Genomic DNA, 115,343 nt, shown 5'->3' on the forward strand with positions numbered 1-115,343 from the left:
GATGGCCCACATGCAAAAGTTGGCCCTAAACCACCGACTCCGAAGCCAGCTCCGGAGGAACCAGAAATGAAACCATTTAATCCATCACCTTTTAAAACAGGTTATTAATCAACTTAACCTGGTTGCTTGCAGCCAGGTTTTCTCTTTTGCTAACGTATTGGGCTATGAACCCTCAATATAAAAATATAGTCCTTAACTTAATGGCAAAACCATAGTCCATGTTCTGCAATGTAATACCATTAAAATTAGGGGATATCCCAGGCTTTACAGCCTAACCGACTCCGTTTATTATAAAAGTCTCGCTCATCATCAACAGGTAGAATTAAAATGATTTTAGATACGTTATTGGGCAATCAATCCATAATCATCTCTCTGGATGTTGATAGTTTTTTATTTGAGCGTTTACAACAGATTGCTGATGCCGGTTTTACGTTGGTTGAAATTAATTCCACTGATACCCAGCTCTTGCAACAAGCAATAGACAAATTCCCCTCAATTAAAATTGGTGCGGCAGGAGTAACCGAAGTGCAGCAATTAGAATATTGCTACCATGCTGGAGTTCATTTTGCCACCAGCCCTGGGTTTTTACCCTCCATCGCACAAACGGCAACCGTTTATTCCATGAACTACCTACCTGGAATTGCAACTATATCAGAAGCGATGGCAGCGATAAGTGTAGGCTATATGCATGTCCGCCCCTTCCCTGCTGATTTAGCTTTCTGCACCATGTTGAATAAATGCTTGCCTGGATTAAAACTATTCCCAGCTGAAATTGAATGGGAAGAAGCAGAATATTTTCTAAATTTACCTGCAGTAGCAGCTGTCGGTATTAATAACCCCGATAAAAAACAATTAGCAGCACTCGCAGCTAGTGTTTTGGTGTAATAACAGCGCATTAACCTTAATACACCCATCTTTCCCCGCGGCTAAACCGCGGGATCCATATATCTTAAATAATGAATTGGATAATCCCAGAACAACCAATGAATATGCTTTTTTTTCAATCCAATGATGAGGACGATTTAAGAGAGACTTGTGAACCAACCAATGACAGCGCTCTACGCAGCTCGCTCTCTTAGGTTTTGCAATGACGTGTAGGTTGGACCTATGACCCAACCTACTATGTACCAATATAAATGTGAGTGCTTCGCCAACCAACATACCCTACTATTTTCGATTGATAATCACATCTAATACAAAAAATGCAGCACCAACACAAATCGCACTGTCAGCGATATTAAAGGTCGCAAAATGGTGATGTTGATAATACACATCGATAAAATCAACCACATAGCCATAAAAAGCGCGGTCAATTAAATTACCCACGGCACCACCTAAAATAAGGCTAATACCAGCGCATAAAAGGCGATCTTTATTGGAAGCACGAATCAGCCAAACAATAAGAACCACGCTCATAATTAAACTAAAACCAGCAAAAAACCAACGATGCCAGCCCCCAGCTCCATTTAAAAAGCTAAAAGCAGCACCAGTGTTGTATGCTAGGGTAAAATTAAGCATAGGAAAAACGGGCACAGGTTTATAAGCAATTAAAGAAGCTCCAGCCCAGTATTTACTAGCCTGGTCACAAACTATAATTAAAATACTTAATGCAAACCAATGCCATTTTTTCATATAAATTGCCTCATTTCGTTTTGGCCACTAATATTGCCAACACAACGTAAACACAGTTCTGGATGATTTGCATCCTGCCCTACATCTGGTCGTCGATGCCAGCAACGTGCACATTTCTCATGAGCGCTCGGTGCTACTAAAATAGATACACCATATTCAGTAGTCGCTAATCCAGCTGGGGCAGCACTCATAGGCTGCACCGTTGCACCAGAAGTAATAAGCAAGAAACGTAATTCCTCACCTAAACGCGTTAATTTAGGCAAAGTAGCATTCTCAGCGTATAAAGAGACCTCAGCAGCTAAAGCAGAGCCAATCTCTCCTTTTTGTCGTGTTTCTTCTAAAGCTTTATTTACTTCATCGCGAATCACATGCAACTCTTCCCACTCAGCCATGTTCACGCCCTCAACTACAGGCCAAGCATCATACCAAAGCTCAGTGAAAACCGTCTCATTGGTATAGCCAGGAATAAACTTGGCAATCTCTTCAGCGGTAAATGACAGTATGGGAGCTAACCATAAAGTAAAGGCTCTAATGATGTGATACATCGCTGTTTGGCAAGAACGTCGTGCCTTGCTTTGTTTTGCACAAGTATATTGACGATCTTTAATTAAATCTAAATAAAAACTACCCATGTCCACAGCACAGAAATTATGAATCTTCTGATAAATCACATGGAATTGGTAACTTTCATAAGCAGCAATAATTTCTTCTTGTAGAAGCTGGCAACGCTTAATAGCCCACTTATCTAATTCCAAAAGCTCCTTAGCATCAACACTATCTACCTTAGGCTCAAAATCAAATAAATTTGCTAATAAAAAGCGGGCTGTATTACGAATTCTACGGTACGCATCAGCGTTACGCTTAATAATTTCGTCCGAAATACTTACTTCATGACGGTAATCGGTAGAGGCTACCCATAGACGTAGAATATCTGCTCCATGTTGATTAACCATCTGATCCAAAGCAACATAATTTCCTTTAGACTTAGATAGCTTTCTTCCTTCAGCATCTACAGTATAACCATGAGTTAATACGGTTTTATAAGGCGCCACACCATACATAGCCACGGAAGTAGTCAATGAAGAATTAAACCAACCACGATGCTGATCAGAACCTTCAAAATAAATATCTGCAGGGAAAGCCAGTTCTTTATTTTGCTGTAACACACAATAATGCGTTACGCCTGAATCTAACCAAACGTCCATGGTGTCATTAATTTTATCGTAAAATGGTGCATCATCCCCCAGCAATTCTGCTTTATCCATTTCAAACCAAGCATCAATTCCTGATTGCTCAATACGCACAGCAACCTGTTCAATGAACTCCAGAGTTTTTGGATGCAGTTCACGGGTGGTACTGTGTACAAATAATGGCATAGGTGTGCCCCAAGCCCTTTGTCTTGATATGCACCAATCGGGTCTATTTTCAACCATATTACCAATACGAGCCTTACCCCAATCTGGAACCCAGTTAACCGTATCAATTTCTTTCATAATCGCCGGTCTTAACTGGTTTTTATCCATGGAAATAAACCATTGCGGCGTTGCTAAAAAGATCATCGGTGATTTATGGCGCCAGCAGTGTGGATAGCTGTGTCGAATAGTTCCTTTAGCTAATAAAACTCCATTCTCAGCTAATACTTCAACAACACGTTCATTGACCTTTAATACATGCTGTCCCGCAAACAAATCGACATCTTCAGCAAAACATCCATTAGCCTTAACTGGATTGATTAAGGGTAAGTTATAAGCTTTACCAATTAAATAGTCATCAGGACCATGAGCGGGTGCAGTATGTACTGCTCCAGTACCAGAATCAGTCGTTACATGCTCACCTAAAACAACTGGAACAACACGGCTATAAAAAGGATGTTGTAATTTTAAATGTTCAAAGGCCTTACCTTGTACGGAGCTTTTAATGGTATATCCAGTGATCCCATAACGTTCCATTGCGGATTCGACAAGATCAGTCGCTAATACTAAATAAAAACTTCCGGCATCAACTAGAGAATATTCAATTTCTGGATGCAAGCATACCGCTTCATTCGCAGGCAAGGTCCAAGGAGTCGTTGTCCAAATAGGAACACTTAGCTTCTTAACATCCGCTTTAATATTAAAATGATTGATAAACTCTTCCGGATTAACCGCAACAAAGCCGACATCAATAGAAATAGAAGTTTTTTCTTCGTAATCCACCTCAGCTTCCGCTAAAGCAGAACCACAATCGATACACCAATGCACGGGTTTAAACCCTTGTTGCAGGTGATCGTTTTTAATCATTAAACCCAAGGCACGGACAATATTGGCCTCATAACGAAAGTCCATAGTGACATAAGGATTATACCAATCCCCTAACACACCCAAACGTTCGAATTCTTCGCGTTGAATATCAATTTGGCTACCCGCATATTCGCGACATTTTGCACGAAACTCTCGAGCAGAAACCTTATCACCAGCACGGCCTATTTTTTTCTCAACATTAAGTTCAATTGGTAAACCATGGCAGTCCCAACCCGGAACAAAAGGCGCATCATAGCCACTAAACAATTTAGACTTGATAATAATGTCTTTAAGAATTTTATTTAAAGCATGACCGCAGTGTAAATGACCATTTGCATAAGGAGGTCCGTCATGCAGAATAAATTTTTTACTGCCGGCACGTGCTTTACGAATTTGTTCGTAAACTTTTTTTTCCTGCCATTGAGCTAATGCTTCTGGCTCCCTGGTTGCCAAGCTTGCCTTCATTGGAAATGAAGTATTAGGAAGGTTTAATGTATCTTTATATTCTGCCATAACTGACCACCACTTTACGAAATCGTTAGGTTATTGACGAATGTTTTCGCCACATCAATATCATCACGTATTTGCTCGATCAAAGCATCCACCGAAGTGAATTTAACCTCATCACGTAGCTTGTGCAAGAAAAATACCTGCACTAATTCTCCATAAATTGACTGTTCGAAATCAAATAAATGGACCTCCAAAACACACTTGGTGCCATCTACTGTGGGTCGCCTTCCAATATTAGCAACCCCATATACTGTTTGCTGGGATGCAAGACGAACTTTTACCGCATAAACCCCTTGCAAAGGAACAGACAAACGTCGAAGACCGATATTTGCAGTAGGAATACCCCACTGACGCCCACGCTGTGCACCATGGACTACTCGCCCACAAATACTGTAGGTTCTACCTAAATATTTAGCTGCAGTTTCCAAATCTCCTGCACCTAATGCCATTCTAATTTTTGTAGAACTAATTCGGTCTTTATTAATACAAAAATCAGAATAAACATGTACATTACAGGCATACTCTGCGCTGAGTCGCAAAAGCAACTTCACATCCCCTTCTCTGTTTTTTCCAAAGCGAAAATCTTCGCCTACAAGGAGATGCTTTATGTTTAATGTAGAAAATAAATAGTTACGCGCAAATTCAGTTGCCGTAGTTTGTGCAAACACTTCATCAAACTTAATACAATAAACATAGTCAACCTGACAACGACGCAACACATCAAGCTTCTCTCTTAAACCAGAAAGTCTTGCTGGAGCCTGTTCCTTTTGAAAATATTCTCTTGGTTGTGGCTCAAATAAAATTAAAACCAAGGGAAGATTCAATGCATTAGCCTTAGCCCTTAAAGTTTTAATTAAATTTTGGTGTCCTAAATGAACGCCATCAAAATTGCCAATGGTTGCAACCACGCCCTTATCAAAAACAGAAAAATGGTGAATACCACGTAACAATCTCATTGAATCATTCAATCGGTAAACTAAAACGTCATAGTATACTTCTTTTCTCGCCTATTGAGAAATGATAAGGAAAAGAAACAGTAAATAGACAGGTACTATTTTCTGTTTCTAACTAGGGGGTTATATGATCTTAGTTAATACTGCTGCTTGCCCGTGCTATGCTTGAAAAAATATTCTCTTCTTCATCATCAATTAACTGATTGTTAATTTCTTTTTGGCTTAATCCATTCGCATCAACAGCTCAGGTCAAATATCAAATGGATTCTTTTCTAGGAATATATATACGAAAATCGAGGTGTAAAGCCATATTTGAGGCAAATATGGCTTTTAGTAGCTACTATTTTTCATTAATGTTAGAACGCACAATTAAAACGTCACATTGCGCATTATGCAAAATAGAGTTAGCAGTAGAGCCTAACAGTAAAGAAAGGCCATGTTTTCCATGACTACCGGTGACAATTAAATCAATATTACGTTCTTTAGCCACTCTTAATATTTCATTTTTTGTAGAACCAAATTCGATAAAGCGATGTTGATCATCAACCCCTAATTTATCGCCTAACTCATTTAATTCTTTTTCTGCTTGTTCACGAATAGACAATTCCACTTCAGCAAAGCCTGCAAAACCAGGGTAGGCATAAGCAGGAATAGGTTCAACAACATGAACTAAAATCAAATCCGCCCCATTTTCATCAGCAATTTTTTTTGCCTTATGGGCCGCCAGTACACCAACCTCATCAAAGTCAGTCGCAAACAATACCCTCTTATACATCATTTTCTCCTTAAAATACTGATGTCTATCTTAAAGACTAGCAGATTTCTTATGAAATTGTAGCTTTGAATTAGTAAAAACAAGCTCGCAAAAGTGGACTATCTCGTAAAGGTTAGCTAGCCTTAATTTATGCTCTTGAACTAAATAACTATAAGAAACCAAGAGGGAGAAAGGAATGTTCTTCAAAATTTTTACGGATAAATCCTCTGCGAAGAAAAATGATTTTGATGTCAAACTAAGAGAAGTAATCGAAATAATCAGGGATAATCAATCCATCGTTGCAAGACACGTTATTAAGGCACTTGATTCTCAGAAAATTACAGTCAATTCTTTTTTTAACATGTCACCCAGACATTATGAAACAATGCAAGAAGAGTTGTTAACAGAAGAAAACACCACCATTCCACCAGATTATCCACCATCAGAAGAAGCAGTAAAAATTATCGAAAGCAAATATTCAGGAATTATCTACGAAGACAAACATATTTATTTAAGCCTAGAGCGCAGTGTGGAAGAAATAGCCAGCACCTTGGTTCATGAAGTGTGCCATTTCCTTAACAGCGATATTTTTAGACAAGAAAAGAAAAACAGCACGACCCTGCTCTATAGATACAAAGATGAAGTACGTTCGTTTACTGCAGAAAAAATCTTTGAATTGGATGGTCGTTGTATGCTTCGTAGCTATACTAGAAAAATTCATGCACATGTAACTCGGGCTTACCCTGAGTTTGTAGATCCAGATATGGATACGAAGAAAATGGGGTATGTTTATTCTTGTTTTGATACTCCAATGAAGTAGTATTATGTTTATTCTGCCTGAATTACCGAGGCCCAGACACGGTAATTCAGGCATTACACTCTTAAAAATCGCTTGAACCTCTAAAGTTCCTTCTGATTAATAGAAAAACGACTAAAAATTAGCTGCCCTCAAAGTTCCACTCAATCCAAACTTTTCTCTTTCAGCTGTATTTGCTCTTCTGCCTTAGCAATAGCCTTACGAATAGCTTGAGCCTCTTCAGACTGCTGAGGGGCGAACTTTAGTAAACGCTGCCAATATGCAATGGCTTCTTCATAAGCATGGCTTACGTAAGCATTCATCGCCATCATTGCTAACGCATCAGGTTGATTCGGATTATTTTTTAATAAATTAGCAAAAATGCTCCTAACTTGCTCGGTAAACTGTCGGTTATTTAATACCCATAAACTGTGTGCATAATTAACCGCATATTGCTCATTTTTAGAATCAAATTGATAAGCCTTGGCAAACGCATCTACTGCATTTTGTTTTTCTTCTTGGCCTGTATATAAGCGACCTAAAAGATACCAACCTTTCGCGCTCTTAGGGGTATCATCTAACTTAGCACGTAGTTTAGTGATTAACTCCTGAGGACTTTTAATCGATTTAAGCATTGCATCTACTTTCTGCTGTTTTTCTTGAACTTGCAGATAATCCTGCCACTTGGCAAAACTACCCCAATTGAAATACCCAGTAAATGCCAGGATAAAAATAATTGGCACCAACAATAAGCTAGCAAGCCAATGGCGTCTTAAAGGATAAATAATTACCATACTTGCTAAAAGAGTTAGCGTAGCGAGTAGCGCTAATAACCACCATTCATTCATATTAAGGACTCACTAAGGTTTTTTTCTTAGCAAAACAAGTTCGCCAAAAAATCAAAAAGCCTAAAATTAAAAATAAAACTGGGCCAAACCACAATAAATACGTTATTGCTTTAACCGGGGGTTTAAACAGAATAAAATCTCCATAACGTGCGGTAAGATAATCAGTAATTTCACTGTCGCTCTTGCCTTCCTTCACTAATTGATAGACCTGCCCTCTTAAATCCTTAGCGAGCTCCGCATTGGAATCCGCTAAATCCTGGTTTTGACACACCAAGCATCGTAAATCTTTTAACAAATGACTAAATTGGGCTTCTTTTTTGGCTGAATCTAAAGGGTAGATACCATTTGCCCAAACACCCGCTGGGGCTAAAACCAACCAGAGCAAAACATAAATCCACTGCAAGCGCTTCATGCCATCTGCTCCAATTGTTTGATTAAAGGTAGGACTTCCTTTTGCCACAGCTCTTGATTCATTACTCCAGCATGGCGGTAACGAATCACGCCTTTTTTATCAATGACAAAAGTTTCTGGCGCCCCATAAACTCCTAAGTCAATTGCAGCACGCCCTTCACGATCTTGCATTACCAACTTATAAGGATTCCCCCATTGGCTTAACCATTGCAATGCATCTTCAGGCTTGTCTTTATAATTTAATCCATAAATAGGCATCCCTTCGCGTGCTAATTGCAACATAAAGACTTGTTCATCAGTACAGGCAGCACACCAACTAGCCCAGACATTTAATAAAACGACTTGATTGCGAATGTTCTGGGAACTAAAAGAGGACTCAGGATGATGTAATTCAGGCAGTGTAAAATCAGGCACCAATTTTCCTACCTGCACTGAAGGCAAATTATGTGGATTTAAAGAAAGTCCACGCCAAAGGAAAATACTCAATAAAACAAAAAGCACTATAGGAATTACTCTCCACCCTATTTTTCTCATGCTAAGGCTCCCGCTGTTTGTCTTTTTTGATAATAACGTCTGTCAGTCAATGCAAAAAAACCACCGGCTAAAATCATAAACCCACCCGCCCAAATCCAGCGCACAAAGGGTTTGTAATAAAGACGAACCGACCAGGAATCACCGTTTAAAGGCTCGCCTAAGGCAACATAAATGTCTCGAAATGGAGTTACATCAATGGCCGACTCAGTCATTGCCATTTGCCCAATGGTATAGAGTCTTTTTTCTGGGTAAATCAACCTTGTTTTGCCATTATGGCTGATTTTAAATTGTGCTTGTGTTCCTTTATAGTTAGGCCCATCTAAAGGCTTCTGGTTTACAAACTCAATAGAGTAGCCAACCAGATCAATTTTTTTCCCAGGCTGCATTTGTACATCATCTTGCACGCCATAAGCAGTGGAAACGGCAATGCCAATCACTGAAGCAGCAACACCAAAATGAGCTAATACCATGCCCCAATAAGCTTGGCCAACACGAGTCAAACCACCACGCTCTTTAATGCGTTTAATCACTGCCTTGCTGGTGCTTAACACAATCCACGTTGCTAAAACTAATCCCAAAAAGGCTGAAGCATCAAACTCATGATGAGTCAGTAATAATAAAGCACAAGGTAGCGCAATACTCAGTACCGCCACACTCCATAATTTCTTGAAGACACCCATCCAACTATCTGAGTGCCATTTTAAATGAATACCCAAGCCCATCAGCAGCAACATAGGAATCATTAAGGGAACGAATACAGCATTGAAATATGGAGCCCCTACCGATAATTTCCCTAAGCCCAAACCTTCAACCAATAATGGATAAACAGTCCCCATGAGAACCGTGAGCATAATCACTACTAAAAACACATTATTCAAAAGCAACGCGCTTTCACGCGACAAAGGACTAGGGTTATTTGTTGCATGCAACGTTTGCGCACGAAACAAAAAGAGCAGCAAGGAGCCACCAATAACAAACAATAAAAAGCCTAAAATGAATAAACCTCGTTGTGGATCCACGGCAAAGGCATGCACTGAGGTAAGCACCCCTGAACGCACTAAAAAGGTACCGATTAGACTTAAAGAAAAAGCAGCAATTGCTAAAAGCATAGTCCACGCTTTAAATTGGTGACGCTGTTCGGTCACAGCCAAAGAATGCAATAAAGCGGTTCCTACCAACCAAGGCATAAATGAAGCATTTTCAACTGGATCCCAGAACCACCAGCCTCCCCAACCCAGCTCGCGATAAGCCCACCAACTACCTAAAGTAATTCCCGCAGTCAAACAACACCAAGCCGCTAAAGTCCAAGGTCGGGTCCATTTAGACCAGCTACTTTCAACCTTTCCAGCCCATAAAGCAGCAATAGCAAAAGCAAACGCTACTGAAAAGCCTACATAGCCCATGTACAACATGGGGGGATGAAATAAGAATCCAGGATCTTGTAATAAAGGATTTAAATCACGCCCTTGAGTATTTAACACTTGAAATTGACGTAAAAAAGGATTTGAGGTTGTTAATAAAAAGAGAATAAAGCCAATGCTTAACCAGCCCAAAACAACGAGTACGCGCGTGCGCATTTCTTTATCTAAACCTGTACTAAAACAAGCTACCATCAAGGTCCAAAAACTTAGAATCGCAACCCAAAGCAACATCGAACCTTCATGCCCCCCCCATACTGCGCACAACTTATAAAACCAGGGTAAGGCAACACTAGAGTTACTCATCACGTAAATAACAGTGAAGTCATCTTTTAAGAAACAAATCGTAAGAAGGATATAGGTTAACGCAATAAATAAAAACTGCGCAACAACATAGGATTTTGCGGCATCCATCCATTCAGGCCGTTTTAATTGCAAGCCGATTAACGGAATTACTGCTAAAGCCAGGGAAGCCATTAAGGCCAGAATAAGAGAAAAAAGTCCTAGCTCAGCAATCATGAATTCACCTTTGGCGCTAACGCCGCTTTTACTTCAGGAGGCATGTACTTTTCATCATGTTTTGCTAGTACGCGAGTTGCCTGAACATGCTGGTTATCAATCAATTGCCCTTCCACAACAACCCCCTGCCCTTCACGAAATAAATCAGGCAAAATACCGATATGAACTACAGTCACAGTTTGCCTCAAATCAGTAACCCTAAATTCAACTCTTAAGCCTTCTTTAGCACGTACTAATGAGCCTTTTTCAACCATTCCCCCTACGCGAATCGCTTGTTTTGCTGGCGCTTGTCCTTCTGCAATTTGCGTTGGGGTATAAAATAAACTGATATTTTGTCTCAAGGCATATAAAACCAAACCTGCGGCTATAGATAAAGCAATAAAAGAAGACAATAAAATCAAAAGCTTACGTTTACGAGCTGGATTCATAATTAGCGTTTAAACCATTGTTGTAATTTTTGACGTGTTTGTTTCTTTTTCCATTTCATCCCTAAAAGGTTCATCACTAAGACAACAGAAACTAAACTATAAGCAGGCCACACATAAATGGAATAGCCGCCCATCGTTAACCATTCATAAAACTGACTCACTTAACTTCCCCTTCAAATTGAACCTTAACCCAAGCTTGTCTTTTTTCCCTAAATAACAGCTCTTGACGTGCTTTTTCCAAAATAATCCATAATGCATATAAGAAAAATCCAATAATGCTCAACAAAAGTGGATACAACATGCTGCCGTCAATCTTGGGCTTTGCAAACACCGATAAAGTAGAACCTTGATGTAAGGTATTCCACCAATACACGGAGTAATGAATTATCGGCAAATCAATCAAACCGACTAAAGTTAAAATAGCAATAATGCGGTCGCCATCTTCTTTGTTTTTTACCGCTTGGTGTGTCGCTAAAATCGCGGCATAGAGTAATAAAAGAATCAGTTCAGAGGTTAGCCGTGCATCCCAAACCCACCAGGCACCCCACATTGGTTTGCCCCAAATGCTTCCAGTAACCAAAGCAAGAAATGCCATGCAAGCCCCAAATTGAGCGACTTGATTAATCAGTAAACCCGCAATTTTAATCCGCCAAACCAGGAGCAAAACGGCTAAAAAACCCATCCAGCCGTAAAGTGCCATAGATAAAAAAGCACTGGGCACATGCACGTAAATAATACGAAAAGCATCGCCCTGTTGGTAGTCAGGAGGAGTAAAAGCTAATCCCCAAACAATTCCCACGATTAAGGTAAGTATCGCACTAAACGATAACCAGGGAAGCAAACGCCCTGTATATTCATAGAAGGATTTCGGCGAAGCCAATTGGTATAATATTTTCCACATAGGAATAAAGGAAATCAAAAAAAGACGGATTTTACCATGTAACTGGGCTTTCGCAAACTAGGCAATATATGCGATTACTCGGCATGACTAATTCGAATCACCCCAGTAATTGCATAAGGCAGAAAACCTACCGCGATCACCGACATAGCCAACAATAATGCTAAGTAACCATTCACCGGTAACGATTGCATGGCAACATGCAAAGTACCACTACCAAAAATAAGCAAGGGCAAGGTTAACGGTAATAATATTAATGCCATCAATACGCCACGTTGATTACTTCCAGCACCAAAAGCGGCAACCAAAGCGCATAAAAATAATAAAGCGGGCGTTCCACATAGAATAGTCAGTGCCAAAATCCAAGTTTCCCAGGCTGTTAGAGAAAATAATAGCGCGACTAAAGGACATAAGATTAATAATGGCAGTAAAAGAAACAGCCAATGAGCGATTACCTTGGCGCAAACCATTAAAGGTAATGATTGCCCTGAAACCAACCATTGTTCAATTACCCCTTGCTCATAGTCTTGTTGAAATAAGCGTTCTGCAGACAATAACATGGATAAGAGTATTGCCATCCACACTAATCCTGGAACAATAGTTCTTAATAATTCCACTTCCGGTTTTAGGGTTAAAGGAAACATAAACAAGAAGATCAATAAAAAAAGACAGGAGTTAATCAGAAAACGAATCTGCCTTACCTGAATTAATAATTCGCGTTTACATTGATTTTTGAATAAGGAAATAGTGGAGCTCATAATCTATGCTCCTGATAAGCAGCTGGATTCAGCGGTAATTTTTGGTGAGAGGTCAACAAAATAGCCCCCCCCTCTTTTCGGTGCTCTTCTACTTTAGTCATAATAATTTCTAAAGCAGTATCATCGAGGGCCACCAAAGGTTCATCGAGCAACCACAACTTAGCATTGCTCATCCACAAACGTAATAGGCCAACCTGCCTGCGCTGTCCAGCTGATAATAATGCACAAGGATAATCTAAGTGAGCTTGTAACTTGAAAATAGCGGCTAACTCATCAATCGGCTGCTTTTTATAGTGCAGGTCAAACAGACAGTTTTCTCTTAAAGTTAAACTAGGATTGATTCCTGTTTTATGTCCTACAAAGCATATTTGACGTTGATATTCAGCCAGATCTTGATGAATATTTTTGTGGCTAAAATGTATTTCTCCCTCAGCCGGACGATATAAACCAGCGATTAATTTGAGTAAGGTGGTCTTTCCAGCACCATTTGCCCCTTGAAGATGAAGCAGTCCTCCGGCAGGCAAATGAAAAGCAACGTTGTTAAGTACAGGTTGCTCTTGATAATCAAAGCTGAGATTAATTACATCAAGCATGAGGATATGAGTCATTATTAGAAAGCATGCATGGTACTAAAACCCGGGTCTGTTGACAATTCACAGCATAAATCATCAAGCGTTATCTAGCAAAAATGCCTTCTGCGAAAATGAGAAAAAATCTCTAAATTTCAGCGTGGTAGCGATTCATCTGGTTTTTTTACGATTCCAGCTGTTTGCACTTGCACATATCCCCGTTGCCCGCCATAATCGGGCTTTATTATTTGAAAGGACTGTAATGGAATTCTTGAGTCAATATGGTTTATTCCTTTTAAAATCCATCACTGTAGTTGTTGCCTTTTTGGTGGTTTTTGCCGGCTTTTTCTCAATGAGCAGAAAGCCCAAAGGTAAATTGGAAGTTAGCTCTTTAAATGAGCATTATGAACATTTGCATTCATTGATGCACAAAGAAATTTTTGGAAAAAAAATCCCCAAGCAAAAAAATAAAAAGAAAAAAGATCCAAAACGTCCCTCACTTTATGTAATTGATTTTCAAGGGGATATAAAAGCATCACAAGTGGAGCAGCTCCGCGACGAAATCACCGCTGTTCTTTCAGTTGCTACCTCAGAAGATGAGGTTTTAATCCGCTTGGATAGTCCTGGGGGAGTAGTTAATAGCTATGGTTTAGCAGCTTCCCAACTGCAACGTATTCGCGATAAGAAAATCCCTCTTACTGTAAGTATTGATAAAATTGCTGCTAGTGGAGGTTACTTAATGGCCTGTGTTGCCAATCATATCATTGCCGCGCCTTTTGCAATTATAGGCTCTATTGGTGTCGTAGCACAGATCCCTAATTTCCATCGTTGGCTTAAAAAGCATGATGTTGATATCGAACTGTTAACTGCGGGGGAATATAAGCGCACATTAACCATGTTTGGCGAAAATACCGAAAAAGGCCGCAAAAAATTTCAAGAAGACTTGGAAAAAATACACGCTGCATTTAGAAAATATGTTGCCAGTAATCGTGAGCAATTAGATATGGATGAAATTGCTACGGGAGAGCATTGGTTGGCTACAGATGCTTTAGACTTAAAGCTTGTTGATAAATTAACTACGAGTGATGATTACCTTATCGATAAACTAGCCAGCTACAAAGTATTCAAATTAGCCATTCCCCCAAAAACATCTTTAGCTAATAAGCTACTTAAACCTGCCATGAGATTTATGCATCCTTGGGCGTAATGCGGGAATTTTTGCCTCCCCTCCCGTATTACGACTTTGTCCAATACGGGCTACACTCCCACCCTTTTTGAAATTTGAATCCATTCTCGTAGCCCGTATTCGCGTAACGTAATATGGGTATTATGCTGCAATACATTTTGATGGAATTATTAGCTCATCAGCAAATTTGTATTTAGTAGTATATACTTAAATCATATATTACCTAAAACCGATGTTACCAAATGGAGTGACAAGCGATGAGCGAGCCAAAATCAAAAATGCCTGATCTCAAAGAGCTGGCTTCGATGACAAGCAAATTATTCGGGGATATTAAAACGAGTGTTACACAGATTATCCACGATTATAAAGAACAACGTGCACAACCTGAAGCAAGCGAAGAAGCTAAACCCACAGAAACAAAGAGTGCTGACGAATCAACGTCGGAAGAAGAAAAAAAATAAGTGTTCAAGAACATAGGCTGGGCTGCAAAGCCCAGCCAGCACAGGCAACTCCCCTTATGGCGACTACCGATAACAAACAATCAGCTTAAACGCCTCACACTGCTTACCAAAACACAGTTCTTGGCTACCTATTGTTTTAGTCGCACCTACTTGCGTTTCTTTAGCAAAATGTTTTGCTTGCATGTATCCCATACGCCGACAAAAAGAATGAGCAGCACGTGAACCACATTCTTTTTTCTTATCGTAGCACCAATCTACACGATAATGATCAAAACGGGGCACAACATAACGTTTCTCGCGATAATGATATGATTTAGGTGGAGTATGAGACAAATGAGTCACACAGCCGATGGTCATAAAACCATTACAACGCCAACCTTTGCATTGGGCCTTGCTGGATATAAAGTTAGTTAAGCCAATATTATATGCAATAACGCTTTGGCTTGCTGACTCGTAGCCCATCATTTTACAATAGCGATTAGCCACAGTTTTTCCGCACTCTTTCCCATCAACTGTGCAATAGTCCAAACGCTCACCTTGATATGTAGGATGCCAGAAACTGCGAAAGGCTTTATTTTGTACTTCTGCTCCAGCCTGTGACAAGAAGGAACAAAATAAAAAAACAGAAAGTATTATGTACCGAAAATTGCTCATTAAAACAGCCCATTAGCGATTATGGGCACATGTTAGCTTATGCGGCTAAGTGGTACAAGTGGAGAATGAGGAAAGGCAAGGTTAAAGGAACAATGGCTTGGTTGGGCCCATGGCCTGAGGTATCGACTCTACAATTAGATATTCATGCGAAATCAAACCGGATTCGCGCTATCAAAAAACGCATATTCCAAATCAAAATAAGAACTTAAGTACTCACCTAAAGCCTGGATACCATAACGTTCGGTAGCATGATGTCCGCAAGCATAGTAATTAATTCCTAGTTCTTGCGCCTCATAATAAGTACGTTCTGATACTTCCCCACTCAAATAAGCATCTACACCTAAACGATTTGCTTCTTCAATATAATCTTGAGCACCACCACTGCACCAAGCAATACGGCTGACCTTACGGTTATGGCCCTCAATCATCAAAGGCTGTCGCCCTAATTTAACCGCTAAAAACTCGCTAAGCTCATTATGACTCATCGCTGTAATTAACTGGCCTGACCATAACAAATTATCTGTACCGCCAGCACGGTGCATTTGTATCGAATTAACTTCAAATAATTTTCCCAGGCACGCGTTATTACCCAGTTCAAGATGGCAATCAAGGGGTAAATGATATGCGAGGAGATTAATCTCGTGACTTAATAATTTTTGCAGTCGTTGACGTTTCATTCCCGTAATAACAGGTGACTCACCACGCCAAAAATAACCATGATGTACTAATAATGCATCTGCCTTCCAATCAATTGCTTGAGAAATCACGTCTTCAGAAGCAGTTACTGCAGTACAGATGCGTTTAATCTGTTCTTTACCCTCTACCTGCATGCCATTAGGCGCATAATCATTAAAACGATCACAGCTTAATAACTGGTGCAGGTGTGAGGTTAATTCCTTTTGGCTAATCACCGATCAGAAACTCTCTTGATGTCTGCACCTAATAGAGAGAGCTTTTCTTCAATACGCTCATACCCTCTATCCACATGATAGATGCGTTCTACAGTAGTTTCCCCTTCAGCAACAAGACCGGCTAGAATTAAACTGGCTGACGCACGTAAATCCGTTGCCATTACAGGCGCACCAGTTAATTTTTCAACCCCGTTAATGATCGCCGTATTACCGTTTAACTGGATTTGAGCACCCATACGTTGTAATTCCTGAACATGCATAAAACGGTTTTCAAAAATTGTTTCTACAATTGTTGAAGAGCCTTCAGCCACAGAGTTCATTGCCATAAATTGAGCTTGCATGTCTGTTGCAAAAGCAGGATAAGGTGCGGTAGAAATATTCACTGCTTGAGGGCGTAAATTGTTCATATTGAGGCTGACCCAATCTTCGCCAATCGTCAATTCAGCACCAGCTTCTTCAAACTTACATAATTGCGATAATAAGGTATCAGGACGTACACGTTTTACGGTCACATGTCCGCGAGTCAACGCAGCAGCAGCTAAATAAGTACCTGCTTCAATTCGATCTGACATTACAGAGTAAGTACCACCGGATAGTGCCTCAACCCCTTCAATTTCAATAATTGAGGTTCCCGCACCGGAAATTTTAGCACCCATTTGAATTAGGAAGTTCGCTAAATCAACTACTTCTGGCTCACGAGCAGCATTTTTAATTACCGTAGTACCTTCAGCAAGAGCTGCTGCCATAAGAATATTCTCAGTACCTGTTACGGTCACGGTATCAAACATAATACGCTTACCTTGTAAACGACCACGTTTACAACGAGCATTGATGTAGCCATTCTTTACGGTAATATCTGCACCCATAGATTTTAATGCTTTTAGATGAAGATCAACGGGGCGTGTACCAATTGCACATCCACCAGGTAAAGACACATCCGCTTTACCGAAACGTGCTAACATCGGGCCTAATACTAAAATAGAGGCACGCATGGTTTTAACTAAATCGTAGGGTGCAACAAACTCATTCACCTGACCAGAATCAACCTGAACATTCATTTTCTCATCAACAATCAAATGAGCACCCAATTGTCCTAACAATTCCATCATAGTGGTGATGTCTTTAAGATGAGGAACATTCGAAATGGTCACATGGTCACTGGCAAGTAAACTGGCTGCCATAATTGGTAAAGCCGCATTTTTTGCACCGGAAATAACCACTTCACCATGTAATGCCTTACCACCGTTAATTAATAATTTATCCATGTTGTCTCCCCCATTCTTCTTGTGTCCACGTCTCCATGCTTATCGCATGAAGTTTGCCAGTGGTAATTAATTCTTTGAGCTGCGCGTATACCCATTGTTGCCGAGCAACTTTTGACTTATTTAAAAATACATCACTGACTACAGTCACCTTATATTGATAACCGTCCCCGTCCACTTTAACGAAAAATACCTCGTTAGTAGATCTAAGTTTTTGTTCTATTTCTTCATTACTTACCATTAAAATTAGCTCACAAATTAGAATAAATACAGTTTTCTACCGATTAAATCTGCCCTTACTGGTTACTTGCAACGAAGGGCTCTTATTTAAGAAATTCACTGCGCTCAGGACCTCCCAGTTACAAGCAACTGGTTACCTTTAAATGTCAGTTGCTGAGTGCAACGAAGCCCAACAAAGGGGCTTTAATTCCACACCCATGTTGAGCTTCATGATACTCAGCACCACCTATATAGCATAAACTTAAATAACTGCCCGTCGTTACGGACAACCAGGTTGTACTGGCTGGATCCCACTACAGGTTGTAGGTATTCGGCGGTAATGGCTTTCCTATGCCAACTTGGGGATGTCAATTAAATAACAATGAGTCTACCCTAAACGACTTCCAAAATATCTTTCACACCACAAAAGTCCGCTAGAGACTCAGTCTCTGCAGACATACCGATAATCTCGAAAGTCTTATTGTTTTTTTTGCACAACTTTCTGGCTTCGATAAGTAACGCCATCCCTGCACTATCGCAATGAGTTACCTCACTCAGATCAAGAACTAAGTGAGTACTCGCATCATCCATCAAAGTCTTATAAAGTTGAGCTCGCACCTCAACTACTGATTTGAAGCTAAGCTCAAGAGGCTTAAAATGAACTGTTTTCACCTTAAGAAGCCCTTTTTAATTGTTTTTGCTGCATTTGCTTGATCACGTCATCCATACTGGAGTTTTGCAGTACTTGGGCAAATTGCGATCTAAAACTTTGCAATAAACTAACACCTTCAACGCTAATATCATAAATTTTCCATTGGCCATTTTTATCAACCAAACTATACGTTAAAGGAATATTTTGACCTTCGCCGCGCACAATTACACTATTAACGCGAAGAAAACGGGCATTCGCTGAAGCTCTAAGCGGTAAAAACTGTACTGATTCATCAGAGTATTGAGCCAATGGACTAGAATAAGTACGAATCACCAAACGTGTAAACTCTTTAGAGAAATTATCTCTTTGTGCCGCAGAAGCTTTCATCCAAGCTTGTCTACCTAAAACAGAACGAGACATACCCGCGACATCAACAATAGGTAATAAATGCTTCTCAACCGCTGCATAAATAATACCGGGATTGCTTTTTAAATTTGCTTTATTTTCTTTTAAGGTCGCAATGATTTCATTTGCAGTCTGTTCCAGCATGGGCACAGGTGAATTTTGAGCCATGGTTATAGGAGATAAAATCACGCCAACAACAAACAAAATATTTTTTAATATTCTCATGTCCGTACCTTAATTTTATTGTAATTACTTTTTATTGATATTAAATAACAGCTGACCGATTAAATTTTCAAGAATCACTGCTTCTTGCGTCTTAGCAATTACATCCCCATTACGTAAGTAAGGATGATCACGGTTTGCATCATCGTCAAAACCGGGCACAATACTAATATAATTGGAACCAAGCAAGCCTTGCGTTAAAATTCGTGCTGAAGAATCTTCATAGGGAATTTTTTTATCGCTTTGTAAACGCATAGTAACCTTGGCATTAAGCTCACCTGGTTGTAATTCAATACGCGTTACTTCACCAATTTTAACCCCAGCAACCGTAACTGGTGCACGCACTTTTAATCCACCAATATCAGTAAAATCTGCAGTAACATTGTAACTCTTATGAGACATAAAATCAGAAATATTACTGACCTTCATTGCCATGACCAGCAGGGCCAACAAACCAAGCAACATAAATAGGCCAACACTCACATCTACATAACGTTGCTTACTCATTTACCAATCTCCAATCATCATTGCAGTCAACAAAAAATCCAGACCTAACACAGCAAGCGACGCATAGACAACCGTTTTGGTCGTCGCCTGACTAATACCTTCTGCTGTAGGCACACACTCAAACCCCTGAAATACCGCAATCCAAGTTACAACAAAAGCAAACACCAAACTCTTAATGATACCACTGAGCACATCAATACGAAAATTTACTGCCGCCTGCATATTGGACCAAAAGCTTCCAGAATCAACACCTAACCAATGCACCCCAATAAAGTAGCCACCAAAGATCGCTACTGCTGAAAAAATTAAGGCCAAAACGGGTAGCGTAATAAACCCCGCCATAAAGCGAGGATAAATAACTCGGCCCAAGGGGTCGACTCCCATCATATCCATACTGGATAATTGTTCTGTGGCCTTCATCAACCCAATTTCTGCAGTCAATGCAGAACCAGCTCGACCAGCAAATAGTAATGCACTAATTACCGGCCCAAGTTCTCTGGCAATACTTAATGCCAAGAGCTGGCCTAATTGGGTGGCTGCACCAAATTTTTGCAACGTATTATAACCTTGTAATCCCACAACCATACCGATAAATAGAGCTGAAACAACAATAATTAAACACGATAAAACACCAACAAAATGAATTTGATAACACAATAAAGGCCATAATTTTCTAATATTGGGCTTGCGAAATAGCATCAAAAACAAAAACAAACCCGAGCTACCCAGATTTTGTAAAACGTGAGTGCCACGATTTCCCAAGCGCATAATCAAATCAAGCATCTAATAGCTCCTCTGTATAAGGACGGGCTGGATAATGAAATGGCACCACACCATCAGCTTCACCATGCATAAACTGCTTGACCTGAGGCTCTGAGGAGCGGACTAATTCTTCAGGAGTGCCCTCCCCTATTATTTTCCCCCCTGCAATCAGATAAATGTAATCTGCAATAGAACAGGTCTCTTCAACATCATGAGAAACGATGATGGTTGTCGTATTTAATAATTGATTTAAACGTTTAATTAAACGTACTAGAACACCTAATGAAATTGGGTCTTGTCCAGTAAATGGCTCATCGTACATCATGAGCTCAGGATCTAGAGCGATAGTACGAGCTAACGCAACTCGACGCGCCATTCCGCCTGATAGTTGGGCGGGCATTAATTCTGCAGCACCGCGTAAGCCTACGGCTTGCAGTTTCATCAATACAATATCACGCACCATAGATTCATTAAGTTGCGTATGCTCTCTTAATGGAAATGCAACATTTTCAAATACATTAAGGTGCGTAAATAAAGCAGAGCTTTGAAAAAGTAACCCCATATCACGACGCGCATCATATAATGCTTTGCGAGGTAATTGATGGATGTCTTGACCATTCACCTGAATGGTACCACTATGAGGTGTTAATTGTGCGCCAATTAATTGCAATAAGGTTGTTTTTCCAGAACCGCTCGGCCCCATGATGGCCGTAATTTTACCTCGTTTTACGGTCATGTTAATGCCATTGAAGATGCGGCGACTCTCTCGAGTAAAGATCAGATCATTAATTTCAACCCAATTTTCAGGCATGCTTTCAAGTTCCAGTTCTGGCCAAAAATACAAGTATATACTGGTTCCTAGAAAAATGAGTCTCTTAAATTTAAAAAAAATTATGAATTTAGTCAAATAAAGACACAATGAACAAATAAAGAACAGTCTAATCCGTTGTTTTAGGTTGGGCCCAACATCAAGTGCTGATGTCGCTGAAGTATATCGCTCCCCCTCAATTAATATTTAGTTCAAAAAAACTATACAGATACAATTAAACTCTTCCAATAGGCAAATAACAGCAAGTAAACTCAAAATCTTTATCAACTATATTGGGCGTCAAGTGTAACTTAAATTCTGGGGATAAAATTAATGATACATTAATTATGTTATCAACATCATATAAATTATCACGATGTGCTGACTTCCATGTTTTAGCCTGCGCTAAGGCTTGTTTTTTCGCTTCATTTTCATTTTTAGCTACTAAAAATATATTTTTGTGCAATTCTGTAAACTGATTGTTATCATACCCCCCCCAGATTTACAAAAAACAATTTCGGGGTTTCAGTAGTTACTTGTTTCGCAAATGAGATGTCATATCCATCTACGTGGGTTAAAACTCCCCATGCATCAATATGTAAGCTTTTAGGGTTACCCCACCAACTAGTTTTAAGGAATTCGTAGGTTTGTTCTAAATTTTCTGCAGCGATGAATCGAATATCATGAACTTCAATCAAAGATTTAGGGTGAGTACCACCAATATAAATTACAAATAGTTTCATGCCTCAACTCCATTGATTATGATGTGTAGGGTATTATCTAATTTGATAATTAGACTTAAAAGCAATTTTCTTTATTATTTTTTAAAACGATGCATCAAGCTGCTTTTTCACCACCCGAGACCGGATCTATACGCCCGGATTGTGAGTACAGTGAGACTCTCAGACCGCTTACGCGCCCCCGTAGCATACAGAAAATGAACAGATTAAGTATTTTTCAATATAATCAATATCTTTTAATAATTCAGCTTTTTTTCTTAACTAAGTGAGGATTTATATGTGAATTTAAGTTATTTTAATGGCATTTATTTTTTAAATTTATAGATAGAGCCTCAAATTATGCCACTCTCCGCGGATACCAAAGACACCCCACTGTTGATTAACCTAAAACAGGTGGAAATGCAGCTTGCGCAATTACTTATTCAGTTTTTTTCCATGCAATCACAAGCAGGGATAAATCTCTGGGTAAAAGATACCCCCTATACTTTACAAAACGGCACAATTATTAAGTTAAAAAATACTGTCTTTAGCCGTGAACGAAAGGAAGGCCATTCTGGGCTGCGCTATGAACTAATCAGCAATAAACCCTCTTTAGGTGTGGGGACTTTTGGCCAAGTCTATAAGATTAAAAGTACAATGAGCTTGGATGAAGATTCCATAAAAATAAAAAAACAAAGAAAAGATGGCAAACGACGCGTCGTTAAAATACAACGACACCATCCTTCGAATCCGCTCACTGCGCTGGATAATGAATATAGGTTAACAAAAAAAACCGCTCATCTTGCAGTAAAAAAGCCCACAATTGTTACCAATTCCACGGGGGCTCAACTGAGCTTTACCACTATGAACCAACTCCCCGGAGATGAGCTTTTTTATATCCTCGATGAGCGCGAGAAATTATCTGCACTTCAGCGAATTGAATTAAGCCTCGCTTTAGTGAATGCATTAGAGGAGCAAGTATGTAACCAAGGGATTGTACATCGTGACATAAAGCCAGAAAATATCCTGGTCCACCTAGGACCTCCCATTCAGATACATTTTATTGATTTTGGATTGAGCAAAGATGCCATTCATCTAAATACCATCATAAATGGCACTCCACCCTATTTAGCTCCCGAGGTAAGACAATATTCAAAACTCATCAATTTTAAGGCAGATGTTTTCTCTCTCGCACGCGTTATCGCTTTATTATGGAATGTTGATTACAGCACCTATGATGATCTATCGGTTTATTTCAATGCTACTCCAGTTAGAATGTTATGCTCTATCTTTAGTGGCATTAAAGTTCTGGATATAAAAGCAAAAAATTTAATAAAAGATACATTGCTCGGAATGTTGAATTTAAATCCGGAGACTCGTTATTCCATTAACCAAGCAAGAGTGGGTTTTGAATCTGCCAGAGCAATAATCAAATTAAACGATAAGTCTCCTCTAAAGGCACATTCATTATTTCAGACCCACAATAGAAAGGAGCATAACGCCTCCGAAGAGACCCTAGTTAAAAAAAATTCCATCCCTTAGAAGCCGTGGCGCAGGTTTTATTTAAAGACCTGCGCCAATTGTGGAATTGGAGCGATATTTGCCCAAATCAAAATGAATTTTATTTTCTTAAGCTATCACTAATAGATTTTGCAAAACCTTTAAGTGATTCAACAATATCCTGCTCTTTTTTATCATAATTGTGACTAAAGAAAACCGATCTATTGATTGAAAAATGAGATTGTTCAGGTGTAACTTCTTTTCCTGATGAATTAAAAAATACAACTTTATTTATAGATCTAAGAATAGGCTCCCAAGCTTTTTTTTGTTTTGGGGTCATGTTATTGAATTCATCAACACTAATATAAAGTGTTTGCAAATGAGTTAATGAATCTTTTAAATTATTAACGTCCTCTACAGCTAATTGGGCGATGTCATTATCGCTAATATTTAAAGAAGTAATATTTTTAGGTAATTTTCTAATTACTTTAATTTTGCTGCCCAAATTATTGTTGCTAATATCAAGATGCTCTAAGCTATTTGAGAAAGCTTGGCACATGTTTTCTAGTTCTTGTTCGCTCTTCATATCCAAATTGTTGTAACTGATATTTAATGATTTTAACCATTTAAGAACAGCAAAAGCATTATTTAACTGCTTGTTATCATAACGTCCTAAATTATTAGAACCCAGATCCAATGAATTTACTGGAGTTGAGGCAAAACCATTTAATCCAACAGCCAGCTCTTTTTGAGTATTAAGGTCATTAAAACTTAAATCTACATGAGTAACGTGCCTTAATGATGAGAAAACAAGTGCGGTATCTTCTCCTGCTTTTTTGCCTAAATTATTTCCACGTAAAGTTAAAAATTTTATTTGGTCATTCAAATTCGTTAACGCTGCTTGCAATTCATTACTTGGTCTTTTGCCAAAATTATTCCATCCCATGTCAAGATGTTTTGTATTTTTGTTGATTCTAAAAATAGAGCGAATTAACTCATCGCCATTTACATTAGTTAATCCAGATAGGATGGCTTCTCCAGTAGTTTCATTAAAACAAAGCATATTGAACTCCCCTATTAAGGCTATTACAGTCATTAGTGACTCAAATAATGACACTAAAATAAACAAATTACCTTGACTTAGATCAATAAATGATTTTTTTATATAAAAAGATAAGTCCATTTCTCGAATGAACACTGCACAGCTTGATAAATAAAGGACAAACACTTTGTCTCTCGATAAGCCGATTCCTTCCTATGAGTAGGTTAATGTTAATTTAATTTGATAATTACGATTCATAGCCTGTGCAGATCAAAGCGCTACCCAACTGGTGTGCTCCGCGTGGCGTTAATCAAGCCTCCACTTAAGAAAACCCTAATAAAATTTATATATACTGGACAAAATAAGTAAAAATTTAAGGTTTATAAAAAATGTCCAGAATGATGCTTGATTCAAACGAAATGAATTCAATAATTAAGAATCATCTCACTGGAAGTGGCGAATGGGAAAAGAAAGAAGCTTCTGTTCAAGTTTCTTTTATGAAAATGAATGTCACTTATTTTTACAATAAAAATAGGAATTTTGTAATTATTCCTAGTCCACTAGCTGTAAAACAAGGAAGTGGAGATGCCGAAGAACCCTCGTACCAATCGACTGTAGAAGCAATAAGGAATCAAATAGACAATGAAAACTTTGGTATTGGTTGCTCCCTATTAGGCAAGGGAACTGGGGAGCGTCACTATACAACTCTGTTCAAGGAAAAAGGAGAGCATGGAAGAATAACTGTATTTGATTCTAAAATAAGCTCTCCCAATCAATTCTTTAATTCATCAGAATCGCCAAATTTTTTTGAAAAAGTTTGGGGCTTTATTAAAGCCCCTTTTAAGGCCTTTGGTTTGTGGGCTTTTGGAATTGGAAAAGAGGTACAATCTTCGTTCTTGGGTAAAGATGTGACGGTGCACAGGCTAGGTACCCAACCATTTTTTGACGGGGTAAGTTGTGGCTTGCACTCATCTGGCGCGGTTTTAAATATGATCGATTTAATTGATAAAAAAGAAGTAACGGCTGACGAAATTATTCTATCAATAACTAACCAGAAAAATCTTGATTCAAAAGCAGAACGTATTTTAAATGGTAAAAAAGATGAAGCGATACCTAGCATGAACCCCGTTCTTTGTTCTATGGTTTCAACAGATAGAAAAGAGTCCGATAAGCACTCTTTAGGTGGGGTTGGTCTATATAGAAATGACGAAAGTGAAATAATGACCACAAAAAAAGAAGAGCCTGCTCCTTCTCCTATTAACTACGATGATTTTGACGCTCCCATATACCCAAGACCAAGCCTTGAATTTTAAAGTGCCCATTAAAAGAAGCGAAAATCATAGAGAGAAGAGTTGTTCAATTCTATAAATAGCGAACATTTTTTAAATAAAATTCGCATAGGTTAGAGGGTAACGCAGAATTCAATTGGGTATTAGTGTTTGGCCACGCAAGTGCTCAAAAAGTATCTACGCCAAGGATATGTTCTAGACGAAAAGAGATTAAAGCAGTAATTAGAATCAGTTCATAAATTAAAACGTGGGCTAGTTCTGATTCAGAAAGCGCAATGAGAGTCGTCGGATCAAACTGCAACAACCGGACAACTAACTGTATTAATTTAATATACGCATAGTTTTATTTTATGGAACTATGTGCCATGTCGAACTCAGTGGGCATGCACTTGCTGCCGCCCGCATTCAACGAACAACCGTATGGAATACAGTACAGTTTTCCCTCAATGGCATTGTGTTTGTATTATTGAGTGATCAATTTCCCGCACTTATAGGTTCAGCTGTTTCAACAGTACAACAAACGAATCATAATGAGTCTCTTAAATTTAAAAAAATTAAGGACTTAACCAAATAAGCACATATGAGCAACTTAAAACCACTTTCAGCCTATATTTATGAATAAAAAATATACACTTACTCGGTTTGACGTGCTTCTATTATGAACAATAAAAAACACTAAACTCCACTTTGTGTTATAATCAAATCGTTTCATTCATTTGATTAAGTATTGAATATGCCTAAACAACTTTTAGTTGAACCAGAAAGTTCTTTGAATACACCGATTTCAGGTGCTAAAAAACGCCGAATGATTTTAAAAGATACTGTGGAAAAATTTTCTACAGATGCTTCAGGATTTTATGAAGAACAAGCAAGAAAAAATCATCAAAATTGGAGTATTACTCCAGCAAATTTATCTGGCCATGTTCGTGTTATTCCCGGTGACTGGGGTGATGTTGCCTTAAGATTATCACAAAAGACGGGAAATATTTATGCCGTATTAAATATGGCAAACGCCGAATTACCTGGTGGCTTGTATCTTGAAGGTATGGGAGCCCAAGAAGAAAATATGTATCGTCGCTCCAATTGCCATTTTCATGTGCATGATGAAGAAATGGATGAAGAAAAAATCTATTATACAAAAGAAATGACTGATCTTATCAATGGCGTTCCTGGTCATGTCTATTTAGATGTGCAAACCCCTCGAGTTTGCATCAAAGGAAGCGAAGGCCCCAATATTTCAGGCTATGATGATTTATCACCTTCGGATTATTTTTTATTTTACGAACTCAAATCTGCAGCCGAGAACATATCGCGCACCAATCCTTTTAGTGAAGCAAGCATGCGCAGAAAAATTGCAGCCCAATTAGATACATTAAAAACAGCTAATATTCGCTGCGTGGTATTAAGCGCTTTTGGTTGCGGAGCTTTTGGTAACCCTGCTACCGAAATTGCCAGAATTTACCAAGAAGAACTCCAAAAGCGTATTGGGGACTTTGATGATGTCGTTTTTGCTATTTTTACGTCTGAATTTGATTCAGACAATTTTATACCTTTTAAGAATGCCTTAGATGGATTGCCCTTAAATGGAAAGCAGGTAAATCTATTAACAAGATTACTCGCGGCTATAGAAGAACAGGTCAAAGATAAATCGTGGAATCAGGGTGTTTCCTTTCTTTTTTTTGATTTCAAAAAAGCGCCAATGGAAATTCAGCAAATGAGACAAATTTTGGGCAGTAAAATCTCTCAAATCGATAAAATAAAACAATTACAACAAATGGCCCAAGAGATATTGTCTAGTGCTACTTTAGAACAAAATAATCCACTGCATGAATTGTGTAAAAAAATTATAGAAATCAATTGGGAAAATATAAACGATGAGCTCATCGATTTATTTAGTATGACTCATACAACCGCCCTTAAAGCGAAGTAGCATTATAGCGTTCACGTGGTAAGTAAATTTCGTCAATTGCTAATTAGTCAGAAGAGCATCGAGCGGTGACCTACAGGTCACCGCCCTTTAATCCTATGGACGTAGACTTTGTTCGTTTTGTTCTTCATGCGACATGATCGGTTCCTGCTGCTTTATCTCTGTTAATTGCTCTTTGATATTTTTACAATTCTCTACTTTTTCCGAAACAACATTTTCTTTAAAAAATGAGGCTACTTTAGTAAAGAACTCACTAATCATTCGACCTATCTTTGAAGATTTTGAGCTGGTTAAACCATCAACATTTGCTAAGGCCTCTCCATCTGACCGACGAGCATTTATATTGGATACAATAGCGGCTGAACACTCTTTAATATCTTGGCTTGACATGTCTTTGTGGCCTTTACTATTTTTCATTTCAGCATTTAAAAGCGTTACTAAGCTTTCGACATCCTTTTTGTTAAGAATTACTCCCTTTAAATCTTTTACTGGTTCTTGTCCTTCATTTTTTAGTTTTTGATTGACTACTTCAAGCAATCTTCCTTCAATACCGTATGAAAATGCTCCACCTTTAGGAAGTTTAGTAACTTCGCTTAAATAAGCGATGATTTCATTGGCCTTAAACTCGTATTGATTATTCACTTTAAGATGCTTAGCCGTTACAGGAGTATCAAAAGGAATATCATCTAAAGTAAATCCTAAATTCTTAGCAAATTCTTTTAATAGTTCTTCACGAGTACCCAATTGGAATTTTGCAGCATCCTTTTCAATTTCCTTTTTAGAATTATTAATAATCTCTGCTATTTCGTGCAAACTAGGATTATAGACTTTGATTTGACCTTTATCCATGAGGACCATTGGTAAATCTTGGCCACGCTCGCTGAGCAGATTTTTTAAAAATAACAAGTTACGTTTTGTCTCTAGTGAGGAGTCTTTGCCAACTAAGCCTACTAATGATTCGGGAAAAAAATTACCGAGAACCTCATTATAAGCTTCGAATGATTTTTCCATCTCATAATCTTTCGTGTCATCCTGTAGCTCTGGATTTGCCAGTTTTTCCCGATAATCACGATATTTATTCATAAATTCAGTTCTGGAAATGATCGGCTCAAACTTATGTTTATCCATGTTAACGTTATAATAATCATTATGATTAATTTGGCTCATTGTTTGTGAGTCTCGGAACATGTACGCCTTAATTGTAGATTGATCGGCATCATATAAAAATCCAACACTATCAAATAGGGTCATGTCAACGCCAGGAACCAGCAATGTGGCGCTCCGCCCCCTTTGACCATGCCGTTCTACATTTTGATGTTCGCCCTCGTTATTTTTTTTCACATTTAGATATTTAAGTTCATCCTCGACTTGATCGTATTTAGGTTTTCCTTTTAATAAAACGGAGGTTTGAAACGCTCTTGCAACAAAACGTCCTTCTTGAAACATTTCTTCCAATTCTGTTTTAGATAATTTCTCTTTCATGATAATAACCTTCAAATTTAATCTTTTGATAAATTTTCACTCATAAAAAGATAGTGAATCAGAAATAAGTAATAACCAAATAGATCAAAAACAATGCGATATAGATTAATTATAGAACAGTTAACTCATTGCAGATCACGTTTATTTATGATTATTCCAATAAAATTAAAAAACTCAGTGGTTAGATATATTGAATGACACGCGCATAAAAGGGCTTTGTCATTTTATAGACATATTAACGTTCGATGATTTTCGTGGCATTGTAGAGCACAATAACAGTCAGACTAAATTCGCGGTGCTAAAAGCAGAGGGCGCTATTTTTATGAGTAAAAACGACCACGGTTTTGCAACGACGAGTCATTATGTTAGAATGAAAACTAAACAAAAAGGAAACAAATAGTAGCCTATGAATTTTTGCACACTTGGACTTGCTGTCATCGAAACTGAGGCACAAGCTGTCTTTGAATTAACCCAACGTATTGATGAGCGCTTTGCCAAAGCCTGCGAATTATTGCTTGCTTGCAAAGGGCGAATTGTTGTTACGGGCATGGGTAAGTCGGGACATATTGCCAATAAAATTGCCGCAACCTTAGCAAGTACCGGCAGCCCTTCGTTTTTTATGCACCCCGGCGAAGCAAGTCATGGCGACTTAGGAATGATCACTCGCCAAGATGCGGTGATTGCTATTTCTAACTCAGGGAACACTGCCGAACTCGTTACCCTACTCCCCTTATTAAAACGTATGGAAATACCCCTAATTACCTTAACAGGTAATAGCGAATCAATTCTGGCCCGTGCTGCCGATGTTAATTTGGATGTGAGCATTAAACAAGAAGCCTGTCCTTTAGGCCTTGCGCCAACCACAAGCACTACGGTTGCTTTAGTTATGGGAGATGCTTTAGCTATTTCCCTATTACAAGCCCGCGGTTTTAGTGAGGAAGATTTTGCTTTATCACATCCAGGAGGTTCTTTAGGCAAACGTCTGTTACTGCGCATTGATGATATTGCTCATCAAGGCAATGAATTGCCATTAGTTAGCGAAAATGCAACCGTCAGCGAAGCATTGATTGAAGTAACAGATAAAAAACTCGGAATGACATGTGTTACAGACTCCAAAGGTTATCTGGTTGGGGTCTACACTGATGGTGATATTCGCCGCACCTTAACCCGACAGTGTGATATAAATACTACACCACTTAAAAACGTAATGACCCGAAATGCACGTACCATTCGTCCGGGAATTCTTGCAGCAGAAGCATTAGCAGTAATGCAAAAGCACAGTATTACGTCATTAGTAATAGCAGATGAACATAACCGCCCTGTTGCGGTAGTTCATCTTCATGATTTGTTAAAAGCAGGTGTTTTTTAAATGAATAAACTAATCGAAAAAGCACAACAAATTAAATGCCTTATTTGCGATATGGATGGCGTACTCACTGACGGCCTCTTATACATCGATAATCATTTTAATGAGCTAAAAACATTCCATATTCATGATGGTGTAGGTTTAAAATTACTTATGACCGTAGGAATTGATGTGGCCGTGATCACTGGCTCTCGCAATGCAGTCGTGGATCACCGCATGCAGCAATTGGGCATCAAGCATTACTATAAAGATCAGTTAAATAAACAAGACACCTATGAGCAATTGAAAAAAACATTAAATCTTGAAGACAAACAATTCGCCTATATTGGCGATGATCTTCCTGATATGCCATTGATACAAAAAGTAGGTTTGGGTGTCGCGGTAGCGAATGCCGTGCCTGCAGTTAAAGAAATAGCCGTATGGCAAACAGAACATCCTGGAGGTCGTGGGGCTGTCCGTGAACTATGCGACCTTATTCTCAACGCGCAAAACAAAATGGACTTGGCGATAAAAGGTTATCTAAAATAATGAATGCAGCAAAACAAGGTATTTGGTTTTTTCTCGTACTCATTGCCCTAGCAGGTTCAGGGTGGTATTACAGTCATTCGTCACGCCTCCTGCGCTTGGATAGTGAAACTTTAGCCAACTCCGTTGACACGACTATTTCTCGTGTGAAGGTACGTCAATTTGACGATAAAGGCTCCCTAACAACTCTTTTGGCAACGCCAAAGATGCGGCACGTTCAAAAAGGCGATATGTATTTTTTTAAAAAGCCACATATTTTAGTAAGCCAAGATAAGCAGCCACCTTGGGATATACGTTCAAATCACGCTAAATCCTTTGATGGTGGGCAACGAATCGTTTTTATCGGTGATGTAATTGTACATCAAACTCAAGGGGATAATGTTCAAGGAAGTACTCTAAAAACTGAAGAGGTAACTTATTATCCTAATGAGAAAAAAGCATCTACTGATCTGCTTGTAACCTATGAACAACCAGGTAACATTATTCAATCCAAAGGAATGAATGCCTATCTGGACGAAAAAAGAGTAGAATTACTTCATCAAGCACGAGGAAGCTATGTTCCAGCAAATGGTTAAAGGTATTCTGTATAGTGCTGTATGTATTTTGGCATGCCCTAGCTATGCCCTATCCACTGATAGAGAGCAGGTAATGCACGTGCAGGCGGATTCAGCGGATTTGAATCAACAAAATCATAAAGGCGTTTATATTGGTAACGTGGAGTTAATACAAGGCACAACCAATTTACAGGCAGCGAAAGCGATCACTAAGGGCAACGAGAAAAACCAACTGGTTTTAGCAATCGCCAAAGGCAGTGATGGCAAACAAGCCCATTACTGGACAACAACCGATCCGAAAAAGCCGCCAATGCATGCCTATGCCGATACCATACGCTATTATCCATTAACTCACATCATTGAGCTCATTGGAAATGCCCGCGTAGAACAAGGAAATGATTCATTTTCAGCAGCTAAAATACGCTATGACACCATCAAACAGCACGTTCTGTCTAATGGTGATAAAAAACAAAGAATAACTATAATTTATCATCCTGAAAAGAAATCTCTATGAATTTATTAGAAGCGCGAAACCTAAAAAAATCCTTTAAATCGCGAACAGTGGTCAATGGGGTAAGCATCCACATCAAAAAAGGTGAATGTGTAGGCTTATTAGGTCCAAATGGTGCGGGGAAAACCACCTGCTTTTATATGATCGTGGGTTTACAGTCTTGTGATGAAGGCCAAATTATCATCGACAACCAAGATATTACCTCCCATGCCATGCACCAACGTGCCCGCATGGGAATTAGCTACTTGCCTCAAGAGGCTTCGGTATTTCGTAAGCTGACAGTAGCTGAAAATATTATGGCTATTTTAGAGCTTAGACCCGATTTAAATGAGCAGGCTCGGGAAGAAAAGCTGGATCTGTTACTGCAAGAATTTCATATTACGCATATTAGTAATAGCATGGGTATGGCATTATCAGGGGGAGAGCGCAGACGTGTAGAAATTGCCCGTGCCTTGGCAATTGAACCCTCATTCATCCTTCTTGATGAACCCTTTGCAGGGGTTGATCCGATTTCCGTAATTGATATTAAAAAAATTATCCAACATTTATGTAATAAAGGCATTGGTGTTTTAATTACAGATCACAATGTCCGAGAAACACTAGATATTTGTGAGCGAGCCTATATTGTGAGCCAGGGAAAAATACTCTGTGAAGGCTCCCCAGAAACTATTCTTGCAAATCAACAAGTTAGAGCAGTTTATCTCGGCGAAGATTTTACTTTATAGAACATCATCATGTTACTTATTATTGATAATTATGATTCATTTACTTATAACCTCGTGCAATATTTCCAATGCTTAAATCAGGAAGTACATGTTTCGACACATGATCAAATAAGCATACAACAAATACGTAACTTAAAACCTGAGTATCTGGTTATTTCTCCCGGCCCTAAAGGCCCCGATGATGCAGGTATTTCTCTAGCAGCCATCCATGAGTTTCACCAAGAAATTCCTATTTTAGGAGTTTGTTTAGGACATCAATGTATTGCGCAAGCATTTGGTGGCCAAATTATCTCAGCTCCTGAAATCATGCATGGAAAAACATCGCTGATTCAACACCATCAACGAGGCATATTTCATAATGTTCCCGTAGGGTTTCAAGCAACCCGTTACCACTCTCTTGCCGTCGAAGCATCCAGCTTACCCGATTGCTTGTCTATTGATGCCTGGGTGGATGACACAATTATGGCAATTTCGCATCGTCAATATCCTGTTTTTGGGCTACAATTTCACCCTGAAGCAATTTTAAGTCAGTATGGTCAGCAATTATTAGAGAATTTCTTAACCTATGAAACCTAATCTTTTATTTGAACAATTAATCGCAAAACAGGAATTAAATGCAGAACAAATGCATGATGTAATTCATGCCTGCATGTCTGGCCAATATAATGACCTGCAAATTGCTACTTTTTTAGCACTGATGCGCACTAAAGGAGAAACTGCAGGTGAGCTAACTGCCGCTGCAAAGGTTATGCAGGAATTGGCGCATACGATTGAATTAGGGGATAATTTGATTGATATTGTGGGGACTGGCGGCGATGGTAAAAACACCTTCAACGTGTCCACTGCCTGCAGTTTTGTGGTTGCTGCTGCCGGAGTTTCCGTAGCCAAGCATGGCAATCGTTCTGTTTCCAGTCGCAGTGGCAGTGCTGATTTGCTCGAACGGGCAGGCTTTGTACTCAATCTTTCTGACCAACATATGAAAACGTGCATGCATGAATGCAATCTTGCGTTTTTATTTGCTCCAAGTTACCACCCAGCCATGCAACACGCTCGTACAGCACGCCAGCAATTAGGTATTCGTACGCTGTTTAATCTATTAGGGCCATTAATCAACCCTGCTCGCGTAAAAAGACAAGTTGTTGGGGTTTTTTCAACAGGCTGGCAAAAACCTTTAGCTACCGTGCTTGCAAATTTGGGGAGTGAACGTGCCTTAGTGATTAGCTCTCAAGATGGCATGGATGAAATCAGTATTGCCGCTCCTACCCAAGTGGTTGAGTATCATCAAGGTGGTTTTCATGAATGGTCGATTATCCCTGCTGATTATGATATCCACCACGGCTCGCTGGATGACATTATTGTTGATTCGCCAAGCCAAAGCTTAGCCATTATCCAATCTGTTTTTTCCGGCGCGAAAGGTGCTGCCCGAGATATGGTATTGCTAAACTCTGCTGCAGCAATTTACTGCGCCAAAGAAGAGCTTTCATTTACTCAAGCTATTGAACAGGCCAAAGAAGCCTTAGATAGCGGCCGAGCCGCACAATGTTTTCAGCAACTTTGCCAATTAACTCAAACTTTAAATAAAGAATCACATCATGAATAGTGTTTTAGAACGCATTGCCCAGCATAAATTAAATGAGATCGCCCAAGCGAAAAAAGTACGTCCACAAAACTCACTAGAACAATCCCAATGGGAACGCCGTGATTTTATTGCGGCCCTAAAAGCCAGTACAACAGCAGCTATTATTGCGGAAATAAAACGAGCTTCACCGAGTAAAGGTTTGATCCGAGAAGATTTTGATGTAGCGCAAATCGCTGAAATCTACGCGCAACATGGAGCTCGTTGTTTATCGGTACTAACCGATATTGAATTTTTTCAAGGCCATCCAGATTATTTAGCTCTCGCGAAATCACATTGTGAATTACCGGTATTACGGAAAGATTTTATCCTCGATGAATACCAAATCTATGAAAGCCAATCATTAGGTGCTGATTGTATTTTATTAATCGTAGCTTTGCTTGATGATGCACAGCTTGCTGATTATTGTCAGTTAGCGCAAGAGTTAAACATGGCCGTTCTGGTGGAAAGCCACACTCGAGAAGAGTTAGAACGTGCCTTGCATTTACCCACGCCACTTATGGGAATAAATAATCGTAGCCTGCATACCTTTAAAACCGACATTCAATTAAGCATTAATTTAAAGGATGTAGTTCCTCAGGATAGAATAGTTATTACTGAAAGTGGTATTAATACTCACACCGATGTAGCCTTAATGCAGGCTAATGGGATTAATACATTTTTAATCGGTGAAAGTTTAATGCGAGCAAAAGACATTGGTTCCGCTTTAACACAGTTGATTACTGGAAAATAAGCCAAAAATCATTCTTCGAAAATAGCTTAATGCCTTCCAGGCTCAAAATCTGATTTGTTTTTTTGTTTAGAGCCAGAGTGCTTTTTCACTTGCTCACAGACCTTATCTGTTTGTGGGCTTTTAGGTGTTATTTCACAAATATTTTCAATATCAGTGACTTCTGGATGTTCCTTTTTTTGTTTTTTCATAATCTATTCCTTAAGCAAGTAATTTCCATACATAGTAAAATTATAGCAAGTAATCCAGCAACATCACCAAGATAGCAAATTAAATAAAGAAATATCTAAATAAATTGTAAGTTGGATTGTTCATGCCTATATTCCTTTTAAGTATGAGAAACACTTTTGATAGTATATTGAATTTTATTTAATATTTTATAGAGCAGCCGCTCAATTAAAGGATAAATTAAATATGGCAGCAACCAGTTTGTTAACACTCCTTGATGATATTGCAAGTGCGCTCGATGACGTAGCAATCCTGACTAAAATAGCAACTAAAAAAGCAGCAGGAGTGTTAGGCGATGATCTGGTACTCAATGCAGAACAAATGATAGGAATTCATGCGCATAGAGAACTCGCTGTTATAGGAGCCGTAGCAAAGGGGTCGGCTGTTAATAAATTAATATTAATTCCTTTCGCCCTTTTTATAAATTTTTTCGCTCCGATGCTCGTGAGTATTTTGTTGATTTTAGGAGGCTTGTATTTGTGTTTTGAAGGCTTCGAAAAAATTATAGCGAAGTTTATCCATAAAAAAAGTGAGTTCGACGCAAAGGACTTTGAAAATATCGATATAAATCAATTTGAAAAAGATAAAATTAAGAGTGCCATACGCACAGATTTTGTCTTATCAGCCGAAATCATTATCATAACTTTAGGTATAGTTGCCTTTTCATCATTTATTAACCAAATACTTGTATTAGTCATCATTTCAATAATTATGACTCTTGGTGTTTATGGTTTGGTAGCATGCATCGTTAAATTAGATGATTTAGGCTTGATTCTGCTTCAAAAAAAACATCTACTTAAAAAAATTGGAATGCTTTTAATTAATACCGCCCCAATACTTATGAAAATTTTAAGTGTGATAGGAACAATTGCCATGTTTTTAGTGGGGGGAAGTATTATTACTCATGAAATACCGGCTATTCACCATCATACCCAAAACCTATCTTCTCTCATGTCTGTGCTTGTCGAGCTTTTCATAGGGGGCATTTCGGGTGCTATTTTGGCTATTGCATATTTTACCTATACTAAAATTAAATCAACGCCAACATAACAAGGAAAATGGATGAACAAGAAAATACAGAATATGTATTTACTTAGAGGAATATTTTGTTTCTTTTTATTCAGCTGCCTTATCTTTGCTATCTATCAACAGGCTTCTTTTTTGTCAATTAATCATAATATTTTTATTTTCAGTCAACAGATAAAAAATTCGTATACAGACTTTTTCAGCACATTAATCTCATTATTCGGAAACAAATTTATAATCATCCCTACATTTATAGGTGCGGGAGTAATACTGCTATTAAAAAAAGAAACGAATTTAGCGCTTCATTTAATAGGAGTTATGGCGATTACGGCTTTTCTTGCTTATTTTTTCAAAAATTTGATTGCATTTCCCCGGCCCGAGGTCTCCTTTACAAATGCATCAGAGAGCTATGCATTTCCCAGTAGGCATGTAACATTATGCGCCACCTATACGATATTCCTTACTGCATTGATTTGTAATCAAATAAAATCCAAATGGCCTGTCATCGCCCTCGCCTGCATATGGATTTTTCTACAAGCAATTTCCCGTGTATTGTTGCAAGTTCACTGGTTTGTAGATGTAGTCGGTGGAACACTTTTAGGAGCCGCCTGTGGTTTTTTAGGCGCTTACTCTTTTTTTCTAACCAATAAACACCCAGAAAAAATAAAATCCACCCTAAAAATTTTATTGATAACCCTCCTATTTTTTATGGCAATTTATTTGAGTATCAATTCTGCTTTGCAGCATTTGATTACTCGTGCCTAAACGTAGGCTGGGCTGTCAAGCCCAGCAAACAGAGCACGAAGCAATTCCCAATGCTGGGCTTCACAGCCCAGCCTACGAATAATGTCTATATTATTTCCTTTAATCCCCTGAAGGCTCCGGCGTATCTGCGGGCTCTGGCTCAGGAAGATTAGGATCCACTGGCTCAATAGGTTCTGGATTTGATGGATATTCATCAGGAGAATCAGGAATCTCATTGGGCTCAGGTATTTCGCCATTGTTTTTCAAAATAGCTCCTTATTGTTTGCACTCTGTAGCTAAAGTATAGCAAAATCGGGTTTTACCTAAAAAAGGTGTTTGATACATGAAAGTAGCTGTAATTACAGGCGCTGCCAATGGTATAGGCTTAGCATTAACCCAAGTTCACTTAGAACAAGATAATACTGTGGTTATGGTTGATAAAGACAGCTTTAAGCTCAACCAGGAAGCCGAACTACTCCAAACTAAATTTCCGGGAAAAATTCTTGCTATTGCCTGCGATGTGACTCAGACAGATGAAGTAAACGCTCTAGCCCAACAAACGCAGCAAGAATTAGGTCGTATCGATTGGCTCTATAATAATGCGGGTATTATTGGCCAACTAGCCCCTGTTTGGGATTTAAATGCAGAACAGGTCAAACAAGTCATGAATGTTAACTTGCATGGAATGATGCATGTAATTCAAGCGTTTACGCCCTTTTTATTTCAACAAAATTTTCGGTCACACATTATTAATATGGCAAGCTTATACGCTTTGTGTGCAGGCTCACAAACAGCCCCCTACTCTATGTCCAAGCACGCTGTTTTGGCTTTATCAGAATCATTATATTTCGATTTGAATCGTTTAGATAAACCGGTTGATGTCTCTGTAATATTTCCATCGTTCACTGATACAGGATTACTCTCAAATCCTGCAGAAAGTCAATCAAGCCTACATGGCGCACTCCAATCCTTGTTAGCCCATTCACGGCCTGCAATAGATATAGCGCAGCATATTGTGCACGAAGCAGCTCAAAAGAAATTTTATATCTTCCCAGATAAAGAAGTAAAAGGATATTGTGAAGAGCGTACACAAGCTATTGTAGACCAACAAAATCCTCATGCAACCAATATTGAAAAGTTAATGACGGCTTTAATCAAACGCCAGGAATCTCGCAGAAAATCTTAGTATAAAGAATAAGATACGAGCGAAATCCGCTGAATTTCGTTCGTATGTATGTTAATACTATATCTTTGGTATTGTGTGTGATGAATTTGTACTTGTAGAGGCTGCTGTGGTTTGTCTATTATTCACAAACAGTATTAATCCGGGTGTTTGCTGCGCAGTATAAACTTTTATTGGAGATCTATTTAAAACGCCAAACGCCGCGGACAAGCCGCGGTGCGTAGATTGAAATTGGAAGATACAGTTGCAGGCAGGATAGCTTTTTTATAAAGTACCATTAAACTGATTCTTAGATATGACGTTCATCATTTCGCGCGCGGAAATAACACGCCTATTTAACCTAGCATATCTAACAATTCACGACGAAACATATGGTAATCCACCTCTAAGGCGTGGCGCATATGTGACTTAAATCGGTAATGTGGTTTATTCATTTCCTGATCAATTTTCTGATGCAATTGTTCTGGTCGTTCCAAGGTTCCCATAATGATACGTGCAACAATCTTTGATTGATGATCAGCTAATGGCCAGATACAACCTTGTGGTTGGCATAAACCAATAAAATAAAGGTTATCCAAATCAGCATGCATCATTTTACGATACAAAGGCACCTTCGTTGACCCACTAAAATCAATCAACTCTTTATCAAAAAAGGGAAAACTTATTTTATAACCGGTGGCATAGATTACCGTATCAAACTCAAGTTGTTTACCATTAGTGAAATGTACCTTTTTACCTTCAAAATGAGTAATCCCAGGTTGTGGGCGTACTTTTCCATGACGGATAAAATACAATAATTCCGAATTAATTGTTGGATGAATTTCCAAAGGTCCACAATCAGGATCCAGCAACTTATACTTAGCATACCGTCCCTGCAATACTCGAATGACCAGCTTAAAAAGCTTTTGGCGCAATCCCGCAGGCATCCAGCGAGTTTTCGCAACGGCATCATCCGTGGGCTTACCAAACACAAATTTTGGAAAAATATTATAACCACGACGCATGCTAATATAAGTTTCAGGAGATACTCGCGATATTTCTACCGCAACATCACACGCAGAATTCCCCCCTCCAATAACCAACACACGCTTACCGGAGAAAACAGAGGCTTTCTTATATTGGTGAGAATGCATGACCTCGCCCTCGAAATGGCCGGGATATTCTGGCGTGAATGGATCCCAATGATGCCCATTCGCCACCAAAAGGTAATCAAACGTCTCTTCGTGAGTCCCCTGCTCATCTTGATAGGTTACCTTCCATTGTTTTTGGCTATTTTGCTCGACTTTTAATACAGAGGTATTAAAGCGAATGTATTTCTCTAAATCAAAATGACTGGCATAATTCTGAAAATAGGCCAAAACTTGCCTATGCGAAGGATAATCAGGGTACGATTCAGGCATTGGGAAATCTTCAAATTGAGACCAACGCTTTGAACTAATAATGTGAGTCGTTTCATACACACTGGAATGATCATTGTTTTCATCATAGACCCAGTTACCGCCAATTTGATTATTTTTTTCAAATACAGTGATCTGAGAAACCCCTTGCTCTTGCAAGTTTTTTATTGCGGCAAGCCCGCTAGGGCCTGCACCGATGACACAGACTCGGGGCTGACAAATACCCTTAGGCTTTTGCTCTATTTGCATTACTTGTTACCTTTTTAACTTCTTCCATTATCATTGCTTGTACCGCGGGGTGTTTATCAATTGTGAAATGATTAACCGTTACCCCTTTGATTTTTGTAACATCAATATTGTCAATTTGTGTTTTGGCAGGATCAACAGCTCGAAGTCTTAAACCACTAAACATGGGTACATAACCAGTTTTGTAAAAATTCATTGCATGCTTCACGTTAGGCGGCACAACAGTTTGTGATACCGCATCAACCGTAACCAGCAAATCAACAGGAACTCCGGCTTTATTTAAATTACGTGCTACCTTGATTTGTTCATTAGCCCCTAAAGAATGTCCCACAAGAACGATCGGTTTAGGATTTTTAGATTTGTAGTGATTACTGATAAGAGTACGAGATACAGCACCCGCATTATACCACATGCCACTTGGAGCAGGAATGTGATAAGTTGCCTCTACAGAGTCGCTTAACTCTTGCATGCCGGTACTGAAAACCCCTAATCCTCCAAGCATGGTATGAACTTCACCACGGTAAAGTTGAGCGTGTTTAGCGTGCGCTACTTTTTTTCCCGTAGCATTAGTTTGCACTAGAAGCTTTTTCTTAGCAGGATGGTATTTAGCTCTCGACAAATCAACACAGCTTGCCACAGAAAAAGCGGCAAATAAGCAAAAAGATGCTTTGAAGAAATTGGTTTTGCTACTGTTCATTTTTATTTTTATTCAGGTTTTATCGAATCCTTCGATGATAACGTAATATGGTGGCGATTGCCAATATTTGTACCGCATTAACCCGCATCTACAGAGGATCATTGCGGCTTTTTTTTCCTGTGTTAACTAGTAATTCTGTTTGGGATGCAAATAATAGTTTGCTAAGATACGCACTACTTCTTTAGATTGTGAACAATTTTTTATGGAAACACCGGTTTCAGTACTTACTGTCAGCCAGCTCAACAGGCAGGTGAAAAGTTACCTTGAAAATGAATTAGGAATTGTTCATGTAGAAGGAGAGATTTCTAATTTAAGTAAACCGGCATCAGGACATTTTTACTTTACCCTAAAAGACAGTGGCGCCCAAATCCGTTGTGTGTTTTTTAAAAATCGCCATTTTGGCTCTTCTGCCTCAAAACTGTGCGATGGCCAACATCTGGTTGCCAGTGGTCGATTAAGCCTTTATGAGGCACGCGGAGATTACCAATTAATCGTTGACCAAATCACAGAAGCCGGCCTTGGTGCCTTGTATCAACGCTTTGAAGAGTTAAAAAATAAACTGGCGAGCGAAGGGCTATTTCATCCGGATAAGAAAAAATCACTTCCCAGTATGCCACAAAGCATCGGCGTGATTACCTCAACAACCGGAGCTGCGATTCGTGATATTTTATCGACTTTAGCGAGACGTTACCCCTTAGCGAAGGTATTTATTTATCCAAGTGAAGTTCAAGGAGCAGGAGCAGCACAACAACTGATTAAAGCAGTCCAACGTGCCAATGCAGAAAAATGCTGTGACGTACTCATCCTTGCGCGTGGTGGTGGAAGTATTGAGGATTTATGGGCATTTAATGATGAACAATTAGCCCGACAAATCGCCCAAAGTAGCATTCCGCTGGTATCCGGAGTTGGCCATGAAACTGATTTCACCATTGCTGACTTCGTTGCCGATTACCGTGCAGAAACCCCCACAGCGGCAGCAACCGCAGTAACCCCTGACTCTCTGGAACTATTAAGATCATTAAACCATTCGATGCTACGTTTGCAAGAAGCCATCCATAGACACTTACAAAAGAATCAAATTAAGCTGCGCCATTTGATGGATAAAATTTCTTCGCCGCAAAAAGCAATTTCAAGCTATTGGCAAACTACAGATTATTTAGAGCGACAGTTAATTTCAAGTATGAACCAAATCGTCAAACAGAAAACCCATCAATTGAACTTGTGTGCTCATCAATTAAACACCCATAATCCAAAGACACAAATTCAGCATGCGCAAAATCAACTACAACAGAAAACCATACAATTAACTCAACAGATGCAAAACAAGCTGAGTCAGCTCAAATTTCAAATGAGGACACTAATGTCCACCTTGCACGCAGTCAGTCCCTTAGCTACACTGGATAGAGGTTATGCAATTGCTACACTAAAAGAGAAGGTGCTGTTTTCAGCTGAACAAACCAAGATTGGCGATACAATTGAAGTACGTTTAGCCCAAGGTAAACTTTCATGTGAAGTAAAAAACATTAAAGGATTAGAGCAAGACCATGCTTGAAGAATTAACTGACAGTCTTAATTTAATTATTAGCCAAACAAAAATGAATAGTTCCATATTGGCTACTATTGTAATTACTCTATGGATCATTTTCTTTCTTACTCGGCTGGACCGCCGCCTGTTATTACTGGGAATTATACCAAGGCGTCTCAAAGGCGTGCCGGGAATACTTTTGGCACCCTTATTACATTTGAATTTCAATCATCTATTTTTTAACTGTATCCCATTAATTGTATTGAGTAATTTTATTTTAATTAACGGCCTGTATTATTATATTGCTGTGACATTAATCATTACCCTACTCACAGGGATTTGTGTATGGTGCTTTGCCAAATCGGCCGTGCATGTTGGTGCAAGTGGCGTTATAACCGGCTACTGGAGTTTTTTGGTTCTTAATCTTTATCAAACAGGCACCGTGACCACAATTATTTTAGGCCTGCTCAGTGTTTATTACTTTGCTGGTATTTTCTTTGGTATTTTCCCAGGAAAGAAAGGCGTCTCTTGGGAGTCTCACTTTTTTGGTTTATTGGCGGGATTAGCTACGAGCTATTTATTTACCTATTACCCAAATTATGTACAGATTCTATATCAGCAGTAAGCTGGTAGCGCAAGCAATATAGCCTCGCCTACATGATAACGAGCTCGCTATAAGCTCAAATAGTCTCAGCCACCCTCGCCATTTCTTCACTCACTTCAATTTCCCGATTATCCTTCGCGCGAAACAAAACGATTCGCGAATGATATTTCTCGACCGTACGTCGATGTGCGATACTCACTAAAGTCGCGCCAGTTGACTCTTTTAGCGTGCGATAAACATGCTCTTCAGAGCAGAGGTCGCTTCATCTAAAAAGACCCAATCTGGCTTTTTGAGTAAGACACGTGCAAAAGCGATTCTTTGTTTCTGCCCTCCTGATAATTCCCCCTCCCAAATACACTTTTCACCGAGTCTAGGGATAAAATCCTGCATCCCCCCTACTTTATGCAAAACCATAACATATTGTTCCTCTGTATAAGTCTCTACGGGGTCAGGATAAGCTAAAATTGCTTTTAAGGTATCATGAGTTAAGGTCGGTGTTTGTGGTAAAAAACACAAGCGTTTTCCAGAAGGTAATAGAACTACCCCATCACCGTAACCCCAAGTTCCAGAAATCGTTTTAAAAAACGTGCTCTTACCAAGCCCAGACTCTCCTTTAATTAAGACATCCTCCGCTGGTTTTAACTTTAAATTAAGATTACGCATGATATGTGCAGTACTGGTGGCCTGGGGATGCAAAATATTTAAATGCTTCACTTTAATTGAGTCTTTATTATGCTCATTTCTGATAATTGCTTTAGGATGAGCATTTAGCCCATCCCTCTCTAAAGAGATTTGTAATTCAGTAATGCGTTTAATACTCGTTTTATATTTGGCCAGTTCATCGTAAGCCCATACAAACCAACTAAGCGATGAGTTTACTTGTGTAAACGCCACACCTACCTGTATCAATTGTCCGATTTCGATAAGCCCCACAAAATACAAGGGAGCTGCGATTAACGTAGGTAAAAGCTCAGCTAATTGAGAATAGAAATGTTGAAATGCATCCAACTTTAAACCAATACCCAATTTTTGATTGGCACGCTGATTAATTTCATTAATTTTATTTTTTATTGATATTTTGTAATAGCGCTCCGCGTGTTCTTCTGCAATATTTTCAGCCTCCTTCTGAACCTCTACTATATTTTGGCGTAAATCTGCTTCCGCTTTTTCAGCGTTATGATTGGTTTCAGCCATTGATTTTGCAATCGAATTAGCAATCAGCGTAGCCGCCATTGCAACCACTAAAGCGCTCCAGAATAAATAGCCAGGAATCACAATAGTCAGGCCGGAAACAGCAACAGATAAAGAACCACCAACAACCCATAAAGTACCAGCAAACATTCCCAAACTGAGCACTGACTTTAAAAAATCGCCGACCAACTCAATGGTTAGCTTTACGAAAATTTTTACATCTTCTTGAATGCGTTGAGCAATATTATCGACTTTGCTAGGAAATCGTTTTAAATCCAGATAGTTATTTTCACTGGAGAAAAGCTTATTAATTATTTTTTCTGTTAGCCAGGTACGCCAAAAAATAGACAACTTCCCCATAAAATAATCTTTTAAAATATGCACGCCTACATAAGTGCTTACAATGAATGCAAATTGCCCTATAGAAAAAAGAAAAGGAATAAGCGCCTTTGCTGTTAAGGCTTGCCAAAATGCGGCAGACAACCAAGCCATGGTGACCGTTAATCCAACAAGTGAAATGGTGCACAAACCAATGGCTAATAAATAAAGCCAAGCGCGCGGCTTTTCATCAGAATTAAAAAAGTAATCTTTAATTAACCCCCAACTAGTGCTCCATAAATATTGGGATCCCATAGAATTAGGCAATTTATTGGACATGATTACGATCGGGAGTTTTTTTAAGGTTATTTCCATGTTAATTTCATTTTAGAAAAATGCAACTATTGCTCAAAATACACTAAATTTGCCCATTTAAAGAGACGATTTTCCTTGTTAAGCCAGGCTACACTTGCTCTGAAGTCTATGCTATTCTAGGATTAATAAATCATCAGAGAAATCAAGATGCTATCAATTAAAAGACTATTTCTCGTAGGTGCACTAAGCAGCCTACTGGTTACCCCTGTATTTGCTAAAGAGAATCCCAGCGCTTGTTGTGGTGGAATGGGTGGTATTAATTACTGTGACTCATCTGCGGGGCGTATGGTATGTAATAATGGCTTTTACTCGACTTGTTTTTGCACCCAGCATGCCGTAATGGACTTACAATTGATACGTGGTTGTTGTTTATGGAAAGGTGGTGTTGTAAATTCGCTTACAGCCCCTAATGGCCTCGTTGTTTGTAATGACGGTTCTGTTTCTGAGGAATGTTCGCTACAAACCCCTACAGACAGAATAGCAGCCTGGTAGCATAAGACCTTCTGTGAGATGTATACCCATGATCAATGAAATCCAATCAACTCTTACTCAGTTAAGACACGTACAGCCATTAGTCCTGTGTTTGACGAATTATGTCACTATGGACTTTATGGCTAATGCACTTTTAGCCTTAGGCGCTGCGCCATTAATGTCTGAATCACGTGAGGAAATTGAAGAACTCGTTAGCATAAGCCATGCACTTTACATCAACATTGGTACGCTCAATGATGCCTTCATGGCACGCGCCCTTTTCGCTGCTAAAATTGCCAACTATTTAAATAAACCCATAGTTCTCGATCCAGTAGGAGCAGGAGCCAGCAAGCTTAGAACCGCTGCAGCATTGGAACTGCTCCCCCTAGCCCAAGTGATTCGAGGAAATGCTAGTGAAATCATTTCATTAGCAGGGGAAAATGGTGCCACAAAAGGCGTTGAATCTTCTGATCCAGTGTTTAAAGCCATGAGCAGTGCACGCACCCTCGCCCAACAACATCATAAAATAGTTGTGGTGAGTGGTCCTGAAGATTTCATTACGGATGGTAAACAAGAGGAAATGCTCACTTTTGGCTCGGAATTGATGCCCCGAATAACAGGTATGGGATGCACCATGACAGCCGTTCTTAGTGCTTTTGTTGCCTCGAATCCCACCATGTTTCAAGCCTCAGTCCACGCTACTGCATACTTTAGCTTATGTGGTCAGCAAACACATCAGCAAACCCAAGTCCCAGGGTCATTTAGACAATTATTTATTGATAATTTATATCAGCCCAACTGGGATTTTTTTAATCAAGCGATTAAAGGATGCTAGCATGCAATACAAAGCTTTATCCATAGCTGGATTTGATGGTTCTGGTGGCGCTGGCATTCAAGCAGATTTAAAAACCTTCTCAGCCTTTGGCTGCTATGGAATGACCGTACTCACGGCCTTGCCAGTGCAAAATACCTGTGGCGTAAGAAGTTGCTATGCAATCCCCTTACAAGCTATTGAAGAACAGCTGCAGGCTATTTTTGATGACATTAGGCCTGACGCAATTAAAATTGGTATGTTGTTTAATAGTGACATTATCAAGCTAGTTGCTGCATTTCTAAAGCAGCATGCTCAAGACATCCCGATTGTCGTCGATCCGGTTACTATTGCTAAAAGCGGCGATCCACTTTTATTACCTGAAGCAGTTGATACGCTCATTTCTGAGCTCATACCCTTAGCTAGGTTAATTACCCCCAACCTTCCTGAGGCACATACGTTTACGGGGTTAGATGCGCAATCGGCAGAAGAAATGTTTCTTGTAGGACAAAAATTATTAGCATTGGGGCCTCAACATGTCTTACTTAAAGGTGGCCATTTAACCTCCTCCACATCGAATGATTTGTTGATGAGCAGCAATGGTGAGTATCATTGGTTTGAAAGCACACGCATTAATTCTAAAAATACCCATGGCACAGGATGTACCCTTTCGGCAGCCATTACTTCTTGCTTAGCACAAAAGATCCCCATGCAAAAAGCTTGTTCAATAGCAAAAAACTATCTATTTGAGGCAATTAAAGCTGCTAAAGATAATAGCGTGGGGCAAGGACATGGGCCGGTGCATCACTTTCATCATTTATGGCCAATTTCACTGGCGGAGTTTTAGTGCTTAAAGGGCGTTTTACCATGTTGGGTAGGTTGGGGCCATGCGCCCAACCTACCCTTATAATTTAAACCGCGAGTTCAGCAGTATGAGAGGATGGATATGCATTTTCTTTTACAAAAGCTCTAGCTGTGGCTTTCTTCTCTAATAACTCAGCAAATCCCATAGCGCAAATTACAACTAAGATACTTCCTACCGGTGAATAGCAGAAGATACTATCTGAAAAAGAACCAAAACATACCGCAATTAATGGGCCAAGCATCATAAGCCGCATTGTTTTACTTTGCTTAAATGCCAAAATAACCAACGAACCTATAAATGTCAGGTAAAACATTAGCCCAACAACACCGCCTTCAACTAAGGCAAGCCAATATTGGCTATGAGGCTCATTAAGCTTTTCTTCCCAACCAGGAACTGGCTTATCACGATGGAAACTATATTTAAAATATCCGGTACCGATACCAAAAATCGGATGCTGTTCAAACAAGGAACGAGCATATTTATGAAATTGCATTCTATAACCTAAAGAAGTATTTTCTTCATGCTTTTTCAAAAACTCAATATCACTAATAAGAATACCCGTACGTAACTGCATTAATGGGCTTGCCAAATAAACCAATCCAATTGATGCAACCAGCAAGGTCACCCCTAAAGCCGCTTTCTTTAATGGGAACTTTTGTACAATTAAGAAAAGCATCAGAAAAGCATAAATGAAATAACCTGTTCTTCCCGTATTGAGGAAAAATATTTGGTAACTTCCCACAGCAATCATCAGCCAACAGTATATGCGCTGCCACTTACCCACTTGAGGTTCTAAAGAGATGATCGCTGCAAAATAAACCGCTAAAGCCACCATAAATCCGGTAACGATATGATTGTGGAACACCTCACCCGTATCGACTGGATTATTGAGGACAATCATACCTTTCTGTTTTAAAAAAGAAAGAACACAGGTAATTAACATGGAGGCAAAATAAGCATTAAAAGCCCAACGTCTGGTTTTAGGATGAATAAATCCCACCGCCAATATGGGTAGATAAAGTGCTTTAGAATACTTATCTACTACTGTAAACCGTAAATGATACGGCGCCTCAGACCATAAACAACCAAGAAGCACGTAAGCAAACAAGGCAATACCAGCCCAGCCCCATAAACTATTGTAAGCGCCCAATACTTGCTTTCTGTAGAATGGAGTTAAGAGCAGTGCAACTAGCGCTATCCCCGCCATAATTGATTTTAAACTGGAACTAATAGGCACAAAAAAGACAAATAAAACAATAAAAAAAGGTGCTATTAATACGCTTTTTTCTTCCGAACAGAGTTGTTTCACACTAAGTCCTCATTAGCTGTGGTCAGGTTGGGTAATTGCTCGATGTTGCTATCCTGGTATAGCTGCTTGATCCCTCGATAAAAAGTACCTTGAGCATTGAACACCGAAAACAAAAAACCAATTCTACCATCCAAAAAACCCCGTTGTAATATGTAGCACCTAAAAAACATCCATGAAGTACTAGCCAGAGTTTTGGGGAAACTTGCTTTTCTTTGTTTTACTATGTAGGTTTTTGCACTATAAGAAGAATATTTATTCATTTTGTAAAGTACATGACTCACATCTTTAAATGAATGATGCATAATGCAATTTTTAAGTTTTCCAATTCGCGCCCCTTCAGGAAGAACAATTTTTTCGTGGACGATGTCCGTACTAAAATGTGCTCCATGACGCTTATATAAACGTGCATGACGTTTGGGACTAGAAGAGTATTTTAAGGGTTGATTGTAGAAGTACATTTGAATTGCCACACGGTATGCATCAGCTTCATCCAATACCATTGCCTGCATTATTTCCTGCTTCAGCTTCTCACTTACTGCCTCATCAGCATCAAGATTTAAGACCCAATCTCCAGTGGCTTTTGCTAGAGCCCTCTGTTTTTGGGCCCCGTAACCAGGCCAGTCTGTTGAGTAAACATGTTCTGTATATTCTTTCGCGATTGCAACGGTATTGTCCGTGCTACCCGAGTCCAGAACAATAATTTCATCAGCAAACTGTACTGATTCCAGGCATCTCCTAATATTTCGTTCTTCATTTTTAGCAATTACAGTTACAGTCAACGCCATTTAAACAACGCCCTCTCTATGATCATGGCTATCGAAGTGTAACTTACCATCTTTAACTTTTAATGTCACATGGCCACCATGTATTAATTTACCAAACAAGAGCTCATCGGCGAGTGGTTTTTTCACATTTTCTTGAATCAACCGAGCCATAGGTCTTGCGCCCATTACCTTGTCATATCCATGCTCAATTAGCCATTCACGTGCGGGTTTGTCTACATCAAAGGTAACGCCTTTATGACTTAACTGCTCATCTAATTCCATAATAAACTTGTCAACAACTAAGCCTATAGTCACAGAATCTAGCGGAGCAAAATTAATAATGGCATCCAATCTGTTTCTAAACTCAGGGCTAAATTGTTTCTTAATTACTTCCAGCCCGTCGTTGCTATTATCCTGAGTTGAGAATCCGATTGAATTACGAACCAACTCACTAGCACCCGCATTAGACGTCATTACGAGAATAACATGTCTAAAATCAGCTTGACGGCCATTAGTATCTGTTAAGGTTCCATGGTCCATGATTTGCAGTAGCAGATTAAAGACATCAGGATGTGCTTTCTCTATTTCATCAAGCAGTAAGACTGCATGAGGATTTTTAGTTACGGCTTCGGTCAATAAACCACCTTGATCATAACCAACATATCCTGGAGGAGCCCCGATTAAACGTGAAACAGTATGTTTCTCCATGTATTCAGACATATCGAAGCGTAGCAATTCAATACCCAAGACATTCGCTAATTGGCGTGTAACCTCTGTTTTACCCACACCAGTTGGACCAGCAAATAAGAAGCATCCTACTGGTTTTTGAGGCTCTCTAAGCCCTGAGCGTCCCAGTTTAATTGCAGAAGACAAAGCAACAATTGCTTGATCTTGTCCGTAAACCAAGAGTTTTAAATCACGCTCTAAATTACGCAAGGTATCTTTATCACGTGCAGATACTTTCTTAATTGGGATACGCGCAATTTTCGCAACCACACTCTCAATTTCAGTGACGCTAATAATTTTTTTACGTTTACTCGCAGTGAGTAAGTTTTGGTATGCACCTGCTTCATCAACTACGTCAATCGCTTTATCAGGCAAGAAACGGTCGTTAATGTATTTAGCAGATAATTCAGCTGCGGCTTTAAGCGCAGGAATTGTGAATTTTACGCCATGATGCTCTTCTAGGCGGCCTTTTAAACCTTTTAATATTTCAAAAGTTTCATCAATTGAAGGTTCAGGAATATCGATTTTTTGGAAACGTCGAGCTAAGGCACGGTCTTTTTCAAAAATACCACGATATTCTTGATAAGTTGTTGACCCAATGCATTTTAATTCGCCATTTGCCAATAAAGGCTTGATAAGGTTAGACGCATCCATCACGCCACCTGAAGCAGCTCCTGCTCCAATTATCGTGTGAATTTCATCGATGAATAAAACAGCACCTTCTTGTTGGCTTAATTGCTTGAGTACCGCTTTCAAGCGTTTCTCAAAGTCCCCGCGATACTTGGTACCTGCGAGCAAAGCACCCAAGTCAAGTGAGTAAACAATACAATCACGGATAGCATCAGGTATTTCACCGTCAACAATGCGACGCGCAAGCCCTTCAGCAATAGCCGTTTTACCAACGCCAGCCTCACCAACCAATAATGGGTTGTTTTTTCTACGACGGCAAAGTACTTGTATTGTACGTTGAACTTCTTCATGACGCCCGATGAGGGGGTCAATCTTACCTTGTTTCGCACGTTTGTTAAGGTTCGTGCAATAGCTCTCTAGAGGAGACTCATTACCTTCTGCAGCGCCCATATCTTCATCCATTGATGAATTCATATTCTCGTGCATATCATTATTTTGGTACTTAGATACACCATGAGAAATGTAGTTAATCACATCAAGACGTGTAATATTTTCACGACGCAAGAAATATACAGCTTGACTTTCTTGTTCACTAAAAATAGCAGCGAGGACGTTTGCGCCAGTTACCTCGGTTTTACCTGCTGACTGTACATGGAATACTGCACGTTGCAATACGCGCTGGAACCCTAATGTAGGTTGTGTTTCTCGATCTAATTCATCGTCGGGAATTCTGGGAGTGGTTTCGTCAATAAATTCAACTAAGTCACGTCGTAACGCATCTATGTTGGCATCACAAGCCTGTAACACATTTCCAGCAGCTGGATTATCAAGCAATGACAACAATAAGTGTTCAACGGTCATAAATTCATGACGCTTTTCTTTTGCTTCCTTGAAGGCAAGGTTCAAGGTGAATTCAAGTTCTTTGTTTAACATTGTCGTTGCTCCTCTTCAGCCCACAACAAATTATTCCGGTTCCATGCTAGATAGCAATGGGTGCTGATTCATTCTGGCATATTCATTTACCAGAGCGACTTTAGTTTCTGCGATGTCTCGTGTGAATACACCACACACGCCCTTTCCTTGGATGTGAACCTGTAACATCACCTGAACAGCAGTTTCCTCGTTTAGATGAAAAAAATGTTTCAGTACATCAACAACAAAATCCATCGGCGTATAATCATCGTTGAGCAACACTACTTTGTACTTTCTTGGCAGTTTATTTTCTGTGCGTACCTCTGGCTCAGCAACCTCATGCCTTACAATTTCCTCGATATTTTGCCCGCTCATAACATACAACCTCTTACTATTTTTATAGACTCCCCACAGGCATTTGGCCAGTAAAAAGGGCTAATTTTAATGAAAAAATTGACCTTTGGGGTAATCAAAAACATATTGGTTAGATAGCTTCCATGAAAATGGACAACCTTTGTCCTATTCGTTGGTAACAGCTCAGGTCCTTATCTTATATCGCGGTAACCGTTAATTCTTAAAACCTAGCCTGGATGGAGCGCAGCGCAATCCAGAGAACAATGCTTACAATTGAACACTGAATCCCGGATTGCGCTACGCTCCATCCAAGCTACTATTTTTCCACGATATGATAAAGGGCTATTAATCGCTTTTATTGTGACAAAAAACCGTATTAGGCAAAGCAAATACGGTTACATTGTATGATAATACAATCACATGTGCTGGATAATCGCATCCGCAAATCCAGAACTACTCACTAAAGTAGCCCCTTCCATAGTGCGTTGGAAATCATAAGTCACTGTTTTTGCTTCAATTGCACCTTCGGTACCCTTGATAATTAAATCAGCTGCTTCATTCCATCCCATATGGCGTAACATCATTTCAGCAGAAAGAATGATTGAACCCGGGTTCACTTTATCTTGACCAGCATACTTTGGTGCAGTTCCATGAGTTGCTTCAAATACCGCGATTTGATCACTTAAGTTAGCGCCTGGAGCAATACCAATACCACCAACCTGAGCAGCTAAGGCATCAGAAATATAATCACCATTCAAATTCAACGTAGCAATAACGCTGTACTCTTCAGGTCTTAAAAGAATTTGTTGTAAGAACGCGTCAGCGATCACATCATTGATAATGATTTGATTTCCGGTCTTAGGATTTTTGAACTCCATCCATGGGCCGCCTTGATATTCTTTAGCGCCAAAAACATCACGAGCAATTTGGTAAGCCCAATCTTTAAAGGCACCTTCAGTAAACTTCATAATGTTACCTTTGTGAACAAAAGTAACCACTTTACGATCATTATCAATAGCGTATTGAATTGCTGCTTTAATTAAACGCGCCGTTCCTTCTTGAGAAACGGGTTTAACACCAATACCGCAATGCTCTGTGAATCGAATTTTTTTAACACCCATTTCGTTAGTTAAGAATTCAATTACTTTTTTCGCTTCTGGAGAATTTGCTTGCCACTCAATACCGGCATAAATATCTTCTGAGTTTTCGCGGAAAATAACCATATCGGTTTTCCAAGGCTCTTTTACAGGACTTGGTACTCCAGTAAAATAACGAATAGGACGCAAGCAAGTGAACAGATCTAGCTGTTGACGAATTGCTACGTTTAACGAACGAATTCCACCACCCACTGGGGTAGTTAAAGGCCCTTTAATAGATACAACATATTTTTTTAATGCCTCTAAAGTCTCTTCTGGTAACCATTGATCTGCACCATAAACTTTAGTTGCTTTCTCACCTGCATAAACTTCCATCCAGGAAATTTTTCTTTCAGAGCCGTAAGCTTTTTTTACCGCAGCGTCAACAACTTTGATCATAGGGGGTGTTACATCTACACCAATACCATCACCTTCAATAAAAGGAATAATTGGGTTATTCGGCACATTAAGAGAATGATCCGCGTTAACCGTAATCACTTCACCTTCTGCAGGCACTTTGATTTTATCGTACGTCATTGACAACTCCGTAAATTTTTAGAGGTGATAATGATAGCACGCTAGAACTTGGAATCCCAAGTCCATTTGCGTGAAATTGGTTAGGATAATACGAAAAAATGCAATAGAATTTCTTTAAGACAAATATTAGTGTTTTAAGTTTATGCGTGCTGCAACATTTTAATCTGTTCGATTAATTGATCATAACCTGCCTCTACATTTATGTAATTATTTTTAGCTAAATAAATAGACAGTGAACCATCATCTGTTGCCGTAGATTTTTGTAATACACCATTATAACCCTTGCTTTTTAAACGTAAAAAGTCACCAATTCGGGTTACTAAGTAAAAATTTCGGTAATACTTTCGCGGATGCATATGAATAGCTTGCGCATCATTTTGCAGCGATTTTCCAGGCAAGTAATCTTTAAGTGAGTACGATGCATTATTATGTACAGCAACAACCTTACCTCGGGGTAATATTCTTTTTATTTTATCTGCTAATTTTTTAACTTCTCGATGGGCTTCTGGGCTGTATTGACTAAGACTAGTTAAGGTTTTTTTAATGCCATTGTCGGTAAAAATTCTATTGGGATCAAACTCATAACGCTTGTTGCGCAAATTAAATACAATATTGCGACCACCAGAATGGACTAACGTAATCAAGCTCCCACCTTCTTTCTTAACCACCGCCTGCGCTGCTTTTAACGCTGTCTGTTCATTGTGGTGCACATGAATAAATGTTTTACCTCGACCAACAGTATGCTTAATCTCAACCTTTTCATCACCAACCATCACAATATGGTTCATTGCATAGGTAAATTGAGAGAAAAATAATGAAACGAGTAAAAAATATCGCATAGATTCAGTTCACGTTAATATAGAAACTGGTCGGCATTGTATAATAATTGCCCTAAAAACACAAATCATGCGGAGATTGGCTTCACAAAGCAGAGCAATCCCTCTACCATTAAGACCTTTGAATTTAGGCTAACCGATTTTATGCCAGAACTTATTTTACTCAACAAACCTTATGGGGTTGTCTGCCAATTTACAGGCGAGGAACATGATCATACTTTAGCGGAGTTCATTGATATTCCTAATGTTTATGCTGCAGGACGCTTGGATAAAAACAGTGAAGGCTTATTGTTATTAACGAATGATGGTCCCTTACAACATCGGTTAACACACCCTAAGTTTAATAAGAAGAAATATTACTGGGTTCAAGTTGAAGGAATACCTACTGATGCGCAGTTACAGCCTTTAAGAAAAGGCTTAGCGCTTAAAGATATCCGCTTTTTACCTGCAGATGTAAGAGTTATTGAAGACCCCTCTCTTTGGCCTCGTAATCCCCCTATTCGCTTTAGAAAAAGTATTCCTACGTGTTGGCTAGAAATTATTTTATGTGAGGGAAAGAACCATCAGGTTCGGCGCATGACCGCAGCTATTGGGTTTCCTACATTAAGATTAGTGCGTCACCGAATTTGGGATTGGGAACTTGGTGGGTTGAATCCGGGTGAGTACACGATTGTTCAGGCATAGGCTAGCTGCCATCAAATAATGAGGAAAACGTAGTCTATTGTAAGTTGGGGCCCATGGCCCAACCTACAATTGGCGATAAGCAAAACGCGGTAAAAGCGTATCTTCACCTAATAAACGAATCCATGGCCATAAAAACATACCTACAAAGGCACTCGCGACAGGCATAAACATACTGTATTTAAAACCAAGCAGTGCAGTAATTAACGCGATAATTGCTTGATATAACAAGCAGAAAAAGCCAATTAAAAAGATTTGCTGCATCATGGAGAAAAACTGAAATCGTCTGGATTTACTGGAAGCAAGCCAAGTCACTAATAATAAAGCAAAAGAATGTTCACCGATCACGGTTGCCAACAACACATCAAGCATCAAACCCACAAGCAATAAAGTAGTTTGATTAAAATTTCCTGGGAGAAAATATTCAATATACAACACCAGCAATAAAACCCAAGGCGGTCTAAAATCAGTAACTAATTCCGGCATAGGCAATATGGATAAAATCAATGTAATCATAAACCCTACGGCCAAGCGTAAACGAAGATTCATTACATAGTCTCCTTGGCATTTAAACGCTCGTTAATTTGTGCGGTTAACTGCTCCTGCTCTTTATCGGGCCAGATTAATAAAACCAAGCGGTTGCGGTTAAGCAGAGCTACTGGTCTTACTTTTACCTTTACGAAATCCTCACCAGGCAGGCTATTAACTTCGTCTACTCGTCCAACAGGATACCCTTCGGGATATCGCCTATCTAGACCTGAAGTAACCAAAACATCACCCGGATGAATCGAGGAGGTTTTCGGCAAATTAATTAAAAAGAGCGTTTCAATATCATTAGTACCCACCAGAATAGCCCGCTCCCCTGTACGATTATTTCTTACAGGAACAGCACTCATAGAGTCTGAAATCAATAATACAGTACTGGTTAAAGGACCTACATCAATGATTTGCCCCATCACTCCTTTAGCATCTAATATCGGCTGGCCAACATATACACCATCACGCTCACCTTTATTTAATACAACAATTTGTCGTGAATTGCTGGTATCTACAGCCAAGATTTGCGCAGCCATTGCACGCATGTCAGCTTGCGAGGAAGTGAGCAATAATTCTTTAAGTTGAAAATTTTCTTTTTGCGTAACTAATAGTTTTTGTAACTCGGCTTCTAGCATTGCCTGTTGATATCGTAATCGCATGTTTTCATCAATTAACGCCTTTTTCGCGCTAACTAGCGACTGGATCCAACCAAATACGCGCACAGGGTAATCAACGGCGTATTGCAATGGAGCTACAATTAAAGAAAAGCCACTACGAACACTATTTAAATAACCATAGTGGTAGTCAGAAAACATTAAGAAAACCGAAATAAGCAAAGCAAGCACGAATCCTATTGGATTGTGCCCGCCTCGGCTAAATAATCTGTTTCGATTATTATTCTGTTGAGAGGAAATCACCGCCACGTAAGTCCATGGTTTCTAAAGCCTTACCACCACCACGAGCAACGCAAGTTAGCGGATCTTCAGCGATTAATACGGGTAGACCAGTTTCTTCCATCAGTAAGAGATCAATATTTTTCAATAATGCTCCGCCTCCGGTTAAAATCATACCACGTTCCGCAATATCAGCAGCTAATTCAGGTGGAGCCAATTCTAAAGCAGCTCTTACAGCACCCACGATGCCTGACAAAGGCTCCTGTAGCGCTTCTAAGATTTCTGCACTAGTTAAAACAAAACTACGAGGCACACCTTCTGCAAGATTTCTTCCACGTACTTCTATTTCAAACAAATCACGACTTGGGAATGCAGAGCCGATTTCATGCTTAATGCGCTCAGCAGTTGTTTCACCGATAAGTGTACCGTAATTACGACGTACGTATGATACGATTGCATCGTCAAACTTATCCCCACCAATACGCACTGATTGATGGTATACGATACCACTTAAAGAAATAATCGCGACTTCAGTAGTACCACCACCGATATCGACAACCATTGAACCACTAGCATCTTCTACTGGCATTCCTGAACCTAAGGCAGCAGCCATTGGTTCTTCAATCAAAAATACTTCACGAGCACCAGCACCCATAGCTGATTCACGAATTGCGCGACGCTCAACTTGTGTAGAACCACAAGGAACACAAACCAACACACGTGGGCTAGGACGCAAAAATTTATTTTCGTGAACTTTATGGATAAAATGCTGTAGCATTTTTTCAGTAACGAAAAAGTCAGCAATTACCCCATCCTTCATGGGTCTAATCGCATTAATGTTGCCTGGAGTTCTTCCAAGCATACGTTTTGCTTCTAGACCTACTGCTGCAACTCGCTTCTGACCTGACTCATTTCGCAATGCAACAACGGAGGGCTCGTTAAGGACAATTCCCTTATCTCTTACATATATCAATGTGTTAGCGGTTCCCAAGTCAATCGATAAATCATTGGAGAACACGCCCCTTAATTTCCTGAACATAAGCAGCACTATCCCATTCTTTTTTTGTGCGTTACTTTATACTAAATTTGCGTAAAGATCGACTGTTCTAGGCAACAATTTCAAATAAAAAAGTAAATTTTTTGTTCAATCAATTTTTCATCTTTCGCTTTTGCTGCCGCATCAAACACTTAAATAGAATAATGTTTTAATTTTGAACACACCATTGGTATTGGCCATATTTTAGTCAGAATGTAGGCTGGGCTGTAAAGCCCAGCAAATTCTATCTTGCAAATCCCCATGCTGGGCTTTACAGCCCAGCCTACGAGACATATGCAGAAATGATGTTAAAATTAATTAATAACAAATACTTCATTTAATTTTTCTTTGTTAGCAGTAACAAAACGCTGCCCAATGCCCTTAACTTCCGAAAGCTCTTCAATTGATTTAAAACCTTTATGACTGGTACGATAAGCAATAATAGCCTCAGCACGCTTCTTGCCTATGCCTTTAAAGGAACCAATTAAAGAAGTTACATCCGCTTTATTGAGATCAATCTTTTGGGAAACAACTACAGCTTGTTTCTCAGGATGAGCGCTTGGCGTTTTACCCGCATGCGCCGAGAGGTTTACTGCCAATAATGATAATGCAGCAGCAAGTATTTGTGCTTTCATAAATTTCTCCTAATTGTTGGACTGAAAGACCCGTTCCAGGGTCGGTTGCAGTATCCCAATAATTAGATGAACTGTCTAGATTTTTTTAGATGATTTTAGGTGGTTAATCAATTGTATAGCTTTAGCCCGAATTATCACGATTAAACGCCGGTAAAGCTATCAATTAATTGAAACGTGGTCTATGAATCACACATATAATTACAATGGAGTAAAACTTGAGCCCTCATTAGCAAGACCATCTTTTTCGCTCGATGATTCCTCAGAATTCACTGAAGGCCCCTCCATTTTATTGATATTTTCGTGCCACGGTTTGTTATCACGAGCCACATTTTCTATTTCTAAAACGCTATTAGCATTAAAATAGGTTTTAAAAAAAGTTACAATTTTTTGCCAAATAGAGGTCTGATTATTTTGTAAAAATCTAAAAGCCTGCTCTGCTTCGGGACTTTTGCTTATTTGTGTAACATTAAAATTATAAATAGCAATCCTTTCCAGCGTTATGTCAACTTCAACCCGGGCTTGTAGGGAATCTTCTCTTGGATCTGTCATGATATTTTGCCAAGTACCATTGAAAACCAGTTTGACGTGATTTGGGCTTTGAACCTCAAATTTAACATCGTAATCGGAGCGCATCAAAAAGTTATGTCCATTTTCTAGCAACAAGCCGTTTAAAACGTTGCCCATGGCATAATGCACTCCAGCTTTACACTGTAACAGCATTGTCATAGCTTTATTCTGCATGACTTGGTCGATAACCCCTCGTGAGCGTAGCCCTTCGCGTAACGCATCAAGTGTTATTATTTGCCCGCTGTCGAACATTGTCTGCAATTCAGGAAATACAGCATAAGATTCTCCGCGCCCCACTTCATTTTCGTCTTCAATTCCAAAATCATTAATAACGCCTTCGGATTTAAATTTAAATACTATGTCACCAATCTGTTTTATTTTACCAAAAAAGTTTAGCCGCTCTGGAGAGGAATAAATTAAATTTAAAGTCTTACCCATAATTGGCACCATAACATTAGAAAATATAATTCTTATTATACCGCCTAATTATTATCAAAAAATTAAACCTGGAATGGTCGGCATGTTCATCCCCAGGACAAAAGAGACTTAAGCTGCTTCTGCTCCATCAAATTCACTGTCATCAGATTCAGTATTAGACAAACGATTAAAATGCCAAGAACAGTAAAGAGACCCGATTCCACAAGCCATTAAGCCTAAAGGTAATGCATTAAGTGTTCGCATGAGAAAATAAGCGCTAACAATGGTTAATAACGAGGAGCCAAACATTCGTACGGTATGAATAAACGCCAGGGCAACGCCAGTATTTTCTTTAAAATCGGCAAGCATTAAGGACATTACTGCCGGCGCAATAACACTAATCCCTAAATTACAAATCAGAGCAAACGATAAAGCATACAAGTTAAATCCATAGACAGTGGAGCTTACCAACATCGCAAAGCCGCCTAAGAGTATAAGCCAACTTCCCATATAAATAGTGGATGCCATACTAAAATACTTGCGTAAATGAATGCCTAAATAATTACCTACGATGATATTTAATCCATTAAAAATAAAAATAATCCCATAGGCCAAAGGCGAAAAACCCAATTGGTCAATAATCAAATAAGAGGAGTTAATTACTGAGAGCATCACTGCTGCGAAACTAAACATCATGATCAATGAACCGTTCCACAAATAAGAAGAGGGTAAAATTTCTTGATATGATTTTATTACTTTTTTAATTGAAAAAGGTTGTTGAGGTGCGGTCCAAAATGGCGATTCAAAAAGTCCTTTACGTGTTTGCAGCAGTAATGCTATGCCGATAAAAGCCATTAACGCAAAATTTGCTTGCCAGCCACAATAAATAAAAATTAGAGATCCCAAAACAGGAGCGAGAATTGGCGATATTGAGACAATCATGGAAACATAGGATAAGACTTTTGCCCGTTCTACGGCATCTTCAAAATCTCTAGAAGTTGAAAAAGCCACTAGGTTAGCGCAACATAAAGCAAAACCTTGTAAAGCGCGCCCTAAAATCAAAACCTCTATGTTAGGAGCGAAAACACATATTAAACTCGCAATAACAGCAAGCCCTAGACTAGCCGGTAATAAACGCCGGCGACCATAATGATCTATCAATGGCCCCCATATTAATTGAGCACACCCAAAAACAAATAAATAAATACTTAAAGTAAGTTGGCTTAAATCGTGGGTAGTGCCAAAGTAAGTAGTAATGTATGGCAATGAAGGTTGGTACAAATCAAATGTTAAAAAGGAAAAAGCAGAGAGTAATCCGATAAGTAAAATAGATGATTTTGATTGCGGCATAATAATTAATAATAAAAAAGGAGCTATTTTAGTTCACTTTGATTTTATTTTCTATGATTAATTCGCCTAGCCATATAATTTTAACTGCAGGCTGTTGAGTGCGTTAGGAACGTATTAATGTGTCAGAAAAAACTAGATAGCAATATTTCTTAAATACTGAATAAATAGTCTAAAATTCAATAATTATATTTATTGGATGATTTTTCATGGTTAATCATAAGCACATAGTTATATTGATTATTATTTTAATTTCTATCGCTCTAATTATTTTTAATTAAAGAGTCGGCCCCTCCTAAGAGTTATGCATCGCCATTCAATGAGCAGCCAAGGTCATGCCTTGGCTTTGCTTATCATCTTAGTAAAGCATTCATAATGAGTTTTCTAAATTTAAAAAACAAAAGCAAAGCGGGACACTCTACACAAAAAAGAAAAACGGAGATTTTCAATCTAAGAAAGTTAGAGTTCGCCTCTTGAATTACTGCTAAAAATTCAATACATAATCTTTAAATTTAACGCCCAAAACCAGCACGAATACCGTATTTTTTACGGTATTTAAATATACATCACGACATATAATCATACATTATTTTAGTTGGTGCTCAGCGTTTGATATAGTTCATTAATGATTTTTTCACTTTATTTCATGTACTTAGAAGTAATACAACAAATGTCATTATTTTCTTTTTTTAGCTCTAAACCTGATAGACGATTCCAAGATATAAGCCCACTCATGGACCTTCTGGCATTTAAGTTCAAGGCAAATCGCTTCGAAAGGCATCGTCAACTTAACTAGTGAAGAAGCAAGAAAATAGCAAAAGTTAAATTGAGGGCGCCCTCATTACATTAATGCAGTTACTTTAATGAGTTCTTATTAGTGCATTCATCTTGATTTGTTGAGTTATTTTTCTCTCCGGAAAAAAAGGTATTATGATTGTCCTGAGAGAAGGAATTGACTACCAATTGTTTTTCTTGCATTGGAGGAGAGGCATCCAATATGCTGGTCGAGGATGTTCTAAAAGGATTAATACAGCCATCCCAAGCCATAAATGCGGTCATATCATTAAAGTAGCTCAGCGTAGGAGGGTTTAAAGATAGGACTGTGTCAGATAGCATTAGCTTACGGACATTTGCCAATAGTGTTTTTTGTATTTTTTCGTGCTCCGCGTCATTTAATGCTTTATGTTGATAACCTAAGGTGATATGAAAAGGAAAAGCAATATTTTTAGTTAAATTAAAAAATGTAGCAATGCTCGCAATTTTCTCTTTTTGTACTGATGAAATATCTACTACTAATTGCAATACAGGCTTGGTAATAATCTTGGTACTTTTTGTAATTGAAGGAGAGAAATTTAAAAACATCAGCAAATGCTCATGTAGTAATTGGAAAAATGTCAAGTTCTTATCAATAAATTCCAGCCACTGATCTTCAGGTGTATGATTTTGCACAAATAAATTATAAGTAGTCATATGATAACTGGTTACTGGAAGCAATGAATAGTGCTCGGCTATAAGAGGGTCTTGCTGTAAAAAATTAAATATATTTTTCCAAAACGGCTCATCCTGAATGGTGGATATAACTGATAATCCCGGAAATGATGTGAATTTTCCATCTTCATTTATTTTGCCCATAAATAACTCACAAAGGTACATTTTAATCTAAATTTTATATGTTTTTAGTGATTAAGTAAAATATTTTGCATTAAACGAACTTTTTTTCCACCAATTGATCATTAATGTATCTATAATATGGAGACATAAAGTTCGTTATTAGGTGTCAATGTGGCTAAAAAGACAATATCCCCCGGTCAAGCGGTATTACTACTCATAGACCATTATAAAAAAAAATCATCCGATAAAGACATAAAAATATTAACAACTTTGTATTTAAATGGCCTATGTAATCCCACCGATTGCTCGATACTTGATCGGTATGTCGATAATAATAAGAGTATTTTCCGACCTTATAAAATCCTCGCAGAACCTTCCGTGATCAATAATGACCCTACGCGCAGGTATTTTGAAACCCATTTAGCGTATGAAACGCTAATGCATGATACCCACGAAGTCAATCTTAATAAACTAATCAAATATGTAAATAAATTAGAACTATTGATTAAAAATAATGATCCTGCCCGTTATCAAAAATGCCATTCTGTATTAGGAGGAAATTCAGAAGAAAGTGACTCTAATGTGCAGAAAGAATATGCTGACTACATGAAAAGGCTTAAGGCAGGAGAATTATTTTCAACACTAAAAGCAAATCAAAAATTAGTTATTGAGTTATTTATTCGAGCATCTTTTCTTGCAGTAAATTGCGCTCAATCAAATAAGATTAATCTTCCTCTTGATATTTATGGAAAAGGGATTTATGCAGAAGATGCGCGCGGAAAAGAACTATTACCAACAACACCGCATGAGGCTTCCAATCATGCAGGTAATGTTCGATCCAAGCATTTTGGTTTAATGAAAGGACACATGCCTTTACCTGGGGATGACAATGCTATGGCAGAATCGATCATCCCTTTTCTAAAAGGTAGTGATCAATCACGATTTGTGTTTGGAAAGCTCTGGACGGCATTAAACTTTTCCCGCCAGATGCATCCATTTTCTAATTCTATTTCCGGTAGTATGCTTTGTCAGTTGCGCACGCTATCCTTTTTTAATCAAAAAAATGAAGGTTATTTTAGTGAATCACATCAGGAGTTTCAGGCTTTTTTTAAACTCTATATTTCCACTCTTTTATTTTATAACGGTGGTCATTCTTTATTTGAGTTTGTTGCTCCGCTCATCTTATTACCTGCTATTCATAATGAATTCAGCAAAAATAAGATAGATTTTACTACCCTTACTATAGCCAACATTTTTAGCTCTGATCCGATACCATTAAATAAAGCCCTAGATAAAGCGATTGCTTATAATTTTCAGCATTTACGAAAGCAATTTCTCAATGACGAAATAGTCCTTTTTAAATGGCCTAAACGAAAGCGTGATAATGATTTGGAAGAAAACAAAAAATTAAAGTTTACTTCTGAAGAACCTTTCGAGGAGGAACCAGAAAAAAATGAGGATATAAAAAGCACGTTACTTTCACCAAAGAAATGAAGTTATTCTATTAAATAGCTTAAGGTTAGTATCAACTTGGGGCTGAGCTACCATAAAGATTGATTTCTAGGGTAGCTCAGAGACGGAGTAGAACTGCCGACGAAGATCTTCAATTCAAATACTTTAGGAACCTTGCCTAATTTTTAGAGCCTGTAAATTATTGAGTCAAACTTATCATGTGTTAAACAAACTCCATCAACCGCTCTTCGAATTCAATCATAAATCGATTAAGAACGGGTTTCCATTTTTTAGAGGCACTCATTATAGCAAGAGGTCAATAAAGCCTATGTTCTATAGAACATAGGCTGATACAACTACAATTTTATACAATCGACTTATACAAAACATAAGCCACACAGGCAGTTAGCTTTTCCACCATATCCAAATGTAAAAACTCATTAGGGCCATGAGCATTAGAGTGTGGGCCTAATACTCCAGTGATCATAAACTGGGCATCAGGGAACTTTTCGCCCAACATCCCCATGAAAGGAATGGTTCCGCCCTCGCCCATATAGGCTGCGGGTTTGCCGTAGTAGGTTTGTGAGGCGTCATCTGCTGCCGCTTCTAACCAGGGGGAAAGTTTTGGTGCATTCCAGCCTTTAGAGCCATCATCAATCGAAAAATGAATCTTAGCGTTGTACGGAGGATCTTGTGTTAATGTTTCATGAATTGTTGTTGCTGCAACCTTGGGGTTCACTAAAGGAGGTAGGCGCATTGATAGTTTTAATGCGGTCAATGGGCGCATCACATTACCTGCATTGGCAATGGGTGGAAATCCATCTGCTCCAGTGACTGTTAATGCTGGACGCCAAGTGCGATTTAAAATCAGTTCCGTTCTATCTTGAACTACAGGTTCTACCCCTTCATGCCATGGAAACTCATCATAAACGTGCTTACCTAAAGCCTCTGCACAATGATGAGCCTGTTTTACACGCTCCTCCGGAATATCGCAGTATAATTGGGACAACTTAACCGTTCCCGTGGTTTCATCTTCCAAACGATTAATCAACTGGCGAGCAACCCTAAAACTATCGGCCACAATACCACTGGCACTGCCTGAGTGAACCCCTTCACTGATTAGCTCAACCGACAACTCACCTACGACATTGCCGCGTAGAGAAGTAGTCATCCATAGCTGCTCGTAGTTACCTGCACCAGAATCAAGGCAAATCACTAATTTAGGCTGGCCAATGCGTTCTTTCAATAATTCGATGTAATAAGGCAAATCATAACTACCACTTTCTTCGCAAGCCTCAATAATCAATACACAACGTGGAAATGGAAGGCCCTGCTCTTCTAAGGCGCGAATTGCTGTTAAGGACGCATAAGCCGAATAACCATCATCAGCAGCACCACGGCCATACAGACGTCCGTCTTTAAGCACTGGCTTCCAAGGATGTAAATCTTCATGCCATCCCGACATTTCGGGTTGTTTATCTAAATGGCCGTACATTAATACGGTTTCATTGATTTGTCCGGGGATTTCCATAAAAAGTAGTGGAGTGCGCCCTTCTAAGCGCATCACTTCTAATTGCATCCCTTGAGGAGCATGTGCTTTACACCAATCAGCAATATGATCTACCGCCTGATCCATCAATCCGTGTTCTTTCCATTTCGCATCAAAATGGGGTGACTTATTTGGAATTTTTATGTAATCACATAGACTGGGAATAATCTCTTCCTGCCATTGCTGACGAATAAAGTCATACAGTGCTTGGGGATTGAACATGTATTTGCTCCTCAATAATAACCACAATCTGTTCCGTAGCTGATTTGATTTTTAATGCTTTAATTTTATTAAAAATCTCATCCTTGTTTTTTTCAAGATCACGCAGAGCTTTTACTAAAGTCTCTGCATTCAAGGAGCTGTCATCAATGACAGAACTAATACCCAATCCTTGAAAATACTTAGCATTTTGAATTTGGTCCCCACGACTAACCTGCGCTGATAAAGGAATTAAAATATGGGGCTTGCCTAAAGCTAATAATTCATACAGTGAATTTGCACCTGCACGAGAAACAACTACAGATGCGGCAGCAAATAAATCAGCTAACTCCTCATTTGCATATTCAAATTGTTTATAACCGGAAACATCCATCAAGGCAGCATCCATTTTACCTTTACCGCAAAGATGAATGACTTGATAGTTCTGGGTTAGCAGAGGCAACGCGTTGCGAATGCTGCGATTGATTGAGCCTGCACCTAAACTACCACCAATAGCCAAAAGACAGGGTTTGTCCGTATTAAAGCCACATGATGCCAATCCTGCAGCAGCATTTCCGGAAAATAATTGCTCACGGATAGGTGTTCCCGTTACTTCTATTTTTTCCTGGTTTTTAAAATGCTTTTTACCGGCATCAAAAGTAAGACAGATTTTATTCACAAACGGAAAACATAAGCGATTCGCAAGCCCAGGACTCATGTCTGACTCATGAGCAACTACGGGAATGCGGTTTAACCAAGCCCCTACTACCACAGGGAAAGCAACAAAGCCTCCCTTGGAAAACACTACATCTGGCTTTAACTTAGCGAGTAATACAAAAGCTTGAAAAATACCCAAAACGATTTTAAATGGATCCAATAAGTTCTTAACGCTTAGATATCGTCGCAATTTACCGCTTTTCACTGAATAAAATGGAATACCAAGTGGCTTTATCATTTGATTCTCAATGCCCTCAGCAGAACCTACATAAGCGATATCCCATCCCTTATGACGAAATTCTTGAATCAACGCAATATTAGGCGCTACATGGCCTGCTGTTCCGCCCCCAGTAAAAACGATACTTGGCATCATAATATTTCCCTAATCAATAAGCTTAAATCAATCGCTTGGATGGATTTAGTAATTGCACCAACAGAAATGAAATCTACTCCTGATGCTGCTATTTTGGCAATATTTTCAAGAGTAATTCCTCCGGAAGCTTCTAAAGTACATTGGTTAGATTGATTGATACGTACTGCCTCAGTAAGCATTTCCAAACTGAAATTGTCGAGCAATATTCGGTCCGGTTTTGCAGCCAGTGCCTCGCGTAATTCATCTAAAGTTTCAACCTCAGTCTCTACTAGAATATTATTTTGAGTCTGTCTTGCCAAGGCAATTGCTTTCACTACGGAGCCACATGCCTTGATATGATTCTCCTTAATCAAAAATGCGTCATAAAGTCCCATCCGGTGATTAACCCCACCGCCGCAGCTTACCGCATATTTTTGTGCCACACGCAGTCCAGGTAAGGTCTTGCGCGTGTCTAGTAAACGCGTCTTAGTGCCTTTTAATTGTTCTACATAGAGGTATGTTTGCGTCGCAGTAGCAGACAAAGTTTGTAAAAAATTCAACGCGGTACGCTCAGCAGTTAATATGCTGCGTGCCGGTCCAGAAATACGGCATAAGGTCGTCGGTTTCGCTAGCCAGGTTCCTTCAGTTACCAGCCACTCAAGTTTAATGTTCTTATCAATCTGGCTAAATACTTCATTAGCCCAAGGTTGGCCGCAAAGGAGCATAGGCTCTCGGGAAATAATTTCGGCTTCGGCCATTAGGTGCTCTGAGAGTAAGGCTGCGGTAACATCGCCAGTGCCCACATCTTCTTGCAACGCATGAGTCACATCAATCGGTACTTGTGATAAGTGTTTATTCATTTACAGTGCCTTTTTTTTCCTGCATTACAAAGCGCGCTTTTAATAATGGAGGAGCAATAAAAGTAGTGATCATAACCATTAAAACAATTGCTGAAAACAAATCGTCCGAAATTACTCCTAATGTTCGGCCGATAGAAGCAAAAATCAGCCCTACCTCTCCTCGTGGTAGCATACCAATACCAATGAGTAAGCGGTCGTCTTTGGCATTAGCTCCAAAACCACTCACTAATTTCCCTATAACCGCGGCAACAATTAAGCCTAAGGCGAGAATAATCACATTCCAATGCAAAAAGCTTTCCAATTTGACTTGAATACCAATCAAGATGAAAAACATTGGGGCTAATATAGTTTCTAAAGGGGATAATAAATGATAAATAGTACGATGAACCTTCTCTTTTGGGTTCGTCTCCAGCGATTTAAAATAATCATCATGCAGAATAACACCCGCAGTAAAGGCGCCAATAATCGTTGCCAACTGGATAAATGAAGCAAACCAAGAAAGCAACATGATAAATAAAAAGGAGATGAATAACTTAGCTTCCCAAGGTTCAAGGAAACGGAAAAAATGAATGGACCGACGTAAGATGAAAGGCCCTAACAGTAAGGCGCTGATAAAAAAGATTATGGACGCCATAACAATACGGAGCACTACCATAAAATCAACAGCCCCGCTAATTACTACTGAGCTAACCACGGCTAAAATAATTAAACCCAAAACGTCATCCAACATCGCCGCGCCCAGAATGGTTCGCGCTTCGCGTGTGCGTAATTTTTTCATCTCAGCCAATACACGAGCGGTGATCCCAATGCTAGTAGCACTTAGAGTGGCTCCAATAAATAAATCTGCTTGGAAGGAGGCTTCCGGCATTAATAAATAAGCGACTCCAAATCCAAGAATCATTGGCACAACTACCCCGATCAGGGCCACCAGTATTGAATCACGCCCAGTATGCTTTAATTCTTCAAAAGAGCTTTCTAAACCCACCATAAATAAGAGAAAAATAACGCCATAACGTGAAAAAATATCCACCACATAAGCGATTTTAAGATAATCAGCACCACGAGAGCTCGCTAAAGCAGTAATGACTTGTTGGGCATGTTCAGGATCAGAAATGATCTGGGTTACCGCAGTATTTAAAGGAACACCTTTTAAAACCTCGCGGACAATATCAAAAGTGGCAGCTCCCTCGCGTAATAAGGTAATTAATTGAAAGCCATAAAAGTAAAACAGATTGCCAATCAAGACTCCCATGAGCAACTCACCCAGTACGCTGGGCTGATTTAAGCGTCTGGCAATATAGCGTCCAAGAATGGCAAAGAAAAATATGGTGGTGACGCCAAGTAATACAAAAGTGATGGGATCAGCTTCTTCTGCTGCTGGAGATGCAAATGCCACCATAGGACTTAATCCGGCTAAAAATAACCACCATTTACGATGCTGCATAAAACTAAACCTCTCTGATAAATATAGGCATGGTGTTCGTTGATGTTGTCTATGTTGCGGCTTGAATTTGGATTCGTCAAGCGAGAGGGTTAATCCCCCCATTGGAATGCCGAATTACTGCGGCTTGCCCCTGAAGGGGCACTGCCAATTAGTTAAGGAAATCGGGCAATGCCTTGTAGGCTGGGCCCATGGCCCAACATAGAGTTCTGGAACGGCTTGATGTCCTTGTTGGCCCATAGGCCCTACAACTAAAATCCTTAACTAATAGCCGGGCCCTCAGGGCTTGACCGCGGTATAGGAAAAAAGCCTTGCCCATTCTCCGATATCTATTTCTGCTTGGCCAAAAACAAGCAAGTTTCCAATACCGAATCAGGATTTAATGAAACGCTTTCAATCCCCTCATTCATTAGCCATTGAGCAAAATCCTGATGATCGGAAGGGCCTTGACCACAGATTCCAATATACTTACCTGCTGCTTTACAAGTTGAAATGGCCATATGCAATAAGGCTTTTACTGCATCATTACGCTCATCAAACTGAGATGCAATCAATCCTGAGTCGCGGTCTAGGCCCAAAGTTAACTGCGTCAAATCATTAGAACCTATTGAAAAACCATCAAAATACTCTAAAAACTCTTTGGCTAACAAGGCATTGGAAGGAAGCTCGCACATCATGATCACTCTTAAGCCATGTTTGCCTCGCTCTAAACCGTTTTGTTTCAATACGTCAATAACATTAGCGGCTTCAGACACAGTGCGCACAAAGGGAATCATCACTTCAACGTTAATAAGTCCCATTTCCTCACGTACACGACGCACAGCTTTACATTCTAAAGCAAAACAATCTGCAAACTCTGGAGAAACATAACGTGATGCACCTCTAAAACCAAGCATTGGATTTTCTTCATGCGGTTCATACAATGAGCCACCAGTAAGATTTGCATATTCATTGGATTTAAAATCAGACAAACGAACAATTACAGGTTTGGGATAAAAAGCAGATGCAATGGTGGCAATCCCCTCTTTTAAACGCTCAATATAATACTCAACCGGAGATTCATAAGCTGCTGTTTTTTCTCTAATAAACTGCTTCAACTCTTTATCTTGCAAACTATCAAAGTCAAGTAAAGCACGTGGGTGAATACCAATCGTATTGGAAATCAAGAACTCTAAACGCGCCAAACCTACTCCTGAATTAGGAATCGATTGGAAGGTAAATGCACGCTCAGGATTACCTACGTTTAACATCACTTTCATGGGTAATTCAGGCATCGTCTCTACATCAAGCTGTATTTGCTCAAATGGCAGTATGCCTTCATAAACAAAACCAGTATCACCTTCAGCACAACTTACAGTGACTTCATCACCATCACGAATTGTTTTAGTCGCATCACCACAACCTACAACGGCAGGAATACCTAACTCGCGTGCAATAATTGCGGCATGGCAAGTTCTGCCTCCACGATTAGTAACAATCGCTGAAGCTCGTTTCATTACGGGTTCCCAATCAGGGTCGGTCATATCAGAAACAAGTACGTCACCTGGTTGTACACGATTCATTTCGCTGACATCGCGAATAATCCGCGCCTTACCTTGGCCTATACGCTGTCCGATACTACGCCCCTCCGCTAATATCTCACCCTGCTGTTGCAGTGTGTAACGTTCGAGTATCTGTTTATTGTCACGACTTTTTACTGTTTCTGGACGTGCTTGTAAAATATAGAGCTTGCCATTGGTTCCATCTTTTGCCCACTCAATATCCATGGGACGGCCGTAATGTTTCTCAATAATCATGGCCTGACGTGCCAAACTTTCTATTTCTGCAGACGTTAAAGAGAATAACAGGCGTTCTGCCGCATCCACATCAACTGTTTTAACGCGACGATTTTGACTTGGCTCATCACAGTAAACCATTTTCAATGCTTTACTGCCGAGGTTTCTACGAATGATTGCGGGTTTACCTGCTTGTAAACCGGGTTTGTGAACATAAAACTCATCTGGATTTACTGCGCCCTGCACAACCATTTCACCTAGACCATAAGATGAGGTGATGAATACGACCTGATCAAAACCTGATTCTGTATCCATGGTAAACATTACACCACTTACCGCTAAGTCGCTGCGCACCATTTGCTGAATACCTGCAGATAAGGCCACATCATGGTGTTCAAATTTGTGGTGGGTACGATAAGCTATAGCTCTATCGTTAAACAAGGAAGCAAAAACAAGCTTAATAGATTCTAAAATAGCATCAATGCCTTTAACGTTTAAAAAAGTTTCTTGCTGACCAGCAAATGACGCATCGGGTAAATCCTCTGCTGTAGCTGAAGAGCGAACGGCTACACTAAAATCATCATGACCAATCGCTTGAGACATCTTTTGATAAGCAGTATGCACTTCCTTTTCAAACTCGGGGGTAAATGGCGCCTTAATCACCATATCTCTAATTTCTCGACCGACAGTAGTCAGTTGAAGAACGTCATCAGTATTCAGCGTGGATAATTTTTCATAAATTTTCTTATCTAGACCATCTTGGGATAAAAACTCTTTAAATGAATCCGCTGTAGTTGCAAAGCCACCCGGAACCGCAACGCCCACTGAGGACAAGTGGCTAATCATTTCACCAAGTGACGCATTTTTACCACCAACCTGCTCTAAATCACGCATACCAAGTTGGGCTAAATCGATAATATGTGTTTTGACTGCCATAACTACCCCATATCCATAAAGTGAAAATCATTCTACTGAAATTACGATGCTATTGGAATGAGAACTTTTAGGCAATTAAGTAAAGCCTAATTGCCATCAGTTTCAGAGCATTACCGTTAGTGCTCTAACTTACTACAGGCCGTAATCGCATCAGAAAATTCCCGATAAAAATTAGTTTCGCCAATTAAATTAATGATCCCGCCCCTGCGTAATTTTACTTCAACTCGATAATTGGCACCGCTTAAAATCACTTGTACTTTGCGTTGATGTAAATCTTTAATAATTTCTTCTAAAGTCTGCAATCCAGTACTATCCATGAAAGGAACCCAACGCAGGCGAATGATTAAAACTTTAGGATCAGTATGAGTCACCGCCAAGGAGTGTTGAAACTCTTCTGCGGCGGCAAAGAAAAATGGCCCATCTACAGCATAAACCAATACACCTTGAGGCAAGTTTTCGATATTCCGCTTTGCTAGTTCGGTGGCTAAGTCATTATCGGTCATTTGCTGCACTTCCACACTAGAAGCCATGCGTCGAATAAAGTGTAATATGGCGATAATCACCCCTATATTGACAGCAACCACTAAATCCACGAATACAGTAAGGACAAAAGTCACCAATAAAATAACGACATCCGCACGTGGAGAACGCTGAACTATTTTAATAAAATGCTTCACTTCACTCATATTCCATGCCACTACAAATAATACCGCTGCGAGCGCTGCAAGGGGAATATTCACCGCCAGGGGGGCTAAGAAGAGTACAATTAAAACTAAGGTCAAGGCATGAATAATTCCTGCTAAGGGGCTATTCGCACCATTACGAATGTTCGTTGCTGTACGGGCAATGGCTCCGGTTGCAGCAAAACCACCAAATAATGGAGCAAAAATATTTGCGATTCCTTGCCCAACCAATTCGCGGTTTGAATTATGTTTTGTTCCGGCCATACCATCAGCAACGACAGCTGATAACAAAGACTCAATAGCTCCTAGCATAGCAATAGTAAATGCAGGGCCAATCAACTCAATAACTCGGTTAGCAGTAATCTCAGGGATTTCAAAACTAGGTAAGCCTTGAGGAATTCCACCAAACATGGAACCAATGGTTGCTACCCCCTGAAAATGAAAGATTGACTGCAAGGCTGTAACCACTAAAAGAGCGATTAAAGGCCCTGGAATTCGCTTTAAGCCTGGAATTTTATTGGAAAAAATAACGATAAATAAAGCAAGAAATCCTAAAGCGGTTGTGGTGAGATGCAGTTGCGGGAATGAATGCAGCAGGTGCCACAATTTTTCATGGAAATGCCCGCTTCCTCCCGAAGGAAAACCAAAAAAGTAATGCCACTGGCCGACCCAAATCACCACGGCAATACCTGCGGTAAAACCAACAATTACCGGGTGGGGTATAAACTTGATAATACCCCCTAAACGAGCAAGGCCAAAAAATAGCAAAATAAAACCAGCCATTAACGTGGAAATCTGTAAACCAGAAATTCCATATTTTGCAGTAATTCCTGAGAGCACTACAATAAAGGCTCCTGTAGGCCCTGCAATCTGCAAACGACTACCGCCCATAATTGTAACGATCAATCCCGCAACAATTGCGGTATACAAACCTTGCTCTGGTTTCGCGCCAGATGCAATTGCGAATGCCATCGCTAGTGGTAAGGCCACGACACCAACGATCAAGCCTGAAATTATGTTCTGCAGCCAATATTTCCGATGAAATAGGCCTTCTTGATAAGATTCAATAATGGTTTTCATAACAATGAGATAAATCTAAGTTAAAATTGCCGACATTATAATCATACAAGTAAGAAAAATGGCATATTCTCCCCAAGATTTCCGTCTAAAAAAGACTATTTAAACACCCACGGAAAAAGAAAATATGATCTAAGTATATATAAATAATCTTTATGTGCAATTTTTAAACACGAAAACATTTTATTATAGATAATTTGAGCCTCTAGAATTCACATCTTGCCTCGCATCTAATATCATATGTGCTTTCTTATCAGGGGCAAGCTACTTATGACTCTAACTCCTTTAAACGCCATCTCCCCTATAGACGGCCGCTACCTCAACAAAACCCGGGCTTTGAGTCCCTATTTTAGCGAGTTTGCCTTAATCTATTATCGATTAATGGTTGAAATTCGCTGGTTTGAATCTTTAGCAGCCAATGACTCGATTCCTGAAGTACCCAGGTTGCATCCAGAAACTAAGGATTACCTCAATCAAATCATTGCTAATTTTGATGAAGCCGAAGCACAAAAAGTCAAAGACTTTGAACGTCAAACAAACCATGATGTGAAGGCTGTTGAATATTACCTCAAAGAGAAATTCCTGAGTAATGAGCATTTGAAAAACGTAACGGCGTTTATCCATTTTGCCAGCACCTCCGAAGACATCAACAACTTGGCTTATGCCTTAATGGTAAAACAGGCAATCGCGCAAGTGATCCAACCTACCCTGGCAGAAATAATGGGGGGCATTACGTTACTGGGCAAACAACATGGCGACATTCCCATGTTGGCAAGAACACATGGCCAACCCGCAACACCAACAACAATGGGTAAAGAGTTAGTGAATTTTGTAGCTCGTCTGAAAAGACCACAGCAACAATTAGCTGAAGTGTTAATCCCTGCAAAATTCAATGGTGCGGTGGGTAACTATAATGCACATATCGTTGCCTATCCAGAAGTAGATTGGCGCAAACATTGCTCTAATTTTGTGACCTCATTAGGCCTATCTTTCAATGCCTATACCACCCAGATTGAACCCCATGATGGTTTAGCTGAGGTATCACAAATTATGGTGCGCATTAATAACATCCTCTTAGATTACACCCAAGACATATGGAGTTATATTTCCCTGGGGTACTTTAAACAAAAAACTGTAGCTGAAGAAGTTGGCTCGTCAACCATGCCTCATAAGGTGAATCCAATTGACTTTGAAAATGCTGAAGGAAACTTAGGTTTGGGGAATGCGTTATTCATGCACTTTGCGAACAAGCTAACCCAATCCAGATTACAGCGTGATTTGTCGGACTCTACTGTTCTACGTAATATTGGTACGGCATTTTCTTACAGTTTAATTGCCTACCTTTCGGTCGTTAAAGGTAACGATAAGCTACAAATTAATAAACGCGCACTGCAGGATGACTTAAAAACAAACTGGGAAGTCTTGGCAGAAGCGATTCAAACCATGATGCGCCGCTATAATGTTCCAGATGCCTACGAGCAATTAAAAGCATTAACTCGCGGCCAGGGAATTGATGGAGACAGTTTGCAGCAATTTATTCAAACCTTATCAATACCCGAAACAGCTAAAGAGCAACTGGCGAAGCTAACACCTGAAAATTATACTGGTTTGGCAGCACAACTTGTTAAGGCCTTTTCATGACAGGAACTTTATCGCAACAAGGGCAAACGTTTGAATTCGATGTTCTTGTTATCGGTACAGGATTAGCGGGGTTACAATACTGCCTGCAATTACTCAGCATGCAACCACGTGTAAAGATTGCGCTGATTAGTAAAGCAGAAGCAACAGAATGTAACAGCCGCTATGCGCAGGGAGGAATTGCCGCAGCTTTTTCAGCAGAAGACTCGTTAGAGTCTCATGTTGAGGATACCTTAATGGCTGGTGATGGTTTATGTTACCCACCAGCAGTAGAGTTTATTATTCGCCAGGGACCGGAAACAATTAAACAATTGAATCAATACTCTGTGCATTTTAAAAAAGATGCGAATGGCGAGTTTAACCTTGCTCAAGAAGGCGGACATTCTCATCGACGTATATTCAATTGCGGTGATCAAACGGGTTTATCAATTACCCAAACGATGAATCAATTAACACGTCAACATGAACAAATTCACTTCTTTGAGTATCATGTCGCAGTAAACCTAATTACTCAGTATCATCCGCACCGGACGGATACTCAGGGTGAAGTGCTTGGCGCGTACATTTTAGATTGTAACAATAATCTTATTCATACCTTTTTAGCTAATAGCGTCATCTTAGCTACTGGTGGTGCGGGTAAAACCTATCGATACACAACGAACCCCATGGTCGCAACCGGTGATGGTGTGGCCATGGCATATCGCGCCGGAGCTCGGGTTGGGAATATGGAGTTTTATCAATTCCACCCTACCCTTTTACACCACCACTCATTGAATAACTTTTTGATTTCTGAAGCGGTGCGTGGCGAAGGAGCTATTCTTAAAAATGCTGAAACTGGTGCGCGCTTTATGCAAGACTATGCACCACAGCAAATGGAGCTAGCTACTCGTGATGTAGTAGCTCGGGCTATTTTTAGTGAAATTGAACGCAGCCAAAGCGGTTATGTTTATTTGGATATTACTCATCAACCGAAAAGTTTCCTGGAAAAACGTTTTCCCCAGATTTATACCACACTAAAGTCTATTGGCATTGATATGAGTCAGGACATGATCCCCGTGGTACCTGCAGCACATTATCAATGTGGTGGTGTACTTACAGATATTGATGGACGAACTGATTTAAAACGATTATATGCTATTGGTGAAGTAGCCTTTACCGGCTTGCATGGAGCCAATCGCTTAGCAAGTAATTCCTTATTAGAAGCCTTGGTTATGGGCTCTAATGCTGCCCGGTGCACACTAAAAGATATTTCCTCTCCATGGAAATATACTGCCCACATCCCAAATTGGAGCTCGCCTGGTGAAGTTAATACCCGACGCGCGAGTCAAATCAACGCTCAATGGCGCGGTTTACGTGGCGAAATGACCTCCTATGCTGGCATAGTACGTACTGAAGCAGGGCTGCAAGATGTACTACAATTAATAAAGGATCGTAAGAAAGTAATCGAAGAATATTACTGGAAGCATTGCATTACCCGAGATTTTATTGAACTAAGAAATATTATTCTCAATGCCGAATTAATTGTTCGCGCAGCCTTATCCCGCCGAGAGTCACGTGGCGGCCATTACCGAGAAGATTATCCAGATAAAAAAACTCAGGCACAAGAAAGCATTGCTAAAATGGGATTGATGGATATTGCGGAATAATAGAAAGAATCGATAGAGGCAAAATAAAGATGTTTAAGAATTCAACTGTTTATACTCCTGAAACCACCTTAATGCGTATCAGCAATGACATGAGTATTTGCCAAAGTGATTACCCTATAGATTGGTACCAGGAAGAATTTATTCCCTATGCTGAAGAATATCAGGCACTTCCTGACCGTAAACTAACCACGGTACTGGAGTGGATGACTCCCTACATGAAAAAAGCCCAAGATCATTTTGGTGATAAATTGCTATTACTCGCGCACTATTACATGGGTGGTGATATTGTTCGCTTAGTAGAACAATTTGGCGGAGTTATCGGCGATTCGTATCAACTCGCCTTAATGGCTGCCGAACGCCCAGAAAAATCGGTGATCATTGAATCAGCCGTACACTTCATGGCGGAATCAATCAGTATTCTCGCCAACAACCACCAACAGGTTTATATTACCAATCCAAAATCAGGCTGCACCATGGAAATGCTCGCCAAAGATTTTATGGTTGAACCCGCATTTCTTGATTTAAATGAACGCTATGGTGCAGAAAATATTTTGCCTGTTTGCTACATGAATACGTCCGGACGTGTTAAAGCAATGACCGGGGCTCAAGGTGGGGCAGTATGTACTAGCTCCAACGTGAAAAAAATATTCCAATGGGCACAAAAGCAAAATAAGAAAATACTCTTTATTCCCGATCAGCACATGGGTGAAAACGTTGCCTATTGGCTTGGTATCAAAAACCTAGCCTACTGGCCTGGTGGCACGGCAGGAGCACAGTATTCATTGGCCGCGCAAGACAATAAAACCTTAAAGCAATTTGATGATTCAGAATTAATTCTGTTTGCTAGCCAATGTGCTGTACATACTCACTACCAACCAGAAATGTGTGAGTATTGGCACAGCAAATCCTACACCACCATTGTACATCCCGAGTGCCGCAACTCCGTAATTCGCGTAGCCCAACACTCAGGTTCCACTGCATTTATTTGGGACTATGTAGTAAATGATCGTGCCAACACCAAACGCTATGCTATTGGTACTGAAAACCACATGGTGGAAAATCTAAAACAACATTGTAAAGGCTTGGGGATTGAAGTGGTCAATTTAGCCGAAGCACCAAAAGCCGATGATGAAAAAGGAATTGGTTGCGGCTGTGCGACCATGTCCCGCAATGACCCACCGCATTTAGTTGCCTTAGTCGATTTGCTAAGACAAGGAAAAACTATGTCGTACAATGAGGTAAACGCAGGAGATGTAGTAAATGAATTTACTGGCACCCGTAACCGCCTGCCCCTAAATGATCAACAATGGGTTATCGATAATGCAAAAAAATCATTACAAATGATGATCGACATTACCGAAGATAGAATCTAATCCATTACCCTACCCGTATTACGACTTTGTCTAATACGGGCTACCCCCATATTAAAATATCGACTCCGCCTTTTCTTGAGAATAGTTTACAGCTTTCGCTGTATCTAAAAAATGTCTACGTTGTATCGTATGCCAATGCTCCACATCACCAGTATAGGTTTGCTCCATATGTGGTAAGGATAAAGGATTAATTTATACCTTACATCGGATAATTATAAATATATACCCTAGAAGGGATAAAATTAAGCTTTATCATAATACGGTTTAAGAAAAATCCGGTTGCAAACAACCAGGCTACTATGCGTCATTACATACACGAGTACCTAAGGTGTTGGTACCTCTCCTCTTTTATATTACAATCTGTACCATAAATTACTGAATAAATTATTTTTTTAACTATGTCTAACTTTTTTATCTATTATGGGGTCAATACGAACAACCAGCTGCTTATCAGTTGCTATCATGACAATTTTGCAGCACGGGTTGCCTTTAAAATATTGACGAAAAAACAAAACATTTCTGAAACCAAGAAAATAGGCAATTTGCCTACCAATGAAAATGAAATTAAAGACACCATACTCAATGAATTAACCATGATCCAAAGCAGCATTGTCGCTCTTTACCCCCAGATCACAGAAGTTCATTACAGCGGTGATGTCAACCTAGGATTTGGAGGGCAAAAACACTATCCAGCATTTCTTATGGATGGCAGTTTACAAAAATTATTTAAAGGCCATCCGAATTTTGCTAAAGTGCCACTCAGTGTATGTCTTGAATCCTATAATGATGATATTGCCCACAGAGCGGCAAAAATTCACAGTACGCACTATGCCAAAACTCATAACGAAACCTATGCAGATTGCATAGTAATCATTAAAAGTAAACTCAGCAACCAACCACTTTATAATTCATCAAATGGCTGGTTATCTACACAACCATCCCCTCCCACATCTCCTAAAGTCCGCAAAAATCTGGAAACACTCACTTCAGTTACCCATTTGCTGCGGCAAAGATCTCCCTATTCTCCTACCATGAATCGGCATGCTTTTTATCCACATAAAAAAATAGACGAGGTAGAAGAAAATAATGAAGTAATTCGAGCCTATTCGCCAGGACAAACCCGTAAATAGCATCGTCCTGCTGCAACGTGCCCCAAGCAATTAAGTATTTTTTCACATAAGGAAAGGTCTGGTTGGGGAGTGTGGCCATAAGGGTAATAGGCGTTTACTGCATATCTAACCCAATTGGTAATTAAACAGTCATTACACTTCAAAATGAAACAGGCCACAGCAAATCTTGGTGTATGTTTTGGAGGAGAAAAGCGGCAACAGCTTGATGTGTCTCTTCTCGCCAACTGACAATTGGCTCAATTATGCTGTTTGCCAATTTCCCTTCCTGTTGCAAAAACTGGAAGGTATCAACAAAAGCCAAAGCAGCTCGATCGTTTACCTGCACACTAATTTCCACTAAATTTTTTCCATGCACCTTTAGTGCCTCTGCAGCAGCGATCGCAAAGGAACTCTTAAAATTAACCTCATCCATAGATGCCTTAATAAATAAAGAGCGAACTCCCTCTCCTTCTGGCGCATCAAGCCGTTTAATAAAACGAGTAACTAACTCTTGAGATTTCAAGCTTGTATTCGCAGACCCTAAAGTCAATTGCAATGCATGTAAACACTTTTCCCTGGCAACCTCCAAGACCTCCGCAATCGCCTTATCCGTCAATTGAGAGCGAAGCATTTTACTATCAAGGAGATTAACCTTCAGGGTACTATCAACAGGCCGCAGCATATCTTCCAGCATCAACCAATCAAACCTTTTATACTTATCCAACTGTAAAAAATGCTGTAACTCTGTTTCAACTCGTTGTTTTTCAATAAGCTGCGCATTCTGTTGTTCCGCGATATATTCATTTTGCAGTTGTTGCGCGACCAGTAAATGCTCTGGATAATCCAAATAAAGTCCCAAACCATTGGTAATTACTAATTTATTTGAGTAGCCATAGGCAAAATTAGTTTGCGCACTAAAATAGGGATGGTCTGAATTAAGTAAATGAGGCAAGGTGCGATTAAATCCATAAACACCATCAGCCTCTGTCACAACCGCTAATTGCGATAGGTTATGCGGATAAAGTGCTTTAATTTGTTGAAAAATACGGGGTTGGATCACCTGATCATTAATAGAAACTGAAAAAGCTTTAATGAACACAGTTTGAAATTGAATGTTTTGTGCTAACAACCATTGATAAGCATTAGATTCGTGGCCCAGCTGATGTTGCACATAATAGATCGTTTTGAGCATTCCCTCACAAAGTCCGACAATTTTATAAACGCCATCATCCAGTTTGCAAATTTGCAACAATTCCATACCACACAAGGTTCTTAGACGAACTAATAATAAAGCCCCTATCCTGTTTTGAAAGCGATCAGAATTAAAAGATACATCTAGGCGATTAAAGGTTTGTAATATATCGGTATAATCATAGCCATATCCCCAAAAGCCCATTCCTTGGGACAAGTTGGGGATTTTTTCTAACTGCGATAAGTCGGTGAAATTTTGTTCTTCATTTGCAGAAAATAAAGGGTGTTCATCAATTAAAATAAATTCATTAACTTTGGGAAAAAGTAATATTGGATGTACTACATCTGAACCGGAACAAGGATATAAAAGCGGCCCCAGAGCATCAATCTCTGCTGTAGTTAAAAATTGCTCCATCCCTGAATTGGCAAGTTGTTCATCTTTGCCTGCGGCTAACTGATTAGTGCGTTGAATCAATAAACGCGTTTCATCAGGGGTAGACAGCATAAACAAAACTCCCAAATAGCCTTTTAGAACTTTTTATAGTCGCTCTAAAAAAATTTTAGTTGGGACCATTATATGAGAAATATGATCAAAAATAAACCTAATTGCTTATTTTAATGTATGCCTTTAAAACTCCGCAATATAAAAATGACATTCATCAACGCCTTGCGTACAGACATATCCACCTAAAGTTCTAATCCAACTATAATCCCCCCAAGCGGGAATCTTGGTAAGCGCCTGCAACCAAATTGAATAGTCACCAAGAGAGTTTCTATAGGTACAAACGACACCTTGACCATACTGAGCCACTAAAATATTCGCCCGCACAAAACGAGTCCCCTCTTCTCCTTGGGGTGGATGCTGCGAATAAGGATTAACAACCCAAGGAGCGGGCGGCTCTCCCCACTGCAACGAACTTGTTTCCGGATCAGGGCAAGTCATCGCGCCCCCAATAGAGCTCCACAGAATAAGTGCTAGCCCCGCAACTAAATAATTGCTTTTCATCCTATGCCTTAATTTATCTAATATTTTTTAGAATTATATACTAAAACCCATTGTGAGAATCTATTTCTTTGTTATAATGACCGCCACAGTGCCTGGGTGGCGGAATTGGTAGACGCGCCGGATTCAAAATCCGGTGGTGGTGACACCGTGTGGGTTCGAGTCCCACCCTAGGTACCATATCTTGTTTTTCATATTTTTTATTTCCTCGTAATTTTTTTCAAAATAAGTTCGATTTATCTCTTATACTTTCTAGCCCCCATTAATTTCAATGCAAAGAAGAATTAGAATTAAGTGCTAATGCAGGGCTTTACAGCCCAGCCTACATATGCCTATGATGAATAAAAAAATAATAACAAAAAAGAAGGAGCTTTTGGTGAAACATTTATTAAAATCAATTTTTTTAGCTTGTGGCGTTATCTATTCTCTTAATGGTTTTGCAAATGCTGAGGTGGAGATACCACTTCTTGGGAAGACTATGACCCAAGCGAAACAGCAAGATATGTCACCTAAACAAGCATTGCTTCGTTTAAAAGAAGGTAATCAACGTTTCTTAAATAATAAGCTTGTTGCCAGAGACTATTTAAAACAAGCATATCAATCCTCTTATGGTCAATATCCTTTTGCTGTGGTGTTAAATTGCATGGATTCACGTAGTGTTCCAGAGTTTCTTTTTGATCAAGGTTTGGCAGATTTATTTACCTTGCGTGTAGCAGGAAATATAGTCAATGACGATATTTTAGGGAGTATGGAGTTTGCAACTAAAGCTGCGGGCGCACGTCTAATTGTCGTATTGGCTCATACGTCTTGTGGTGCAGTTGCTGGTGCATGTAATGGAGTAAAACTGGGACATTTAACTGATGTTCTAGACAAAATTCAACCAGCAGTTCAAATGAGTATGAAAGCCGAGGACAGCAAGAATTGTTCGGATTATAAATTAGTTGATGCGATTGCAAAAACGAATGCATTAAATATGGTAAAAGAGATCCAAGAACGAAGCCCTATTCTCAAGGCCTTAGTGGAAAATAACAAAGTAGGAATTGTCGCGGGGATGCATGATATTAAAACAGGCCAAGTAACCTTCTTTGAAGAAGGACGTTCTGTTCCGAAATCTTAATTACTACCTCACAGATGATACATCAATCACCAATCCTACGTACCGCGCTTTTTGCGCGGTATTCAGAACAATGCAAAACACAATGATATTTGAATGTAACAAACAATACCCCAGTTATTGATCATATTGGGTTATTTTTTTCAAAAAAAAACTTTAAAATCCCCTAAAAATACCTTACAACGATGTAGCGATGTGCAAATGATAAGCTCCCACCTTTGAATATTTCAGCTCTAGAACAGAGAGTTTAATGAGAACTCTCGATGCCGTGGACAAGCCGCGGCAAATCGAGGTTTTTATGGAGATGAGAGAATTATTTAGGGCAGCACTGTATTAAAACTAGCGCTTTTTAAATTGAAAGCATTGGATATTTTACTCATCAAAAAACGTAACTTGGCCTGAAGCAATATCATATAGACCACCGACGATTTTAATTCTTTTTTTGCTGATTAACTCTCGAAGGATACTGCTTTTCTCCAAGATCATTTTTATACTGTTATCTACATTAATTTTAGTCACTTTCGTAACGTATGCGGAATTAGCGCCACATCGATTTTCTTTAAATGAAGTTTCTTGCTCGATTGCGGGAGTAATTTTATCTAGGAGCTGTGTTAAATATCCTAATTGAGCCTCATCACAAGCCCCTTTTATTGCACCACAATTGGTATGGCCGAGTACCACAATTAATTTAGATCCAGCAATTTTGCATGCAAACTCCAGGCTTCCAATAATATCGTCATTCACAATATTGCCTGCAATGCGAATACTAAAAATATCACCAAGACCTTGGTCAAAGATGAATTCGGCAGGTGTTCGGGAATCAATACAGCTTAAAATTGAGGCAAAAGGAAATTGCTCTTCAGCGGTTTCATTGACTTGCTGTAGAAGATTGCGATTATATCGCAAATTACTCATAAACCGCTCATTTCCCTTTTTAAGTAAATCAATAGCTTGGTCTGGAGTTATTTTACTCAGATCTTCTTTGCTAATTGTTTTCATAAAAACACTCCATGTTCGTTATTAATTTCCTCAATGCACTGTGCAGAAGCTACAAATACCATTAAGGGCTAAGTAAATCCCAACAAAAAACAATGCGCCTAAAATAACGACACATAACCAAAGTCTAATATAAAAACCCCAGAACTCAAGAGTAGGAATACACGTTTCAACTTTAGATCAGCAAACTTATAACAAATGAGTGCTTAAATTAGACATACCTCGGTTATGTGATAGTATTTAATTTATGGGCTTTATAACCAACCGCTCACAATAAAATGGAGTTAGTCTCAAAAGGATTTCAGAGATGAAAAAAGTTTTTCTTATCGCATTGATTTCATGGTTTATTTTTCCTGCATGGGCTGCAAGTCCTGATATTGTTACCTTTGGGGTTTATCCTGTTAGCATATATGATGTTGACCCAGCAAATGGCACATTCAGCATTAGTTATTATGCCTGGTGGCGAACTACAGATAAAAATTATAATCCGACCAAAAGTATTGAAATTGTAAATGCTCGTGATTACACCTATAAAGCGGGAGCAACAGGTAAAGTAGGTAATGAGTATTACAAGTCCGTGCATTACTATGCCAAAATGCACCAACCGTGGGAGAGTAAATATTTTCCGTTTGGCCGACAATTTTTAACAATCAAAATGGAAGATTTTTCAGATATTAATAAGGTTGTTTCTGAGCCTGATGCCAAAGAATCCAAGCTCCATTCAGAATTTACTATGCCAGGCTGGAATATCATCGGCATGACGCTCACAAAATCCATTAATCATTACGCAACCAACTTCGGTAATGATTCTATTGATAGCAGTTCCTATGCCAGGCTTAGCTTTATTATTGAAGTGAAGCGTAATGGATGGAAACTGTATATAAGTTATTTTATTGGTTTCTTTATGGCCGGAATTTTAGCGCATTTGCTATATATGATGAGCTCATTACCCTTTGCCGCTCGTGCAACCGTATTCATAGGCTCAGTTGTTGCCTTTATCGGAAATAAATACATAATTGACCCAAGATTACCACCAAGTACCAGTTACGGTCTTGCAGATGCTATCCAAATGATAACGTTTTTGGTAATTATCATTTCTATTCTTGCTTCTATTGGTCTCGAACTTAAATATCAGGATGAAAAAAAACGAGCCTCCGTTTCTTTAACAATCGGAGTTATTAGTCTAACAATTTATGTACTGTACATTATTATTTATACTTGGATAGCAGTGGCATCATAAGACGCTATCAAATTTCGTCATTGCAACATACCAAGCCATGACGAAATGGTTTATGGAGTCAAATATAAAACAAGGAAAGACGCACAATTAGCTCTATTCGATTACATTGAAGTGTTTTACATCAACGCATCCATTCAACTTTAGGATTTCAGACACCTAATGACTTTGGATTAGTTGTATAATGTTGGTGTACGGTTTTTCGGAGAAGGATCACTTGTTCTATTGGATGGTAAAGGGATATATAGACGAAAACTATCCTCACTTGCAAATTAATTGATAAAAGAAAATAATATGCGTCTAACAATGTTTCAAAGTGTCGATTATTATGAAATTAACGAGGATTACAACACTCTTAGTGCACGTGGCTATTTTAACTTTATTGATCAGTAAAGCCGCCATTTCTGGAGATGTTCATGTTGTTGGCGCTATGAGTCATTCAATACAAACAACTACAAATTCCTCGTTAAACTACAGTAAACCTAATAAACCAAAAGTCATTCAATTACTTAAAATCGAGCTCTCCGATGAAGCTAAAAAACTACTGGAGAAGCGTGTTAAAGAAATCACCACAGATCATCCCCAGTCCCTACATTCGTTGCTCGACGCAGAAACTCCGACGGTGGTGCAATTAGCCATGAATAATGTTCCTGTTCTGGACCAAGGCACACATGGAACATGCATCACCTTTGCCATGACAGGAGCACTTGATGCAGTAATTGGCCGCGGAGATTACATTAGCCAACTATGTCTTTTACAACTAGGCAATTACCTGGAACAACATGGATGGTTTGTATGGAGTGGTTGGAATGGCAATTTTCCTATTGACGTAATAAAGCAGATTGAACAATACGGAATTGTTAATAAAGAGAACCAAAAAAAGCACGGCTGCGGTGGTCTGACTGAATACCCTACTTATTCGGATGAAACACCTGAGTCTTTTATAGAGCCTCAGCAATACGGCACCATGAATGAGTTAATCTTCGGTAAACTCGTGAATTGGTCTAATATCTATTGGAGGCTCAGCTCAACCTGGACTTTAAATGAAGTAAAAGAAGCACTTCGCGCAGGAGACAGATCCGTTTTTTCAGTCATGCTGCCATGCCTTGACCTTGGTACTGTAGGTGCTGTTGGAAATTATAAAACAAAAAATGATACGTGGTTACTCACATCAGACATCTTACGCGGCGTATCAAATATACAAGCCTCTCATGGACTAATTATTACCGGTTATGATGACAATGCAGTTGCAATTGATAATTACGGTAAGAAACACACAGGGTTGTTAACATTACGTAACTCGTGGGGAAGCGGTTATGGCGATAATGGTGAGTTTTATATGTCTTACGATTATTTTAAATTACTGACCTATGATGTAAGACGTTTTTCGCCAAATTGAGGGTATGGCGTAATCGGAGCAATCTAACTTTCTTGAAAAAATGGAAGAATTCGCCGCGTTCATGGATCACCGGATTTCGCTATACACCGCATCCAGGCTACATTAGAAACCATGGGTGTAGCGAATTCATTAAATCAAGCCAGACTCGCTTTACTACTTGTGCTTGCTAAAGAGTTGATAAACTCATGGTGGTATTTTGAGTGCAAATCAGTAATGTCTGAATCTTTTAATTCTGTTTTTTTCATCTCTTCAGCGTACCATTCGCTGATATCTTGTTTTAGTTTTTTGCAAAATTCTGTTAATAGCGCTTTTTTATGCTCATTATTGTTATTTTCTGCAGGAAAAAAACGAGGATCGGTAATTGAGGTGACCAACTTAGACTCAGGAGCATTGCCATGCAATAAATCATTAAGTCCTGAAAAAAAGAGTTTTATGTTTTCATGGGATGGATATAATATTTCTCCTATATAATTAGTATATGTTTTATTGTATTCCAGAGTCACTTTCAATTGGAAAAAAAATGCTTTAATTGAAGCAGCTCCCCCTTCATGAGACCGATTCACTAGATTTATTAATCGAGTAAAAATAAAATCTTTTGATGTTTCATATAAACCTAACTGTGTATCAGTAAACATAGTGCTCCTTAAATTACTAAAATATCATTACAAATGAGCTTTAATACGCTCTTCATCACTATCATCGGGATCCGAATCATTTTTTTGAGCCTGAAGTTGCGTTTTCATTTTAGAAAAATTTTCCGCTTTCGCGCTCGATACTGCGACAGGATCAACAACGATAGGCTTACCAGCCAATTCATCACGTAACATAACGTCTTCTTCAAGTTGTTTTTTTCCAGACATTTCACCTTGCATTCGTCCTAAAGCAGCCGTGTCACATTTCATATTGGCTTTCTGGATGTCTAGATTAATTGCTTGTATTTGCTGGTAAATTGCAGGAAATTCACGAGCCATTATCTCTTTAGCTTTCGAACTCTCGCAATTATTCAATAGCATGGCAAATGCTTGGGGTATCATATTGATGCCTAATGTGGCGTCGGAGGCCTCTGCAGGTGACATACCCTCTTTAGTTAATTTGTTTATTTTCGCTTCGAGTTTATCAAGATGGATAAAAATACCTTCACAGGTATTCACCGCTACCTTGTCTTTCCCACTTTTTCCAGAGCATGCATTAAGTATCTCTTTTACCACATCTCTTATATGTCCCACTTGTAACTTAGGATCTTGGGGATCATCAAGTTTCACTTTAATTTCATTTCCATGATGTTTAATCCGAGCTGCGCAGTAATCTAAGTATTGCTTTTGGAATGTTTTATCAAAATCTGCTTTAAATTTTTGCTCTATGATTTTTACTGGTGTTCCTTGAAAACTTTCCTTAAAACCTTGCGCAAGCACTTGGTCTTTTACCCAGTCCTTAAACTTAGCATTAAATTCTTCTTGGATTGCCTTCCCTTCTTCCGCAGTTAGCGTTTTAAAAGATTTTCCCTGTGCTTTAAGTTCGTATTCTTTAGTTCGTGTAAAGCTCTCTAAATATTTCTCCTCAAACGCTCGTTCTAATCGCAAACCACCCGCAGTTATAGTCTCTTGAACTTTGTTATCGAGCGCAGCATCGAACTCTTTTTTATGTACTGCGGCAACCTCCGCTTGAAGTTTTTTTCCATAATTTGCGCTATAACTTGGCCAGTGTTCTTTCACATAAGTATCATAATAACCATTTTTTCCTTTTCTATAATCAGACTCCGTTTGCTGCTTCACTGCCGCATACTGATCTCTTAATGGGGAGCGTACGACTTCACTTTGTGCATAATTCAGTGCATTCAATACATGGTCCATTTTCTCCAACAAATATTGCTTTTTTGCCGGATCTTTGGTGGTCTTATTTAAAATTTGCATCGATTCTTTTATGGCTTTAACCTTTTGCTCAATAATTTCTTGTGGATTCTCTACCCCCGAAGTTTTGAGCGCATCATGCAAATTTAATAAATCCTGAATGTTCGTTTTAATGCTATTTACATGCTCATTATATATAGCTATGTTTTTAGTGTGTGCTATCCCAAACCGTTTTTTACGACCAATTTCAAAGGCTTGACCAATTGATTCCGATAGCTTATTTAAAGCATCCTTATCACCATTTCTTAGTAATTCAGGAACTATCATTGGCTTAGGCATAATGAACCTCTAATAAAACAATATCCCATTAAGGAGTGGAATGTATTACCGTCTAAGAATGATTATAGTTCACAATAAGTACATTTTTTAACCAGCAAAAAAGCATTCTCCATGACGACTAATTGTTTTATATGAAATTATCTTTGGCTTTCTGCAGCAATTCTTGAAAACGTTGCAAATGCTTCTCCGTTGTCGCATCAGTATGCAAAACAAATTTTGAGATAGTTAAAGCAAAAATTAATCGACGCATGTCCCAGAGCGCATCTTGAAATTCATCTATTTGCTTTTTGGTACGTGTACTAAGTTTTTTCTCTAGCAATAAATTTTCAGAACTTATCGCAATCGGGGAGCAATTTTTAATTACATCAGCCCGTAGTTTTTCAACAAAAATAAAGGTATTTATCTCTTCTGGTTTTGTATTAATAACCTCCTGTATGCTGTCTCTAAAAAAATTGTAAACCAGTCGTTGATGAAATAAATAAAGCTTTTGCGAATAATGGTAGCCTTGAAATAAAAAATAATCGCCGACCAAGATAATTGCAATGCCAATTAAGGTGCAAATCGCGCGGTTAACTACCATATCAAAGGGGCCTTCTGGCGAACTACTCTCCGACGTTTGAGCTAATAATAAAAAAATCATGATCGTCGTAAACAACACACTAATATCGTAACGCCGCGGATTTAAAGTGGAAATCGATAAGCCAATAAGGGCCAGAATAAACACTACGGAAATAAATCGGTAATTTAACTGCATTAAATAGATTAACGGCAGTAAAATGGCGAGTGCAATAAAGGTTCCACCAATACGATGTACGGCTCGTCTCGCAATTAACCCAGGTTCAATCCCTGCACTCACGACTAAAACTGTGAGCAAAACCCAAAATTTATGTGGAACAGTTGAAAATAAATAAATGAACATGGCAATCATGAACATGCCCGCTAAATGAGTAAAACGAGCATAATCAAGTCGTCTTCTCATTTGTGCTGTAGATAACATAATTTATCCCAGTGAATAAAAACTTGTTTTAAACAACGGCAAATATAATGTTGTAACTGTGTTTCTGCCACAGTAGTCATTCGTGGCAAGCCGCAAGGAGCATAGGTATCCATATTCAACCGAAGCAATTCAAAATTTGCCTGAATATCATGCCAAAATGCCACATTCTTGTCCTCATAATACAAATTATCCAAACAATGTTGAATATTACGCAAATTAACCGCAATACGATAAGCCTGCCTTCGGTATTTGATCGGGATTAACTTGCGGTAATTTCGGGCCATACCTAAGTGCTGTATCTCTTGTGCCGAACTTTTCTTTTCCTTTCTGATGGCGTAATCAATCCCCTCTTGCAAACAATGAATAAACTTTTGCACTGCCTTATTCCAAATCCACAAATAATCAGTTGGATAAATTTTAAGACAAATAAAGGCTGTAAGCATCGCCAATAAGGTTGAAGAAACAAAGGTATAAGCGACTTGAATACTCCCTAACGGCTGGGTACTCAAAACCACTGTCCCATTAACCAAGAGCAGCATGGTCAAATTCTTCAGTGCATAAAAATACTTGAGTATTGCATAGTAGGTAAGAGCCAATACCAATACAGAGAAAAAGAAAAAAGTCCCTTTAAAGGGATAAACCAGATAAAAAGACACACTAATTAATATGAGTGCGATGGTGATAAAAACTAATAAGCGGTCTTTTTCAGGATAAGAATCCAATACTGGAGCTTCATAAAAAGCAATCACCAAAAAAGGAATGATGTAACTTTGAAAATTAGATGGCTGAAATATCCAATAAACATAAGTCGCTACTGTAGCAAGAAAAAGCGCTTTAGGGAGAATGACCCTTTGTGCACCATAAGGATCATACTCCTCAAGCCATTGTTTAAACCCTGATGTAAACATAAGCGCTGCTGCCAAGACGAAGTGGATATTTTGGATCAGGATCGGTGATACGAATAATCACTGGTAAACGCTGAGGCAGTAAAATCCATTGGTTTTCATTAGTAACATTTTGCAATTGAGTTCGTACATCAACTAACTGACGATTAGCAGACCAATAATCTGATTCAATGATCCCATGAAACACTTTTCGTCCTAAATACATTCTGGGAAACACCACTACCTTAGAACCTTTACGTACAGAACCTAAATCCGTTTCATTAAAGTTTGCTTGAATATAAATATTCTCAGTATCAACTAAAGAAAATAAAGGTTGATTGATGTTTACTGGGGTACCTACCGTAAAAAATAAATTTTGTACCACGCCATTACCTTGAGCATACACATCGGTCAAGTGCAGGTTTACTTTTGCATTTCGTAAGCGAGCACTAATGGATTGTATTTCACTTTCTTGGCCTTGAATTTGATACTTATCAATGTCTAGTTGCTTTAATGACGCTTCCCAGCGGTTTTTAGCAGCCATGGTTTCTTGTTCAGAGTTTTGTAGTGTAATTAAGGAAACCGAGCGTAAGCGATAGCCTTTTCGGTATTTTTCATCATCTTGTTTCAGTTTAATGTAGTTTCGCTCTTCATTGCGACTAAGTCTTAGATCACGTTCATAGGTGGCTTTGAAGGCTGACAATTTGGCCTCGCCACTTGCTAAATCTGCAATAAATTGGTCATGTGCATAAGCATAAGGTCTTTTAAATACGGTGAAAAGCTTTTGGCCTTTTTGAACTACATCACCATTTTGCACATAAAGCCCTGTGATATAACCACTGGTGAGGGCTGCGACTGGGCGCACGTTATTCATCACAAAGGCATTATCAGTAAAGGGAAATAAAAACGAAAACAGGTAAACAAATGTGGTAAAAATGCCAATAAAAATAATAGTATTTGGCAAAGTAACCCAGCGCTTCGCCCGCGTAAGGCGTTGTTTAAATTGGCTACTAAGCTTGGTAAAATTAATCATATCCCTCTCAAATAATTTACTTTCTTTTTAACTTTTTTCACTTCCACTGGAGTCTGCTGCCTGCAAACTTAAGGAATTCGCTGCGCTCATGCCTCCCGGTTGCAAGCAATCAGGCTACACTATTTTTACTTTTCTGCACTTGGAGTTATCGCATAGCCTCCAGCTAAATCCTGATATAAAACCACCAATGACATAGCTAACTCTAACTTCGCCTGATTTGTTCTAAGTGCCAGATTATCTAAATAAATTTTGCTTTGTAATAACTCTTTATACGAAATTAACCCTGTTCTTAACAAGCCCTGTTGTAATTTATATTTGTGTAGGTATTCTCTTTCTGCGAGCATGTACGCATTAAATTGCTCATTCATGCGTTTATTTGCTGAGTAATCGGTATCTACCTCGCGTAGAATTCGTTTGGCTGTTTTATAAAGCTCGGCTAATTTAGCCTGCTGGGCCCCCTTGCTCCTGGCTACTTTTCCTAAAGAGCTTGGCATTAAATCCCAATCAGCGTAAGCATCAGTCACGTTGGCCGATACGCCTCCTGGCAGATGTATTCTTCCCACCAAGTCATCCAGTTGTAATGCAGGAAAGAAATCGCTCCAGGCAACCCACTCACTAGCGCGTGCTCCCTTTAAGGCATAGATGGCCATATGCATATCCGGACGATTGTTAAGTACCGTAGCTGGAAGGCTACCAGGTTTAACGTGGGAAAAATCCAATTTGGCAAAATTGTTTTTATTTTTTATTCGCCCTGGATTTTCATTAATTAAAAAACGCAATGCATTTTCACTATACACCATGTTATGTAAGGCAGGCTCAATTTGAGCGGCAATTAAACGCTCATCAGATTGCAATTGTGCTAATGCTATATCATTGTCTAAACCAATTTTAATGTCATGTTCACTTAACGTAATTAACGTTTTAAGATCTTTATTTAACTGGTGTAAGAGTCTGATTTGTTCTTGTTGGGACATGAGCGTAAAATAGGCAGACGCTATTTGTCCGATAACTGCCAAGCGAGCGCCCTCAACTGCCGCACGATGAAATTCTACGTTATAGCGTGCCTCTTTTCCCTGCGTATACAGCTTCATCATGTTTAAAACATAGTATGGCCAAATACCATAAAAGCCACCAGGAACCCCCAGCGCAGGATTTGTTGAATATCCTGCTAATAATTGAATTGTGGGAATCCAGCTCAGTTTGACTTGCAGTAACTCTCCACGCGCTTGCTGCAAATTCCCTAAAGCAATGTGGATGTCCATGTTGTAACGCAAACCAGACTCAATCAAATGATTCAATTCCTCGTCATGAAATTGTTGCCACCATGCCAGACAAGGTAAGTTATCTAATGGTTTATAAGCTTTTGTACTGGAGGGAAATTGCGTTGGTGCAACGACTTGCTGCTTTACTCCCTTACCACAGCCCCATAATCCTATTAGTATGGAGATTAAGAATAATGTTTTTTTTATCATTAATTAAGTTGTTGATGTTTATTAAAAATAACGGCGCATTCATCATTGTAAGTTTAGTTCTAGAGAGTGTCTAGGGCTTTCTTGTACACTCATATTTAGACTCAATCCAATACTAGCCATGCATTAAAAATGGACGGAAATTTTTCATCACCTATACTGTAGTTAAATAATAACATTTTCATCTTAGGATCTAAAATGGACCATTCATGGAAAGAACAGTTAAATCAGCAACTAGAAAAACATATTGGCGCCCAAAAATTCGTTAAAGCCCTATCGATGAGTTATTGTGAACAACACACAGTTGAAGAGGCTTCAAGCGACCTGTTCCTGCTTGATCAGTTATCTGTTCAACGTTCAACGATTATTAATTTCTATGAATCGACTCTTTCTGAATATCCCTTGCATGTGAAAATTTATCGCTTTGGTAGTCCTATTCCATTATCAGATATCCTGCCGATGCTAGAAAACATGGGGTTGCGTACCTATACTGAACGCCCTTATAAGATTGTTCTTAATGAACAACAATATTGGATTAGTGACTTTAATGTTACCTCAACCCACAGTAGTGCCTTGGCTATTGAGCAACTGCAAGAAATTTTTAGTGATGCCTTACTGCAAATTACCAGTGGGGCTTGTGAAGATGACGGCTTTAATAAATTAGTCTTGGGTGCAGGATTGTCTTGGCGTGAACTGAACATCATTCGTGCTTACGCCAAATACATGCATCAAGTTGGATTTCGCTTCAGTCAGCAATATCTTGAAAAGATTATTGATACGCATGCCTCAATTGCCAAAATGCTCATTCAACTATTTTCCTTGAAATTTAGTCCGGAGCAAAATGCCTCAACTAAAAAGGCCATGGAACAGTTAGAACATGAAATTCAAAACAGGATCGATGAAATTAGTAGCTTAGATGAAGATTATATTATTCGTTATTTCTGGTCTTTAATTAAAGCCACTCTACGCACCAATTATTTCCAAACGGGCAATGGACACTTAAGAGAATATTTATCCTTTAAATTGGATTCAGCCAAAATTCCTGACTTACCACCTGGTCAGCCCATGTATGAAATTTATGTGTATTCCCCTCGTTTTGAAGGTATACATTTACGTAGCGCCAAAGTATCGCGTGGGGGAATCCGTTGGTCAGAGCGTCCTGAAGATTTTCGCACAGAAGTTCTGGGTCTGATGAAAGCACAGAAAGTAAAAAACTCAGTAATCGTGCCTTCTGGAGCTAAAGGTGGTTTTATTTTAAAACGATTAGACAGCATTTCTGACCGCGAACAAATCAAACAGGAAGTGGTTACTTGTTATAAATTATTTATCAATGGACTTCTTGATCTAACCGATAATCTTATTGAAGATAAAGTTGTCTCACCTGCTAATACCGTTTGTTATGACGAGGCAGATCCTTATTTGGTAGTAGCCGCTGATAAGGGAACCGCGACCTTTTCCGACATTGCTAATAGCATTTCTAAAGAATTTAATTTCTGGTTGGGGGATGCTTTCGCCTCAGGCGGTTCTGCAGGTTATGATCATAAGAAAATGGGGATTACCGCTCGTGGAGCCTGGGAATCAATTAAACGACATTTTCGTGAATTGGATATTAACTTCGCAGAGCAAGAATTCACTGTAGTTGGTGTTGGCGATATGAGTGGTGACGTATTTGGTAATGGACTTACTTATTCCAGAAACTCTCGTCTCCTGGCAGCCTTTGATCATCGTCATATATTCCTTGATCCAAATCCCGATGCACATAAATCATTTGATGAACGAGTACGACTCTTCAATCTACCAACCTCTTCCTGGGAAGATTATAACAAAGAACTCATATCCACCGGCGGCGGTGTGTACCGACGTAGTCTCAAATCGATTCCGCTTTCACCAGAAATAAAACAGGCTCTTGATATCAGCCAAAACTCATTACCACCGAATGAACTGATTAAAGCCATCTTAAGAGCTCCCGTTGATTTATTATTCAATGGAGGTATTGGCACTTATGTTAAAGCAGCTACTGAATCTAATTTGGATGTTGGCGATAAAACCAATGAATTTTGCCGTATTAATGGCAGTGAATTGCGTTGTAAAGTCGTAGGCGAAGGAGGAAATCTTGGATTTACCCAACTGGGTCGCGTGGAGTATGCGCTAAATGGCGGTCATATAAATACAGACTCGATTGATAATTCAGCTGGTGTAAACTGTTCCGACCATGAAGTGAATATAAAAATCTTGCTAAATAAGGAAATGAACCAAGGACATCTTACTGAAGAAAAACGCAATCAAGAACTCGCGCAAATGACGGAAGAAGTTGCCCAATTGGTACTGGAAGATAATTATAATCAAGCCCTGGTTCTCGGCTTTTCTGCCGCAAATACCGTTTTATATAGCGGTCTATACCAATCCTATATTAAGGAACTAGAAAAATTAGTAAATCTGGATAGAACAGTTGAGTTTCTCCCTGATGATAAAAAACTCTTAGAGCGCAAAGCATCAGGCCAAGGACTAACTCGTCCAGAGCTGTCGATTCTTATGGCTTATACCAAAATATACATCACCGGTGAATTATTAAAATCAGATTTACCCGAGGATCCTTATTTTCTCGCTACTATGGAAACAGGCTTTCCATCACTGCTCACTAAGCTTTATGCGAAACAGATGGAAAAACATCGCTTAAGACGTGAAATTATTGCTACTCAATTAAGCAATCAAATTGTAAATACCGTTGGAATTACATTTATGTTTCGCTTGCAAAGAGAAACCGGTATGTCAATCGCGAATATTGCTCGTGCCTACACTTTAGCAGCCCAAGCTTATGGTCTGGAAGAATTGCATGAGCTAATTGATTCGTTGAACTATAAGGTATCCGTACAAACTCAGTATGAATTGCTGCATCATGTACGCCAACTCATGAATTTATCATCCCGTTGGTTCTTGCATCATGGACGGCTGCATGGTGATCTGGCGGGTAATATTGAGCACTATAAGCAATCGATTAGTAAACTTGAACTAATGATCCCCTCGTTAATGGCAGGAATTACTAAAGATTATTTAGATAAACTGGTTGCTCAATTTGTCGGCATTGGTATTGCAGAAGAAACTGCGAAGAAAATTGCTGCCACACGAGCAATGTATACCGCATTAAACGTAGTCGAAGTAGCCACCCAAAATAATTTTGATTTAGGACGCACTGCGGAAGTGTATTTTACCGTAGGTAGTAAATTTAATTTAGTTTGGTTCCGTGATCAGATTGCAACCGATTCTCGTGAGGGACATTGGAATAGTCTAGCGCGTGTTTCCTTACGCGAAGATTTGGACAACTTGCAGCGTCGTATTACCATTGCCGTTTTAAAAGAAGAGCAACCGAAACTAGACGCTGATGAATTAATTGATTTCTGGTTGTCTGGCCATGCCTTTATACAAAATCGCTGGGAGCAATTATTAGAAATGCTATTCAGTAGTCAAGAAGTTGACTATACTCAATTTTTTATCGCCTTACGCGAGCTATCCACCCTAATTAGCAGGGAGTCTTAGTGACTGTAGATAAGAATGAGGGAACTGAATTTACTCAGGAAGTTATTCGGCTTATCAAAGCGATTCCCGAGGGAAAAATTGCCACGTATGGATTAATTGCCGCCCATGCCGGAAATCCTCGTTCAGCACGTCAGGTGGGTTGGCTTTTGCATTCAAGTACGCAAAAACACCAACTCCCCTGGCATCGTGTCATCAAATCAAGTGGGCACCTCGCATTTCCGCAGCATAGCGGAGCCTATGAGTATCAAAAAGGATTGCTTGAGATGGAGGGTATTGTGATGTTGGGGGGGCGTGTGGATTTAAAGCAGTATCTTTGGTCTTAATCTGCTTGATAGAGAAAATACATCGCCCCTTCCCTCCTCAGTTACAACCCAGCCGGCTCAATTAAAGCAATAGGCTCAAAACAAGTCTCCTCGCTTATTTGTACATCCTTCTCTGAATCTACGTTAAAAAATAGTACCCTATTATGATAGCGTTTTACCGTAGAGCGATGGGCAATACTGATAATGGTTATATTGGGTAGGTTTTTCTTAAGGCAACGATAGGCCATCGCTTCCGCCTTTTCATCTAAAGACGCAGTTGCCTCATCCAAGAATACCCAGTCTGGTTTCCTTAGTAGAACACGAGCTAATGCAATTCGCTGCTTTTGCCCCAAAGAAAGGGGTGAGTTAAGCTGTATACGTTCATCGAGTCGTTCAGCAGGATGCTCCATTTCCACTATCTTTAATACCGACATGAGTTCCGCATCAGAGTACATACACTCTGCTTGAGGATAGGCAAGTATATTTCTTAACGTATCATCAGGAATAGTTGGTGTTTGTGGTAAAAAATAAATTGCATCAAAGCTATTAGGAATAATAATCTCTCCCTCACCTGATAACCAAGTTCCTCCTATTGCTTTGTACAGAGTACTTTTCCCCACCCCTGATCGCGCTTGCAGCATGGTATCAATGCCTGCAGAAAATTTTAAATTAAGCCCTTTTATAATTACTTGGCCATCATTCGGCGATGTAAGTTTTACATCGTTAATTTCCAGCTCATTACTGGCTTTGATGATACGCATAATCCCTTTTGTAGAATTATTTTCATCAAAGACCTGCTGTAATTCAGTAATTCGGCTAAGACTGGTTTGAAATCGATTTATCTTTTCGAATGAATTGATAAACCAGTTTAACGAACGGGTAACCATAGAAAAATAATAGCCTATAGAAAAAAATGCATCCAAAGTAATGACATCATTATAATAAAGAGGGGCAGCAGCAAAGAAAGGGACCAGAGCCTGCACCGTATTAATAAACATATTAAACGTATTGATCCTATTTTGAATTGATAATCGCTGTATGGATTTAGCATAAAACTCATCTATATTCTTTTTTAGATGTGCTTTAAAGTATTCACCACCACCTTCCAATGCTATTTCTTCGGAAAAAATGGTCAGCTGTTGTAAATTGGCCCTAAAATTAGAACGGCATTTTGTTTCTTCTAAGGTAGCAGTCTGTAACGAGCTGCTTACAAAATAACCGATTACTGAAGAACAAATCCCTGTGAGTAAAGCTACCCAGATAAAAAAACCTGGAATAACTATATTAAGCCCCAAAATACTGAAAGAAATAGGACCTCCAGCTATCGCTAATAGTGTAGTGAACATGATGAAATTAGACAGGTTCTCAATTAAACCTACCGATAAATCCAGCGTAGCTTGCACAACATTCTCAGCATCCTCTTGAATACGTTGCTCTGGGTTATCCAATTTCTCTCTATAACTTCTAAAAATTTTCAGATGATGTATGTTGTATTGCTCGGTCAATCTGCTGGTTAGCCAGGAACCCCATTCTTTGAATAGTTTGTTTTTAAGAGCGCTTGACGAATAGCTACTACAACACATAAGGCTCGCGATTAACAAGGTTCTGAGTGCACTGGTAAATAACAGAGCCGTATCTTTGGCAATAAATGCAGTGTATACAGAGGGAAAACACCACCATCCTAATGCCAATCCAAGGCCAGTTAGAGTCAAAACGCTTAAGACCAATCCCGCAAATAGTATGCGTGCGTTCCATTTAGTCTCTGGATCAAAGAAAAATTGCAACAAAAATTGCATAGAGTGTTTCAGAGCAGGTGGTACGGTGGAAGTTGTGTTTTTCATTTGATTCAACCTGTTCAAAATAATTATGATCCACGGGTGCTTTTTATCCTAAACGTCCCAATTTCTTATCTTAAAATCCATAAAAGCGAAAAAATAATAAATAAAATTAAAATAAAAATCAATAAAATTAAACTAAACATTAATTAAATTGATTAATATCTCTGATTTTGCTAATATAAAAATAAAATTAAATGGAGATGCCATGGGTAAAATTATTTCTCATTGTCCTTCTTGTGAGAGTAATCAGGTTGAAGTGGTAAAGATGGCTTGTTCTTCTTGTAGGATGACTTTTGAAGGCAGTTTTTCTATCCCTAAATTATTGCAATTACCGGAAGCTGATTTGCAATTTATTTTGGATTTCGTATTAAGTTCCGGCAGTTTAAAAGAAATGGCGAAGCTACAATCAGTTTCTTACCCAACGTTAAGAAACAGATTAAACAATTTAATTGACTCGATACACGCGCTAGAAAATGCACGACAAACCTCCAAAGAAGATATTTTGCAGCAACTGGAAGCAGGAAAAATTACCGCCAAAGAAGCAACGCTGCTGTTAATTAACGTATAAGGTAGATTATGAATAAAGAAGAGTTGAAACTATTAGCTATGTTTAAAGAGAATAAAATATCCTCCTCTGAATATCAAATGTTACTCACAGCGTTAAATAAACAAAGTTTTTGCACACAAATTGAGAATTCTTGGTTTATAAATCCTTTTCAAAAGATAGCGGGATTTAAGGCTTTATTATTAGGGCTTGTAGTTTTAGTGATTATGTCATTAGTAGGCACCTATGCAGGTGTCTATTTTGATGGAATTTTAGGCTATATGATGCCTTATGATTTAAAAGCGATGAAGCCTAATTTTCTTTTACTGGTTTATCAGAATATTGTCGCTTGGTTAGTTCTGTCACTTGTTTTTCTTAGTATGGCAATACTTTTAAAACAAAAGAGAATTCGAGTTATTGATTTTTTTGGAACGGTATTACTCGCTCGTGTTCCAATTTTAATTTCGTTACTTTTTAATTTATTTCTAAAATATTACAATCCAGATTTATTTAAAGCAGATGACTTGTCCAAAGGCATAGAGCTTCATTTAACTTTGGCTAATACCTTTAGTTGGCTAGTATTCATGGGCACACTTGCCTGGGTATTGATGACTTATCTGTTTGCGTTTAAAGAATCATCCGGCACAGAGGGGAAAAAACTATGGATTGGCTATATTACATCCATCGTTTTAGGCAATATTTTAGCGCTGATACTAACAAGATGGTTTTTGTTTGTATGACTTCAAGAACTTCATTAAGGTGACACTACTCATGAATTCCCACAGCTTGGCTGTGGGAATTCAAAAATATTATTTTTTAAAATTACTTAAAACAGATTCAGCATCCATTCCTCCAGCAACATTACTACGATAGAGTTTAATCTTCATAAATGTTGTTGGAATTTCTACCGTTACCCATTCCCCACCCGAAATAGTTGTCGTACTTCTTGTGGTTGAATTATGGCGGCGGTGATGGTGGTGATCGGAAGTTGAATCCGTTGTAGTGGTTTCCGTAATTGGTGTTTGATAGGTTCGTTTATTTACTGTTGACGCTGAATCAACAATCTTAAAATATCGATAGCCGTTCATCTTAGTTACTTCAGCAGAACGTCTTAAGGCATATTGATAAGCCTGATCGCGGCTTGTGTATTCATTCCCTAAAAACTTTACCGTATAAGTATCATCACTTAAGCGGAAATCCTCAAACCCTCCCGATAGTGACATTGGATGATAACCTGTAGCACAACTAACAAGTAGTAATAAAACAGGGATAATAGCGATAAATTTTTTCATTTTTTTCTCACAGTAATGTCTTTGGGACAATATTATTAATACATCTACTCACATATATTATTATGACAATGCAAACTAGGATAGCGGTTGGCACTATAATGTTGATATACATGCACCTGTGGTCTTGGATAATAATGAGGTTGGATTCGATGATGGTGGTGATGTCGGCGTTTATGGTGATGGTGATAATTACCCCATGCGTAGAGAAGATTAGAGGAACTAAAAAGGCCAATAAACACACTTACTAACAATATTCTTAATTTCATTAGGAACCCCTAAACAAAATTGATAAAATTTAACTGGTTAGCACCAGTTTCGTTTTTTATTTAGACTTCATGAATCCATAAAAAACCAAATGATCATATTTGGTTCATTGATAGGCGGATACTAAGCGATCCTTAGTTTTTTATAAGCAATTATTAGGTACGTTAAAATGAGCGATTCACCTTTACCCAAGCGATTAAAAGAAGCCCGCCTTGCCGCGAGGATATCACAAAAACAATTAGGCATTGCTGCTGGAATAGATGAATTTTCAGCCAGCCCTCGCATCAATCAGTATGAGACTGGAAAGCATGCTCCCGATTTCTCCACATTAAAAAGAATTGCAAAAGTATTGTCCGTTCCTACTGCATATTTTTATGCAGAAGAAGATGAGCTAGCTAATAAGATTAAATCATTTGTGTAATAGGTGAAAAATAATTTAAGGTCGATACATTAGGATTATCATGTTAACGTCGTTTGTCTCTGTTCTTTTTCTTTATGCAAGGATTTAAAAAGAATAACTGATTTCGTCGTTGTGTTGCCCTCTTAACTGTGAACCAACCCTCGCAGGCTCTTACTAGTGAATAAGTGATATACCTCCAGAATGACCGATAACTGATGGTGGCCACTACTAGGTTCTTTGAAATGCTTTAGTTAGATTAGTTTCAGAGTCTAAGACAAATAGTGTAATCCATCTGTTGGTAATACTAATCCCCGTATTACACTGCGTTAATACGGGCTACGTAATTAGAGTCCCAACAAAATAAAGGTACTTACAATGAAAATTAGCAGACTGGTTGTCTGAGGATAGTTGTATGACTTATAGCTTCGTTTACGCATGAATAAGTCGATCAGGTATACAGGCAGTACTGAAACAAGGGTTAATACAGTCACTATAGCTACATGTTCAGCTATTTGCGGGAAGGGAATTATTGCAACGATAAATGTTAATACCTTTACTAGAGTTTCACGGTAATAGGTGAGCACAAAGATAACCCAATCGCCATAACTAAATACAAACCAAGATGCCACCAATAAAGGCAAAAATAATTTAACACCTTTCACTGCAAAGATTTTCTTAATGACTCCAAGGAACTCCTGTGAAAAAAATACCGTAATAGCTCCCAACAGGATAACCAACGTCAGCGTGAATAACATTTACTTGTTCCTCAAACATAAATCTAAAATCAATTGGGTACTCTTTATAACCGTTCCTCTAAAGCTTCCCAACGCGCATAATACTCCATTAATACAGCTTCATCCTCAGCAAGACTCTGATTTATTTTTGCAATCGCCGATGCATCTTGCTGATAAAATTTGGGGTCAGCCATCTGTAATTGCAACTCAGAAATCTTCTTCTCCAATTGCTCAATTTTTTGTGGCAACTGGGATAATTCACGCTGCTCATTAAAGCTTAGCTTATTTGTCGACGGACTGCGCTTCACTGCTGGATTTTTATCTGCTACATCGCGCTCACGCTGTTGTTGTTGCTGTTGCTTTTTATGCGTTTTATAGTCGTCATAGCCACCAACAAACTCACAAAATTGTCCGGCTTCTTCATACACTAATACGCTAGTCACTACCTGGTTAATGAAGGCTCTATCATGGCTAATTAATATTAATGTACCTGGATAATCAGCCAACATCTCTTCCAAAAGTTCTAACGTTTCAATATCTAAATCATTGGTAGGTTCGTCCATCACTAAAAAGTTAACTGGTTTAGCGAATAATTTAGCTAATAATAAACGATTACGCTCTCCACCTGATAATACGGAAACCGGTTGATTAAAACGCTCCGAAGAAAACAGAAAATCACGTAAATAACTGGCAACATGTTTTTGCTTGCCGTTAATCGTTACATAATCGGCACCCTCTCCCACGTTATACATCACCGTTTTATCTTCCTGCAATTGGCGACGCAGCTGATCAAAATAAGCCACATTTAAGGAGGTGCCCTGTTTGATGTCTCCAGAATCGGGCTGCAATTCCCCCAACAATAAACGTACCAGGGTTGTCTTACCACAACCATTAGGTCCAATAACACCCAGTTTATCTCCGCGAGTCAGTAATAAGGAAAAGTTTTCTAATAACTTCTTTTGCCCCAGAGAATAATTAACATTGGTTGCTTCGAGAACTACAGAACCTGAACGATTAACATCTAAAGAGAGTGCTTTAACTTTTCCTAATTGGTTGCGGCGTGCTTTATATTCTTCACGTAATGCTTTTAAAGCACGCACTCGCCCTTCATTACGAGTACGTCGCGCTTTAACACCGGTGCGAATCCAGACTTCCTCTTCAGCGAGTTTTTTATCAAATAATTCATTTTGTTTTTGTTCGCTCTGGCGAATTGTCTCACGCCGGTCAAGATAGGTTTCATAATCACAATCATGTTGATGTAATTTCCCGCGATCAATTTCTACTATCCGATTTGATACTTGGCTTAAAAACTCTCTATCGTGAGTAACCAACAATACCGCACCCTTAAAGCTTTTAAGGTAGGCTTCAAGCCATTCAATCGCCTCAATATCTAAATGGTTCGTTGGCTCATCCAATAATAATAAATCGGGTGATGCAATCAGCGCTGCCCCCAGAAGAACGCGACGTTTCATCCCCCCGGATAAATTATTCATCCGCTCCTGAGTAGTAATACCCAGACGACTGGCCATCGTTTCAATTTGTGGTAATTTATCCCAAGCATGAAGGTTATCCATACGCTGTTGAACGCGAGCTAATTTCTCCATATCCCCTTGTTGGGAAAGCTCATTAAATTGAGATAAGATCTCACCGACTTCACCTAAACTTTTCACTAGAAAATGATAAACGGAGTCATCACCTGTAATAGGCACCTCTTGGGTTAAACCTGCTACTCTTAAACCAGATAATTGATTGATTTGGCCACTGTCAGGAACAATATCTCCTTGCAGTAATTTAAGAAGAGTTGATTTTCCTGCTCCATTTCGGCCCACAAGGGCAACTCTATCTTGTGGCTGTATTTGCCAATCTGCTTTATCTAATAATTGATTGCCTGCAATATTAAGGCTGACATCATGAAGGGAAACAATACTCATACTTTAAACTCTAAAAATTAAACTATTTTGGTGTTGATTTTTGGTTGTCTTCCATGGAATCAATGCCATTAAATTAATGGATTACATTGTAGGTTGGACCCATGGCCCAACAAGGTATCGAGCCAAACTAGAATTCCAAGTTGGACCATGGGCCCAACCTACATTCTTCGCAAACCCAACGCCAACCAGCTAAGGTAATACTAATACCCCATCCATCTCGACCTGTGCTCCACGTGGCAATGCGGCAACACCGATTGCTGCCCGAGCAGGATAAGGCTCAACAAAATAACGCCCCATGGCTTCATTGATCAATGGAAAATGACTTAAATCCGTCAAATACACATTTAACTTAGCTATATTGGCCAAACTACCACCCGCAGCCTCACATACTGCGGATAAATTCTCTAAAACTTGTGTGATTTGTTCACTAATGTCTTCGCTACACATTTCCATGGTTTTAGGATCTAGTGGTATTTGCCCTGAGAGATATACGGTGTTACCGCATTGAATTGCTTGTGAATAGGTTCCAATAGCTTCCGGAGCTAATTTGGTATGTACAGGCTGCATTAATTATCCCCTTGTTTTTTTCGGTACAAACGCATCACTACTTTATTTGCGCGTAGTCGACGCATTACACGCGCCAGGTGCGTCCGGTCAATCACACTAATTGAAAACGTTACTGCGTTATGGCGACCATCTCGAGGATCCACGTTAATATTACCAATATTTGATCCCGCTTCGGAAATGGCGGTCGCTAAGGCAGCCAATACTCCGCGCTCATTAGCTACATCAACTGTAATATCGACCCAATATTCCCCTTCAACTTTTTCATCCCAGCGTAAAGGAACAAATTGTTCAGGATTCATCCGTGTGGTTTTTAAGGTCGCACAATCGCTATTGTGTACAATAATTCCTCTACCCTGCTGGAAGACCCCAATGATGCTATCTCCAGGAATTGGTTGGCAACACTCACCAAAATGTACCACCATCCCTTCGGTGCCTTTAATGGCAAAGGGTCGAACTTTTCCGGCTTTATCCAACTCATGGAAATCTTGGCTGACCACCAAGCGTTTGGCAATCACCATAGCCATTTGATTACCAATACCAATAGCATAGAGTAAATCATCTATAGTTTTATAGTGTAAATCACTTAATAAGGCTTGAAGCGTCTCGGGTGGTACTTTGGCATAATCACTGGATAATTCAGCTAAAGATTGCTCCAGTAATCGCTTTCCTAAAACAATGGATTCTTCATTTTGTTGGCTTTTCAAGAAATGACGTATATTCGAACGTGCCTTGCCAGTAACCACAAAATTTAACCAGGCCGGATTAGGCTGAGCACTGGCAGAGGTAATAATTTCTACAGTTTGTCCATTTGATAAGGGAATGCTCAGTGGTACTAAACGTCGATTTACCTTTGCTGCCACACAACTGTTCCCTACTCCCGAATGCACTGCGTAGGCAAAATCAACTGGTGTAGCCCCCTTGGGCAACTCCATGATATGACCTTTAGGTGTAAAGACATAAACCTCATCAGGGAATAAATCAATTTTAACGTTTTCAATGAATTCTAGGGAGTTCCCAGTACTACGCTGCATTTCTAGTAAACTTTGTACCCATTCGCGGGCACGTAACTGCGCTTCATTTACTTCCAATCCCGAAGATTTATAAATCCAATGTGCTGCAACCCCATTGTCTGCAACTTTATCCATATCGCGTGTACGGATTTGTACTTCCAGTGGAACCCCAAAGGGACCAAACAAAGTGGTATGTAAGGATTGATAACCATTCGCCTTCGGAATCCCGATATAATCTTTAAAACGTTGGGGAACAGGCTTATAAGTACAATGCAGCGCACCTAAAATACGGTAACAAGAATCAATATCTTCGGTGATAACCCGGAATGCAAATACATCCGTGATTTCTGTAAATGAAGCCTTCTTTTGTCGCATTTTACGATAGATACTGTATAAGTGCTTCTGTCTACCAAATACCTGCTCATAGGGAATATTTAATTGCGCAAGAGCCTGTTGCAAATCACGTTCGATAGTTTGAGTTAATTCACGTCGATTACCGCGTGATTTTTCCACAGCGGATTTAATTGCGCGATAACGCATGGGATATAAAGCTTGAAATCCCAGGTCCTCAAGGCCAACATAGATGGAGTGCATACCTAAGCGATTAGCAATTGGAGCATAAATTTCTAAGGTTTCAATCGCAATACGACGTCGTTTTGCGGCAGGCATAGAGCCTAAGGTGCGCATATTATGCAGTCGATCCGCTAATTTTACGATAATTACGCGTATATCTTTGACCATAGCCAAAACCATTTTACGAAAATTTTCAGCTTGAGCCTCTGCTTTGGATTCAAATTTGATTTTGGTAAGTTTAGTAACCCCATCGACTAGGGCGGTGATGTCTTCACCAAATTGGCGGGTTAGATCTTCTTTGCTTACGGTAGTATCTTCAACGACATCATGAAGTAGTGTCGCCATAATGGTTTGATAATCGAGCCGCATTCGAGCCAGAATCAAAGCAGCGGCAACAGGATGGGTAATGTAAGGCTCCCCTGAACGGCGCATTTGACCATGGTGTGCTTTTTCAGCAACCAAATAAGCTTGGTAACATTTTTCTATTTGAGCTTGCTCGAGATAGCATTTCAGCTCTTCATCAAGCTCTTTAAAATAGCTCACGCAGCACTCCCTGATGTCCAACATGGTCATACCTCATTTTGGCTAAGATAATGGAAACAGCCCCTGACATCCAAGCAAAAAATTGAACCCTATACTAAAATAATAGCCCAAACCATAAAAAATGGTGCACCTGCACAATAGACCATTTTAAACTGCTTAAAAACACGTAACCCGTAGTGTAAACGTTCATGCTAGATATAAATTTCAACATGGCGAGCGCAGCGAAGCAATCCAGGGTGCATAGCCTCATACTTCGGGATTGCTACGCCGTTTTCGCTCGCAATGACAACAGTGAACAATTGCTCACATTAGCAAAGTACTAATATGAGGCGCTGTAGCAATAAATTCCCCCGTATTACGCTGCGCTAATACGGGCTACAAATTTTTATTCTTTATCTAAAATATCAGCTGTAACCAAGCCTTCAGCAATTTCACGTAAAGCAACAACTGTTGGCTTATCATTTTCCCATTCAACCATGGGTTGATCACCGCGCACCGCAATTTGTCGTGCACGTTTTGTAGCCACCATAACTAATTCAAAACGGTTTGCTACATGCTCTAAACAATCTTCAACTGTAACTCGTGCCATAATTGCATTCTCCGGTAACCAAAACTTATTATTTTACTGCGATGACATCAGGAATGAAAGTAATTTTGCTTGTTTATTTACCTGCCGCTCGATTCGTAGACGATTAGCCAGCACAATAGTGCATAAATCGGCTGCGGCATGTTCAAAAGTATCATTAACAATGAGGTAATCAAACTCCGAATAATGGCTGAGTTCATCTTGGGCTTTTTTCATTCGGCCACGAATTATTTCGTCATTATCTTGGCCTCGACTCGTTAAGCGTTCTTTCAAGGCTTCGATTGATGGTGGAATAATAAAGATACTTACTGCTTCAGGGAAATCTTTCTTAATTTGCGCAGCACCCTGCCAGTCAATATCTAAAACCACATCGATACCACGTTCCAAACGGTCACGAATTTGCACCTTGGAAGTACCATATAAATGGCTAAAAACTTGCGCATGTTCAACGAAAGCTCCCTCATGGATCATAGTAGTGAACTGTCCTTCATCAACAAAAAAATAGTCTACTCCATGAGCCTCTCCTGGCCGCATCGCACGAGTTGTATGTGAAATAGAAACCTCAATATGCTCAAGAGCCTTGATTAAATTTCTCACTAAGCTCGTTTTGCCCCCTCCTGAAGGTGCAGCAACAATAAATAAATTACCCGAATAATTACCCACAATATGACTCACTCAATATTTTGAATTTGCTCACGCATTTGTTCAATTAGTACTTTCATTTCCACAGCGCTCTGAGTTAGCTCCACAGAGTCTGACTTAGAACTTAAAGTGTTCGCCTCGCGATTCAACTCTTGCATTAAGAAATCAAGGCGTCTACCCGCTATTTTATCGCAATTTATAGTTCTACTCACTTCATTAATATGGGTTTGTAGGCGATCTAATTCTTCACTTACATCCAAACGAGTAAGAATTAACGCGATTTCCTGCTCTACCCGATTTTCAGGTACTTCAATCTGTACAGCCTGCAAACGAGAAAACAATTTATCTTTAATTTGCTCGGCTTGATTCGCTACCAATACTCGTGAGCGCGTTACTTCTTTACCTAATTCCTGCAAACGGCTATGTACATGAGCCTGTAATGCATTTCCTTCAGTCGCACGAACTTGTTTAAGCTGTTCGATAGCCTCTTCAAACAAAGAAATTGCTTGCTGGCCTAATTCTTCAACATCAGGAGCGCTTACCTGCACGACCCCTGGCCAAGCAAGAATACGGCTTACGCCAAAATCATTTGCTAAGTGATGAGTAGCTGACAATTGATGGCTTAAATCCACCAATGCATTCACCATTGCTGTATTAACAAGCATAGACTGACTATCAGAACTAACATCCTGATATTTAAGCTGACACTCTAATTTACCACGACTTATTTTATCACGCAGGACATTACGTAAGTGGGGTTCAATAAAACGAAAGGGCTCCGGCAAACGAAATGAAATATCGAGATAGCGATGGTTGACTGAGCGAATCTCCCAACAAAGAGTTCCGGCATTGATCTGTTTTTGTGCCCGAGCAAAGGCAGTCATACTTTGAATCATAAAAATACCATTGAAGATACGTCGCGCGACTATACCGCAAATTCAAAAAATTAGACAGGGCTGTTCAACTGTAACCTTGATGCAGTGCAGCAAGGTTAGAAAATCAGGGCTCGAGGGCAAACCGCAGACTCCAGACATTGATTGTTTTCAATTTTTATGCACAATAGCGAACAAATAAACTCTATTGATACTTGCTATGAATGAATTGTCTTTCAATCTAAATGAATTAAAACTAGAGCAAAGTGCTGCACCTGCCAATAAAGCGCAAATAATTGAATTAGAAAATTATTTTGACCACCCTATTCCTTTTAACCTGAAAGAAATCTTTAGAAATTACAATGGCGCAAGCCTTGCACGACATCAGATGAGTCATTTCTATATTGTGGGCAAAGACAAAAAAAACACATTAAATATTTGGTTTACCATTAATAAATATGGCGAGCAACTAGGGGCCGAAACACTTCCTTTTGCAGAACAGAATGCTCATTCAATTTATTTTCTAAAATGGGAACATGAGCAGGCCAAAGTTTATTCATACACGCTGACTGACACTAATCATGAAATCATCCATATAGCTGATTCCTTTGATAAATTCTTAGAACGCTTATTAGCAGAAAAAGCGAGCCAAAGGGATTAACCTCCACACCAGAACTCAATGTTGGGCCATGTGCCTGAGGTATCGACTCGTTTTTAAAAATCTGGACTTGCATCGTATAACGTGATCTCATTGATTCCGACCAAAGACTCATTGAGGCCATACGATGCAAGTAAGCACTATTTTACATGAACTATTCTCTTCATCAATTCATAAAACACGATTAAAAAGCTTAATTACGATAGTAAACGGTGTAATAAAGAGTAAGAAGCTTCAATTAAGTCAATTAGGCCGATGTTTGAATGGGCAAGCGAAAGAGCGCTCCGGTATTCGTTTAATAGACCGTTTTCTAAGTAATCAGTTTTATCAGCGTGAATCGCTCCTAATTTATCGAAGTATATGTAGTCGAGTTCTTAAACATACCGCAACTCCTGATATAGTTGTGGATTGGTCAAGTATTCCAAATAGCCAATATTATTGTGAGGGTAAAGAGCAGTGCCTACTGCGCGCGGTATTTCCTGCACCAGGTCGAGGTATTACTCTTTATGAAGAAATTCATCCTAAATCGAAAGAAAACAATCCGCACATCCATCGCAATTTCTTAAACAATCTAAAATCGGTATTGCCTCCAGAAAGCAAGCCCTGCCTTATTACTGATGCCGGATTTAAAAACCCGTGGTTTAAATCGGTATTAGCTATGGGGTGGGATTATGTAGGACGTGTACGAGGAATCACTCAGTATGATGCAGGAGGTGGATTTTATGCGATTAAAACGGTGTTCTCCCAGGCCACGAATAAAGCACGTTACTTAGGATTTTGGGCTATCGCGAAAACCAATGTCCTCCTTCATCATGTGGTCCTTTACAAAGGAACGCCTAAAGGGCGTCATCAAATGACCAAAACGAAAAAACCTGCCCAAGGCAAGGACTCTAGGAAATACAGTGCCTCATGGAGAGAACCTTGGTTCCTTGTGACGTCTTTAGAGGAAGTTAAAGAACACCCTAATCTCGCTCGCATTAAATACACACGAAGAATGACCATTGAAGAAAACTTTAGAGATACTAAGTCGACTCGGTATGGCTTTAGCTTCGATAACAACATCACCTTCAAACCAGAACGGTATACAGTTTGGTTACTACTCGCGGCCATTGCTAGCCTCATTGCCTGGATTACGGGGGCTTCGGCGGAGAAATTAAAATTACATTATGATTTTCAAGCAAACTCTTATAAACATCGGAGGGTCTTGTCTTTCTTTTATCTAGGATGCCAACTGATTAGGAAAAAAATAAACGTTGAGACTCATTGGGAGATAATTTTAGAGGAGCATAATACATGCTCCTCTTAATTAAAACGAGTCGATCCCTCAGGCCATGTGCCCAACCTGCACGTCCGAAAAAGAGTAAAACAAAATCAATATGAGTCATTTATGATTTGAAGGGGATTGCGCCTTATCTTATACTTATCCTACTAGCTGACCATTTAATAGTCTATATGAATACACATGACGCGATTGTCGATGCCTATGTATCTCTGGGCTATTCCGCTGACGATAAGGGTTGTTGTCAAGGAACCTCTCTCCGTTGGTTAGAGGCTTCTTTTTTGAACGAAGAACCTCTATTTCATAAACGTCTCCTGAAACTTGTAGCCTATGGTGCACATTTAAAAAACGCTCTTGAGGCAGTCAAAGCGAAGCAAGGGAAAAATTTAACTAGAGAAGATAATTATTTAATTGAAATTCAATCATTTATGGATAGCCTGCGCATTTTTCAGGCTCCTGATGAACAGCAAGGTCTATTTAATAAACGTCATGTGTATCAGGATAACATTGATGAAGTCTCCACGTTCGCATCCTCTGAGGCGATACAGCGCTTAGGCGGGCTAACTAAAGTTTACTCTCAACCATTGATATACAACGAAGAGGAAATTGCAAATTATTTAAATGATTTAGCCACAGCAATAGAAAACCACTGCCCACATCCTGGTAAAAAAGTTGGAATTCTTTTATCCAATTATGCGCATACTATGGCATTAACTTATACCACTGGTGGAGGATGGTGCTTTATGGATATTAATGAATATCCACCTGAATCACTCCCAAGAAACAACACACGAAAACTAGCTAAAAATATTGTTGATAGTCTTAAGGAACACGATAGTCCTTATATAGCCTTTTCCACAAGAGCGATTACCGTAAAAAATGATCCCTACCTAAACTCATTAACAGAGCAACTTACCCAACTCAAAGCAAAACACGCAGTTACTCCTGATTTAGCCTTGCGCGAAGAACAAATTAATCTGTGCTTTATAGCCGCATATGAAGGGGAGGCCAAAATCGTTGAGGAGACAGCAAGGTATGGAACAAATGTGGAATTTACAGACAAGGAGGGGACTACGCCTGTTTTCATAGCAACCCTACATGGTCATGATTCTGTTATCGAGGTGCTTGCAAAACATAACGCAAATCTCAATGTAGTTGATCCAAATAATGGCTGGACGCCAATGCATTATGCCGTTGATGATGAGCACACTAAAATAATTACTTGCCTTGCCCAAAATCACGGAAATCTTAATATTCAGGCTCATAACGGATTCACTCCCCTTCAACTGGCTGTCAGCCGTGGGAATGTGGAGGCTATTGCTGAATTAATAAAGTTTGGGGCTGATGTAAGTATCTCTATGATCTGCCCCGTCAAAGATTTTAAACCGAAGGATGCCCTGACTCTTCAACGCTTTAATACCTTAGTAGGGCAAAAACTTGTTGTCAATGATGAGATTCTGCTCACCCCCCAAGAGATGGCTTTTATCGATGGGAAAGAACAAATTGTCAAGCTATTCAGACATGCCCACAAAATTAATTCGCTCTATCAAGCCGTAGTAGCCTTTGAAAAATATTGTGAAACGACGCAGCCACCGTATGTAATTATTGCCGCTCGTGGTTTAAAGGAATTCACGAACGAATACATCTGCTCACTTTACTCTGCACCGCATGCTCCCGGATTAGAAGAGTGGAATAATCGGTATACCAAGGGCATGCAATTTCTTACCGCACAAAGTCAGGCACCAAAATATTTGGATGAATTAAATGAGATCAACACTCAATTTAAAAACTTAGTAACAGCGCTGCATCCTATGCATAGCTCCCCGTTAAAAAGGAGATCTTTGTTTTCACATGATACTCCAGAGGAAAAACGCATAAAATTTACGGAACATCCTTTAGATGAAAACATGGATCCCAACAAAGGATTTAACTAGATCATTACATGATGGGTGCAAGTCTACGCGTTAAGGAGTATAATTATTCCTTTTTGCGAGGATTATCCCATGCGTCCCAGTAATCGTGAAGCCAATCAACTTCGTCCTATAAAATTAACCCGCAACTTTACGAAACATGCAGAAGGTTCTGTGCTTGTTGAATTTGGAGATACTAAAGTACTATGTACTGCCTCAGTGATTGATGGTGTACCTCGTTTTATTAAAGGTAAAAACCAAGGTTGGGTAACTGCAGAATACGGTATGCTTCCTCGAGCCACCCACAGTCGTACAGAGCGTGAAGCCGCAAAAGGGAAACAAGGTGGCCGAACTATGGAAATCCAACGCCTTATTGGTCGTTCATTAAGAGCTTGCGTGGATTTAAAATTCTTAGGTGAAAATACCATTACTCTGGATTGTGATGTGATCCAAGCAGACGGTGGAACCCGTACTGCAGCCATCACTGGCGCCTGTGTTGCAATGAGAGATGCGGTTACCTGGATGGTTGAGCGTGAAAAAATCCGTAGAATGCCTACGTTTAATTACGTTGCGGCAGTATCTGTCGGTATCTATAGAGGCCAGCCTGTACTTGATTTAGATTATGCAGAAGATGTACTTGCCGAAACGGATATGAATGTTGTCATGACTGAAGCAGGTCATTTTATTGAAGTACAAGGAACAGCGGAAGATAAAAACTTCAATCGCGATGAGCTGAATAGCATGCTTGCTTTGGCTGAAATTGGAATTCCTCAGCTGATAGAGTTACAGAAAAAAGCTTAAACTCGAGCCACATCAAAACTCAATGTTGGGCCATGGCCCAACATACAATCCAAAACGAATCTAATGTAGCTTGGTTGCTCGCAACCAAAGTTCTGAGCGCAGCGAATTGGTTAATTAAACAATCCCGTATCCACCGCTATATCACGTACAGTATCTCTGGATATAATCCCGTTCCTCACTAATTCCAACAAATGCTGATCGATGGTCTGCATCCCTCCCCCCTTCCCCGTTTGCAAAAAAGAAACCATCTGCGCTACTTTATCTTCTCGAATTAAATTACGTATTGCCCTCGTACAAATCATGATTTCTAAAGCAGCAATGCGCCCTCTTCCCTCCTTTCGCTTTACCAACCTTTGTGCAATAACCGCCCTTAATGATTCCGCTAAAATAGAACGTGCTGCCGCTTTTTCGTCTGCAGGAAAGACATCAAGAATACGATTAACTGCATGAACTGCAGAATTTGTATGTAAGCTCCCCAATACCAAATGCCCAGTTTCTGCCGCACTCATAGCTAATCGAATCGTTTCTAAATCGCGCAATTCTCCCACCAACAAGACATCTGGATCCTCACGCAAAGCAGAACGTAGTGCGGCATGGAAACTATGGGTATTGTGATGCACTTCCCGTTGACTCACTAAACATTGATTACTAAGGTGCACAAACTCTATCGGGTCTTCGATAGTAAGAATATGTCCATGGCGTGAGTTGTTAATGTAATCAATCATCGCCGCTAAGGTTGTACTTTTTCCTGAACCCGTTGGTCCTGTTACTAATACCAATCCGTTAGAGTAATTGATTAGTTCAGTAAAAACAGGTGGCAAACTCAAATCGCTAAAACTGGGAATCGTTGTAGGAATAAACCGAAAAGCCGCAGCAATACCCCGCAAATGATGAAATACATTAACCCGGAAACGACCAAATTCCGCAAGTTCAAAAGAAAAATCAAGTTCCCAATGTCTTGCCAACTCTTCCTTTTGTTGTGCACTAAGAAGTTCATCAATCATAGCGAATAAATCGGAATGCTCTAAAACCGGTAAGTTCATTTTGTATAATTCGCCATCAACACGAATCCAGGGCTCTACACCAGAGGACAAATGTAAATCTGAAGCTTGATTGTTAACTGCTGAAGTCAATAATTCGATTATATCCATACGTAAATTCTTCCATATTGCTGCGAGTTTTGGATAGCGGCGACAGGTTAACATAGAAGGTTCTACTCGGCAAACGCCCTATCTTTTGCTATTGTTAGCATTTTAAAAGACAGTACAGGCACGATGAATCTTCAACACAATTTAAATCAAATACAACAACTTATTAGGCAGACCGAATTAGAAAATGGCCGGAATGCTAACGAGGTCTTATTGCTTGCTGTCAGTAAACAACAAAGTGCAGAGTCAATCGCCCAATTATTTGAGCTTGGGGTGAGCGATTTTGGCGAGAACTATGTTCAGGAAGCACAAGAAAAAATTAATGCGCTAAAAGACTTGCCTATATGCTGGCACTTTATTGGTCCAATCCAAAGTAATAAAGCCAAACATATTGCTCGTGATTTTAATTGGGTACATGGTATAAATAGACTTAAAATAGCCCAACTACTGAGTGAGCACCGCCCCTCGGATTTACCACCATTAAACGTATGCTTGCAGGTTAACTTAATTCCTGAAGAAACTAAATCAGGTATTAGTCCCGAAGAAACAACTGAACTGGCTTTGGCAGTGAGTCAATTGCCTCATCTCAAACTTAAAGGCCTAATGACCATCCCACCCCCAGAACATGATCCGCAAAAGCAATATGACCTATTTATGCAAATGAACCTACTCTTAAAATCGCTGAACCAAAAACTAGGCTTAAGTATGGATACTTTATCGATGGGAATGAGTGATGATTTGGTCCCGGCAATTAAGGCAGGAGCGACTATAGTTCGTATTGGCCGAGCTATTTTTGGTGAGCGTAAAAAATAACCTTATCGTATTCGCCGACTGATTATTTAAAGAATTCGGGGCGCTCATGACTTCCCGAATTACGCTACGCTGCCTTCATGCTACATTCTAAAATGTAGCATGTGACGAATTCCTTATGCTCCCATCTAAAGAAAAAATAGAATTTCGCAGTTTCTATCCTGCATTCATCCATTTAGGTATATACTAGCTGGTGTATGCCAATAAAAGTAATAGGATTAGGGGTAAATATGTCAGGTTTAACCGCTGTAGGATTATTTGTTGTTTCTTTAGCTTTTTCAGTACTTATTTTCAGTATCTGGTTACGTATGGCACTTCGCTACTACCGTATAAGTGCAATTAATCCATTAAGCCAATTGATCCATACCATCACGGATCCCTTAGTAATCCCTGTACAGCGTTTACTGAAATTAGCTCCAAAGCCCGGGCAAAAATACGATACAGCGTCCATCATCGTGCTCGTACTGGTTGAAATCCTGAAGATATTTATCCTGAGCATGATCGCATTTCATGGTCTAATGCCTATAGGCTATTTTATATTGTATGTTATTGCTGATCTAATCATTCAGCCTTGCGACCTTCTCTTCTTCGCTATATTAATTCGCGTGATTATGAGCTTTGTGAATCCAGCCTGGAATGGTCCAATTGAGTCTTTTTTGCGTACGCTAACCGACCCCTTGCTGAAATTAGGACGCAAAATTATTCCTGATATTTCTGGTTTTGACTTCTCTCCTTTTATCATGCTCATGATTTTGAAAGTTATTACATTATTCATTAATGCGAACCTTCCCTGGAGAATACTATAAAACAAACTATACT

Annotated in this window: 116 protein-coding genes and 1 tRNA gene (1 of these 117 only partly in view); 47 read left to right on the plus strand and 70 right to left on the minus strand. The window is 39.3% G+C overall.

Annotation, left to right across the window (positions count from 1 at the left end; all coding sequences use genetic code 11):
* Both J2N86_RS10810 and J2N86_RS10815 read left to right on the plus strand, forming a co-directional pair.
* A protein-coding gene (locus tag J2N86_RS10810) for a hypothetical protein (protein WP_252579475.1) crosses the window boundary here: on the plus strand, positions 1–108 show its end. 1,653 nt of this gene lie to the left of the window's left edge; 108 of the gene's 1,761 nt are visible here — the last part of the coding sequence; its start codon lies beyond the left edge, outside the window; it ends in the stop codon at positions 106–108.
* 219 nt (positions 109–327) lie between these two features.
* Complete coding sequence (locus J2N86_RS10815) at positions 328–885, plus strand: beta/alpha barrel domain-containing protein (protein WP_252579477.1); 558 nt, start codon at positions 328–330, stop codon at positions 883–885.
* Between the two features lie 282 nt (positions 886–1,167).
* On the opposite strand, the gene lspA is transcribed toward J2N86_RS10815, so the two are convergent.
* From lspA to J2N86_RS10835, 4 genes are all read right to left on the minus strand, one after another.
* Entirely contained in the window at positions 1,168–1,632 is a 465-nt protein-coding gene (gene lspA, locus J2N86_RS10820) for a signal peptidase II (RefSeq protein WP_252579479.1), read from the minus strand.
* Positions 1,629–4,424: an isoleucine--tRNA ligase gene (gene ileS / locus J2N86_RS10825; protein WP_252579480.1), complete on the minus strand. Its 2,796-nt coding sequence runs from the start codon at positions 4,422–4,424 to the stop codon at positions 1,629–1,631. The genes lspA and ileS overlap by 4 nt, the downstream gene beginning before the upstream one ends.
* A 14-nt stretch (positions 4,425–4,438) precedes the next feature.
* Positions 4,439–5,377 (minus strand): bifunctional riboflavin kinase/FAD synthetase, encoded by a 939-nt coding sequence (gene ribF, locus J2N86_RS10830; RefSeq protein ID WP_252579482.1) that lies wholly within the window; start codon positions 5,375–5,377, stop codon positions 4,439–4,441.
* A 337-nt stretch (positions 5,378–5,714) separates the two neighbouring features.
* Positions 5,715–6,149: a universal stress protein gene (locus J2N86_RS10835; protein ID WP_252582444.1), complete on the minus strand. Its 435-nt coding sequence runs from the start codon at positions 6,147–6,149 to the stop codon at positions 5,715–5,717.
* A 175-nt stretch (positions 6,150–6,324) separates the two neighbouring features.
* On the opposite strand from J2N86_RS10835, the gene J2N86_RS10840 reads away from it, so the two are divergent.
* Positions 6,325–6,948, plus strand: coding sequence for a hypothetical protein (locus J2N86_RS10840; RefSeq protein WP_252579484.1), 624 nt, complete (start codon positions 6,325–6,327; stop codon positions 6,946–6,948).
* Between the two features lie 140 nt (positions 6,949–7,088).
* Here J2N86_RS10840 and J2N86_RS10845 read toward each other — a convergent pair whose 3' ends face one another.
* From J2N86_RS10845 to ccmA, 9 genes are all read right to left on the minus strand, one after another.
* Complete coding sequence (locus J2N86_RS10845; RefSeq protein WP_252579485.1) at positions 7,089–7,772, minus strand: tetratricopeptide repeat protein; 684 nt, start codon at positions 7,770–7,772, stop codon at positions 7,089–7,091.
* A gap of 1 nt (position 7,773) precedes the next feature.
* Entirely contained in the window at positions 7,774–8,184 is a 411-nt protein-coding gene (locus tag J2N86_RS10850) for a cytochrome c-type biogenesis protein (RefSeq protein WP_252579487.1), read from the minus strand.
* Complete coding sequence (locus J2N86_RS10855; protein WP_252579489.1) at positions 8,181–8,717, minus strand: DsbE family thiol:disulfide interchange protein; 537 nt, start codon at positions 8,715–8,717, stop codon at positions 8,181–8,183. The genes J2N86_RS10850 and J2N86_RS10855 overlap by 4 nt, the downstream gene beginning before the upstream one ends.
* Positions 8,714–10,654, minus strand: coding sequence for a heme lyase CcmF/NrfE family subunit (locus J2N86_RS10860; RefSeq protein ID WP_252579490.1), 1,941 nt, complete (start codon positions 10,652–10,654; stop codon positions 8,714–8,716). The genes J2N86_RS10855 and J2N86_RS10860 overlap by 4 nt, the downstream gene beginning before the upstream one ends.
* On the minus strand, positions 10,651–11,082 hold the full coding sequence (gene ccmE / locus J2N86_RS10865; RefSeq protein ID WP_252579491.1) for a cytochrome c maturation protein CcmE: 432 nt from the start codon (positions 11,080–11,082) through the stop codon (positions 10,651–10,653). The genes J2N86_RS10860 and ccmE overlap by 4 nt, the downstream gene beginning before the upstream one ends.
* 2 nt (positions 11,083–11,084) lie before the next feature.
* Entirely contained in the window at positions 11,085–11,243 is a 159-nt protein-coding gene (gene ccmD / locus J2N86_RS10870; protein WP_133135689.1) for a heme exporter protein CcmD, read from the minus strand.
* Positions 11,240–11,983, minus strand: a complete 744-nt coding sequence (ccmC, locus tag J2N86_RS10875; protein ID WP_252579492.1) for a heme ABC transporter permease CcmC — start codon at positions 11,981–11,983, stop codon at positions 11,240–11,242. Before ccmC ends, ccmD begins: the two co-directional genes overlap by 4 nt.
* Positions 11,984–12,057: 74 nt before the next feature.
* Positions 12,058–12,738 carry a heme exporter protein CcmB gene (gene ccmB / locus J2N86_RS10880; protein WP_252579493.1) on the minus strand — a complete coding sequence of 227 codons (681 nt, stop codon included), beginning with the start codon at positions 12,736–12,738 and terminating at the stop codon, positions 12,058–12,060.
* Positions 12,735–13,331 carry a heme ABC exporter ATP-binding protein CcmA gene (ccmA, locus tag J2N86_RS10885; RefSeq protein WP_252579494.1) on the minus strand — a complete coding sequence of 199 codons (597 nt, stop codon included), beginning with the start codon at positions 13,329–13,331 and terminating at the stop codon, positions 12,735–12,737. Before ccmA ends, ccmB begins: the two co-directional genes overlap by 4 nt.
* A gap of 238 nt (positions 13,332–13,569) precedes the next feature.
* Here ccmA and sohB point away from each other — a divergent pair, with 238 nt between their 5' ends.
* Together sohB and J2N86_RS10895 are read left to right on the plus strand one after the other, a co-directional pair.
* Positions 13,570–14,514, plus strand: coding sequence for a protease SohB (sohB, locus tag J2N86_RS10890; protein WP_252579495.1), 945 nt, complete (start codon positions 13,570–13,572; stop codon positions 14,512–14,514).
* A 236-nt stretch (positions 14,515–14,750) separates the two neighbouring features.
* A complete protein-coding gene (locus tag J2N86_RS10895) occupies positions 14,751–14,954 on the plus strand; it encodes a hypothetical protein (RefSeq protein ID WP_252579496.1) in 204 nt (67 codons plus the stop codon).
* A 63-nt stretch (positions 14,955–15,017) separates the two neighbouring features.
* Here the strand turns inward: J2N86_RS10895 and J2N86_RS10900 are convergent, their stop codons facing one another.
* From J2N86_RS10900 to J2N86_RS10950, 11 genes are all read right to left on the minus strand, one after another.
* On the minus strand, positions 15,018–15,608 hold the full coding sequence (locus tag J2N86_RS10900; RefSeq protein ID WP_252579497.1) for a hypothetical protein: 591 nt from the start codon (positions 15,606–15,608) through the stop codon (positions 15,018–15,020).
* Positions 15,609–15,760: 152 nt separating this feature from the next.
* On the minus strand, positions 15,761–16,519 hold the full coding sequence (locus J2N86_RS10905; RefSeq protein ID WP_252579498.1) for a Nif3-like dinuclear metal center hexameric protein: 759 nt from the start codon (positions 16,517–16,519) through the stop codon (positions 15,761–15,763).
* Positions 16,516–17,784: a UDP-N-acetylglucosamine 1-carboxyvinyltransferase gene (murA, locus tag J2N86_RS10910; protein WP_058535620.1), complete on the minus strand. Its 1,269-nt coding sequence runs from the start codon at positions 17,782–17,784 to the stop codon at positions 16,516–16,518. The genes J2N86_RS10905 and murA overlap by 4 nt, the downstream gene beginning before the upstream one ends.
* Positions 17,777–18,022 carry a BolA family protein gene (locus J2N86_RS10915; protein ID WP_133135698.1) on the minus strand — a complete coding sequence of 82 codons (246 nt, stop codon included), beginning with the start codon at positions 18,020–18,022 and terminating at the stop codon, positions 17,777–17,779. The genes murA and J2N86_RS10915 overlap by 8 nt, the downstream gene beginning before the upstream one ends.
* 371 nt (positions 18,023–18,393) lie before the next feature.
* Positions 18,394–18,672 (minus strand): STAS domain-containing protein, encoded by a 279-nt coding sequence (locus tag J2N86_RS10920; RefSeq protein ID WP_252579499.1) that lies wholly within the window; start codon positions 18,670–18,672, stop codon positions 18,394–18,396.
* A 1-nt stretch (position 18,673) separates the two neighbouring features.
* Entirely contained in the window at positions 18,674–19,282 is a 609-nt protein-coding gene (locus J2N86_RS10925; protein WP_252579500.1) for an MlaC/ttg2D family ABC transporter substrate-binding protein, read from the minus strand.
* A gap of 24 nt (positions 19,283–19,306) precedes the next feature.
* Positions 19,307–19,786: an outer membrane lipid asymmetry maintenance protein MlaD gene (gene mlaD / locus J2N86_RS10930; protein WP_058535624.1), complete on the minus strand. Its 480-nt coding sequence runs from the start codon at positions 19,784–19,786 to the stop codon at positions 19,307–19,309.
* Positions 19,787–20,569 (minus strand): lipid asymmetry maintenance ABC transporter permease subunit MlaE, encoded by a 783-nt coding sequence (gene mlaE, locus J2N86_RS10935; RefSeq protein WP_252579501.1) that lies wholly within the window; start codon positions 20,567–20,569, stop codon positions 19,787–19,789. It abuts the gene before it with no gap.
* Positions 20,562–21,359 (minus strand): ABC transporter ATP-binding protein, encoded by a 798-nt coding sequence (locus J2N86_RS10940; protein ID WP_252579502.1) that lies wholly within the window; start codon positions 21,357–21,359, stop codon positions 20,562–20,564. Before J2N86_RS10940 ends, mlaE begins: the two co-directional genes overlap by 8 nt.
* Before the next feature lie 232 nt (positions 21,360–21,591).
* Positions 21,592–21,822: a hypothetical protein gene (locus J2N86_RS10945; RefSeq protein WP_252579503.1), complete on the minus strand. Its 231-nt coding sequence runs from the start codon at positions 21,820–21,822 to the stop codon at positions 21,592–21,594.
* 19 nt (positions 21,823–21,841) lie between these two features.
* Complete coding sequence (locus J2N86_RS10950) at positions 21,842–22,099, minus strand: DUF1543 domain-containing protein (protein ID WP_252579504.1); 258 nt, start codon at positions 22,097–22,099, stop codon at positions 21,842–21,844.
* A gap of 336 nt (positions 22,100–22,435) precedes the next feature.
* On the opposite strand from J2N86_RS10950, the gene J2N86_RS10955 reads away from it, so the two are divergent.
* Entirely contained in the window at positions 22,436–23,617 is a 1,182-nt protein-coding gene (locus tag J2N86_RS10955; RefSeq protein WP_252579505.1) for a protein kinase domain-containing protein, read from the plus strand.
* Between the two features lie 79 nt (positions 23,618–23,696).
* Here J2N86_RS10955 and J2N86_RS10960 read toward each other — a convergent pair whose 3' ends face one another.
* Entirely contained in the window at positions 23,697–24,671 is a 975-nt protein-coding gene (locus tag J2N86_RS10960) for a leucine-rich repeat domain-containing protein (protein WP_252579506.1), read from the minus strand.
* Positions 24,672–25,006: 335 nt separating this feature from the next.
* Here J2N86_RS10960 and J2N86_RS10965 point away from each other — a divergent pair, with 335 nt between their 5' ends.
* The 3 genes from J2N86_RS10965 to J2N86_RS10975 all read left to right on the plus strand — a co-directional run bounded on the left by J2N86_RS10965 (position 25,007) and on the right by J2N86_RS10975 (position 27,836).
* Complete coding sequence (locus J2N86_RS10965) at positions 25,007–25,930, plus strand: hypothetical protein (protein ID WP_252579507.1); 924 nt, start codon at positions 25,007–25,009, stop codon at positions 25,928–25,930.
* Between the two features lie 334 nt (positions 25,931–26,264).
* The gene (locus tag J2N86_RS10970) at positions 26,265–26,480 is read left to right on the plus strand and encodes a hypothetical protein (protein ID WP_252579508.1); all 216 of its coding nucleotides are present in this window, start codon (positions 26,265–26,267) and stop codon (positions 26,478–26,480) included.
* A gap of 159 nt (positions 26,481–26,639) precedes the next feature.
* Positions 26,640–27,836, plus strand: a complete 1,197-nt coding sequence (locus tag J2N86_RS10975) for a poly(ADP-ribose) glycohydrolase domain-containing protein (protein WP_252579509.1) — start codon at positions 26,640–26,642, stop codon at positions 27,834–27,836.
* 93 nt (positions 27,837–27,929) lie between these two features.
* On the opposite strand, the gene J2N86_RS10980 is transcribed toward J2N86_RS10975, so the two are convergent.
* Entirely contained in the window at positions 27,930–29,315 is a 1,386-nt protein-coding gene (locus J2N86_RS10980) for a hypothetical protein (protein WP_252579510.1), read from the minus strand.
* Positions 29,316–29,721: 406 nt separating this feature from the next.
* On the opposite strand from J2N86_RS10980, the gene J2N86_RS10985 reads away from it, so the two are divergent.
* The 8 genes from J2N86_RS10985 to trpC are packed head-to-tail and all read left to right on the plus strand — an operon-like array spanning position 29,722 to position 35,365.
* Positions 29,722–30,684 (plus strand): KpsF/GutQ family sugar-phosphate isomerase, encoded by a 963-nt coding sequence (locus tag J2N86_RS10985; protein ID WP_252579511.1) that lies wholly within the window; start codon positions 29,722–29,724, stop codon positions 30,682–30,684.
* Positions 30,685–31,209, plus strand: a complete 525-nt coding sequence (locus J2N86_RS10990; RefSeq protein WP_252579512.1) for a KdsC family phosphatase — start codon at positions 30,685–30,687, stop codon at positions 31,207–31,209.
* Positions 31,209–31,781 carry an LPS export ABC transporter periplasmic protein LptC gene (gene lptC / locus J2N86_RS10995; RefSeq protein WP_252579513.1) on the plus strand — a complete coding sequence of 191 codons (573 nt, stop codon included), beginning with the start codon at positions 31,209–31,211 and terminating at the stop codon, positions 31,779–31,781. Before J2N86_RS10990 ends, lptC begins: the two co-directional genes overlap by 1 nt.
* Positions 31,762–32,274 carry a lipopolysaccharide transport periplasmic protein LptA gene (gene lptA, locus J2N86_RS11000; protein ID WP_252579514.1) on the plus strand — a complete coding sequence of 171 codons (513 nt, stop codon included), beginning with the start codon at positions 31,762–31,764 and terminating at the stop codon, positions 32,272–32,274. The genes lptC and lptA overlap by 20 nt, the downstream gene beginning before the upstream one ends.
* Positions 32,271–32,996, plus strand: a complete 726-nt coding sequence (gene lptB, locus J2N86_RS11005) for an LPS export ABC transporter ATP-binding protein (protein ID WP_252579515.1) — start codon at positions 32,271–32,273, stop codon at positions 32,994–32,996. Before lptA ends, lptB begins: the two co-directional genes overlap by 4 nt.
* Positions 32,997–33,005: 9 nt before the next feature.
* Positions 33,006–33,572 carry an anthranilate synthase component II gene (locus J2N86_RS11010; RefSeq protein ID WP_252579516.1) on the plus strand — a complete coding sequence of 189 codons (567 nt, stop codon included), beginning with the start codon at positions 33,006–33,008 and terminating at the stop codon, positions 33,570–33,572.
* Positions 33,562–34,596, plus strand: coding sequence for an anthranilate phosphoribosyltransferase (gene trpD / locus J2N86_RS11015; RefSeq protein ID WP_252579517.1), 1,035 nt, complete (start codon positions 33,562–33,564; stop codon positions 34,594–34,596). The genes J2N86_RS11010 and trpD overlap by 11 nt, the downstream gene beginning before the upstream one ends.
* Positions 34,589–35,365: an indole-3-glycerol phosphate synthase TrpC gene (gene trpC, locus J2N86_RS11020; protein ID WP_252579518.1), complete on the plus strand. Its 777-nt coding sequence runs from the start codon at positions 34,589–34,591 to the stop codon at positions 35,363–35,365. Before trpD ends, trpC begins: the two co-directional genes overlap by 8 nt.
* Positions 35,366–35,391: 26 nt before the next feature.
* Here trpC and J2N86_RS11025 read toward each other — a convergent pair whose 3' ends face one another.
* Positions 35,392–35,553, minus strand: a complete 162-nt coding sequence (locus tag J2N86_RS11025) for a hypothetical protein (RefSeq protein ID WP_252579519.1) — start codon at positions 35,551–35,553, stop codon at positions 35,392–35,394.
* A gap of 223 nt (positions 35,554–35,776) precedes the next feature.
* Here J2N86_RS11025 and J2N86_RS11030 point away from each other — a divergent pair, with 223 nt between their 5' ends.
* Entirely contained in the window at positions 35,777–36,640 is an 864-nt protein-coding gene (locus J2N86_RS11030; RefSeq protein ID WP_252579520.1) for a DUF808 family protein, read from the plus strand.
* 12 nt (positions 36,641–36,652) lie between these two features.
* Positions 36,653–37,381, plus strand: a complete 729-nt coding sequence (locus J2N86_RS11035) for a phosphatase PAP2 family protein (protein WP_252579521.1) — start codon at positions 36,653–36,655, stop codon at positions 37,379–37,381.
* 99 nt (positions 37,382–37,480) lie between these two features.
* Here the strand turns inward: J2N86_RS11035 and J2N86_RS11040 are convergent, their stop codons facing one another.
* Entirely contained in the window at positions 37,481–37,627 is a 147-nt protein-coding gene (locus J2N86_RS11040; protein ID WP_252579522.1) for a hypothetical protein, read from the minus strand.
* Positions 37,628–37,703: 76 nt separating this feature from the next.
* Between J2N86_RS11040 and J2N86_RS11045 the strand changes: the two genes are divergently transcribed.
* Positions 37,704–38,546 carry an SDR family NAD(P)-dependent oxidoreductase gene (locus J2N86_RS11045; RefSeq protein WP_252579523.1) on the plus strand — a complete coding sequence of 281 codons (843 nt, stop codon included), beginning with the start codon at positions 37,704–37,706 and terminating at the stop codon, positions 38,544–38,546.
* A 332-nt stretch (positions 38,547–38,878) separates the two neighbouring features.
* Here the strand turns inward: J2N86_RS11045 and J2N86_RS11050 are convergent, their stop codons facing one another.
* Both J2N86_RS11050 and J2N86_RS11055 read right to left on the minus strand, forming a co-directional pair.
* A complete protein-coding gene (locus J2N86_RS11050; protein WP_252579524.1) occupies positions 38,879–40,189 on the minus strand; it encodes a flavin-containing monooxygenase in 1,311 nt (436 codons plus the stop codon).
* Positions 40,167–40,883, minus strand: coding sequence for a hypothetical protein (locus J2N86_RS11055; protein ID WP_252579525.1), 717 nt, complete (start codon positions 40,881–40,883; stop codon positions 40,167–40,169). Before J2N86_RS11055 ends, J2N86_RS11050 begins: the two co-directional genes overlap by 23 nt.
* A 202-nt stretch (positions 40,884–41,085) precedes the next feature.
* Between J2N86_RS11055 and xseA the strand changes: the two genes are divergently transcribed.
* Together xseA and J2N86_RS11065 are read left to right on the plus strand one after the other, a co-directional pair.
* Positions 41,086–42,435 carry an exodeoxyribonuclease VII large subunit gene (xseA, locus tag J2N86_RS11060; RefSeq protein WP_252579526.1) on the plus strand — a complete coding sequence of 450 codons (1,350 nt, stop codon included), beginning with the start codon at positions 41,086–41,088 and terminating at the stop codon, positions 42,433–42,435.
* A complete protein-coding gene (locus J2N86_RS11065; RefSeq protein WP_252579527.1) occupies positions 42,428–43,033 on the plus strand; it encodes a rhomboid family intramembrane serine protease in 606 nt (201 codons plus the stop codon). The genes xseA and J2N86_RS11065 overlap by 8 nt, the downstream gene beginning before the upstream one ends.
* Before the next feature lie 201 nt (positions 43,034–43,234).
* On the opposite strand, the gene J2N86_RS11070 is transcribed toward J2N86_RS11065, so the two are convergent.
* Complete coding sequence (locus tag J2N86_RS11070; RefSeq protein WP_252579528.1) at positions 43,235–44,896, minus strand: ABC transporter ATP-binding protein/permease; 1,662 nt, start codon at positions 44,894–44,896, stop codon at positions 43,235–43,237.
* A 147-nt stretch (positions 44,897–45,043) separates the two neighbouring features.
* Between J2N86_RS11070 and J2N86_RS11075 the strand changes: the two genes are divergently transcribed.
* From J2N86_RS11075 to thiD, 3 genes are read left to right on the plus strand one after another with little or no spacing between them, the layout of a single operon-like run.
* A complete protein-coding gene (locus J2N86_RS11075) occupies positions 45,044–45,388 on the plus strand; it encodes a neurogenic locus notch (RefSeq protein WP_252579529.1) in 345 nt (114 codons plus the stop codon).
* A 28-nt stretch (positions 45,389–45,416) separates the two neighbouring features.
* Positions 45,417–46,202: a hydroxyethylthiazole kinase gene (gene thiM, locus J2N86_RS11080; protein ID WP_252579530.1), complete on the plus strand. Its 786-nt coding sequence runs from the start codon at positions 45,417–45,419 to the stop codon at positions 46,200–46,202.
* 1 nt (position 46,203) lies between these two features.
* A complete protein-coding gene (gene thiD, locus J2N86_RS11085; protein ID WP_252579531.1) occupies positions 46,204–47,025 on the plus strand; it encodes a bifunctional hydroxymethylpyrimidine kinase/phosphomethylpyrimidine kinase in 822 nt (273 codons plus the stop codon).
* 64 nt (positions 47,026–47,089) lie between these two features.
* On the opposite strand, the gene J2N86_RS11090 is transcribed toward thiD, so the two are convergent.
* The 6 genes from J2N86_RS11090 to J2N86_RS11115 all read right to left on the minus strand — a co-directional run bounded on the left by J2N86_RS11090 (position 47,090) and on the right by J2N86_RS11115 (position 54,250).
* The gene (locus J2N86_RS11090) at positions 47,090–48,352 is read right to left on the minus strand and encodes an O-antigen ligase family protein (protein ID WP_252579532.1); all 1,263 of its coding nucleotides are present in this window, start codon (positions 48,350–48,352) and stop codon (positions 47,090–47,092) included.
* A complete protein-coding gene (locus tag J2N86_RS11095) occupies positions 48,349–49,137 on the minus strand; it encodes a glycosyltransferase family 2 protein (protein ID WP_252579533.1) in 789 nt (262 codons plus the stop codon). Before J2N86_RS11095 ends, J2N86_RS11090 begins: the two co-directional genes overlap by 4 nt.
* Positions 49,138–51,405: an ATP-dependent Clp protease ATP-binding subunit ClpA gene (gene clpA, locus J2N86_RS11100; protein WP_252579534.1), complete on the minus strand. Its 2,268-nt coding sequence runs from the start codon at positions 51,403–51,405 to the stop codon at positions 49,138–49,140. It lies immediately after the preceding gene.
* A gap of 30 nt (positions 51,406–51,435) precedes the next feature.
* Positions 51,436–51,759, minus strand: a complete 324-nt coding sequence (gene clpS / locus J2N86_RS11105) for an ATP-dependent Clp protease adapter ClpS (protein ID WP_252579535.1) — start codon at positions 51,757–51,759, stop codon at positions 51,436–51,438.
* A gap of 395 nt (positions 51,760–52,154) precedes the next feature.
* Positions 52,155–53,411, minus strand: a complete 1,257-nt coding sequence (gene icd / locus J2N86_RS11110) for an NADP-dependent isocitrate dehydrogenase (RefSeq protein ID WP_252579536.1) — start codon at positions 53,409–53,411, stop codon at positions 52,155–52,157.
* A gap of 140 nt (positions 53,412–53,551) precedes the next feature.
* Positions 53,552–54,250 carry a protein tyrosine phosphatase gene (locus J2N86_RS11115; RefSeq protein WP_252579537.1) on the minus strand — a complete coding sequence of 233 codons (699 nt, stop codon included), beginning with the start codon at positions 54,248–54,250 and terminating at the stop codon, positions 53,552–53,554.
* 141 nt (positions 54,251–54,391) lie between these two features.
* On the opposite strand from J2N86_RS11115, the gene J2N86_RS11120 reads away from it, so the two are divergent.
* Entirely contained in the window at positions 54,392–54,931 is a 540-nt protein-coding gene (locus tag J2N86_RS11120; protein WP_252579538.1) for a pseudouridine synthase, read from the plus strand.
* A 63-nt stretch (positions 54,932–54,994) separates the two neighbouring features.
* Here the strand turns inward: J2N86_RS11120 and mreD are convergent, their stop codons facing one another.
* From mreD to J2N86_RS11155, 7 genes are all read right to left on the minus strand, one after another.
* Positions 54,995–55,477, minus strand: coding sequence for a rod shape-determining protein MreD (mreD, locus tag J2N86_RS11125; protein WP_252579539.1), 483 nt, complete (start codon positions 55,475–55,477; stop codon positions 54,995–54,997).
* Positions 55,477–56,382 (minus strand): rod shape-determining protein MreC, encoded by a 906-nt coding sequence (mreC, locus tag J2N86_RS11130; protein ID WP_252582445.1) that lies wholly within the window; start codon positions 56,380–56,382, stop codon positions 55,477–55,479. Before mreC ends, mreD begins: the two co-directional genes overlap by 1 nt.
* The gene (locus J2N86_RS11135; RefSeq protein ID WP_058535650.1) at positions 56,360–57,397 is read right to left on the minus strand and encodes a rod shape-determining protein; all 1,038 of its coding nucleotides are present in this window, start codon (positions 57,395–57,397) and stop codon (positions 56,360–56,362) included. Before J2N86_RS11135 ends, mreC begins: the two co-directional genes overlap by 23 nt.
* 311 nt (positions 57,398–57,708) lie before the next feature.
* Positions 57,709–58,029, minus strand: coding sequence for a ComEA family DNA-binding protein (locus J2N86_RS11140; protein WP_252579540.1), 321 nt, complete (start codon positions 58,027–58,029; stop codon positions 57,709–57,711).
* 198 nt (positions 58,030–58,227) lie between these two features.
* Positions 58,228–59,034 carry a hypothetical protein gene (locus tag J2N86_RS11145; protein WP_252579541.1) on the minus strand — a complete coding sequence of 269 codons (807 nt, stop codon included), beginning with the start codon at positions 59,032–59,034 and terminating at the stop codon, positions 58,228–58,230.
* A gap of 108 nt (positions 59,035–59,142) precedes the next feature.
* Complete coding sequence (locus tag J2N86_RS11150; RefSeq protein WP_252579542.1) at positions 59,143–60,363, minus strand: multidrug effflux MFS transporter; 1,221 nt, start codon at positions 60,361–60,363, stop codon at positions 59,143–59,145.
* A gap of 852 nt (positions 60,364–61,215) precedes the next feature.
* A complete protein-coding gene (locus J2N86_RS11155) occupies positions 61,216–61,992 on the minus strand; it encodes a DUF1868 domain-containing protein (protein WP_252579543.1) in 777 nt (258 codons plus the stop codon).
* 150 nt (positions 61,993–62,142) lie between these two features.
* Here J2N86_RS11155 and J2N86_RS11160 point away from each other — a divergent pair, with 150 nt between their 5' ends.
* Positions 62,143–63,465, plus strand: a complete 1,323-nt coding sequence (locus tag J2N86_RS11160) for a hypothetical protein (protein ID WP_252579544.1) — start codon at positions 62,143–62,145, stop codon at positions 63,463–63,465.
* 322 nt (positions 63,466–63,787) lie between these two features.
* On the opposite strand, the gene J2N86_RS11165 is transcribed toward J2N86_RS11160, so the two are convergent.
* From J2N86_RS11165 to J2N86_RS11190, 6 genes are all read right to left on the minus strand, one after another.
* Positions 63,788–65,194 (minus strand): M20 family metallopeptidase, encoded by a 1,407-nt coding sequence (locus J2N86_RS11165; protein ID WP_252579545.1) that lies wholly within the window; start codon positions 65,192–65,194, stop codon positions 63,788–63,790.
* Positions 65,169–66,260: an undecaprenyldiphospho-muramoylpentapeptide beta-N-acetylglucosaminyltransferase gene (locus J2N86_RS11170; RefSeq protein WP_252579546.1), complete on the minus strand. Its 1,092-nt coding sequence runs from the start codon at positions 66,258–66,260 to the stop codon at positions 65,169–65,171. The genes J2N86_RS11165 and J2N86_RS11170 overlap by 26 nt, the downstream gene beginning before the upstream one ends.
* Positions 66,257–67,099, minus strand: coding sequence for a carboxylating nicotinate-nucleotide diphosphorylase (gene nadC / locus J2N86_RS11175; RefSeq protein ID WP_252579547.1), 843 nt, complete (start codon positions 67,097–67,099; stop codon positions 66,257–66,259). The genes J2N86_RS11170 and nadC overlap by 4 nt, the downstream gene beginning before the upstream one ends.
* Positions 67,092–68,543: a cation:proton antiporter gene (locus J2N86_RS11180; protein WP_252579548.1), complete on the minus strand. Its 1,452-nt coding sequence runs from the start codon at positions 68,541–68,543 to the stop codon at positions 67,092–67,094. The genes nadC and J2N86_RS11180 overlap by 8 nt, the downstream gene beginning before the upstream one ends.
* Before the next feature lie 326 nt (positions 68,544–68,869).
* Entirely contained in the window at positions 68,870–71,251 is a 2,382-nt protein-coding gene (gene ppsA, locus J2N86_RS11185; RefSeq protein ID WP_252579549.1) for a phosphoenolpyruvate synthase, read from the minus strand.
* A gap of 116 nt (positions 71,252–71,367) precedes the next feature.
* Positions 71,368–73,014 carry a SulP family inorganic anion transporter gene (locus J2N86_RS11190; protein ID WP_252579550.1) on the minus strand — a complete coding sequence of 549 codons (1,647 nt, stop codon included), beginning with the start codon at positions 73,012–73,014 and terminating at the stop codon, positions 71,368–71,370.
* Between the two features lie 267 nt (positions 73,015–73,281).
* On the opposite strand from J2N86_RS11190, the gene purB reads away from it, so the two are divergent.
* The 4 genes from purB to J2N86_RS11210 all read left to right on the plus strand — a co-directional run bounded on the left by purB (position 73,282) and on the right by J2N86_RS11210 (position 78,798).
* Complete coding sequence (gene purB, locus J2N86_RS11195) at positions 73,282–74,652, plus strand: adenylosuccinate lyase (protein WP_252579551.1); 1,371 nt, start codon at positions 73,282–73,284, stop codon at positions 74,650–74,652.
* Positions 74,649–76,295 carry an L-aspartate oxidase gene (gene nadB / locus J2N86_RS11200; protein WP_252579552.1) on the plus strand — a complete coding sequence of 549 codons (1,647 nt, stop codon included), beginning with the start codon at positions 74,649–74,651 and terminating at the stop codon, positions 76,293–76,295. Before purB ends, nadB begins: the two co-directional genes overlap by 4 nt.
* A 29-nt stretch (positions 76,296–76,324) precedes the next feature.
* The gene (nadA, locus tag J2N86_RS11205) at positions 76,325–77,668 is read left to right on the plus strand and encodes a quinolinate synthase NadA (protein ID WP_252579553.1); all 1,344 of its coding nucleotides are present in this window, start codon (positions 76,325–76,327) and stop codon (positions 77,666–77,668) included.
* Between the two features lie 398 nt (positions 77,669–78,066).
* Positions 78,067–78,798, plus strand: a complete 732-nt coding sequence (locus J2N86_RS11210; RefSeq protein ID WP_252579554.1) for a hypothetical protein — start codon at positions 78,067–78,069, stop codon at positions 78,796–78,798.
* A gap of 139 nt (positions 78,799–78,937) precedes the next feature.
* On the opposite strand, the gene J2N86_RS11215 is transcribed toward J2N86_RS11210, so the two are convergent.
* Both J2N86_RS11215 and J2N86_RS11220 read right to left on the minus strand, forming a co-directional pair.
* On the minus strand, positions 78,938–80,473 hold the full coding sequence (locus J2N86_RS11215) for a hypothetical protein (RefSeq protein ID WP_252579555.1): 1,536 nt from the start codon (positions 80,471–80,473) through the stop codon (positions 78,938–78,940).
* Between the two features lie 123 nt (positions 80,474–80,596).
* Positions 80,597–80,974 carry a DUF3757 domain-containing protein gene (locus J2N86_RS11220; RefSeq protein ID WP_252579556.1) on the minus strand — a complete coding sequence of 126 codons (378 nt, stop codon included), beginning with the start codon at positions 80,972–80,974 and terminating at the stop codon, positions 80,597–80,599.
* Positions 80,975–81,064: 90 nt separating this feature from the next.
* On the opposite strand from J2N86_RS11220, the gene J2N86_RS11225 reads away from it, so the two are divergent.
* Together J2N86_RS11225 and J2N86_RS11230 are read left to right on the plus strand one after the other, a co-directional pair.
* Positions 81,065–81,151: transfer RNA gene (locus J2N86_RS11225), tRNA-Leu, on the plus strand.
* Positions 81,152–81,344: 193 nt separating this feature from the next.
* A complete protein-coding gene (locus tag J2N86_RS11230) occupies positions 81,345–82,088 on the plus strand; it encodes a carbonic anhydrase family protein (protein ID WP_252579557.1) in 744 nt (247 codons plus the stop codon).
* Between the two features lie 369 nt (positions 82,089–82,457).
* On the opposite strand, the gene J2N86_RS11235 is transcribed toward J2N86_RS11230, so the two are convergent.
* The gene (locus tag J2N86_RS11235; RefSeq protein ID WP_252579558.1) at positions 82,458–83,084 is read right to left on the minus strand and encodes a carbonic anhydrase family protein; all 627 of its coding nucleotides are present in this window, start codon (positions 83,082–83,084) and stop codon (positions 82,458–82,460) included.
* A gap of 304 nt (positions 83,085–83,388) precedes the next feature.
* Between J2N86_RS11235 and J2N86_RS11240 the strand changes: the two genes are divergently transcribed.
* The 3 genes from J2N86_RS11240 to J2N86_RS11245 all read left to right on the plus strand — a co-directional run bounded on the left by J2N86_RS11240 (position 83,389) and on the right by J2N86_RS11245 (position 85,717).
* Positions 83,389–84,321, plus strand: a complete 933-nt coding sequence (locus tag J2N86_RS11240; RefSeq protein WP_252579559.1) for a ligand-gated ion channel — start codon at positions 83,389–83,391, stop codon at positions 84,319–84,321.
* Positions 84,322–84,366: 45 nt separating this feature from the next.
* Positions 84,367–84,465 carry an IS3 family transposase gene (locus J2N86_RS16235; protein WP_407658956.1) on the plus strand — a complete coding sequence of 33 codons (99 nt, stop codon included), beginning with the start codon at positions 84,367–84,369 and terminating at the stop codon, positions 84,463–84,465.
* Between the two features lie 181 nt (positions 84,466–84,646).
* Complete coding sequence (locus J2N86_RS11245; protein ID WP_252579560.1) at positions 84,647–85,717, plus strand: C1 family peptidase; 1,071 nt, start codon at positions 84,647–84,649, stop codon at positions 85,715–85,717.
* 134 nt (positions 85,718–85,851) lie between these two features.
* Here the strand turns inward: J2N86_RS11245 and J2N86_RS11250 are convergent, their stop codons facing one another.
* The 6 genes from J2N86_RS11250 to J2N86_RS11275 form a co-directional block, all read right to left on the minus strand.
* Positions 85,852–86,352, minus strand: coding sequence for a hypothetical protein (locus tag J2N86_RS11250; protein WP_252579561.1), 501 nt, complete (start codon positions 86,350–86,352; stop codon positions 85,852–85,854).
* A gap of 27 nt (positions 86,353–86,379) precedes the next feature.
* Entirely contained in the window at positions 86,380–87,903 is a 1,524-nt protein-coding gene (locus J2N86_RS11255; RefSeq protein ID WP_252579562.1) for a hypothetical protein, read from the minus strand.
* A gap of 127 nt (positions 87,904–88,030) precedes the next feature.
* Complete coding sequence (locus J2N86_RS11260) at positions 88,031–88,900, minus strand: FUSC family protein (RefSeq protein WP_252579563.1); 870 nt, start codon at positions 88,898–88,900, stop codon at positions 88,031–88,033.
* Positions 88,879–89,808 carry a hypothetical protein gene (locus J2N86_RS11265; RefSeq protein WP_252579564.1) on the minus strand — a complete coding sequence of 310 codons (930 nt, stop codon included), beginning with the start codon at positions 89,806–89,808 and terminating at the stop codon, positions 88,879–88,881. Before J2N86_RS11265 ends, J2N86_RS11260 begins: the two co-directional genes overlap by 22 nt.
* Positions 89,789–90,817 carry an HlyD family secretion protein gene (locus J2N86_RS11270; RefSeq protein WP_252579565.1) on the minus strand — a complete coding sequence of 343 codons (1,029 nt, stop codon included), beginning with the start codon at positions 90,815–90,817 and terminating at the stop codon, positions 89,789–89,791. Before J2N86_RS11270 ends, J2N86_RS11265 begins: the two co-directional genes overlap by 20 nt.
* Before the next feature lie 125 nt (positions 90,818–90,942).
* Positions 90,943–92,289, minus strand: coding sequence for a TolC family protein (locus J2N86_RS11275; RefSeq protein ID WP_252579566.1), 1,347 nt, complete (start codon positions 92,287–92,289; stop codon positions 90,943–90,945).
* Positions 92,290–92,484: 195 nt separating this feature from the next.
* On the opposite strand from J2N86_RS11275, the gene J2N86_RS11280 reads away from it, so the two are divergent.
* Together J2N86_RS11280 and J2N86_RS11285 are read left to right on the plus strand one after the other, a co-directional pair.
* Positions 92,485–95,820, plus strand: a complete 3,336-nt coding sequence (locus J2N86_RS11280) for an NAD-glutamate dehydrogenase (RefSeq protein ID WP_252579567.1) — start codon at positions 92,485–92,487, stop codon at positions 95,818–95,820.
* The gene (locus J2N86_RS11285; RefSeq protein WP_252579568.1) at positions 95,820–96,143 is read left to right on the plus strand and encodes an MGMT family protein; all 324 of its coding nucleotides are present in this window, start codon (positions 95,820–95,822) and stop codon (positions 96,141–96,143) included. The genes J2N86_RS11280 and J2N86_RS11285 overlap by 1 nt, the downstream gene beginning before the upstream one ends.
* Before the next feature lie 41 nt (positions 96,144–96,184).
* On the opposite strand, the gene J2N86_RS11290 is transcribed toward J2N86_RS11285, so the two are convergent.
* Entirely contained in the window at positions 96,185–97,963 is a 1,779-nt protein-coding gene (locus J2N86_RS11290; protein WP_252579569.1) for an ABC transporter ATP-binding protein/permease, read from the minus strand.
* Between the two features lie 202 nt (positions 97,964–98,165).
* Between J2N86_RS11290 and J2N86_RS11295 the strand changes: the two genes are divergently transcribed.
* Positions 98,166–98,528 (plus strand): DUF2089 domain-containing protein, encoded by a 363-nt coding sequence (locus J2N86_RS11295; RefSeq protein WP_252579570.1) that lies wholly within the window; start codon positions 98,166–98,168, stop codon positions 98,526–98,528.
* An 8-nt stretch (positions 98,529–98,536) separates the two neighbouring features.
* Entirely contained in the window at positions 98,537–99,244 is a 708-nt protein-coding gene (locus J2N86_RS11300) for a hypothetical protein (RefSeq protein WP_252579571.1), read from the plus strand.
* Positions 99,245–99,313: 69 nt separating this feature from the next.
* Here the strand turns inward: J2N86_RS11300 and J2N86_RS11305 are convergent, their stop codons facing one another.
* Together J2N86_RS11305 and J2N86_RS11310 are read right to left on the minus strand one after the other, a co-directional pair.
* Positions 99,314–99,796, minus strand: coding sequence for a CC0125/CC1285 family lipoprotein (locus tag J2N86_RS11305; protein WP_252579572.1), 483 nt, complete (start codon positions 99,794–99,796; stop codon positions 99,314–99,316).
* A 44-nt stretch (positions 99,797–99,840) separates the two neighbouring features.
* On the minus strand, positions 99,841–100,062 hold the full coding sequence (locus tag J2N86_RS11310; RefSeq protein ID WP_252579573.1) for a hypothetical protein: 222 nt from the start codon (positions 100,060–100,062) through the stop codon (positions 99,841–99,843).
* 167 nt (positions 100,063–100,229) lie between these two features.
* Between J2N86_RS11310 and J2N86_RS11315 the strand changes: the two genes are divergently transcribed.
* Positions 100,230–100,481, plus strand: a complete 252-nt coding sequence (locus tag J2N86_RS11315) for a helix-turn-helix domain-containing protein (RefSeq protein ID WP_252579574.1) — start codon at positions 100,230–100,232, stop codon at positions 100,479–100,481.
* Positions 100,482–100,804: 323 nt separating this feature from the next.
* On the opposite strand, the gene J2N86_RS11320 is transcribed toward J2N86_RS11315, so the two are convergent.
* The 7 genes from J2N86_RS11320 to J2N86_RS11350 all read right to left on the minus strand — a co-directional run bounded on the left by J2N86_RS11320 (position 100,805) and on the right by J2N86_RS11350 (position 107,942).
* The gene (locus J2N86_RS11320) at positions 100,805–101,215 is read right to left on the minus strand and encodes a hypothetical protein (RefSeq protein WP_252579575.1); all 411 of its coding nucleotides are present in this window, start codon (positions 101,213–101,215) and stop codon (positions 100,805–100,807) included.
* A 44-nt stretch (positions 101,216–101,259) separates the two neighbouring features.
* The gene (locus tag J2N86_RS11325) at positions 101,260–103,125 is read right to left on the minus strand and encodes an ATP-binding cassette domain-containing protein (protein WP_252579576.1); all 1,866 of its coding nucleotides are present in this window, start codon (positions 103,123–103,125) and stop codon (positions 101,260–101,262) included.
* A gap of 189 nt (positions 103,126–103,314) precedes the next feature.
* A complete protein-coding gene (locus tag J2N86_RS11330; protein ID WP_252579577.1) occupies positions 103,315–103,692 on the minus strand; it encodes a RidA family protein in 378 nt (125 codons plus the stop codon).
* On the minus strand, positions 103,692–105,818 hold the full coding sequence (spoT, locus tag J2N86_RS11335; RefSeq protein ID WP_252579578.1) for a bifunctional GTP diphosphokinase/guanosine-3',5'-bis pyrophosphate 3'-pyrophosphohydrolase: 2,127 nt from the start codon (positions 105,816–105,818) through the stop codon (positions 103,692–103,694). Before spoT ends, J2N86_RS11330 begins: the two co-directional genes overlap by 1 nt.
* 385 nt (positions 105,819–106,203) lie before the next feature.
* Entirely contained in the window at positions 106,204–106,407 is a 204-nt protein-coding gene (gene rpoZ / locus J2N86_RS11340) for a DNA-directed RNA polymerase subunit omega (protein ID WP_058535685.1), read from the minus strand.
* Between the two features lie 33 nt (positions 106,408–106,440).
* Complete coding sequence (gene gmk, locus J2N86_RS11345) at positions 106,441–107,070, minus strand: guanylate kinase (RefSeq protein WP_252582446.1); 630 nt, start codon at positions 107,068–107,070, stop codon at positions 106,441–106,443.
* Positions 107,071–107,075: 5 nt separating this feature from the next.
* Positions 107,076–107,942: a YicC/YloC family endoribonuclease gene (locus J2N86_RS11350; protein ID WP_252579579.1), complete on the minus strand. Its 867-nt coding sequence runs from the start codon at positions 107,940–107,942 to the stop codon at positions 107,076–107,078.
* A 196-nt stretch (positions 107,943–108,138) separates the two neighbouring features.
* On the opposite strand from J2N86_RS11350, the gene J2N86_RS11355 reads away from it, so the two are divergent.
* The 4 genes from J2N86_RS11355 to rph all read left to right on the plus strand — a co-directional run bounded on the left by J2N86_RS11355 (position 108,139) and on the right by rph (position 112,566).
* Positions 108,139–108,579: an SMI1/KNR4 family protein gene (locus J2N86_RS11355; RefSeq protein WP_252579580.1), complete on the plus strand. Its 441-nt coding sequence runs from the start codon at positions 108,139–108,141 to the stop codon at positions 108,577–108,579.
* Positions 108,580–108,703: 124 nt separating this feature from the next.
* Entirely contained in the window at positions 108,704–109,882 is a 1,179-nt protein-coding gene (locus J2N86_RS11360; RefSeq protein WP_252579581.1) for an IS4 family transposase, read from the plus strand.
* Between the two features lie 146 nt (positions 109,883–110,028).
* On the plus strand, positions 110,029–111,789 hold the full coding sequence (locus J2N86_RS11365; RefSeq protein ID WP_252579582.1) for an ankyrin repeat domain-containing protein: 1,761 nt from the start codon (positions 110,029–110,031) through the stop codon (positions 111,787–111,789).
* 69 nt (positions 111,790–111,858) lie between these two features.
* The gene (gene rph, locus J2N86_RS11370) at positions 111,859–112,566 is read left to right on the plus strand and encodes a ribonuclease PH (RefSeq protein WP_252579583.1); all 708 of its coding nucleotides are present in this window, start codon (positions 111,859–111,861) and stop codon (positions 112,564–112,566) included.
* Between the two features lie 110 nt (positions 112,567–112,676).
* On the opposite strand, the gene J2N86_RS11375 is transcribed toward rph, so the two are convergent.
* Entirely contained in the window at positions 112,677–113,717 is a 1,041-nt protein-coding gene (locus tag J2N86_RS11375) for a type IV pilus twitching motility protein PilT (RefSeq protein ID WP_252579584.1), read from the minus strand.
* Positions 113,718–113,840: 123 nt separating this feature from the next.
* On the opposite strand from J2N86_RS11375, the gene J2N86_RS11380 reads away from it, so the two are divergent.
* Entirely contained in the window at positions 113,841–114,527 is a 687-nt protein-coding gene (locus J2N86_RS11380) for a YggS family pyridoxal phosphate-dependent enzyme (protein ID WP_252579585.1), read from the plus strand.
* A gap of 227 nt (positions 114,528–114,754) precedes the next feature.
* Complete coding sequence (locus tag J2N86_RS11385; protein WP_252579586.1) at positions 114,755–115,330, plus strand: YggT family protein; 576 nt, start codon at positions 114,755–114,757, stop codon at positions 115,328–115,330.
* Positions 115,331–115,343: the final 13 nt, after the last annotated feature.

The organism is Legionella lytica (assembly GCF_023921225.1).
Classification (GTDB): domain Bacteria; phylum Pseudomonadota; class Gammaproteobacteria; order Legionellales; family Legionellaceae; genus Legionella; species Legionella lytica.

Excerpts from the sequence above, each read along its gene's own strand:
- clpS (WP_252579535.1), bottom strand. The coding sequence starts at position 51,759 with ATGAGCGGGCAAAATATCGAGGAAATTGTAAGGCATGAGGTTGCTGAG.
- clpA (WP_252579534.1), bottom strand. The coding sequence starts at position 51,405 with ATGTTAAACAAAGAACTTGAATTCACCTTGAACCTTGCCTTCAAGGAA.
- J2N86_RS10900 (WP_252579497.1), bottom strand. The coding sequence starts at position 15,608 with ATGAGCAATTTTCGGTACATAATACTTTCTGTTTTTTTATTTTGTTCC.
- J2N86_RS11215 (WP_252579555.1), bottom strand. The coding sequence starts at position 80,473 with ATGCTGTCTACCCCTGATGAAACGCGTTTATTGATTCAACGCACTAAT.
- J2N86_RS11330 (WP_252579577.1), bottom strand. The coding sequence starts at position 103,692 with ATGCAGCCTGTACATACCAAATTAGCTCCGGAAGCTATTGGAACCTAT.
- J2N86_RS11290 (WP_252579569.1), bottom strand. The coding sequence starts at position 97,963 with ATGAAAAACACAACTTCCACCGTACCACCTGCTCTGAAACACTCTATG.
- J2N86_RS11135 (WP_058535650.1), bottom strand. The coding sequence starts at position 57,397 with ATGTTCAGGAAATTAAGGGGCGTGTTCTCCAATGATTTATCGATTGAC.
- J2N86_RS10990 (WP_252579512.1), top strand. The coding sequence starts at position 30,685 with ATGAATAAACTAATCGAAAAAGCACAACAAATTAAATGCCTTATTTGC.
- ccmA (WP_252579494.1), bottom strand. The coding sequence starts at position 13,331 with ATGCTTGATGTAATTAATCTCAGCTTTGATTATCAAGAGCAACCTGTA.
- J2N86_RS10915 (WP_133135698.1), bottom strand. The coding sequence starts at position 18,022 with ATGGTAAGTAATGAAGAAATAGAACAAAAACTTAGATCTACTAACGAG.
- J2N86_RS11350 (WP_252579579.1), bottom strand. The coding sequence starts at position 107,942 with ATGATTCAAAGTATGACTGCCTTTGCTCGGGCACAAAAACAGATCAAT.
- nadA (WP_252579553.1), top strand. The coding sequence starts at position 76,325 with ATGTTTAAGAATTCAACTGTTTATACTCCTGAAACCACCTTAATGCGT.
- J2N86_RS11155 (WP_252579543.1), bottom strand. The coding sequence starts at position 61,992 with ATGGGCAAAATAAATGAAGATGGAAAATTCACATCATTTCCGGGATTA.
- thiD (WP_252579531.1), top strand. The coding sequence starts at position 46,204 with ATGCAATACAAAGCTTTATCCATAGCTGGATTTGATGGTTCTGGTGGC.
- purB (WP_252579551.1), top strand. The coding sequence starts at position 73,282 with ATGACTCTAACTCCTTTAAACGCCATCTCCCCTATAGACGGCCGCTAC.
- trpD (WP_252579517.1), top strand. The coding sequence starts at position 33,562 with ATGAAACCTAATCTTTTATTTGAACAATTAATCGCAAAACAGGAATTA.
- J2N86_RS11150 (WP_252579542.1), bottom strand. The coding sequence starts at position 60,363 with ATGCCGCAATCAAAATCATCTATTTTACTTATCGGATTACTCTCTGCT.
- J2N86_RS11115 (WP_252579537.1), bottom strand. The coding sequence starts at position 54,250 with ATGCGATATTTTTTACTCGTTTCATTATTTTTCTCTCAATTTACCTAT.
- J2N86_RS11035 (WP_252579521.1), top strand. The coding sequence starts at position 36,653 with ATGAACAAGAAAATACAGAATATGTATTTACTTAGAGGAATATTTTGT.
- J2N86_RS11055 (WP_252579525.1), bottom strand. The coding sequence starts at position 40,883 with ATGAACAGTAGCAAAACCAATTTCTTCAAAGCATCTTTTTGCTTATTT.
- J2N86_RS11050 (WP_252579524.1), bottom strand. The coding sequence starts at position 40,189 with ATGCAAATAGAGCAAAAGCCTAAGGGTATTTGTCAGCCCCGAGTCTGT.
- J2N86_RS10850 (WP_252579487.1), bottom strand. The coding sequence starts at position 8,184 with ATGAAGCGCTTGCAGTGGATTTATGTTTTGCTCTGGTTGGTTTTAGCC.
- mlaD (WP_058535624.1), bottom strand. The coding sequence starts at position 19,786 with ATGAGTAAGCAACGTTATGTAGATGTGAGTGTTGGCCTATTTATGTTG.
- J2N86_RS11375 (WP_252579584.1), bottom strand. The coding sequence starts at position 113,717 with ATGGATATAATCGAATTATTGACTTCAGCAGTTAACAATCAAGCTTCA.
- lptB (WP_252579515.1), top strand. The coding sequence starts at position 32,271 with ATGAATTTATTAGAAGCGCGAAACCTAAAAAAATCCTTTAAATCGCGA.
- J2N86_RS10985 (WP_252579511.1), top strand. The coding sequence starts at position 29,722 with ATGAATTTTTGCACACTTGGACTTGCTGTCATCGAAACTGAGGCACAA.
- ileS (WP_252579480.1), bottom strand. The coding sequence starts at position 4,424 with ATGGCAGAATATAAAGATACATTAAACCTTCCTAATACTTCATTTCCA.
- J2N86_RS11235 (WP_252579558.1), bottom strand. The coding sequence starts at position 83,084 with ATGAAAACAATTAGCAAAGAAGATCTGAGTAAAATAACTCCAGACCAA.
- sohB (WP_252579495.1), top strand. The coding sequence starts at position 13,570 with ATGGAATTCTTGAGTCAATATGGTTTATTCCTTTTAAAATCCATCACT.
- J2N86_RS11325 (WP_252579576.1), bottom strand. The coding sequence starts at position 103,125 with ATGAGTATTGTTTCCCTTCATGATGTCAGCCTTAATATTGCAGGCAAT.
- J2N86_RS11260 (WP_252579563.1), bottom strand. The coding sequence starts at position 88,900 with ATGTTATCTACAGCACAAATGAGAAGACGACTTGATTATGCTCGTTTT.
- J2N86_RS11305 (WP_252579572.1), bottom strand. The coding sequence starts at position 99,796 with ATGAAAAAATTTATCGCTATTATCCCTGTTTTATTACTACTTGTTAGT.
- J2N86_RS10860 (WP_252579490.1), bottom strand. The coding sequence starts at position 10,654 with ATGATTGCTGAGCTAGGACTTTTTTCTCTTATTCTGGCCTTAATGGCT.
- J2N86_RS11140 (WP_252579540.1), bottom strand. The coding sequence starts at position 58,029 with ATGAAAGCACAAATACTTGCTGCTGCATTATCATTATTGGCAGTAAAC.
- ppsA (WP_252579549.1), bottom strand. The coding sequence starts at position 71,251 with ATGGCAGTCAAAACACATATTATCGATTTAGCCCAACTTGGTATGCGT.
- J2N86_RS11145 (WP_252579541.1), bottom strand. The coding sequence starts at position 59,034 with ATGGGTAAGACTTTAAATTTAATTTATTCCTCTCCAGAGCGGCTAAAC.
- J2N86_RS10815 (WP_252579477.1), top strand. The coding sequence starts at position 328 with ATGATTTTAGATACGTTATTGGGCAATCAATCCATAATCATCTCTCTG.
- xseA (WP_252579526.1), top strand. The coding sequence starts at position 41,086 with ATGGAAACACCGGTTTCAGTACTTACTGTCAGCCAGCTCAACAGGCAG.
- J2N86_RS11045 (WP_252579523.1), top strand. The coding sequence starts at position 37,704 with ATGAAAGTAGCTGTAATTACAGGCGCTGCCAATGGTATAGGCTTAGCA.
- murA (WP_058535620.1), bottom strand. The coding sequence starts at position 17,784 with ATGGATAAATTATTAATTAACGGTGGTAAGGCATTACATGGTGAAGTG.
- J2N86_RS11190 (WP_252579550.1), bottom strand. The coding sequence starts at position 73,014 with ATGAAAACCATTATTGAATCTTATCAAGAAGGCCTATTTCATCGGAAA.
- J2N86_RS11250 (WP_252579561.1), bottom strand. The coding sequence starts at position 86,352 with ATGTTTACTGATACACAGTTAGGTTTATATGAAACATCAAAAGATTTT.
- J2N86_RS10955 (WP_252579505.1), top strand. The coding sequence starts at position 22,436 with ATGCCACTCTCCGCGGATACCAAAGACACCCCACTGTTGATTAACCTA.
- J2N86_RS11070 (WP_252579528.1), bottom strand. The coding sequence starts at position 44,896 with ATGGAAATAACCTTAAAAAAACTCCCGATCGTAATCATGTCCAATAAA.
- J2N86_RS11295 (WP_252579570.1), top strand. The coding sequence starts at position 98,166 with ATGGGTAAAATTATTTCTCATTGTCCTTCTTGTGAGAGTAATCAGGTT.
- J2N86_RS10840 (WP_252579484.1), top strand. The coding sequence starts at position 6,325 with ATGTTCTTCAAAATTTTTACGGATAAATCCTCTGCGAAGAAAAATGAT.
- J2N86_RS11165 (WP_252579545.1), bottom strand. The coding sequence starts at position 65,194 with ATGTTCAATCCCCAAGCACTGTATGACTTTATTCGTCAGCAATGGCAG.
- J2N86_RS10855 (WP_252579489.1), bottom strand. The coding sequence starts at position 8,717 with ATGAGAAAAATAGGGTGGAGAGTAATTCCTATAGTGCTTTTTGTTTTA.
- J2N86_RS11025 (WP_252579519.1), bottom strand. The coding sequence starts at position 35,553 with ATGAAAAAACAAAAAAAGGAACATCCAGAAGTCACTGATATTGAAAAT.
- icd (WP_252579536.1), bottom strand. The coding sequence starts at position 53,411 with ATGACGTACGATAAAATCAAAGTGCCTGCAGAAGGTGAAGTGATTACG.
- J2N86_RS11245 (WP_252579560.1), top strand. The coding sequence starts at position 84,647 with ATGAAATTAACGAGGATTACAACACTCTTAGTGCACGTGGCTATTTTA.
- nadC (WP_252579547.1), bottom strand. The coding sequence starts at position 67,099 with ATGAATAAACACTTATCACAAGTACCGATTGATGTGACTCATGCGTTG.
- J2N86_RS11010 (WP_252579516.1), top strand. The coding sequence starts at position 33,006 with ATGTTACTTATTATTGATAATTATGATTCATTTACTTATAACCTCGTG.
- J2N86_RS10980 (WP_252579510.1), bottom strand. The coding sequence starts at position 29,315 with ATGAAAGAGAAATTATCTAAAACAGAATTGGAAGAAATGTTTCAAGAA.
- J2N86_RS11240 (WP_252579559.1), top strand. The coding sequence starts at position 83,389 with ATGAAAAAAGTTTTTCTTATCGCATTGATTTCATGGTTTATTTTTCCT.
- J2N86_RS11095 (WP_252579533.1), bottom strand. The coding sequence starts at position 49,137 with ATGGCGTTGACTGTAACTGTAATTGCTAAAAATGAAGAACGAAATATT.
- J2N86_RS11300 (WP_252579571.1), top strand. The coding sequence starts at position 98,537 with ATGAATAAAGAAGAGTTGAAACTATTAGCTATGTTTAAAGAGAATAAA.
- ribF (WP_252579482.1), bottom strand. The coding sequence starts at position 5,377 with ATGAGATTGTTACGTGGTATTCACCATTTTTCTGTTTTTGATAAGGGC.
- J2N86_RS11075 (WP_252579529.1), top strand. The coding sequence starts at position 45,044 with ATGCTATCAATTAAAAGACTATTTCTCGTAGGTGCACTAAGCAGCCTA.
- J2N86_RS11220 (WP_252579556.1), bottom strand. The coding sequence starts at position 80,974 with ATGAAAAGCAATTATTTAGTTGCGGGGCTAGCACTTATTCTGTGGAGC.
- trpC (WP_252579518.1), top strand. The coding sequence starts at position 34,589 with ATGAATAGTGTTTTAGAACGCATTGCCCAGCATAAATTAAATGAGATC.
- J2N86_RS11280 (WP_252579567.1), top strand. The coding sequence starts at position 92,485 with ATGGACCATTCATGGAAAGAACAGTTAAATCAGCAACTAGAAAAACAT.
- J2N86_RS11030 (WP_252579520.1), top strand. The coding sequence starts at position 35,777 with ATGGCAGCAACCAGTTTGTTAACACTCCTTGATGATATTGCAAGTGCG.
- J2N86_RS10835 (WP_252582444.1), bottom strand. The coding sequence starts at position 6,149 with ATGTATAAGAGGGTATTGTTTGCGACTGACTTTGATGAGGTTGGTGTA.
- lptA (WP_252579514.1), top strand. The coding sequence starts at position 31,762 with ATGTTCCAGCAAATGGTTAAAGGTATTCTGTATAGTGCTGTATGTATT.
- rph (WP_252579583.1), top strand. The coding sequence starts at position 111,859 with ATGCGTCCCAGTAATCGTGAAGCCAATCAACTTCGTCCTATAAAATTA.
- J2N86_RS11180 (WP_252579548.1), bottom strand. The coding sequence starts at position 68,543 with ATGCAGCATCGTAAATGGTGGTTATTTTTAGCCGGATTAAGTCCTATG.
- J2N86_RS10845 (WP_252579485.1), bottom strand. The coding sequence starts at position 7,772 with ATGAATGAATGGTGGTTATTAGCGCTACTCGCTACGCTAACTCTTTTA.
- nadB (WP_252579552.1), top strand. The coding sequence starts at position 74,649 with ATGACAGGAACTTTATCGCAACAAGGGCAAACGTTTGAATTCGATGTT.
- J2N86_RS10975 (WP_252579509.1), top strand. The coding sequence starts at position 26,640 with ATGCCTAAACAACTTTTAGTTGAACCAGAAAGTTCTTTGAATACACCG.
- J2N86_RS11365 (WP_252579582.1), top strand. The coding sequence starts at position 110,029 with ATGAATACACATGACGCGATTGTCGATGCCTATGTATCTCTGGGCTAT.
- J2N86_RS11385 (WP_252579586.1), top strand. The coding sequence starts at position 114,755 with ATGTCAGGTTTAACCGCTGTAGGATTATTTGTTGTTTCTTTAGCTTTT.
- J2N86_RS11120 (WP_252579538.1), top strand. The coding sequence starts at position 54,392 with ATGCCAGAACTTATTTTACTCAACAAACCTTATGGGGTTGTCTGCCAA.
- mreD (WP_252579539.1), bottom strand. The coding sequence starts at position 55,477 with ATGAATCTTCGTTTACGCTTGGCCGTAGGGTTTATGATTACATTGATT.
- J2N86_RS11310 (WP_252579573.1), bottom strand. The coding sequence starts at position 100,062 with ATGAAATTAAGAATATTGTTAGTAAGTGTGTTTATTGGCCTTTTTAGT.
- J2N86_RS11355 (WP_252579580.1), top strand. The coding sequence starts at position 108,139 with ATGAATGAATTGTCTTTCAATCTAAATGAATTAAAACTAGAGCAAAGT.
- J2N86_RS10965 (WP_252579507.1), top strand. The coding sequence starts at position 25,007 with ATGTCCAGAATGATGCTTGATTCAAACGAAATGAATTCAATAATTAAG.
- J2N86_RS11270 (WP_252579565.1), bottom strand. The coding sequence starts at position 90,817 with ATGATTAATTTTACCAAGCTTAGTAGCCAATTTAAACAACGCCTTACG.
- J2N86_RS11380 (WP_252579585.1), top strand. The coding sequence starts at position 113,841 with ATGAATCTTCAACACAATTTAAATCAAATACAACAACTTATTAGGCAG.
- J2N86_RS11320 (WP_252579575.1), bottom strand. The coding sequence starts at position 101,215 with ATGTTATTCACGCTGACGTTGGTTATCCTGTTGGGAGCTATTACGGTA.
- J2N86_RS10895 (WP_252579496.1), top strand. The coding sequence starts at position 14,751 with ATGAGCGAGCCAAAATCAAAAATGCCTGATCTCAAAGAGCTGGCTTCG.
- ccmB (WP_252579493.1), bottom strand. The coding sequence starts at position 12,738 with ATGAGCTCCACTATTTCCTTATTCAAAAATCAATGTAAACGCGAATTA.
- J2N86_RS10925 (WP_252579500.1), bottom strand. The coding sequence starts at position 19,282 with ATGAGAATATTAAAAAATATTTTGTTTGTTGTTGGCGTGATTTTATCT.
- J2N86_RS11065 (WP_252579527.1), top strand. The coding sequence starts at position 42,428 with ATGCTTGAAGAATTAACTGACAGTCTTAATTTAATTATTAGCCAAACA.
- thiM (WP_252579530.1), top strand. The coding sequence starts at position 45,417 with ATGATCAATGAAATCCAATCAACTCTTACTCAGTTAAGACACGTACAG.
- rpoZ (WP_058535685.1), bottom strand. The coding sequence starts at position 106,407 with ATGGCACGAGTTACAGTTGAAGATTGTTTAGAGCATGTAGCAAACCGT.
- J2N86_RS11275 (WP_252579566.1), bottom strand. The coding sequence starts at position 92,289 with ATGATAAAAAAAACATTATTCTTAATCTCCATACTAATAGGATTATGG.
- J2N86_RS11170 (WP_252579546.1), bottom strand. The coding sequence starts at position 66,260 with ATGATGCCAAGTATCGTTTTTACTGGGGGCGGAACAGCAGGCCATGTA.
- lspA (WP_252579479.1), bottom strand. The coding sequence starts at position 1,632 with ATGAAAAAATGGCATTGGTTTGCATTAAGTATTTTAATTATAGTTTGT.
- ccmC (WP_252579492.1), bottom strand. The coding sequence starts at position 11,983 with ATGTGGAAAATATTATACCAATTGGCTTCGCCGAAATCCTTCTATGAA.
- J2N86_RS10970 (WP_252579508.1), top strand. The coding sequence starts at position 26,265 with ATGTGCCATGTCGAACTCAGTGGGCATGCACTTGCTGCCGCCCGCATT.
- lptC (WP_252579513.1), top strand. The coding sequence starts at position 31,209 with ATGAATGCAGCAAAACAAGGTATTTGGTTTTTTCTCGTACTCATTGCC.
- J2N86_RS11360 (WP_252579581.1), top strand. The coding sequence starts at position 108,704 with ATGCAAGTAAGCACTATTTTACATGAACTATTCTCTTCATCAATTCAT.
- J2N86_RS16235 (WP_407658956.1), top strand. The coding sequence starts at position 84,367 with ATGGTTTATGGAGTCAAATATAAAACAAGGAAAGACGCACAATTAGCT.
- J2N86_RS11265 (WP_252579564.1), bottom strand. The coding sequence starts at position 89,808 with ATGTTTACATCAGGGTTTAAACAATGGCTTGAGGAGTATGATCCTTAT.
- mlaE (WP_252579501.1), bottom strand. The coding sequence starts at position 20,569 with ATGCTTGATTTGATTATGCGCTTGGGAAATCGTGGCACTCACGTTTTA.
- J2N86_RS11255 (WP_252579562.1), bottom strand. The coding sequence starts at position 87,903 with ATGCCTAAGCCAATGATAGTTCCTGAATTACTAAGAAATGGTGATAAG.
- J2N86_RS11210 (WP_252579554.1), top strand. The coding sequence starts at position 78,067 with ATGTCTAACTTTTTTATCTATTATGGGGTCAATACGAACAACCAGCTG.
- J2N86_RS10940 (WP_252579502.1), bottom strand. The coding sequence starts at position 21,359 with ATGCCTGAAAATTGGGTTGAAATTAATGATCTGATCTTTACTCGAGAG.
- J2N86_RS11315 (WP_252579574.1), top strand. The coding sequence starts at position 100,230 with ATGAGCGATTCACCTTTACCCAAGCGATTAAAAGAAGCCCGCCTTGCC.
- J2N86_RS10950 (WP_252579504.1), bottom strand. The coding sequence starts at position 22,099 with ATGAAACTATTTGTAATTTATATTGGTGGTACTCACCCTAAATCTTTG.
- J2N86_RS10960 (WP_252579506.1), bottom strand. The coding sequence starts at position 24,671 with ATGACTGTAATAGCCTTAATAGGGGAGTTCAATATGCTTTGTTTTAAT.
- ccmE (WP_252579491.1), bottom strand. The coding sequence starts at position 11,082 with ATGAATCCAGCTCGTAAACGTAAGCTTTTGATTTTATTGTCTTCTTTT.